The following is an 86,375-nucleotide window of genomic DNA, read 5'->3' on the forward strand; positions in this document are numbered from 1 at the left end:
GTAGCACTATTTTTAAATTTAGCTTCAAATTTTTTAGTCGCTTCTTTGATAATAAAAACTTCCCTTAAAGGATCAAATTCAGATATGCTTTTTATAAGGCTTAAAATTCGTTTTGGAGACTCATATATAATCACCGGATATAGCGAATTTAACGCATTTTGGATAGCGATAGCTCTTTCTTTGCCTAAATTCGGCAAAAATCCTAAAAAAGTGAATTCTTTTTCTATGATCCCGCTAGCTGCGGCTGCTAGTAAAAGAGCGTTTGCTCCGCTTAGAACTTCGTATTTTATACTATTTTGCTGGGCAAATTTGACTAGCGAAATTCCCGGATCACTGATGCAAGGCATTCCTGCGTCACTAGCATAAATGCAAATTTTAGTTTCAAGCCTAACTTTATCAAATTTATCAAAAAAATCTTTTTCGTTGTGAGTATGGAGTGAGTAAAACTCTTTTGGGCTGATTTGTAAGCCAAATTTTGCATTCAAAAGAGTTATAAGAGATTTTGTTACTCTAGTATCTTCGCAGATGATGATTTCACAAAGTTCTAAGACGTCCAGGCATCTCTTTGAGATATCATCTAAATTCCCTATAGGGGTTGGAAGAAAGTAGAGCAACGGTTTATTTCATATTATATTTTTTCTTGAATTTATCAACACGTCCTGCGCTATCTACGATCTTTTCACTACCTGTGAAAAATGGGTGACACTCGCTGCAAATATCAACTCTGATTTCTGACTTATTTGACTTGCTTGTAAATGTGTTGCCACAAGCGCAAGTAACTGTGCATTCAACATACTCTGGATGTATATCTTTTTTCATTGCTTGTCCTTTTAAATTTTATAAAACTTCGCATTATAACTAAATATTCTTAAAACCAAATTACTTAGCATCGCAAAGCAGCTCGCAAGATGTTCTGGTGCGTAAATTTAGATACGCTGCGTTCAAGCATCTTGCATCTTTATCGCCACTTAAAATTTCAAGTTCATCACCTATTTTCCAGCCTTTACACGGTAAGCTCAAAGCCAAATAGTCTCTGTTATTTATAGTAAGCTTTAGCCCATCCTCACTTATAAAATTAACTTTTAAATTCTCGGCAAAAACAGCAGTGCAAAAAACAAGAAAAATAACAATTCTTTTCATTTTATAACTCTAGTTTCATTCGGTTTCATTTCTATGATCTCCCACGGAAGTCCTTGCTTATTTAATTCGTCCATAAATGGTTTTGAATCGAAATTTTCCATATTAAACACACCTTTACCACTCCAAATTCCACGCGCAACCATCATACTTCCTATCATCGCAGGAACTCCTGTAGTGTAACTCACGGCACCTACTCCGGTCTCTTTGAAACACTCTTCGTGATCACATATGTTGTATATGTAGATCTTTTTTTCTACTGCGTCTTTTACCCCGGTTATCACGCAGCCTATATTTGTTTTGCCTTTTGTTCTCTCTCCAAGTCCAGCAGGATCTGGTAAAAGCGTCTTTAAAAACTGTATAGGTACAATTTTTACGCCGTTATGCTCTACTTCGTCTATGCGAAGCATTCCTACATTTTCAAGACATTTCATATGAGTTAAATAACTTTGTCCAAACGTCATAAAAAAGCGAATTCTTTTCAGTGTAGGTATATTTTTTACTAAACTCTCAAGCTCTTCGTGATAAAGCAGATAACTATCTTTTACGCCGACTTTTGGATAGTCCCATTTAAACATTATCTCCATAGGATCGGTTTGTATCCATTTACCATTCTCCCAGTATCTGCCCTTTGCGCTTACTTCGCGTAAATTTATCTCAGGGTTAAAATTTGTAGCAAATGCGTATCCGTGATCTCCGGCATTGCAATCTAAAATATCGATCTCGTGTATTTCATCAAAAATATACTGATTTGCATACGCACAATACACATTTGTCACACCCGGGTCAAATCCGCTGCCAAGAAGAGCCATAGTATTTGATTTTTTAAAATCGCCATCTTTTGCCCATTGCAACTTGTACTCAAACTTAGCGGTATCTGGATGTTCGTAATTTGCAGTATCGATGTATGGAATTCCGGCCTCCGCGCAAGCATCCATAATAGTAAGATCCTGATAAGGAAGCGCAACATTTAACAACAAATCCGCTTTTATATCTTTTATCAAATTTACGACTGCATTTGTATCATCAGCGTCGATCTGAGCTGTATTTACGGTCACATTTAAACGATCTTTTATAAATTTAGCTATTTTATCGCATTTACTCTTTGTCCTGCTTGCTAAAGTTATTTTTGTAAAAATTTCACTATTCATAGCACATTTTACGGTCGCCGCTCGACTAACTCCTCCGGCTCCGATTATAAGAATATGGCTCATCTGTATCCTTTGATAAATTTTTTATGAATTATACTTGAAATTTGATAAAATGTTAATATATCGTTTTTACTTTACAATAAATTTAAGTTATAAGTAAATTTAAGCAATAATATTTAATCAAAAAAAATTATCAATTAGACTATCTTCATTATAATTTAATTTTTAAAATTTATATTATAATTTACTTGATTTTAAAAGCGATATCAAGCGAAATTTGATACTCTTTATCTACATTCGGGAAATTTGAACTTGCTTTTTTCAAAGCTTGAATAGCCGCCTCATTTAGCGAATTAAAAGAACTTTCACTTTTCAATCCATAGCTTTTTAAGCCGTTTTTATCTAAGATAAACTCCACTTTTACTACGCCTTGATATCCTAGCCTTTTTGCAACTTTTGGATAAATTACGTTTTTGATAATCTCATTTTTGATCTTTATGAATAGCTCGTCATTGCTTTTTAAATAGACTATATTTGAACTGTTTTCGCCTGATTTAAGACTACTGTTTTCTGAGCTGCTTTTTGTCAAACTGCTGCTTTTTATACTTTGAGTCTGATTTGTATCAATGTTATTTGAATTTAACGGAATTTCAAGCGGAATTTTTTCGTACGTTTGATTTTTAATATACTGGTTGGGCGCTTTAGTATTTTCTTTTGATATCTGCTTTTTTTCTACTTTTTTTGGCTTTGGAAGCGGTTTTTTTACTATCTCATTTTTTGGTTTCGCTTCATCTATTATCTGTTTTTTCTGCTCTTTTTTAGGCTGTTGGGGCTCTCTTGCTTCTTCTGTTTTTACACTGTTAATCGGAGTTTCAAATTTAGCCAACGGCAGTTTAAAACTCTGTTCTGATTGCTCTTTTGGTAATTTAATATCTAAATTTAGCGCGTAAGCAAAAGCGCAAACATGCAAAGCGGTCGATATCAAAAACGCTATCAAATTTATACTAATTGTTTTTTGTGACGATGGAAAAATTTTCATGATTTTTCTCTTTTAATATATCTATGATCCACACGAAAGTCTCAAATTTACTCTCTTTATCACTTTTTATCTCTATCAATTCACTATTTCCTAGTTTAAATATTTCGCTTCTTAAAGCTTCTTTATCTACTAATATATCATTAAAATATAAGTTATTTTGATCATCTACGATTATAACGGTTCTACTTTTTTTCATATTTTCCATGCTAGAATTCGCATTTGGCAAACTTAGTTTTAAATGTCCACTAGCTATAAACGTTGATATACTAAGCACTATGCAAAGTAGTACCAGCATAATATCTATAAACGGAACTATATTTAAACTGTCATTTTTAGGAAGCCTCAAAGTGTTTCCTCAAATTTAGCGAGCAAAATATCTACTTTTCTATTTAATAAATTATATATCGCCAAAGTCGGTATAGCCACGGCAATACCAAGAGCTGTAGCTTTGAGAGCTAAAGAGAGTCCCATCATTATAGTATTTGCATTTATATTACCTGAAGCGCCCATATCGTAAAACGTTATCATGATCCCGCAAACTGTTCCCAAAAGCCCTACGTAAGGAGCGTTTGAGTATATCACGTATAAAAAAGTTAAGTTTTTAGTAAGCGCCATCTCAAGTGATTTAATGCTTTTAAAATGTTCTATATCCACAAAGCTATAAAAAAGAGCTCTTTTAATGGTAAAATATAGCGCAAAAAAAACTCATAAAACCCAAAATTCCCATAATAATATAATCAATATTTTGCTTTAAAAACAGAACTATCTCCATAATGCCGACCTCAAACTAAAATTTCTATAAAAGCCCAGTTCATCTCTTTGTATGTAGTGCGATTTTTTTCATAATAAACTTTTAAATTTTGCTTATCTACGTCATTTACTTTGTCTCCATAACTCCACTGCACCGCCGCTATAAACTCATCGAAAGTTTCTGTTTTAAATTTACAATCACTATGGCTTATAAAATCTACTTTCGCAAGATAACGCATTTGATAAAGTATGTTTAAAATATAGATATAATCAGGCTTTGGATAGACTTTGGAGCTTATAATTTCACTTATTTCATCGCCTAAAAAAGTTTTTCCGATATTGTAAGTTATATAAACTGCCCTATTTGCTTTGCTAATAAGTTTTGTTAAAGCGTCTTTTGCATCACTTACTTCAAGACATCTTGAAGCAATGATTATATCGTATTTTGGAAGCTCTTCCCAGCTATCTTCAAACGATAGTTTTTTAACCTTTACATTATCTAAACCTAAATTTGCCACATTTGATTTAACGCATTTAAGCATTTCATCGCTATAATCACAACAAAGCACGTTTTTAACGTCTTTTGCAAGCTTTAATCCTATCGTTCCAGGGCCACATCCCATATCTAAAACGGTAGTAGATTTATCAAATTTTATTTTACTCACAAACTCATCAACGTAATAGCTTTTATGAACTCTCTCATTCATACTAGAAGCTTTTTTATCCCAGTCTGTGCTGCTTTTTGGCTTAAAAGTGCTTATCTTTTTTTGCTCTATATAAAGCTTTGCAAAGTCTATCTCATCGTAATTTGCACTCATCATCATAGTAATTCCTCGTAATTTTTATAATTAACTCCGTATAGTTTGGATATCAAAGAGCTATCTAAAAGCTCACTAGAAGTGTCTTTAAATATCTCACCGTTTTTTACCAAAATCGCCCTTCCGCCTATAAATTTAGCATGTCTTGGATGATGTGTGGTTATGATAAAATTACAACCATTAGCCGCTACTTTTTTTATCATTTCTAAAAGCCTTATTTGATTACCGAAGTCAAGTCCGTTTACTGGCTCGTCCATTATGATAGTTTTTGCCCTGCTAGCTAGAGCTCTAGCTATTAAAACAAGCTGTTTTTGTCCTCCGCTAAGGTTTAAAAACTCGTCATCGGCTAAATTTATTATACCAAGTCTCTCTAAAGATTCCATAGCTATAAGTCGGTCGTTTTTAGAGTAATTATCAAAAAGCCCTTTATATGCAAGTCTTCCCATCAAAACCATATCAAGTACGCTATAGTTAAATGGAGTGTAGTTTGATTGAGGTATGTAGCTTATGAGTTTTGCCAGCTCTTTTGGACTAAAAGAGCACAAATCGGCTCCGTTTATCAAAACATTTCCTCTAAATTTAACAAGCCCCAAACTAGCTTTTAAAAGGCTCGATTTACCAGAACCGTTTTCGCCAAGTATATTTAATATTCCACCCTCAAACTCAAAGCAAATTTGATTTAATACCTCTTTTTTAGCATATTTCACACTTAAATTTACTAACTTTATCAAGCTCTTCTCCTAAGCAAAACCGCTAAAAAGATAGGAATTCCAAAAAAGCTTGAAACTATACCTATGGGGACTTCGTAAGTAAAGAGCTCACGACTTAAAAGATCACAAATCAGTAAAAACAAAGCTCCGATAAATGCCGAACTAAAAAGCATAGTGCGTGAGTTTGCTCCATAAATAAATCTAGCGATATGAGGCACGATAAGCCCTATCCAGCCTATGATACCGGCCAACATCACGCTTAAAGCAGATATCAAAGTAGCAAAAAATATAATGCAAATTTTAAGCGTTCTCACATTTACCCCAAGGCTTTTTGCCTCTTCTTCGCCCATACTAAGAGCGTCTATCTGTTTGCCAAGAAGTACAAGAGATAAAGTACCAAAAACCATAGGTATAAAAACCGCAAAAACAACGTCTTTTGTCGCAAAGCTCAGGCTTCCCATAAGAAAATAAGTTATTGCAGGAAGCGTTTCGTTAGGATCTGCTGCGTATTTTAAAACTGCTAAAAACGAGCTAAAAAGAGAGCTTGATATCACGCCGCCAAGCACTAACATTATCATATTTTTGCTACCACCAAATACAGCGATCATCACCGCTAAAAAAACAGCCGCGAAACCAAAAATAAAAGTAAGCCACATCTGATAAAATACGCCAAAACCCATCACCATAGCGAGTGCCGCGCCAAAACTAGCACCGCTCAAAACTCCAAGTATAGACGGACTTACCAAAGGATTTATAAACATATTTTGATAAGCGCCGCCAGCTACTCCAAGAGCCGCACCTATGATGATAGCGGCGATCACCCTAGGAAGCCTGATATCAAGTACGATAACAGAGGCTGGACTCTCTTCGCCGCTAAAAATCCCCGTAAAAACTCTCAGATATTCACTCATACTTATATCAAATTTACCGTTTGTCAAAGATATAACGCTAAATATAGCGAGCAGAGCAAAAAGAAAAATAAAACTAATTTTTTTCATTTAATATAAAATCCAGGTCGTCTTTGTTTAGATCTGCATATAAAAATAACTTGTAAAACTTACTAGCTTCACGCCTGATATCTAAGCCTAAAGCGTCTTTATGCAAAACATCCATAAGCCACCTAAGCCCCAAAAGTTTTGTAAAACTTGCAGGTTTTCCGACCCATGAAAACGGGCTTCTAGGTATGAGATAAACTCTTTTATTTTTTACTGCGTTTATTAAGTTCCACTTTTTATCGCTCCAAATTTTCTCAAAAAATTCCTTTTCATAGACTAGTATGACTTCAGGGTTTGCCGCTAAGATCTTTTCAAAATCTGCCTTTACGCGGCTCATTTTGTTTTTTGATTTGCACTTAAACTTAGCCGTGTCACCTCCAGCTAGATCTACAAGTTTGATAAAACTCGAGCTTCCGCACTCCGTCTCAAGTCCGCCTTTTCCAAAAGCGTAATAAACGCTTGGCTTATCTAAACTTAGTTTTGCTAAACTATCAGCCATTTTTTGACTTTGGTTAGCGTAAGCTATCAGTTCGTCCGCTCTTTTTTGGTTGCCGAAAATCTCGCCAAATGCCTTATATACTTGAACTCCAAAACTATCTTCATCATCTATATATAACACAGGTATTTTAAGAGATCTAAAAATACCGCCGTATTTTGGATCGTCTTTTGTATTTTGGCCGGTTATGATGAGATCGGGTTTTAAGCTTAATACCATTTCGATATTCGGCACTCTACCTTGCCCGTAAAATCCACCCACAACAGGCAAACTATACACATTTTTATCAAGATATCTTTTTTCGATATCCCAAAACTCGAAAACAAGCCCTGCTATCAAGCTTTTATCAAAACTATAAAGTGAATAAAGCAGAGTTGGATTGCTCGCATAGACTTTTTTGATATTTTCAGGTTTTAGATTTTCGCAGTTTTGACACTCGAATTTACCTAAAATCAAACTAGCATTAGCCGCTATAGCCAAAAAACACAAGAGTAAAAATTTAAACATAAGGCATTATCTTTCTAGCATAATCTTTTAAAATTTCTTTATGACGTTTGTAGCTTAAGGCTGCTGGTTTTAATAAAATATGGTCTATTTTAGTAACTTTCACTAGCTCTAAAACCTGCTTTTTGCACTCTTTTACGTCTCCTGTTATGGCAAATTTTTGTAGCAATTTGGGATCAAAAAACTCATTTCTAAGTTTTTCATACTCACTGCCTTTTACCATTTCAAACGTATCTTCGTTTTGCGCTCCGGTCATCGCCTTAAAGAAAAAGCTGATAGCTTTGTTAGCTTCAAGACTTGATTTGGCTTGATTTTGACCTATATTAATAGCTCTGATCAGTCCCATTTTCGGGTAAAATCCGGCTATTTTTTTATAACGCTCTTTTATGCTCAAAACATCGTCTATACTTGATCTAATGCTCGCTAAAATAGGATATCCACGTCTAGCGGCAAATCCCAAGCTCTCATCATGTACGCTTGCCATATAAAACTGTGGTTTAGACACTTTTGGAGTGATGTTAAGCTCATCAAACATTAAATTTAACTCATCTAATTTTTCAAGCATAATTTTTCTATTTAAATTCGGATCTCTACCTTGAACTTTATCGATGATAGGAAACGAGCCTTTTGCAAAACCAGTTATTAATCTACCGCCGCTGATAGCTTCTAAATTTGCTATATCACTAGCTAGACGGAGCGTATCATAAGCAGGAAGGATAAATCCCGCAACGCCGATTTTGAGGCTTTTTGTTTTTGCTAGAGCATAGGCTGCGAGCGCAACCGGACTAGAAGTAAGAGAAAAACTGTTGAAATGATGCTCGCTTATCCACGCTTCATTAAAACCTAATTTTTCTATAAATTTTATAGTTTTAAACGCCTCTTTAAAACTCTTTTTCTCGTCATTTTCTAAATTTTCAAATAGCGCAAAGATTCCGTGTTTCATTAGTACTTATACTCCGCAGTTACAAAAAATCTTCTACCGGCCATATAATAGCCACCGTTGTATTGATAGTTTTCATCAAGTAAATTTGTAGCTCCTACGCTTAACTCAAGAGATTTGTAAGGTCTAAAATTCGCTTTTAAATCCATTAAAAACACGTCGTCGTTTTGATTTTCATATCCGGTCATCTCATCATAAGTCCATTGCGCACTTCTGTATGTTCCGCTTAATACCAAATCAACTTGTTTAACCGGGCTATAAGAGATAAATGCATTTGCTATGTGATTTGGATAGTCTTGAATTTTATTTAACGCTATACCGTTGTTGCTGTCTGCTGAAGTATGCTTTTGCGTATAAGTATAGTTTGCTCCTATATTTACTCTATCATTGAACAATCTTTGCTCGGCTGATAGCTCAAGACCGTAACTATAACCGCCGTTTGCATTATCTAGCATAGAGCAGCCATTTTTTTATCAGGATTATCACAGCCTTTTAGCCCATTTACAGTTATGATAGAGTTTTTTAAAATGTTGTAAAATGCAGTTGCTCCAAGCATCGTAGAACCGTTATCAAATTTATGACCTATTTCCATATTATAGATTGATTCTGTATCTAAATTTGGATTTGGTATTCTTGCTCCCCATGGTGTGCCGTAACGAGTTTTTAGAGTAGGTAAATTATTTTTCTTACCTATGTTGAAGTGGGTTGTATTTGCATTGTCCCAATCAGCAAAAAATATAGTTTGAGCATTCCAATCCCACAAATCCACTTCATAATCCAGTTTTCCATCGCTTGTAGCTGAGCGTTTTCTTATAGCAGTTATAGTATCCACTCTATCATATCCAGCAGATACCACATAACGCCAAGTATCGTTCAACTGATGGCCAAACTGCACAAATAACGAAGTTTGGAAGTCTTCATACTCATCAGCATCAGTAAAATTACCTTGACTAAAGTTGCCTTTATTTGCATCTACAAAGTTATAATTATCGTTATTCGTATGGTTATAGCGTAAATTTGCGCCAAATTGAAGCTCTTTTGTATCATCTATCTGGTATTTTGCTGTTTCTATCAAACCAAAACTATGATCATCATAGATACTTACGCCTCTAAATCCGGCAGGAGTGATGGTTCCGTTTTTTCCGACGCCGCCCTTCATATGCAAAACGTTATAAAAATTATCCCAATAAATCTTTGAGTTTAAACTCCATTTATCATTTATCTGAGTTTGACCTAAAAAATAAACAGTATTTTTATCGTAATTTGGCCAATCCCAAAAACGACCGTTGCCATTTGCATTTACGGTACCGCCTTTTTCACCTCTTTGGATAACGGCGTTAAGCGAATACTCACTACCCTCGCTTGGCTCAAACCCGACTTTTGCTTTGAATGTTTGATTTTTGTAGTAGCTATTTCTTGCTTTGTCGCCAGGCTGATAATCAGTAGGTTTGTAGTCGTTTGAAAGCGGAAAACTATCACGATCAACCAAAGAGTAACTAAAACTAGAATACCAATTTCCTTGATTTGTACCGATTTGATTTTCTTTGCCGGATAATAATCCGTATTTTAGTCCGGCTTCAAGCTCTTTTGTAGGTTTAGTGCTGATGATATTTACAGCGCCTCCCATTGAGTTTATACCATAAATCGGACTTACAAAGCCTTTTGCTACATCGATTTGAGATACGTCATAAGTATTAAATTGCGACCAGTCGGTTTGACGATCATAGATCGAGTTTACTGGAATTCCATCTATAAATAGTCCTATTTGTGTACGACCAAATCCACGAATACCTATATCTGCTTCACCGCGAGATCCTAATGCATAAGGAGTCGTATACACACCAGGAGTATTTCTGATCGCCTGATCTACGCTAGTTGAAAGAGACTCTGCGATCTCTTTTTGAGTGACTACCGCATCACTTCCTTCTGCTATGGTTTGTTTTTGATTTGGCGTAGTAACCTCGATACGACCAAGATCATAAACTCCATCTGCTCCAAATAGTACCGAACTAAGGGCACAACTCAAAATAAATGCTTTTTTCATACAAATTTAAATCCTTTCTAAACAAAATTCAACTTGTAGCTATTATAACTACTTTTATGAAAATAGTAAAATTTATATTTTAAGTTTTATTTTCCATTATAATGGTATTTAAGCAGTATATTATACTAATTTTATTAAATTTGATAAACGAAAGTAACACAAAAAATATGAAAATTCAGGAATAAGTGTTTATTTTTTACGCACTGTTGTATATTTTTGTATATTTTTATTATTTTTGCATGAAAAAAGAGTCTAAATTTATCTCAAGAATTTAGACTTAAATATTATTTGTAATATTTTTCAAGACTTTTTAGTATATATTTTGCCAATTCCAAACCCTTTGATCTGTGAGATATGGCTAGTTTTGTTTTAACGTCTAATTGTCCTATGGTTCCATCAAAACCATCGGGCATAAACATAAAATCATACCCAAAACCGTTATCGCCGCGCTCTTCGTCTATAACTGTGCCGTACATAAATCCATGTGTGCTAAAATTCCCGAATTTAGAAGCTACGGCTATACAAGCAGTATAAAACGCTCCGCTTTTTTTAAGTCCGAGTTTATGAAGTTCATAGGTAAGTTTTTTTCTATTGCTAGCGTCAGTCGCATCTTTTCCGCTATATCTTGCAGAGTAAATTCCCGGCGCAAAACCGAGTGCTTCTACACTTATTCCGCTATCATCACTAAGAGCGATAAACTCATTTTCAAGCTTTAAGGCGCAAAGCTTCGCATAAACCGCTGTTGCTTTTATGAGAGCATTTTCTTTGAAACTAGACCCTGTTTCATCGATCTCGAACGGCTCACAAATCTCATTTAGAGCATAAATTTCATAACCGTCATAAAAGGCTTTTATCTCTTTTACTTTATCTTTATTATTTGTTGCTAAAACTATTTTCACGATTTTTCCTTGAATTTAAAAAAGTAATTCTACTAAGAACGGCTTAATCTAAAATTTGGTTACAAATTTAAAGATACGACCGTAAAATAACTTTAAACCTATAGAAACCAAAACCAAAACAAACACCCAAAAAACTGCCCACCAAAACTGTGCTGTTCCTACATTAGAAGCATTTACTCCTAAATTTAAAAATACGATACTGCTCAAAACCTTACCAAAAAAGCTTCCTAAAAAAAATTTCCAAAACCTAAAAGCAAAAGCTCCGGCAAAATAATTTATAGCGTTATAAGGAATAATAGGTATAAGTCTAAGTAAAAATATAGTAAAAAACTCATCTTTTATATAAGCTGTTTTAAATTTATAAATATCAAAGAATTTAGCTAAAAAATCCTTACCTAAAAATCTTCCTAGAAAATACATTATAACCGAGTTTATACTGACTCCTATCATAGTCAAAATCAAACCTTCAGCAATTCCGAAAAACGCTCCGCCCACAAGAGCTAATATAGCTGCCGGAAACATAAAAATAGGTAAAATAATCCAAGATAGTATATAAATAACTGCGCTAAATTTAGAATGACTTTCTATATAATTTTTTAATATTTCAAAACTCAAGTTGTCAAATATTAAAAAACAAGCGACTATCAAAAAGATAAAAATAATAAATTTAAAAATGCTGTTTTTCATAGCTTCCAATCGTATGTAAAATATATACAAAAACAAATTTGAAAAATTCTAACTAAATTTAGTTAATACTTTAAGTCTAAATTTGATAAAATCTAAAGTTAAGTTAAATTTTTGGGCTAAAATTATGAAACTATTTTCAAAATATACCGGTTTAGTTTATTTAAAATATTTTATTATTATTTTTATAGCTTTGGAGCTATTTTATATAGGTATTGATACATTAACAAATTTAAAAGATTTTCCAAAAAGTGCGAATTTGCAGCTTATTTATCTAAGCCTTACTGCACTAACTGCGGTAAATTACGTACTTCCGATAAGTTTAGTTTTTGCTCTTATAGTTTCAAAAATAAATATGATAAGAAGCAACGAACTAGTTAGTTTCTACTCTCTTGGAATAAGCAAAAATACTCTTATACTTAGTCCGTTTATAATATCTCTTATCATAACCTGTTTATATATATATTTATCTAGTACTTCATTTGCATATGCTAGAGACTATCAAAAAAGCTTGATAAATTTTCAAGGATTTAATAAATCTTCAAATAGTATATTTTTAAAATACGAAAACAAATTTATCTACATAGACGAGTTGTATCCTGCTATCGGAGAAGCAAATAAAATAAAAATATTTGAAACTCAAGACGGCGATATTATAGGTCAAATTACCGCAAAAAAAGCTAAATTCGAAGACAACAGCTGGAAGCTTTTTGATGTTGATATAATAAGTCTGCCGCCACGTCTTGAACTAAACGCTACCGGATATATAGAAAATACCCAAAAAGAGCTTCTTATACTAAGCGGATTCAAACCAAGAACTATAGAAAATATATACCAAACAAATAGTAATTATTCTATCACAGATGCGATCGACTCTTTAAGAACTTTAAAAAACGAGGGAATTAATTTAAACAAGATAAAATCTACACTGTATTCACTCATATTTTTTCCTCTATTTGCTCCGCTTATGGTTCTTATCTTATACTACTATCTACCGATAACGGGAAGATTTTTTAACCTTGCTTTAGCAAGTTTTATCTATGTTATCGTCACACTGTGCATTTGGGGAGTGCTTTTTGTGCTTATTAGATTTAGTTTAAACGGAGTTATAATCCCAGAAATCGGAGTAATTTTGCCTATTATCATACTCGCTTCATTTGCAGGATTTAAATTTTACCAGCATCGTTAGATATTTTTTGTATTTAGAGCCTTTGTATCATATGAATATTCTGTTAATTTTGACACATCTATCTCACATTAGTTTTCTTTTAATTTTTCTTACAAATAATTAAATATAGTTAAATCTTAAATGTAAATCTATCTTCAAAATTCTTATACTTTATCGGAATTTTATTAAAATTTGGATAAAATATCAAGTATTTTACATTTTTGGAGATTTTTATGGATTACAGCTTGCTAGCTAAAAAATACGGAACACCTCTTTATGCCTATGATTTTGATTATATACAAAATCAATATAATAAATTAAAAAAAGAATTTAACGCAAGAAAATCACTTATATGCTACGCTCTAAAAGCAAACTCAAATTTAAGCTTACTAAAGCATATAGCAGATCTTGGAGCAGGATTTGACTGCGTAAGCATAGGAGAGGTAAAAAAAGCGATTTTAGCAGGTGCGCAAAATTATAAAATCATATATAGTGGCGTAGGAAAAAGCGATGAAGAGATAGAAGAAGCTTTAAATTTAGATATTTTAATGCTAAATTTAGAAAGCGAAGAAGAGATGAAGAGAGTCGAAAGTATCGCAAAAAAACTTAATAAAAAAGCCAGAATTTCAGTACGAGTAAATCCCAATGTAGATCCAAAAACTCATCCATACATATCAACTGGGCTTAGTAAAAATAAATTTGGAGTCGGGATAGAAAAAGCCCGTAAAATGTATCTTTACGCCCATAAAAGTGAATTTTTAGATCCGGTTGGAATACACTTTCACATAGGAAGTCAGCTAACAGATCTAAAACCTGTTATAGAAGCTGCAAATATAGTAAGCGACCTTTTAAGAGAACTTAAAGCTCTTGATATCGATATCAAATTTTTTGATGTAGGCGGAGGAATAGGAATAAGATATGAAAACGAAAAAGATCCTGATCTATACGGCTATGCTCAAGGAATTCTAGCAGCGCTTGAAGGTGAAGATATAACCATAATATGCGAACCGGGAAGATTTTTAGTCGGAAACGCCGGAGTTTTTATAACAAAAGTTTTATATGAAAAGATAAATGATACTCACAGCGATGATAAAAAAAGATTTATCATAGTAGATGGAGCTATGAATGATCTATTGCGCCCTAGTTTATATGAAGCTCATCATGAAATTATCGCTTTAAATAGCGGAAAAAAAGAGCTTTGCGACGTGGTGGGTCCGATATGCGAAAGCGGCGACTTTTTAGGTAAAAACGTAAATTTACCAAAGCAGTCAAGCGGAGATATTTTGGTAGTAAAATCAGCCGGCGCATATGGATTTTGTATGTCTAGCAACTATAATTCGAGATTAAGAACTGCTGAAGTCGCCGTTTGTGGCGGTAAAGATAGACTTATTCGTCAAAGAGAGAGTTTTGAAGATTTAGTTAAAAACGAGAAAGAGTTTATATAATGTATTTTATAGATGTGCAAGGAACGCTTATAAGCGACACGGATAAAAGCCCTATTAATGGAGCTTGTGAGCTCATAGAGTTTTTAAATTCAAAAAATATTCCGTATGTTGTCATAACAAACAATACAAAAGCAAAAAGCTTGGATTTTTTAGCAAATTTGCGTAAAATCGGACTGCAAATCAAAGACGGGGCTTACCTTGATCCGTTTTGCGTTTTAGAAGAGATACTTCCGCCTTGTAATTGCGCTATGTTTGGCGCTACTCAGTTTGTAGATACCATGAAAAATCTTGGGTATAAAGAGGATTTTAAAGAGCCAAAAGCGGTTCTTATCGCTAGTTGGGATGATTTTAAATTTAGTGATTTTGCAAGTATAAACGAGCTTGTTTTAAACGGGGCAAAGCTCATCGCTATGCATGAAACTAGCATATACAAAAAAAACGGAAGGCTTTATCCTGGAGTCGGCGCCATATCCGCTATGATAAATTATGCAACAGGAATTAACCATGAAGCTGTCGGAAAGCCTAGTAAAGCATTTTATAATGAGGCTTTAAGGCTCTTAAATTTGCAAAGCAGTAAAGTCGAATTTAAAGATATAACTATAATAAGCGACGATGCAAAAGGCGACTTAAAAGGCGCTAAAGAGATTGGTATGAAAACATCGCTTGTGCTTAGCGGAAAAGTTAGCGACCAAAATAAAAGCGGCGTAAAAAAAGACATTTTAGATAGCGTTTATAAAGATATAAGCGAAGTTTTAAAGGCGATAAATGCAAAGTATTGATGAGCTAAGAACTAAAATTGATGATATAGATGATCAAATTTTATCTTTACTAAATAATAGAATGAGATATGTTCAAAAAATAGGCGAGCTAAAACAGAGCAGTAAAACTGCCATATATCGCCCTGAACGCGAGCGGGCGATTCTTTCTCGCCTTGAATCCACTAAAGACAATAAGCTTAGTAAAGAAGCTATAGAGGCCATTTATCTTGAAATTTTTGCCGTAAGCAGAAATCTAGAAATGCCGCAAAAAGTAGCGTTTTTAGGTCCTATCGGCACTTATACTCATCAAGCCGCCGAAAGTAGATTTGGCGCTATGAGCAGCTATACGGCGCTTTCAAGCATAGAAGCCGTATTTAGAGAACTTGATAATAAAGAAGCGAAATACGGAGTCGTGCCTATAGAAAACAACACAGAAGGCGCTGTTGGAATCACTCTTGATTGTCTTAGAAAATATGAAAATGTAAAAATTGTAGCCGAAATTTATATGGATATTCATCATAGCTTTGTTAGCATGAGCGAAAACTTAAAAGATATCAAAAAAATATATTCTCACCCTCAAGGCTACAATCAATGTCGTAGATTTTTAGATGATCACAATCTAAATGAAGTTACTTTTATACCGACAAAATCTACCGCAGAAGCTGCATTTCTAGCATCAAAAGAAAAAGACTCAGCAGCCATCTGTTCAAAGATAGCCGCGCATATAAATAACGTTCCTATAGTATTTGATACGATAGAAGATAATCTTGCAAACAGAACTAGATTTTTTGTATTAAGCGACTTTAAAAACGGTAAAAGTGAACATAATAAAACGAGTATTTTGGCTAAAACAGCGCACAGACCAGGCGGATTAGTTGAACTATTATCTATGTTTAAAAACGAAGGTATAAATTTAACCAAACTTGAAAGTCGTCCTATAAAACAAAAAGATTTTCAAACTGTATTTTATATAGATTTTGAAGGCCACATTGATGAGGAAAATATAAAAAAAGTGCTAGAATTAGCTGCTAAAAACGGTCATGATATAACATGGCTTGGAAGTTATATCAATCAAGAAGGATAAAAATGAAATTTAATAGCCATATAGAAAATTTACCTATTTATGAAGCCGGAAAACCTATAGAGCTAGTTATTCGTGAATTTGGAATAGATCAAAACGATATTATAAAATTAGCTAGCAATGAAAATCCGCTAGGAACTAGCAAAAAAGTTATAGAAAAGATAAAAAACGTAGCACAAAACAGTAGTTTATATCCAGATGATAGCTACTATGAGCTAAAAGACGGACTATCAAATTTATATAAAGTAGAGCCGAAAAATGTGATAATCGGTAGTGGAAGCGATCAGATAATTGAGTTTGCTCTTCATGCTAAGGCAAATGAAAAAAAGGGTATTTTAGTAAGCGGAGTAACGTTTGCGATGTATGAAATTTATGCTAAACATGTTGGAGCAAAAATTTACAAAACAAAGAGCAAAGAGCATAATTTAGCCGAGTTTAGAGAAATTTACCGTACAAATAAAAATGATATTTCGGTTATATTTTTGTGTCTTCCAAACAATCCTCTTGGAGAGTGTTTGGACGCCGATGAAGTTTTTTCTTTTATAAAAGACGTGAGCGAAGATACTTTGGTAGTTATAGACGGCGCTTATATGGAATTTGCTAAGTTCAAAAGTAGCAAAAAAGAGATAGACCCAAAAACGCTAATCCAGACTTTCTCAAATGCTCTTTATCTAGGAACATTTTCAAAAGCTTACGGACTTGGCGGAATGAGAGTTGGATATGGCATAGCAAATGAAGAAATTATAAAAGCTCTTCATAGATTGCGAGCACCATTTAATATAACGACGCTTAGTCTTGCGGCGGCGATTGAAGCTTTAAAAGATAATGATTTTCTAAAAGAGACATTGGAAAATAATTTTAAAGAGATGAAAGTTTATGAGGAATTTGCAAAAGAAAACAGTATAGAATTTATAGAAAGCTACACAAATTTCATTACTTTTATATTTGATCAACATCAAAATGCTACTAAAATTTGTGACAAATTATTAAAACAAGGTATAATATTAAGAAATTTAAAAAGTTACTCAATGAATGCGATCAGGATAACAATAGGAAAAAATGAACAAAACAGACGCGTTTTAGATATGCTAAAAAAGGAAATTTAATAAAATATGGATTACAAGACTCTATTTCATCAAGTCGGTCAGCTATATCAAAATCTTACGCTAAAACAGAAGATTGTAGCAGCTAGCAGTGTTGTTATAGTGGTTGGATTTTTAGTATTTTTAAGCCTATATAAAAGCAGCAGCTCTGGATCTGAGTATGACGGATACAGCATACTATTTAGAAATTTAAATCCCGCCGACTCAGCTCAAATAATAGCTCAACTAGAAAAAGATGGAGTAACTTATAAATTAGCAAATGAAGGCACTATATTAGTTCCTACTAAAAGCGTTTATAAAGAGAGAATAGCAGTAGCAAGCCTTGGGATAATGAAAGACGGTAAAAACGGTTTTGAGATATTTGATAAACAAGATTTCGGCGCTACTGATAATGAGCAAAGAGTTAAGTTTCAAAGAGCCATTCAAGGAGAACTTTCAAAGACGATAGAAGGTCTTGAACCCATAGAAAAAGCTACTGTTTATATCGCATTTCCTAAAGATAGCGTATTTACGGAAAGACAAGTACCGCCGACTGCTTCAGTAGTAGTAAAGATAAAAGACGGTGAAAAACTAAATAGAAAACAGATAGACGGTATAAAAAGGATAGTAGCTGGATCAGTTACAAATTTAAAAGCCGAAGATGTGAAAATAGTCACTCAAGACGGAGTAGCTGTAGGGGATGACGAAATAGCTTTAGAAAGTGAATTAGTAGCTTCACAAATAAAATATAAAAAAGAATTTGAAAATACATATGAGCAAAAAATTATTGATATGATAGGAAAATTCACAGGCGGAAGAGATAAAGTAACTGCAAAAGTCAGCATAGAGTTTGACTTTTCCGTAAAAGATAGTCAAAGTGAAATTTATGATCCAAACTCCGTAATAAGAAGCGAACAAAATATAGAAGAAAAAAGAGAGGGAAAACAGCCAAAAGAAGTTGGTGGAGTTCCAGGAGCAGTTAGCAATATAGGGCCAGTAGAAGGCTTAGATCAAAATAAACCAGATGAGTTATACACAAAAAACGTAGCTAATACAAACTATGAAATATCTAAAAAAATTATCAAAGTCAAAGATCAATATGCAACAATAAAAAGAGTGACCGCAGCTGTTGTCGTAGATGGAAAGTATGAAAGAGAGAAGAAAGAAGACGGTAGTTTAAGCGATACAATAGCTTATGTGCCTCTAAGCGAAGATGAGATAAATAAGATAAAATCTCTAGTTGAACAAACTATCGGTTACAACTCGACAAGAGGAGATGAAGTCACAGTTAGCAATTTTGAATTTAAAAAAGCCGGAAATTTAAATGCAAATACGACAAAAATAGGAATATTTTATGACTCATACCTAAAACCTCTAACTCCGATAATTAAATATCTTATAGTGCTGCTTATACTATTTGTATTTTATAAAAAAGTCATTACTCCATTCTTGCAAAAAATGGTCGAAAATGCTAAAGATGAAGACTTTGAGCCGCAAAAAGAAGAGAGTAATATAGAAGAAGAAGCCGAAGATACTTTGGAAAAATTCAAAGCCGCAAGAAAAAGAGTTGAAGATGAGCTTGGTATCGGAGAGGATTTCAACGAAGATGAATTAAAATATGAGGTATTGCTAGAAAAAATGAAACTTATAGTATCTGAAAGAAGCGAAGAAATATCAACTCTTCTTCAAGGAATGATAAAAAATGACTCAGACTTCAACTCGCGTAAGGAGTTTTGATGACAAAGCTAAATGAACAGCAAAAAATGATATATGATGATCTTAGCATGCCAGAAAAAGTAGCCATACTTCTTATACAATTAGGAGAAGATGCCACCACTCTTGTATTTTCACATATGGATATAGATGTTATAACTGAAATTTCAAGATACATAGCAAGTGCAAAAACTATAGATAAAACAGTTGCGGCGGCGGTATTGGAAGAATTTTACGCACTTATGCAGTCAAATCAATATATGAAAAGCGGCGGTATTGAGTATGCTAAAGAGATATTATTTAGAACATTTGGACCAGAAATTGCTCAAAAAATCATGGATAAACTACAAAAATCCATGGAAACTACAAAATCTTTTGGTTATCTTAGCCAAGTAAGACCTCAGCAACTAGCAGATTTTATAGTAAAAGAACATCCACAAACAATAGCATTGATAGTAGCTCATATGGATGCAACTAGCGCTGCTGAAACTCTTGTGTATTTTCCAGATGATTTAAGAAGCGAAGTTATCATACGTATGGCAAATTTAGGCGACATAAGCCCATCTGTCGTAAAACGCGTATCAACCGTATTAGAAAGCAAACTTGAAAGTCTTACTAGCTACAAAGTTGAAGTCGGAGGTCCAAGAGCAGTCGCCGAAGTGCTCAACCGTCTTGGTCAAAAAGCTAGCAAATCCACTATCGGTATCATTGAACAAAGCGATCCTAGCTTAGCCGTAACCATAAAAGAAATGATGTTTACTTTTGAAGATATTAATACTCTTGATAATAATGCTATAAGAGAGATATTAAAAGTAGTAGATAAAAAAGATCTTATGGTTGGATTAAAAGGTAGCGGCGAAGAGCTAAAACAGAAATTCTTAGCAAATATGAGTCAACGCGCAAGTGAAGCATTCGTAGAAGAGATGCAATTCTTAGGAGCCGTACGCGTAAAAGAGGTAGAAGAAGCACAAAGGCGCGTCGTAGAATTAGTCCAGAAACTAGCCGAAGAAGGAGTATTCCAAGTAGGCGAAAGTGATGAGATGATAGAATGAAACAAAGTAACGTCATAGATAACAAAAATGCAGAACATACTATAGAGCCTTATAGATTTAAGGTTTTAGGCGCATTTCCTACAAACGATGTAAAAGAGCAAGAAACGGTTTCAAATTTAGAAGAGCAAACCGAAACTCAGGCTCCAAAACAAGAAGTCGAGAAAGAGAGCCAAACTCATCAAGAAGAGCCTAAATTAGAGCCGAGTTTTATTGAAGAGCTATTAAAACGAACCGATGAATTAAGCGGCAATATAATAAAACTGCAAATGCAGATAGAAAATCAAGAAAATGAATTTAAAGTAAGATTAGAACAAGAAGTTGCAAGAACTAAAGACGAAGCTTTAAAAGAAGGTCATATGGCGGCAAAAACCGAATTTGAAGCCGAGTTAAACGAGATAGAAAAAAAGTATATGCATTCCATAGAAAAACTTGATGAAGAAAAATCAAAACTAGAAGCACTATACGCATCAAGTCAGCAAGAACTAGCAAGTACTGCTATAGAAATAGCAAAAGAAGTAGTCATAAAAGAGATAAAAGATAGTTCATCTGTAGTTGCTTCAAATATTGCTAAAAGCTTGATCAGCGAACTAAATGACGCAACTAGCATAGAGATAAAAACAAATCCAAAAGATTATGAGTTTTTAAAAGCAAATTTAAATTTAAACTCACATATAAAAATTACGAGTGATGATGCTATAAATGCCGGCGGAGTTATAGTTTTAAGCGAAGTTGGAAATATAGACGGAAGCGTGATGGCGAGATTTGCAAAAATCAAGAAAATTTTAAGCGAGTAAGATATGGATATAAAATCAAAAAGTTTGGAAGAATTAACTGATTTATGCGATACTCTTAGAGATAAAATACTAAAAACCGTAAGTTCAAACGGCGGACATCTCAGCTCAAATATGGGGGCAGTAGAGCTGAGCGTAGCCATGCATTATGTATTTGACGTATCAAAAGATCCTTTTATTTTTGACGTAAGCCATCAAAGTTATGCACACAAACTATTAACCGATAGATGGAATCGATTTGATTCGCTTAGGCAATTTAATGGAATAAGCGGGTACACAAAACCTAGCGAGAGTAAATTTGATTATTTTGTAGCTGGGCACAGCTCAACTTCTATAAGTCTTGTAGTAGGAGCTTGCAAAGCTATAAAATTAAAAGGCGAAAACAGACTTCCAGTTGCCGTAATAGGCGATGGGGCTATGAGTGCTGGAATGGCTTATGAAGCATTAAACGAGCTAGGAGACAGAAAATATCCATGCGTGATAATACTAAATGACAATGAGATGAGCATATCAAAACCCATAGGGGCTCTTAGTAAATATCTGTCTCAGATGATGGCAGGACAGTTTTATCAGAAATTTAAAGCCAGAGTAAATCAATTTCTAAGCTACGTTCCAGATTCAGCCGCGTATATGGCAAAACGTTTTGAAGAGGGATTTAGGCTCATAACTCCCGGAATGTTTTTTGAAGAGTTAGGACTTGAGTATATAGGACCGGTTGACGGGCATGACCTAAAAGAATTAATCTCTACTTTTACAACCGCTAAATTGATGAATAAACCAGTTATTGTTCATATCCAAACCATAAAAGGTAAAGGATATGAGCTAGCAGAAGGTCCAAAAGAGAAGTGGCACGGAGTAAGCCCTTTTAATCTAAAAAACGGTCAAAGCGTAAATCAAGCAAATCAAAAAAGTGCTACTAATATCTTTAGTGAATTACTTTTAAATTTAGCCAAAAAGTATGAAAATGTAGTAGGCGTAACGGCGGCTATGCCTAGTGGAACCGGTTTAAATAAGATAATAGAAGTTTTTCCCGATAGATTTTGGGATGTTGCGATCGCCGAACAACACGCCGTAACATCTATGGCGGCTATGGCAAAAGAAGGATTTAAGCCTTATATAGCTATTTATTCTACTTTTATGCAAAGAGCTTATGATCAAGTCATTCACGACTGCGCTATTATGAGGCTTCCGGTAGTATTTTGTATGGATAGAGCAGGAATCGTTGGTGAAGACGGTGAAACGCATCAAGGTGCATTTGATATAAGTTTTTTAAATGCAATTCCAAATTTAAATTTAGTTGCTCCACGCGATGAAGAGAGTTTTAAAAATATAATGGAATTTTCATACGCTTTTGATTCTCCTCTTGCTATTCGTTATCCGCGCGGAAACTTTATCTTAAATAATGAGTATAAATCGCAAAAAACAGCTCTTGCAAAAGGTGAAATTTTAGAAAATGGAGACGGCGGTGTAGCTTTTATCGGATATGGAAACGGAGTTGGAAAAGCAGTACAAACTGCTAAAAAGTTAAATTTCAAACCTACGATAGTAGATTTAGTCTTTGCAAAACCACTTGATAAAGAGCTTTTACTTCAGATCGCAAAAACTCATAATAAGTGGTATGTATTCAGCGATAGTGCCAAAAGAGGAGGCATAGGAGAAATATTGGCTGGATTTTTACAAGAAAATTTATTAACAAATATTTTAATAAAAAGTTTTGAATACGAAGATACATTCATAAAACATGGAAAAACTAGTATTGTCGAGGATTATTTATCTATTAGCGCTGAAAAAATCTCTAATACGTTTTAAAAGATAAAAAATATTAATTGATATAAAGATATTTTAATCTTTTTTTAGATACAATAGCAAAAATAATTCAGAGGAAATTAGTATGGATTACATGGAGCTATTAAAACAGGCTAATCTAAAAGCCACACCACAAAGACTCTGTGTGCTAAAAATATTAGACAAGCACACCCACCCCACAATAGAAGAACTCTATGCTGAGATTAAGAGGGATTATCCATCTATATCATTAGCTACAGTCTATAAAAATTTAAATACATTAATAGATGAAAAGCTAGTTGTAGAGGTTAATACTCCAAATCAAAAAGCCAAATATGATATTTATGAACATCCTCATATTCATGTAGTATGTTCTGTTTGCGGTCATGTAGAAGATGTAAATTGCGATGATGCTAAAATGGTTGAGTATCAAGAACATCTAGAAAAAAAGATAGGAAATTTGATAGATAGACTAAATATAGTAGCAACAACAAACGGCTGCAAAAAGTGCTCTAATTGTTAAGTCTGGATTAATCCGGACTTATTTTAGCACATTTTTTTTGAAAAATATTAGAGTTATGCACAGAGATACGATGCCTATGATAAACATAGGTAAAATATATTTCAATGAATCTATAAAACTAATATCTTTTAAAAAAACTGCCTTTGTAAATACCACATAGTAAGTAAGCGGTAGTAAATTGCTAATTGGCGCAAGCCAGTCAGGCATATTTTCTACCGGCGTTACAAATCCAGAAAGCATAAATGACGGAAGTAAAAACACAAATGATCCAAGTATCGCTTGTTGCTGCGTTTTACAAAGCGCAGATATAAATAATCCTATACCGCATACAGAAAATATAAAAATAGTCGAACCAAGATACAAAAGCCACAAAGAACCTATAATAGGAACTTTAAAGAAAAATCGTATTATAAATATAACAATAGTTGATAATAATAAACTAAGTATAAGTGCCGGTAGCAACTTTCCTATTAAAATTTCAAAAGGCTTTAGCGGAGAAACGATAATTTGATCAAAAGTCCCTATTTCGCGCTCTCTTGATATACTAAGAGATGCAAGCACTATCGCCATTACCATAACTATTGATCCGTATAAATTTGGAACTATCCACCAAAAATTTTCTAAATTCGGATTATAGAAGTTTCTAACTGAAATTTGTATATCGCTTAAATTCGATATCATAGTCTGTTCGATGTATCCATTTACTATTTGAGCTGAGTTTGAATGTCTGCCATCTAAAACTAGACCTAAACTTTCTCCTCTTATAACAAAATCTTTAGGGATCATTAAAAACGCAAAAACCTCTTGGCCCGTAAGCAACTCTTTTGCTTCATTAAGACTTTTGACCATTACGATATTTTTTACAAATTTAGCACTTTCAAGCTTTTGAATTATCTCTCTGCTCTGTTTTGAACTATCTAAATTTAAAACAGCTAAATTTAAATTTCTTACTTCCAAAGTAACAGAAAATGCAAAAATCAAAATCTGCATAAGAGGCGGCACCATCACAACAATCATGCTTTTTTTATCATTTTTTATCGCCAAAATTTCTTTTTTGATAAGAGACAATAGTCTCAATCCAAACTCCTTTTTGACTTTTTAAGTACCAAAATACCTACTACAAATCCTATAATGAGCATGTAAATAGCATCTAAAATAAAAACATTGTATAAATTTCCAACTAAAAATATATTTCCTAACGAATTTACAAAATAAGTCGCAGGGACAAAATATGAAAGATACTGGATAAATGTAGGCATATTGCTTATCTCAAACACAAATCCCGAAAGTAAAAATGCGGGCAAAAAGCCTACAATAATCGAAATTTGAGCTGCTACAAACTGATTTTTAGCTATAGTTGAGATAAAAAGTCCGATTAAAAGGGCCGGAAAAAGATAGATAAAACTTAACAAAAACAGTATAAAAATACTCCCTCTAAATGGAATTTCATACCAGAAGTACGCCACAAAAAAACAGATTACGGCTGAGAGCATAGCAAATACGAAATAAGGAATCAGCTTACCTATAATTATCTCTAAATTTGAAACCGGCGTACTCATCAAAGACTCCATAGTTCCTCTCTCCCACTCTTTAGCGATAACAAGAGATGTGAGCAAAGTACCTATTAAAGTCATTATAACTGCGATTGAACCGGGTATCAAAAAATATCTACTGGATAATTTTTCATTAAACCAGTATCTAGACTCTAACAAAACGCGTTTTGAAGTTAAATTTTCTGCCCAAATATAAATTATACTAGATCCGTATTGACGTATCAAATTTGCAGTATTTGGCTCGCTTCCATCCGTGATAATTTGAAATTTAAGGCTATTTTTATCATCATCAATGACTAGAAATCCGCTTATTTTATTTAATTTCATATCATTTATAAGCTCATTTTTATCGGTAGTTATTTTTGTGATAAAAAATTTTGATGCAGCAAACTTCGATATTATCTCTTTTGAATCCTTTGAACTACTGTAATTTACTATACCAAAAGATATATTTTTAGCATCCAAAGATACCGCGTATCCCATCAAAAACAATAAAATAATAGGCAAAATAATAGCTATCAAAGCAGTACTTGGATCTCTCATAGCCTGCAAGCTCTCTTTAATGACGATAGCAAAAATCCTTTTAAAGTTCATTTGTACCCTTTATAAGCTTTATAAACGCATCTTTTACAGATATCGCGCCGACTCTTTGCTTTAGCTCATCGGGAGCTCCCACCGCTATCATCTTTCCTTGATCGATAATCATTACTCTATCACAAAGCTCGGCTTCATCCATAAGGTGAGTCGTAACCATAACACTTATTCCTAAATTTGAAATAGCATCTATATGCCTCCAAAACTCCTTCCTAGTGATAGGATCTACTCCGCTTGTCGCTTCATCTAAAAATAATACAAGAGGAGAATGCATAAGGGCACACGATAAAGCAAGGCGCTGTTTTATACCAAGAGGCAGCTCAAAAACTTTATTTTTCAAATATCTATCAAAGCCGAAAATTTCTATCATAGAGGCTATTTTATCTCTTTTTTCTTTTCCCCTAAGCCCATAAAGTCCGGCAAAAAAGTCAAGATTGTCTTTTAAGCCTAGATTTCCGTATAATGAGAATTTTTGAGCCATATAGCCTATCTTATTTTTCATAACATCTATGCTATTTCCATAGATAAGAGACTCTCCTTCACTTCTAGATAAAAGTCCACAAATCATCTTAAACGTGGTCGATTTACCGGCTCCATTAGGACCTAAAAAGCCGAATATTTCACCCTTGCTAATCTCAAAACTAATGTTATCAGTAGCGGTAAATGAGCCAAATTTTTTTGTGAGACCTATAGCTTTTAGAGCAAAACAATCTTGCTTATCGACTCTGTTTAGTATAGCAGTTAGTTTTGAATGCGCTTTAGTTTTTATTTTTAGCATATCAACAAATGCATCTTCAAAACTAGGAGCTACATTTTCAAATTTAAAATCCGCAAAATCTTGAAACAAAGAGCAATCTTTCGTTTTCAAAACAACTCTTATTTTTGAGCCGACAAAATATGCATCTAAAACATTATCGTGCTCTAAAATATTAGTTAAAAATGATTTTTTATCGCCTCTTACTTCGACTAAAAATACTCTATTTTCTAATATATTATTTATACGTTTAGGATCGTCGTCAAATATAATTTTACCGTCATTTATGAGTAAAACTTTATCACACAAACCAGCTTCATCAAGGTAAGAAGTCGCCCACAATATACTTACGCCCGTTAAACTTTTTGCCATAGACCAAATCTCTTCTCTAGAAATAGGATCTACGCCGACTCCTGGCTCATCTAGTAAAAGGAGCTCCGGTTTTTTAAGCAAAGTTGCGCCAAAAGCCAACTTTTGCTTCATTCCTCCGGACAAACTTCCAGCTAATCTATCTTTAAATATTTTTAAATTTGTGAATTCCAAAATTTCATCTATGCGTTGCTTTGAATGCTGTACATCTTGAAGCTTTGCATATAAATTTAAATTTTCTTCACAAGTAAGATCTTCATATAAGCCAAATATTTGAGGCATGTAGCCGATTTTATTTAAAAAATCTTTCTGGCTACAAGGCATTTTATAGCCTAAAACATTTAATTCGCCGCTACTTGGTGTGAGAAGTCCGGCGCAAAGCCTAAGAAGGGTTGTTTTTCCTGAACCATCTGGTCCTACTACGCCTGTGATTTTGCCTTTGATGGCATCGAAATTAATACTTTTTAAAGCCTCGGTAAAAGGCTTATCAAAATTTCTTGTAAGATTAGTTGCTTTGATCATTGAATTTGATATGCACTGGCATACCTTGCTTTAGTCGATCATCTTTATCTATCAACGTAACTTCAAATTTATAAACAAGATCTGATCTTAGCTCCGTAGTTTGAATGTTCTTAGGAGTAAATTCAGCCACAGATGAGATAAAATTTATATAGCCAAGATACGGCTCGCTTCTTGCATCGCTAAAAATTTTCATCTTTTGTTCGAGTTTTATCTTACCAAGATTTTTCTCATCTATATAAGCTCTTATGAAGTATTTATCATCTCTAGCGATCTCGACTACTGGCTCATTTGCGTTTGTTATAGCACCTATTTCTTTATATCTTTTTTGCAAAATTCCATCATACGGAGAGATTAAAACCGAATTTTTTATATCAAGCTCTATAGCTTCAAGATTAATATTTAAATATCTTACAAGCTCTCTTTGAGCTTCGATATCCTCTTTTTGATATCCGTTTTTAAGAAGTTCGTAATTAGCTTGAGCAAGATTTAAATTTGCTTTAGCAGCTTCAAAGCGTGTTTGAGCAGTCATAAACGCCTCTTCGGAAGTTGCTTTTGATAGCATAAGTTTTTGTTGTCTATTAAATGAGTTTTGTGTCTCTTTTAAATTTGCAGCAGCAGCCTCAAGTCTGGCTTTACTCTGCTTTATCTCCTCTATCCTATAACCAGATTCTAGTTTTAAAAGATTTATATTTTCTATGTTTATCTTTGATTTTAAGCTATTTAGAGAGTTTTGAAGATATGAGTCATCAAGATATACCAAGGGTTCACCTTTTGAAACCTTAGCACCTTCGATTTTCGAGATATCTACTATTTCGCCTAAAAATCTAAAAGAGAGATCGACTGTTTTTGTATCAACATTTCCGTAAAAAATATCGTCCTTATCTTTTAGTATAAACTCTTTTTCATAGAATTTATAAAATAAAAATATCAAAACCAGAACAACACCGATAACTCCAAGCTTTTTCAAATAAACTCCATTTTAAAATAACAATTAATAATAGATAAATATTATACAATCCAGAAGTTTAAATGTATCTGAATAGAACTATTCAAATTTTAAGCTTATTTAGATATATTTATGCAACTATTTTTATCGTATGGTAGAGTTTTTTCATAATAAATACATTATATATTAAATTTAAACTAAATTTTAAACAAAATATAATATTGATTTGATAATATTTAAATAATAGAAATTTATAATCACTACGCAAAAAAATTAGTTAAATTTAAATAACAATGTTTAAAATATTTTTAAATTTAACCTAATGTTAGCGTAATTTAAAAATTTAAAAGAGGGAAAATGCAAACCATACAAATTCTCATACCCGTGTTTTTGATCGGTTCTATTATTTTAGGATACTTATACAAAACAAATATAGGTATATTTGCCATTCCGCTTGCATTTATAGCAGCATTTATCCATGGATTAGAAGTAAAAAATATAATAAATTTATGGGGATTAAATCTATTTTTCATACTTATATCAATGACGTTCTTTTACGGTTTTGCTATAAGTAACGGTACGCTAAATCTTTTGGCGTCAAAAGCCATTTACGTCTCAAGAAATCAACCTTGGGCTATTCCGATTGTTTTGTTTATAATCGTTGCAATGTTTGTCGGCATAGCAGGACATTACGCCGGATTTGCATTTATGTCGCCGTTAGTACTTTACATAGCAAATAAAATAAATATGAGTAAAATGTTAGCGGCTATCATTATATACTCCGGATCGTGCGCCAGCGGATTTAATCCGTTCACGATCGGGGGTCGATTCGTAAATAGCATAATACTAAATTTAGGATTTAACGACTCGGTAGCTAGCGATTTTACAGTATCGATATATAAAAATATGTTTTTTGTGCATACTTTGATCTTTATAGTTGGATATTTTGTGCTAAAAGGCTACACAGTACATGCAAACAAAATAGAAAAACCGGCAAAATTAAGCAAAATACATATCAAAACCATATCTTTAGTTACTTTTATATTTGCTTTAGTTATGGCACCGTCTATCTGGTTGGCATTTGTTCCACATAGCGTATTTATGCAAAAAGCAAGCGATATTTTAAATCCGATTTTTCTTTGCTTTCTTGGAGTATGTCTTGCTATTATATTCAACATCGGAGATGAAAAAGAAGCATTTAGAAATATACCTTGGGATATTGTTTTTATGATATGCGGGCTCGGTATGCTCATAGCTCTTGCCAAAGAAGCAGGAGCTATCGATAAACTTAGCATCTATATAAATAGCGTATCGACAGATGAACATACTATAGCTTATCTGCTTGGGATATCTTCAAGCACAATGAGTATATTTTCTAGTACGCTAGGCGTCGTGATACCCACTTTTTTTCCTATTATTCCGAATTTAAATATAGATATCGCCTTAGGACTTAGTATAGTCGTCTGCTTTGCTACATTTACTGGGTATTCTCCTTTTAGCACGGGAGGCGCACTTGTTCTAGCCGGGACAAAAGATCCAAAAGAGAGCAAAGAGCTATTTATAGGATTGTTAGTGCTACCTGCGATATTGGTTTTAGGTGGATTTGCTTTGCTTATCATCGGATTTTTTAACTAAATTTAAAATATATTGGTTCTAACCTGCTCAAAATATATTTAATATTTTTTGCAATATAAGTCAAATATCGCCTTATATTTTAATTTTAAGAAAAAAATAGGTGAATATGTATAAAGCTAGTTTTTAGTAGATTTCAGGTAAAATATTCCCATTTTGTAGGCAAAGGATCTTGATTTGGTTTTAGAAATTGAGCGCAAATTTCTATTAAATAACGGCTTCATGCAAATAGCATTAATGCTCGAAGGAGTCGAATTTAAAAAAGTAAATATTCTACAATTTTATACAAAAATCGCTCCTAATTACGAAGTTAGATTTCGCAAAACTGCAAACGAATTTATAAAAACAATAAAAATAGGCAAAGGCCTCATAAGACAAGAAAATGAAACCGTAATTTCTGAAAAAGAGTTTCAAAAACAGCGCAAAAACAGCATCGCAAATCAAATTTCTAAATCAAGATATATATTTAAACTAAATAATTTTCCATGCAATATAGACATTTATAATGATTGCTTATCCGATCTGGCGATTTTTGAGATAGAATTTATGAAAAAATCAGACGCCGATGTATTTGTACTACCTGAATTTTTAAAAAATTATATAAACAAAGAGATAACATTTGATGAAAGATATAAAAATAAAAATCTTGCACTTTTTGGACTTCCTGATTTTAAATTTAATTACAAAAAAACAGTAAAGATGGTAGAAAAACTTAATCATATAAAACTATTTTTTGGGAAAAATATAAGCAGTTACGATGCTATCAGACTTGCTTTATTACAAAATTACAAGATGATTTTAGAGTACAAATTAAAATACCTACAAGGAAAAGATCAATCCACATTAACAAATTTAAGAGACGCTTTAAGAGTAAGTTATTCACTTATGGATATTTTTAAATTTGCATTTGATGAGAAGATAATATCTGTTTTTTTAGATACTTTTAGCCAAAAAATCAGAAAAACAACAGAATTAATAAGAGCAAATCTTTTGATTGATTACACGAATACTGCTGGTTTTGAGCTAATAAATAGTGAAAACTACAATAAACAAAGGCAAATTTTAGAAGATGAAACTATACTGCTTTTAAGCTCAGATACTTTCGAAAAAGAGCTAAAAGAGTGGAATATCGTGCTTAACGATGAAGATTATTTTTATGCCTCCAATAACTCTACACCGATAAAAACCGCGTCCGCTTATAGATTGAGATTAGAAATACTAAAAACCATAAAAAGTATAAAACGCAAAAAAAATTATAAACAAATATATAAACAATGCAGAGATTTAAGAGCGATTTTATGGTATTTCGGAGATATATTTGGAAATACTAATAAAATGATAAAAAATTTAGATAATCTGATAGAAAATTTAAGATTTTTGTCTCAATGCAGATTATTTGAAAATGCTAAATTCAAAGATAACGATAGTCTTGAATTTTTCAAAAAAAGTTTAAATTTAAAAATCCTAAAAACTATAAAAAAAGCAGACAAAAAATCACAAAAAATCACAAAAAAAATAGGCAAATTCTCAAAAAAACTAAAAGTATATTACACAAAGGAAATTTGAGTGGAAAAACAAGAAAAAATCATAGAAATGTTCAACCAAATAGCACCTACTTACGATAAAGCCAACCGTATTTTAAGCTTTGGAGTTGATACCAGCTGGAGAAAAAACGCTTGTTGCATCGTGCTTGATAAACTAAAAGCAAAAGAGATAAACATAGTAGATGTTGCATGTGGAACAGGCGATATGATGAACATTTGGGAGCAAATGGCAAATAAAAAAAATATTAAAATATCTTCTATGAGCGGAGTTGATCCAAGCGTTGGAATGCTTGAAGTGGCTAAAGAAAAATTTCCAAATTATAACTTCATAACCGCTCTTGCAAACGATACTTCTTTACCAAATGATTTTGCAGATATAATAAGCATCAGCTACGGCATAAGAAACGTAGTTAAAAGAGAAGAAGCGCTAAAAGAATTTAACAAAATCTTAAAACCGGGCGGTTATGTGACGATTTTAGAATTTACAAAAAGAGAGCAAGGTGGATTTATATCAAAAATAAGAGATTTTTATCTTAGTAAAATTTTACCGAAGATAGGAGGCTTTATAAGCAAAAATGAAGCAGCTTATACATATTTGCCTAGCAGCATTGAGAATTTCTTAGATAAAAATAGCTTTTGCGATGAACTTATAAAAGCCGGATTCGAGATAGAATTTTGCAAAGGTTTTAGTTTTGATATAAGCACACTTTTTATAGCAAAAAAAGTCAAACAAATATGACCGTAAGCGAACTAAACGAACAAGCTAAAGCGCTTCTAGAAACTCATTTTAGCTTTGTGGAGGTTACTGGAGAGATTTCAAGACTTATTCGTCATAGCTCCGGACATTGGTACTTCTCATTAAAAGATGAAAAAAGCGTTATAAGCTCCGCTATGTATAAATTTAGCAATCAGCAGGTTAAATTTGAAGTAAAAGATGGAATGCAAGTAACGATCTATGGAAAATTAACGATTTATCCGCCGAGCGGAAGTTATCAGTTATTAGCAAATAAAATGCTTCCTGTTGGTATAGGAGAGCTTGAACTTGCATTTAATCAGCTTAAATCAAAGTTAGAAAACGAGGGACTTTTTGATATAAAATTTAAAAAACCTCTTCCTAAATTTCCAAAAAAAATAGCCATAGTCACAAGCCTAACATCAGCAGCCTATCAAGATATGTTAAAAGTCATAAACTCAAGATACAAACTTTGCGAGTTTATAGCATTTAACACTTTAGTTCAAGGTGAAATGGCAGCTGCAAACATCATACAAATGCTACAAAAAGCCGATAAAATTGGTTTTGACGCAATAGTTTTAGCCCGCGGAGGCGGTAGTAAAGAGGATCTTTGGTGCTTTAACGATGAAAATTTAGCAAGAGTGATTTTTACCCTAAAAACTCCTATAGTCTCGGCAGTAGGACATGAGATAGACTACTGTATAAGTGACTTTGTAAGTGATCACAGAAGCCTGACTCCGACTGCTGCTATGGTTGATTTGTTACCGGATGCCAACACGATTTTACAAAGCTTAGATATAGCTTTTGATAAATTTGAGAGTTTCATAGATGGCAAATTTCAAAACTCATTTAATATACTAAATTTAATAAATCAAAGCTTAAAAAATCAAGCAATAAGCCAAAAAATAGAAAAAGCAAATTTAACTTTAGAAAACAAAAAAGCAAATTTAGAAAATTTAATAACTTCAAAAATAAATAATTTAGCACATAAAATAAAGGAATTTGAGCTGGTATTTGATAGACAAGAACAGTTTTTCAAAGCCACTAAAAACATGGTTCAAATAGAAAAAAACGGCAAAATAATGCCACTCCATGAATTACAAATAGGTGATGAGATATCTATATATTCACAAATAACGAAGAAAAATGCGATAATAAAATCTTAGAAAGGCAAGATATGACAAGAGTTTTAAATTTCAGCGCCGGACCTAGCGCGATCCCCTTAAGCGTATTAGAACAAGCGCAAAAAGAGTTTGTAAGTTACAAAGGGATGGGGTTTAGTATTATGGAAGTGAGTCATAGAGGTAAAGTATTTGACGCACTTCATAATAATGCAATAGAAAAAATCAAAGCATTTTATGGTTTAAACGATGATTACTCGGTACTTTTTTTACAAGGTGGAGCTACTTTGCAGTTTGCACAAGTTCCAATGAATATATATAACGGCAGAATTGCGCAATATGTAAATACGGGAATTTGGACAACAAAAGCCATAAAAGAGGCAAAAATACAAAATATAAATTATGAAGTTGTTGCCTCAAGCGAAGAGACCAGATTTGACCGTATCCCGGAAAATATACGTTTTTCAGACGACGCAGACTATGCATATATATGCTCAAATAACACTATTTACGGTACACAATACAAAGATCTACCAAATACAAAATGCCCTTTAGTAGTAGATAGTAGCAGTGATCTTTTAAGCCGCGAGATAGATTTTAGCGCAAAAAATATCGGTCTGTTTTACGGAGGAGCGCAAAAAAACGCGGGACCGGCAGGAGTTACGCTAATAATCATAAAAAAAGATCTTGCAAATAGAGTAAAACATAACGTTCCAACTCCGCTTCGATATACAACTCAGATAGAAGCAAACTCTTTAGCAAATACGCCTTGTACGTTTGGTATATATATGTTTGATTTAGTGCTTGACTGGATAAAAGATCAAGGCGGGTTAAGCGCTATAAATAAACTAAATGAGCAAAAAGCGGCTTTATTATACGATATCATCGACACTTCAAGCTTCTACAAAGCTCACGCAAAAACAGGTTCAAGATCTCTTATGAACGTAAGCTTCACTACTCCTAGCGCAGAACTTGATGCTAAGTTTGTGAGCGAAGCAGAAAAAAACTCTATGATAGGACTAAAAGGGCATAGGCTTCTTGGCGGAATTAGAGCATCTATATATAACGCGGTTTGCTTAAAAGATGTTCAAACATTAGTAAATTTTATGAAAGAGTTTGAAAGAGTAAATGGGTAAATTTGGTTGAATAACTCATAAATTTACCTAGAAAAATATCCATTTCTTACTAAATAAATATCTAAATTTATATATTAAATTTAGATATTTTATAAATCATAAGCTCAAAAAGTCAATTTGATACAAATTTTACTTTTTATTTTTCTCTATTTCTGCAAGACTTGCTGATACTTCTGCTATCTGAGAGATAAGACCGCTTGCCTTTTGAGAAAGTTCTTTGAGTATATTTTGTGCATATTCATTACTATTATTTTGATACTGAGCTATCTGTTTTTGAATTGTTTCTAACTGTTTTTGAAGTTGTTCTAAGCGTTTTTCAAGCATCTTTTTTACGGCTTCAATGCTACTGCTTGCACCAGAAGAAGTATCGATTTCTTCTGCTTGCTTAACTGACTGAGCAGAGGATTTGTCAGAAGATTTTGCTTGAATGCTGTTTGGTGATTTTAAGTTATTTAAATTTTGTATTGATATCTTGCTTGTTTGAGAGGTATTCATACTATTTAACTCACTAATCATAATATCTCCTTATAAAATATTAGACTATATATCGTCAAAATTGGTATTTAGTAAAATTGTATTAAGAAATGAATTTAAAAAAGCAAGCCTAAAAAAGGCTTGCAAAATAGTAGTAATATATTATAGCTTATCGCCGTTTTCGCCAAGATAAGAAGCAACACCATCGGTAGAAGGCTTCATACCTTTATCGCCTTTGCTCCAACCTGCAGGGCAAACTTCGCCATGCTCATTCGTAAATAGCATTGTATCTACCATTCTTACCATCTCATCGATGTTTCTTCCAAGTGGAAGGTCATTTATAACGGCGTGTCTTACCGTTCCGTCTTTATCTAATAAGAAACTTCCTCTTAGAGCAACTGCCTCATCAAATAACACGTCAAAACCTTTTGCCCACTCTTTTTTAAGGTCGGCAACTAATGGAAATTGAACTCTTCCGATACCGCCGCATTTTACGTCAGTCTCTCTCCATGCAAAGTGGCAATACTCATTGTCGCAGCTTACGCCGATAACTTCAATGCCTCTTTCTTTAAACTCTTTATATCTGTGATCAAATGCTATAATCTCACTTGGGCAAACAAAAGTAAAATCTTTTGGATAGAAAAATACTACCGCACCCTTTGATCCTATGTTTTTGTAAAGTTCGAAATTTTCATCTATTTGACCATTGCCTAAAACCGCTACGCCTTTTAAAGCAGGCGCTTTATTTGTAACTAACATAACCCAGTTCTCCTTAGTAATTTTTATTTTTGGCGAAATTATATCCCTGCTATATTAATTAATTTTAAATAATGATAAATAATGTTATTTTAAAATTTAAAAATGATTAAGCTGTAATTTATTGTAATTTTAATTTAATTTAAATTTACTTGCAGTGTATTATCTACTGTTTTAAAGAAAAATTTGGCTAAAGTTGGTTATAATCGACCAATTTTTAAAAGCTAAGGAAAAAAATGTTTGGTGATTTTTTTTCAAAAATAAGAAGAAAACAATCAGATCCAAGCGAAGCACCAAGTCACTGGATCAAATGTAATAGCTGTAACTCTTTAATGTATTATAAAGAAGTAGAAGCATGTTTTAATGTATGCCCTAAATGCGGTTATCATATGCGTTTAAGCGCGAACAAAAGAGTAGAGTTGATAGCCGATCGAGATAGTTTTGTTGAGTTTGACTCTGAACTTAGACCAGTAGATCCACTTAAATTTGTAGATAAAAAATCCTATAAAAAAAGAATATCTGAAAGCGAAGAAAAAAGCGGTAAAACGAGTTCTGTTATATCTGGTGAAGCTTGTATAGACTCTATACCGGTGCAGCTTGTCGTATTTGATTTTAGTTTTATGGGCGGAAGTCTTAGCTCTGTCGAGGGCGAAAAAATCACTCGCGCAGTAAAACGAGCCATAGAAAAAAGACAAGCTCTTATAATAGTAAGCGCGAGCGGCGGAGCTAGAATGCAAGAAAGTACGTTTAGTCTTATGCAAATGAGCAAAACAAGTGCAGCTTTGAAACTTTTAAGCGATAATAAATTGCCTTATATTTCAGTTTTAACAGATCCTACTATGGGTGGAGTTTCAGCCTCATTTGCATGGCTTGGAGATTTGATCATCGCTGAACCAGGTGCACTTATAGGATTTGCCGGTCAACGAGTTATAGAACAAACTATAAAAGCTGGTCTCCCAGAAGGATTTCAAAGAGCCGAATTTTTACTAGAGCATGGACTTATAGATGCTATAATTCCTAGAAGTGAGCATAAGAAATATCTAGCCGATATGGTTAGGTTTTTTATGAAAGAAGATGCAAATTTACAAAAGCCGGATTTTGAGCCTAAGGCTGTGTGATGCAGATCCTAGTCCATTGTATACAAAAAAAAGATGATGATTTTGATAACATAAAAGAGTATATCAAGATGTCATCTAAATGGGCTGATATAAAAGATATAAATAAATTTAACTCTCAAATAGCAAAAGCCCAAAGTGCGTCAAAAGAGCAAGCTCACAAAGCTTACGACTTAGCTTATGAGCATTGCCTTAATGGGTATTGCATTGGGCTTGATGAAAAAGGCTATCACCTAGATAGTGTAGAATTTGCCGATTTATTGAAAAATAGCTCTCAAATTTCATTTTTCATAGGCGGAGCTTATGGACTTAGTCCTCAGTTCAAAACAAAGATGAACAGATTAATCAGCCTATCAAAGATGACTTTAGCGCATAAAATAGCAAAACTAATGCTTTTTGAGCAAATTTTTCGAGGACTTTGCATCAACGCAAATCATCCATATCATAAATAAAGGAAGCAGATGAGACAAAGCGACTTAGAGTTTTTTAAAAATCTTCTTGAGGAACGTAAAATTCAGATCAATAAAAATATACTTGATGCGGCAGACGAGATAAACGGCTTACGACAAAGCGGCGCTAGCGACGAGTTTGATTTTGCAAGTATAAACGCTGATGCTATACTAGAACATTCGATATCTGCTAAGCAAAGATCTGAGTTAAACGAGATAGACGAGTCTTTGAAAAAGATTGCAAACCGCACTTATGGAATTTGCGATATGTGTGAAGATGAGATAGATATAGAACGACTTAAAGTAAAACCTAATGCAAAATACTGTATAACTTGTCGAGAAATAATAGAAAAAAACAATAAAAATAAGGATATGCAATGAAAACAAGAAGATATATATTTTATTCTGTTGTATATATAGCTCTAGTATGGGTAATGACATTTTCATTTATCAATCAGGACTTTAGCGTCAATCTGTTTGAGTACAATATAAACTTACCTATAGCAACATGGATCATTATACCTATAACACTGTTTGCACTACTTAGTATACTTCATATGAGCTATTACGGTTTTAAAAACTTTTTAGACGCAAGAGCCGTTAAAAATGATCTGCAGCTTTATAATACTTTGGCAAAAGAGATATATCTAGGTCTTGAATCAAATAAAGATTTTAAAACAGATCTATTTTTAAGTCCTAGCGAGATCACAAAATCACTTTCTCCTTGGGTAGATCTTGGTGAGCCAAATTTAAAAAACGAAGAGTTAAAATCTGCTTATGAAATATCTAAAAAAGTTAAAAACGGTGAGGCTTGCGATATAAAAAAATTTAAGATATTGAAAACAAATCCTCTATTTTTGCAAAATGAAAAAAATAAAATCAAAGCTGATTACAAATACGCTATAACTTTGATCTCTAGTAAAAATGAGATAAATGACGCAATTTATAAAGAAGCTTATAGCGCGCTTATAAACTTTGCGAGCTATATAGAACTTTGTAAATTTAACTTTGCCTATACAAATGATGATATATTTAGCCTTGTAAAAAGATATGTTAAAAATGAAAATTTCGAAATTGCAAGTTCTGAGCTATTTACTATGATAAACAAAAACGAATTTAGCTGTGATGAATATATCAAACTAGCCATTCTTCTAAAAACAAAACTTGATCCAGATAAGCTTATATCTATGTTTGATAGACTAAAAAACGAGCATTCAAATGCCATGGAAGCGTATTTATACATACTTTATGATTTACAAATGTTAGATAAGCTAAGAGAAAGTTTAGCTTCTATAGAACACGGAGATTTTGATAAGATAAAAACATTACTATTTTTGAGAGAAAGTGGAAGATTAGCTCCCGTAGATATGTTTTATAAATGATAGATTTTAGTTCAAAACCACTATTTCTAGCGCCTTTGGCAGGTTTTTCAGACCTGCCTCTTAGGGGAATTGTAAAAAAATTTGGCTGCGATGTTACAGTAAGCGAAATGATAAGCTCAAACGCTTTGGTATATGAGAATAACAAAACAGTTTCAATGATAGAAAAAAATCCTTTAGAAACACCATATATAGTGCAATTAGCCGGAAACGGTTCTGAAATTATCAAACAAGCAGTTCAAATTTTAAATGATATTGAAGGAATCGATGGAATCGATTTAAACTGCGGTTGCCCTGTTCCAAAAGTAGTAAAACAAAATTCGGGATCCGCTCTGCTAAATGATATAAAAACGCTATGTGAAATAGTAGAAACTATCAAAAAAACATCTAATAAGCACTATACTTCAGTTAAAATACGTCTAGGATTTAATAGTAAAACCGCACACAATATAGCAAAAGATATAGAAAACGCTGGTGCTGATTTCATATGCGTTCACGGTAGAACAAGAGCCGGTGGATACAGTGCTAAGGTCGATTATGAAGCTATAGGTTTAGTAAAGCAAAGCGTGTCGATACCAGTAATTGCAAACGGCGATATAAATGCAAAAAACGCAGATGAAATACTGCGCCTTACTAACTGCGACGGGGTCATGATAGGAAGAGCAAGTATAGGAAATCCTTGGATATTTTATGAAATAAAACATAAAAAGCCAGTAGATAAAAATATTAAAAAACAGATTGTTTTAGAGCATTTTAACGAAATGCTGAATTATTATGGCGAACACGGCATAGGAATATTTAGAAAACACCTGCATGAATACTCAAAAGGTATAGATGGAGCAAGTTCATTTAGAAATGATATAAATCATATCTCAGATCCGGATGATATGCTAAAAATATTGCGGTCATTTTTCAAGTAAGATGCAAGGATATATCTTAAAAGTACAAAAAGTACGCGATGAAGACTGTTTAGTATTTATATTATCTAAAGATAAGCTAATAAAATGCTACAGATTTTATGGTGCGAGACATCCTGTTATCACTCAAGGCTTTAAGCTTGATTTTGAGCTTGTGCAAAATGGAAACTTTTTACCACACTTAAGAGGAACTATGCATCTTGGATTTTCATGGTTATTCCATAGAGATCGGCTACTAGCATGGCAAAATTTTATGAGACTTTTGTATGAGCACTTAAGAGATGTTGAAGATATAGATGAGTTTTACTACTCTCTTTTAGAGTTATGCTCATATAAATTTGAAAAACAAAATCCAAAACGTATAATTATAGAAGCATATCTCGATATACTTGAGTTTGAAGGTAGGCTACACAAAGATTTAAGATGTTTCGTATGTGATGAGATAATCGATTCGAATTTAACCCTAACAAGAGGATTTTTACCGGCACACAAAAGATGTATCGGTAAAGCTGCGTTTGATTCAAAAGATATAAAAACTCTTTTCGAAACAAAAAAATGTTCCCATATAAATGATTTTTACATTGACCAAATTTATTATATAGTTCTTGAAGGATTATAATTAGTCAAAAGTTATTGCAAATATAGTAGGTTTTGCCAGTTTTTTGATATTATCCTTGACCATAAAAAAGTTTTTTACGCCATAAATGTGCAGGGCGTGATTTATAAATTTAAAACTAACCGTATTAGATACACTCAATGATTTAGCAAGACCGAGTAAAAAACTAAGCCATCTTAAATCATTTATATCTGGAAGTAGATCTTTGAATTCGCCTAAATCGCTTATTTGTCTGCCTTGATACTCTATGATGGATGCTATGAGAGATTTTTGCTCATGGGTATATCCGTAGTTTAGTCCATTTTTTACTAAATAACTACTATGAGAATGCTCAGAGTAAAAGCCAACTGATCTGCCGATATTATAAAGTTTTGCAGCAGTTATAAGCTCAAAAAGATACTTATCGTCTACTTTATGAAGCGGTTTTAAAACTTCAAATAGCTCTTTTACGTATTTTATCGTAGTCTGATTACTTCTTTTTGCAAATCTATCTTGCAAACTTCTAAGACTAGGATTAAAATTATTTGGAAATCTTATATTTATCTGCTGAGGCATAGCTTTTAAAAGTTTAGTTTTTACGCAAGGCTTAAGCAAATTTGTTATAAATATCCCTTCTCTAACTCCTGCTCCGCTTGTATATATATTTTTTGCTTGCAACTCTTTTACTAAAGTGCAAAATATCATAGCTCCTTCTCTAATCGTATCATATCTATCTTTTTTTATAGGAAAATTTTTTAGATCTAGTACGCCGGTAAAGGCTATTTTTTCTATCAAGTCACCATAGTCTTTGTAGCTATATGAAAAATTATGAACAAGCTTTAATGGATGATTTTTTATCTGCATTATAGCATTAGCAAGAGCTCTTAAACTACCTCCTATGGCAATTATGTTATTTGAATGAAAATGACTGGGCACTTCAGAAATCAGTTTTTGTGCAAATTTAGAAGCGCCGTCTATATCTTTTTTATCAAAAAATAGCTCTTTTAATCTAACCGTACCTACATTCAATGATATAACATCTATAATTTTACCGTCTTCTATCTTCGCTAATTCAGTAGAGCCGCCACCTATATCTATAGTAGTCGCTTCTTTCAACGGATTTAGTAAATTTATAGCCGCTATTCCGCCATAAAAAGCCTCCATTTGACCATCTATGACTTTTAGTCCAAGACCCAACTTATCTTGCACTCTTTTGATAAATAAATTTGAATTTGGGGCATCTCTAAGAGCAGAAGTTCCTGCGCACAAAACTTTATTTACACCATATAAATTTAAAAAATGTTTGAACTCGCTAAAAGCGTAAAATACCTTATCCATAGCGCCATCTTGCAAAACTCCGCCATTTTCATAAGCACCCTCGCCAAGCCTAACTTTTATCTTATATTCGCGTAATATATAAAATCCAAGCCTACTAGTACGCTCAAAAATCGCCATTCTAGCCGAGTTTGAACCAAGATCTATGACTGCTACTCTTTTTGGCATTAATTCCCTTCTAAATACTGTTCGTGTTTTAATTTTAACTCTTCTGGAGTTTCTATATTATCAGGATCTGGAACTATACAATCAACAGGACAGATAACTATACAAGCAGGCTCAGCATAGTCACTTATACACTCGCTACATCTATCTGGATCTATCATATATGTGGGATCATCTTCATATATAGCCTCATCTGGGCACTCTTCGCGGCAAGCATCACAACTGATGCAGTCTTTAGTTATCATAAGAGACATCTCAAACCTTTCAGTACTATTTTAAAAGCCACTTTATACAATATTTTTACTTTAAAAACTTTGAATTTGAAATGTTTTTTTGAATTTTTCTATTTTTGGTATTTATAGGTAGTATAAAAGTAGCTATAGCACCACTTCTATCTGTTCTATTTCTTATCTCTATACGTCCGCCGAGTGCCTGAGCAGCTCCCTTTGCTAAAAATAATCCTAGTCCGGCTCCGCCTTTGTCTCCATATCTCTTAAATGGAGCAAATAGATCTTTATTTTCATCTATTCCAGGACCCTCGTCTACTACTTTTACTATAAATTCATTATTTAATAAGTTTGATTTAATCTCTATAGTCGCATTTGGAGGTGAAAATTTAATAGCGTTTTGAACAAAATTTTGTATAACATGTAAAAATAAAGTAGGTTGCAAAAACATCTTTAAAGTCTGCGGTTTTAGACTCATTTTTATATTTTTACCCTCGCCCTTTGCCAATATCAAAAAGTTATTTCCGATTTCATTTAAATACGCAATTATGTCTACATTTAAAGGTTGTTCAAACTGAGCACCTTCTTGACGACCGATCTCTAAAATAGAACCGATCATTTTATTCATTTGATTTATTGACTCATTATTATTTTTTAGGGCTTCTATATATTTTTCCGGATCTCTTTGTTTTATTAAAGTCACTTCATTCTTAGTTTTCATAACCGCCAAAGGTGTTTTTAGCTCATGAGCGGCTCCGACAAAAAGTTCTTTTTGATATTGAACAAAAGTCAAAATTCTACTTATAAGCCTATTAATCCCATCACCAAGAGGTTTAAACTCATCTGGAAGTTCATCTATACTAACTTCTTGTAAAAATCTTTCATTTAACTGGCCAAGTCTCAAGCTAAGCATTTTTATAGGTAAAAGCAGCATTCTTGATAAAAATAACGCATAAAAAAGTATCAAAAATATAGCAGTTGCATTTATAATTAGTATATCCACTAAAACTTGATTTACGACGCTGCTGTATTCAGTAGTATTTTTTTTGAGCGCTAATACCATATTATCTTTATATGGATAATAAAGCGTCAGATAAGTACTATTTTCATCTTCACTCTGAATAAATTTAGGTCTTGATAAGTTATCGGTATTTTCTTCAACTCCAATGACTGTCAAATTTTGAGATTGTGGGTAGTAAAACTCTAGTTCACCTATTTGAAGAAGTTCTTTTGAGTCAAGTATATTATTTGCTTCTATAGTCAAGCTTTGTACTATATTTTCAAAAATGGTTATTTTTATATAGTGATACAACATCACCGAAAAGATTACAATTAGCATCGTAGAAGCAGATGCTAATTGTAGAGCAAATCTAGCCCTTAAGCTTTTTTGGGGAAACAAAATCTATATCCGCGACGTCTTACAGTTTCTATAGTTGAGATATTTAGCGGTTTATCCATTTTTTGGCGTATTTGGTTTATAGCTACTTCGATAACATTTGGAGTAACAAGCTCCGGCTCCTCCCAAATAGCATCTAAAAGCTGCTCTTTGCTTACTATTTGATCGCTGTGTCTAGCAAGATGAGTTAAAACTTCAAACGGTTTACCTTTTAACTCTATTTCTTGACCAAGATATGTTATTTTTTCTTCATCTGGATCAATAATTAAATCGTCTATTTTAATAACATTTGTACCGCCGAATCTTAGTCTAGCTTCAAGACGGGCTACTAAAACTTCAAAATCAAACGGTTTTTTTATATAATCATCGGCTCCGGCTCTTAAGGCCTTTATTTCACTCTCTTTATCATCTTTAGCAGATATGATAACCGCTGAAGTGCGCGGACTCTTTTGCTTGATGACATTTATAAGATCAACGCCATCTCCATCAGGAAGCATCCAATCACTAAGAACTAAATCATAGTTTCTAATACCTATATAATATTCAGCGTCTTTAAAACTTTCTGAACTATCTGTTTGATAACCAAATTCCTGCAAACCTTCTGCTATGGTTTTGTTAAGCGTAACCTCATCCTCTACTATCAAAATTCTCATTATACTTTCCTTAAAGCGCAAATTTATTCGAGATTGTACCATAAATTAAGCAATTTTTCAAGTTATTTTAAATTTAATTTAATAAAGCTGCTCGATTTTTGCTCCAACCGTGGCATTTGAAATGATTTTTACCTTTGAAATTTTCATATAAAAATACTCAAGAGACGGAAAAATTTCTTTAAAATTATTTTTAAAATATTGCAAAGCCTCTTCAACTTTTTTAAATTTCATTTTTTCAAATTCATTTCTAGTGTGTTCACACACAAAAGTATAATCAATAAATTCATCAGCTTTAAAACCCATATCAACTCTTATTTTTTGGCGTTTAACCCGCTCAAAAGCCAAAAGTCCGATTATCGTTTTGAATTTAAAATCTTCCACAAAAACAGTTATCAAATCACCCTCTTTTCAGAACCGCTCAAAAGCCTTTTTATGTTTGGAATGTGTTTATATAAAACCACAAACGATATGATAAAAATAGGAGCGTGAGTATTTATCACCGGCATTTCATAATGAAATATAAAAGATGTTCCTATCAAAGTAAAAAGTGCCAAAAGCGAGGCCAAACTAGAAATTTTAAGTACTTTTCCGATTATAAACCAGATTCCCAAAGCGCAAATGATCTCTAAAGGTAAAAAATAAATAAGCGCTCCGGCTCCAGTAGCTACGCCTTTTCCGCCCTCAAATTTAAGATACGGCGAAAAGCAATGTCCTATCACTGATAACACAGCCATAGTCCAGATAGTTTGATCACTTAAATCAAAAACAACTTTTGCTACAACCATAGGAATAAATGCTTTAAAAGCATCGCAAACGACTGTTAGTACTGCAAGCTTTTTTGCCAAATTCGGGTTTGAACTTTTAAGAACTCTTAAAACATTTGTGGCTCCGATGCTGCAGCTTCCTTCTTTAGTTATATTAACTTTACCGAAAATTCTACCCAAAATCAAACCAAAAGGTATCGCACCAATAAGATAAGCCAACACATAAGCAACAATATTTTCGTTCATTTTACTCCTTTAACTCTTCCATAAAACAGATACTTTTTCATTTAAAATATCACTCTTTTTTGGGCGCAGTATTTTTTCATCTATCTGTAAATTCGCAATATCAAAACTCTCTTTTAGTTCTGATATTTTGGTTTCATAACTACTTTGCAACTCATTAATTTCATTCAAAATACTCTGCATAGTCTCTTTAGATGCATACATATCATCGTGTTTTGAAAAAACGTCAGTAGCTTTTTTTTGTACTGCTCAAGATTTTTGTGCTACTTAATCTCTTTCTAAAAACAGCAGACAAAACTCCGCTTACTATCTCGATAGCTGCAAATATACCGCTTTTATTTGCTATATTTTTCTTCTTTTCTAAACTATTTTTAGCATTTAATAATCTTTTTTCCAAAATGCTTTTCTCTTTTTCAAATTTATTCATAAGCAAAGTTTTTTGTTCTTTTAAAAGTTCGTCCGCTCTGAGCTTTACTCTTAAAACAAACTGATCTTTGCTCTCATTTAAATTTGAAACTATATCAAATGCTTTATATAGCACTATTTTTTCATTAGTATATAAAAACTCGGTAAATGATTTTACAAATTCATTTAAATTTTTTGCATTTAAAATAGATCTTGGGGCATCTAAAAGCTCTATATTTTCATATTTTTCACAGCTGAAATTTGAGACCGAAATTTCTTCAGCATTGCTCCAGTCTAGCTCATCGCTATCTGCTTTTAAACAAAAAATTCTATCTTTTATAAGCTCGTCATCACTGCTAATAAATCTCACTTTTGCCGTGCCGAGCAGATGACAAAAAAGCTTATTTGAGTTGCCATATTCATAAATTTGAACTATATCTGGATTTAATATAGCGCTTGAATTAAGCATTATAGATGATCCATTTTTAATCTCAAAATGCTTCATAAGATTTGAAATATCATTTTTATTTAATGGACCTTTTAAATAGCTAAGTGCCCATCTAGTAGTTATGATCTGTAAATTTGTATCGTGGATATTTTTTACTAAAAACTGGCGCTTTTTTAAATTTGAAAGAGTATTTAGAATCTCTTTATCGCTAGTTTTACCAACTCCGCTAAGTCCGCTAATCACATTTTGTTTATCTTGAGCTGTTTGTAATCTTCCTATAAACCACGTTCCTATATTACTAAGTCCTTTGTAATCTATATCTACTGGATTTTGCGTAGATAAAACAACACAAATTCCAAAAGCTCTTGCTTGTTTTAACAAAGTAAGCATAGCTAGTTTGCTAGGAGGATTTGAGCTTGGAGGAAAATATCCAAATATTTCATCCATATATAGCACTACTCTAGGTTTATGCGTTCCTTCTAAACTTCTCATCCAAGAAACCATCTCATTTAATAAAATAGTTACGAAAAACATTCTACTAGCATCGTCTAAATGGGATATTGTGAATATATTTGATCTTGGCTTGCCATTTTCAAAAAGCATATTTGAGATATCTAATTTCTCTCCGCTACACCAAAGAGAAAAATCAGGACTAGCTACAAGCGCATTTATTTTCATAGCTAAGTCGGCTCTTTTATCGGCCGGATAAAAACTCTCTACATCAAAAACACCTATTTTTTTAAATTTAGGATTTATGATATCTTCTATCAACTGAGCTATGCTAAGATCTTTTTTTGCACTAAATCTATTAAAAAATATATTTTGTAAAATAAGCATCTCGGGCGAACTAAAATCATCATTTTTAACACCCACTAAAGATAAAATAGAACCACAAATTCCGATAATATAGCTATTTAAACTCTCAAAATCATCAAATTTAGGTGCGTTAAAATCACTAAGCAGACTAACTCCAAGACCCGCATTGCTTTTTGGAGTAAATATCTTAAAAACTGAGCTATTTTTAAATTTTTTAACTCTTTCAAAATTCTCAAAACTACTCTCAAGACCAGCTTTATACTGCTCATAAACGCTACTTCCGACGTTTTTATCTGCACAAACTTCTATAAACTCGTCTTCGCTGCTAAGTGCTAAGCATAAATTCGTCATATCGCCTTTTGGGTCTATTATTATAGTTGGAATTTGATTTAATGAAGCTTCTTCTAACAGACTTATACCAAGACCTGTTTTACCACTTCCGGTCATTCCTATGATAGCTGCGTGAGTAAGAAGATCTTTACTATCATAAATATATGGCGTATTTTCACTAAGTCCTAGATAAAATTCGCCACTTTCAGGCATTTTCATCTATAAAGTTCTACTTTTTGTTGCAATTCATCTAGCGTATCTTTAACTCTTAACTTAGAAAATTCAACTATTTTTTCCGTGATAGATTGAGGTTTTACTATTTCACAACAGTAACGCATAGAGCCTTGATAATTCAATGCAACTACTAAATTCAACTCTAAATAAACATCGATAACTTCTTTAGTTCTTGGCATAGTTAAACTAAACTTAGCCATAAGCTCCTCGCCGCTTTTAAATCCACCGTTTTGGATGCTTACCACGCCTATTCCGCCTTGAGAAATATCGTATAATTTACCCTCTATACTTACTCCGAATTTATTTGATAATATAACTTTTGTATGTTGATTTGGATGTACTCTGGGAAATTTTCTTTGGTTTGCAAACATATTTTCCATTCGTACAAAGTTATTTAATAAAACAGTATTATTAGATAAATTTATACTTAATATATCAGCTTTGACGTTGCTTACTAAGTTATCGCCTTTTAGTATGTATGCATTTTCTTCTTCTTTCATAGCCAAAATCTGCATCAAATTCACCTTAAAAAGCACTTTATCATCTTCTATGCTAGCTATTTTAGCATCGCAGCTGACATTTACGCCATAGTATAAATTTAAAAATCTTAAGCTTGAGTTTGAACGCAAAGCCGCTCTAAACTCGTCTATTATATCGCCAAATAACATAAATCCGCCACTAGTTCCAAATTTAAAACTCTGAGGGCTTGAAATTTTCGTTTTAGCTTCTGTTTTCATTAAAACTTGAGTAAAAGCATCTATCGCATTTTCTAGATATATTATATAAATTGTACTGTTTAAATCTGATTTTGAAATATAAATACTAAAACGATGTAAAAGATGAAATAAAACTTTCAAAATAAAATAATTAGCATACGTTTCATCGTTACCAAAACATTTGTTTATCTGTTTTAATGAGGCTTCTTTATCTAAATTTGTCTTAAAAATCGCATCAAAAATCAATTCTAAAGTATCATCTAAATCATAAGGATCAATCTGTTTTTGCGACTCTTTTGCAAGATTTTTACCGTATTTTTTGTAGTCTTGCTCTAATCCTTGCAAAATCCCCATACACTCAGATATAAGCACATCTTGCCCTTCATAAATCACTATTTTTCCTTAAAATTTAGTTGAATTTAATTATAGCATAAAAATATTTAAATTTGGTTGTTATTTTGATGGCTTATTTTCCGCCGAATCTTAACAAAGCAGAACCCCATGTAAAACCGCCGCCAAATGCGTCTAAAAGGATTAAACTACCTTGTTTAAGACGCCCGTCTTCATAAGCATCATTCATAGCCATAGGTATGGAAGCCGAGCTAGTGTTACCATAATCCACAACAGTTACAACGCACTGCTCATCTGTGAAATCCAAACGCTGTTTTACTGCTTCTATAATTCTTAAATTTGCTTGATGCGGTATGAAAAGATCGATATCTTTGCTGCTGACACTGTTTTTTTCTAAAATATCAACAACATCTTTAGATAGCGTATTAACAGCTATTTTAAAGACCTCATTACCAGACATATGTAAAAAATTTAGCTTTTTATCGATAGTATCTTTGTTGGCTGGATGAACAATGCCGCAACCAGGAGTTATTAATAAATTTCCTTTGCTACCGTCGCTTGATGTATGAACATCTATTATATAATTATCATCCGAAGAGCTAACTATAGCCGCGCCTGCTCCATCGCCAAATAAAACACAAGTGCTTCTATCTTGCCAATTAATAATTGAGCTTAATTTTTCTGCTCCTATTATAAGAACATTTTTCTTAGCTCCACTCTCAACGAGAGATTTTGCAATCTCTAAAAGATAGATAAATCCGGTACAAGCGGCACTTATATCAAAAGCAGTTACATCAAACAAACCTAAATTTGAAGCCACTTTACAAGCAGTAGAGGGCATACAAAAATAATCAGGCGTAATAGTCGCGCAGATAACCGCATCTATATCATTTTTGTCTATACCGGCTCTTTGTATGGCCATCAGAGCCGCTTTATATGCTAGATCACTAGTGACTTCATTTTTTGCTAAATGCCTAGTTTTTATACCTGTTCGTTTGACTATCCATTCATCACTAGTATCAACCATTTTTTCAAGGTCAAAATTAGTTAAAATATCTTTTGGAATATAAGCTCCAACTGAAATTATCGATGCTTTTTTCATTTATTTGCTACCTAACAAAGTGCGAAAGCTCATCTTCTATAACTCTATTTATGTCTGATTCAGCAAATTTTAGAGCTTGGAAAATAGCATTTTTAACGGCTTTTGGACTACTTTTACCATGACTTATAATAACACAATCTTTAACCCCTAAAAGCGGAGCTCCTCCGTACTCGTCATAGTCTATTTGAATCTTTAAAGCCTTAAAAACTCTTTTCATAAGCAAAGCACCAACAGTAGCAAAAGGTGACTTCTTAACACTTTCTTTTATGATTTTTGATATAGCGCTAGCTACGCCTTCACTAGTTTTAAGTAAGATATTTCCGACAAATCCGTCACAAATAATAACATCAACACTTCCATCAAAAATCTGATTTCCTTCAACATTTCCGATAAAACTATCGAGTTTTGACATCATTTCAAATGCTTCTTTTGTGACTTCATTTCCTTTACAATCCTCTTCGCCATTACTTAAAAGCCCTACTTTCGGGTTTTTTACTCTCATTATTTGTTTGGCGTAAGATTCTCCCATTATGGCAAACTGAAATAGATGTTCTGCTTTACAATCAACATTTGCACCGACATCAAGAACAAGTGTTTTTTTATTTAAAGAAGTAGGCATAAGTGTGGCTATAGCAGGTCTTGCAACGTTTTTTAATCTACCGATTCTTAAAGTTGCTAAACTCATAGTAGCTCCACTATGTCCTGCTGAAACTATAGCTTTGCATTCGCCGTTTTTTACAAGCTCAATTGCTTTAAAAATACTGCTTTCCTTGCGCTTAAGTGCATCAGTAGCACTCTCGCCCATAGAAAATACTTCGCTAGACTCGATATAAGTTACAAATCTTGCGTAATCTTCAGGTATAAGGGGTTTGATCTTTTGTATATCACCTACTAAAACAGCATTAAAACTTCTATGTTTTAAAGCGTCGAGTACACCAGTTATTATAGGTTCTGGACCAAAATCCCCGCCCATAGCGTCTATTGCTATACTAATCATTGTTGTATATCAATACTCGCCGGTTGTTTTATTTATACGATGTGGCATCTTCCAACTACCGTCTTTATCTTTTACAGGCATAGGAAGAGTTATTTTATAGTGAGTTCTGCGTTTTGCAGCGCGTGTGTGGCTCACTCTACGTTTAGGTACTGCCATTTTATTCTCCTTTTAAAATTTTACATTCATCACAGTAAAAATATCCGCTTTTATAAGCTTCTATTTCGCTTTCAAAAATTTCATCGATGTCAATCTCGCCATCATAAAATTCAATAGTATCACTTAAATCGTTTTCTAAATCTTTATAAATACCGTTACTTAAAGATAATTTTACATCCTCATTCAAATTTAAAATCATATCTTTACCGCATCTATCACAATAATAATTTAAATTTCCAGATATCACAGCAATACACTCTACTATTTTTGGATTAATTTTTTTTAAATTTCCATTAAATTTTAATCCATTAATAACTATTTCAAATGGAACAGGCAAAGATGTTATTTTATCAAATGGTATTTTCAAATTTATCTTCTTAGTTTAGCAAATTTCTCTTTTTGCAAAGAAAAACGCTATTTCTGTCTTTGCATTTTCTAAACTATCGCTTCCATGAACAGCATTTGCATCAATGCTCTCAGCAAAATCTGCTCTTATGGTACCGGCTGCAGCTTCTTTTGGATTTGTTGCACCCATAAGCTCACGATTTTTAACAACTGCATTATTACCCTCAAGCACCATTACTACAACAGGTCCGCTTGTCATAAACTCTACTAATTCTCCATAAAATGGTCTAGCGGCATGAACTTCATAGAATTTTTTAGCATCTTCTACGCTAAGTTGAAGTTTTTTTGCGGCTGCTATTCTTAATCCGTTGCTTTCAAATCTATCGATTATTTTTCCTACAACGCCTTTTTTTACGGCATCAGGCTTTATTATAGATAAAGTTTGTTCCATGAAATCTCCTTTAATGATGGTTGAAATTTTTACAAAATTGCGATTATATCAAAAATAAACTTAAAAAAATAGTAAGCCACATAAAAGTGGCTTTAAATTATTATCATAAAACAGGAGTAGCGGCATTTCTTACATCAGCGGTTATTTCGCTTCTGCTTGGCTGGCCAGAGATAACCTCACTCCATACAATACAGCCGTCAGTAGGACAGGCTTCTGCGCAAGCCGGAGAATCATTGTGTCCTACACACTCTACACATTTATCGGCATATACATAGTACGCATCTTCGCCTGTTGGATTATCGCTATCATCAACTATGGCGCTAACTGGACACTCATCAATGCATGAACCGCAACTTATACAGGTATCTGTAATTCTAACTGCCATTATATCTCCTTAAATTTAGATTTATTTTATAAGATTATCAAAATTTGACTAAAATATGACTTAAGAAATTATATATAAGTATATTATATTTTAATACATATAAATATAACAAAATAGCTATAAATTGCAGCCTAATTTACTGGATTTCATTTACTATATCAAGTACAGATTTTTGTAGCTTTTTATCTTTTATATCTATTCTAAAATAAATTTTAGCTAGTTTTAAATCGCTATTTTTGATCTGAACACTATCACCAAACGATGTGAATCTCAGCCTTTTTGGATCTATACCGTTCCCAATCAGCATAGTAAGTACATTATACGCTCTATCTGCTGCTAACTTGTAATCTTTTGCGTATTCATTATAATCATCGGCATATCCCCTTATCTCTACGGAAACAGATTCTGGAACTTTATTTATTATCATAGAAATTATTTTTACAAAATTTATCATATCTGGATTATAAATTTCAGCACTCATAGGATCAAATTTGATTCCTGCAGGCAGATCTATAGCAACTTGATTTTCAGCTTGATCAAGCGCAACTCTATAGCGTTCGTTATTTGTATTTTGCTTGACCGAAGTGCTGTCGCTATTTTGCATAGCGATACCAGGACCATCAAATTGTTTCTCGCTTTTAGCGTTTTTAGAACTTTGTTTGACACCTTTTGAATCAGGAAAATCAAATATTTTTATAATTTCGGTTTTTAAAGCTTCAACTTTTGCGGTATTTACTGCAGATATCGCATATAAAGCTATAAATAAAGCAAGCAATAAAGATAAAAAGTCTGCATACGGAACAGCCCATTTTTCACCCGCTGGGCACTCTTGCTGTTTTTTCTTTTTTGCCATTTTGTACCTTAGTTAAATTGAGACACTCTAGGCTCATTTTTATCTAAAAAGTTAAATAATTTTGACTCTAAGCTTCTAGGATTTGCGCCCTCAGCTATACCTACTAGGGCTTCTATTATCATAGTTTTTTCTTTAATTATATCTTTTGCGTTTCCAAGTATTTTTTGACCCCATGGTCCAAAAAACGCATATGCACCCATAATACCAGTAACAGTCGCGGTAAATGCTCCTGCTATACCTGCTGCCATAGCTGCTGGATCATCTAGCAATTGAAGAGCTAACATAAGACCCATAACTGCTCCAACTAGACCAAATGTAGGGCAACTTTCACCGGTTTTTATCCAAAAATGTGCACATTCATGATAGTACTCTTCAGTAGTCTCTATGGCAAGTTCAAGATTTTCTTTAACCTCATCTATAGGTTGACCATCAACTAACATACTAAGTCCCGTTTTCAAAAACTCATCGTCTATAGAAGATGCTTTTTGTTCAAGAGACAAAATACCGTTTTTACGGGCCAAAGTACTATACTCTACCATCTCGGCTATACGCTTTGACATATCTACTCCAGAGCCCTTAAATGCTACTTTAAGCTCTTTAAATGCAGCTTTAACATATTTTTTATTTGTAGCCGTAACAGCTGAAAACATGGCTGTAGGGATAACTATCAAAACTGAGCTAATATGCAATACATGAAGCGGATTACCACCTTCTAAAATATCACCCACAGATATACTAGTTATAGCTAGCACCATACCGAATATCGTTGATAAATCCATAAATTCTCCGCCTATTAGAATTAAAAATTATTGCATAAATTAGCAAAAAAATAACTTAATGTAAAAAAATCTTACTTTAAATCGCCCCAATTTTTCGCCATACCCCAATTTGCAACCAAAGGCACATTGAGAGCAACTACTGTTTGCATAAGCTCTTGCACGTTTTTAGCAAAGCTAGGTGCTATTTCATCTCGCACCTCGAATATAAGCTCATCGTGGATCTGTAAAAGCATTTTTGCATCATCATTTAAGAGATCTTTTACTTTTATCATAGCAATTTTTATTATATCGGCTGCACTGCCTTGAAATTTAGTATTTACAGCTTCTCTCTCAAACATCGCAAGTTGCATAGGAGTGGCACCGCCAAAGTCAAAATACCTCTTTCGCCCAATCAATGTTTCTACAAAGCCGTCATTTTTGGCTCTATTTTTTATACTATCTAAAAAATCTTTTATAGTCGAAAATGCCTTAAAATAGCGATCAATATACTCTTTTGCGCTCTTTTTATCGATGCTGAGCTCATTGCTCAATTTATTTGATCCCATTCCGTAAATCAATCCGAAATTTATGGATTTTGCTATGGCTCGATTTTGCGTATTACTTTCTCCAAATATGCTTATAGCAGTTCTTGCATGTATGTCATCTCCATTTTTAAAAGCTTCTATAAGCGCAGGATCGCAACTAAAATGCGCTAAAAGTCTAAGCTCTATCTGAGAGTAGTCAAGAGATATCAAACTATAACCGTCTTTTGGCTCAAAAACAGCCCTCATATCTTTTGCCAAATTTCCGCGAGCAGGTATATTTTGTAAATTTGGATTTTTACTCGAGAGTCTTCCTGTGGCTGTTCCGGTTTGAATAAAATTTGTATAAACTCTATGATTCTCATCTTTTATGGCTAAGTTTAAAAGCGGCTCACAATATGTACTTTGAAGTTTATATAACTCTCTATACTCCAGTATTTTTTCTATAGATGGATGTAAATCTAAAAGCTCACTAAGTACGCTTTCATCGGTGCTATAACCTGTTTTTGTCTTTTTTTTCGCAGGAAGTTTTAGATAATCGAACAAAACAGAACCTAGCTGTTTACTTGAGTTTATATTAAATCTCTGCTCGCAAAGCTCATAAATTTCAGTTGTCAAAGCTCGCAAAGCAGAGTCATTTCGCAGTATAAGCGCTCTTAATTTTTCTAAATTTAATCTTATGCCGTTACTTTCCATATCAAAAAGTGTTAATATAAAAGGAAATTCAACGTTTTTTGCTATATTTAGCATGCTTTCTTCTAATTTATTTGTGAAAGTTTTATAAAATTTAAGTGTTATCCACGCATCTTCGCTAGCGTATTTTGAAGCACTTTGTAGATCGACACTAGAAAAATCCTCGCCTTTTTTTACTACACTTTCAAATTTAATGGTTTCATAATTATAAAGCTTCTTGGCCAAATTATCCATGCCGACGCTGCTGCTTGGATCATCTAACCACGCTAATATCATTGTATCGGAGTAATTTTTAGGAGGCTCGATACCAAAGTTATTTGCTATTATTCTAAAATCGTATTTTAAATTCTGTCCTATTACAAAACCTTTGTAAATTTGAGATATCGCCCATTTTGCACTGTTCATACTAATCTGAGATTCGACTCCAAGATAGCTATGAGCTAAAGGCACGTAATAGCTGGTTTGCTCATTAAAACAAAAGCTAAAACCGACTATTTTAGCTATTTTGGCATCTGTTGAAGTAGTTTCCGTATCAAAACTAATCATAATTTCGCTATTCATATCTTCTAAAAGCCTTATAAGCTCACTTTCATCCGTTAAAAGTACCGGAGTAAAACTCAAAATTTTATCTTCATCGCTAGATTTTAAGGTTGCCAAAAGACGACTAAGCGAATAGTCTTTTAACGTATCAATGACTTTTAGCAAAGGATTAGACATCGGAAAAATAGCATTTTGAAGATTTGGCGTTTCAAGTTCATCATATAAAGTCGCTAGACGTTTTGAAATAAAAGCGTTCTCTTTGCTTTCAAAAAGCATATTTTTCGTTCTCTCATTTCTTACTTGACTTAAATTTTCATATAGATTTTCTATGCTTCCAAACTCATCAAGAAGTTTTTTCGCACCTTTTTCTCCGATACCTTTAACCCCTGGGATATTATCCGCGCTATCACCGCACAATGCTAAAAAATCTCTTATCTGCTCAGGATAAACTCCGTATTTTTCATAACAACCATCACGATTATAAAGCTCTTTTTTTGCAGGACTAAATATACTTACTCTATCATCTATCAATTGGTAAAGATCTTTATCGTGAGTTACTATTCTTATTTCTAGATCTTGATCTTTGCTATTTTTTATAAAACTAGCTATGATGTCATCCGCCTCATAACCTTCTACTCTAAGGCTACAAAGCCCCATTTTTTCTATCATATCTATACATACTGGAAGCTGATCTTTTAGCTCTTGAGGAGGGCTAACTCGGTTTGCTTTGTAGTTAGGATCAATCTGACTTCTAAAAGTTTTTCCACCACTATCTAAAGCAAAAACTATATAATCACTCGGAAAATCTTGCTTAAGATTATAGATAAAATTTGCAAATCCATGCACCATTCCGCTTGGTTTACCGCTCTGACTTTTAAGACCGCTCATTGCGTAATAAAGTCTGAAAAAAAATCCAAAAGTATCAATTATCGTCAAGCTCTTCATGTTTTCTCCTAAATTTATCGCATATTTTGCACAGACCCGTTCTTTTTGCCATATTTTTGAAACTTAGCAACACAAACAGTCCAAAATAAGCCCCCAAAATATCTTCTAAAAAGCTAATAACTATATTGCTAAATGGAGCATCGAGTCTATTCATCTCTAAAAATGCCGATAAAATCAGCACCAAAATAAAAAATATATACTTTTTATATCTATCTATATCCCACCAAAATCCGATAATAAATCCAGGAACCGAACATATAAAAGCATGTAAAGTACAGACAAAAATAAGTAAAATTATAGCCATATCACACCAAGAACTTACTCGCAACGCTTATTATTGCGGTATTTGATTTAAGGATATTTGGACATTTTAGACAATACCGATTTAAAAACTTAACTCTTTCTTGTGCGCTAAAACCGCCCTCGCTTCCTACAAATAGCACTTCGCTTCCATTAGCATTATCTAGGCTGTCTCCTCCAAAATCTATCAAACTCACGTTTTTATGTACTTTTAAAAACTCATCTATATCTGCAAAAATTTCAAATTCTATAATGGAGTTTCTGCCGCATTGCTGCGACGATCCTATCAAAATCCTACGAAATCTATCAAAATCAAGCTTTATATTTCTTTGAGAAAAATCAGTATATACAAATATAATTTTCTTCACTCCAAGCTCATTTAAACTAGGTAGAGTCTTTTCTATGACGCTAGGATCGACTACGGCCCAAGCTAAAACCAGATCACTATCAAGACTTTTCGTAAGAGATTTAAATACAAGCTCGCAAGTGGCTTTTCGTTCAAATTTAATAATTTCATAAATATAACTATAACCGTCTTTTAAATTTCTTATATCAATTCTATCGCCTACGTTTTGACGCCTTGCTTTTAGGTGATTAAAACTATCGCCTTTTATCTCTAAAATTTCATTTTTAGCATTTTCATCATATAGAAATTTCAAAATACTACTCCAACGACGATTGCTAAAACAACCAAAATTATCTCACAAACTATTTTAAATATCATAAATTTTTTAAATTTGGAGAATTCTTTTGTGATGCGAACTCGTTTTAATCTCTTAAATCCGGCAGCCCCAAAAGGTATCAAAGCTATCCAGCACACTATCATAAAAACTACGCTAAAACTAATACTAAAATGTAAAATAGCTAAATTTAATACGCCCGTAAAAAATATAAAAGCCAAAAAAACATAATAGGTAGGCAAAAAATACATAAGTCTTTTTATATACGAAAACTTAGATGTATCGCCTACAAAAACCAAAACGATATGCAAAATTAAAAGCCCTAGCAGTATCTTAATAAAACTAAGATGCAGCCACGTACTCATTTCATAAGTTTCTACCATATTTGCCTACTCTGCTACTGGCGCTGGCGGGAAATCTTTATCTATATTTATATTCGCGTCACTTTTTGCTATAGGCACATCTGGAGGCGGAGTTTCAGAAACTACATTCTGAACCGGTTTTTGCTCCTCGTTTGAGCAGCCCGATAAAAACAGGATAAAAGCCGCAAATAGCCATACAAACTTCATCAGCACTCCTTTGGATTTATAAATTTAATACCGTTTTTTAACTTATCGTAAAACATCGCGTCTTTCCACTCTTCTATAATACCTTGGCTAAATACTATATCTTCTAAATTTATTATACCCATATTTGGATTATAAGCATCTTCATAAAAACACTGAGCATATCCGCTAGCCGTTTCATGAACGATAATGCTATGAAGTTTCACTTCTCTCTCGCCATTTCTCATCACAGTAAGTCCTAAAAGCCTATCTATAAGCACGAAAAATACTCTGCTAAACTGCTCGGCGCTTGGATTATAAGGAAGCTCTATCCACCTTTTAGAATACTTTTTTATATCATTTTTATACTCAATGTCATCTTTTGAATATAGAGTTGTGGTATGATCAAAACTGTCGATTATAGTTTTAATTCCTTGTTTCATCAAACCAAAATCATACACCATTTCTGCATTATCAAGATAATTTGAGCTTAACATTACCTCACATTTATAACTATGACCATGCAGACTTTCGCGACATCTTTTAGAGCTGCAAAACCTTACTATATGGGCATTTTCATAGTCATACATTTTTCTAATAATCATAGTTGCTCACTGTTTTTGCTTATATTTTACCTAATCTTTCATTAACTTAAGATATAATCGTACAAATTTTATATAAATATCAGGAGCTTTAATATGAATAATTTTAGTTTTGAGTGTCCTACAAAGATAGTTTTTGGGAAAGACACGATACCTAAGCTTTCAAATTTATTGCCTGAGAATTTAAAGATACTAATTATTTTCGGCGGTGGAAGCGTAAGAAAAAACGGTATATATGAACAAGTAAAAAATGCTCTAAATAAACATAACGTAAGCGAGTTTTGGGGAATAGAGCCAAATCCTAAACTCGAAACTTGTTTAAAAGCTGTGAATTTAATAAAGCGTGATGGTATAGATTTCTTACTTAGCGTTGGAGGCGGAAGTGTTTTGGACGCCACTAAATTTATAGCCGCTACGGCTAAATTTGATGGAGATCCTTGGGATATAGTAAGCAAAAGAGCATATTTCGATAAAGCCTTACCGCTTGGCTGCGTGATGAGCTTACCGGCTACTGGAAGCGAGATGAACTGCGTTTCAGTTATATCCAATGATAGTTTAAAGATAAAAAGAAGCTTTAGAAACGAGCTTTTATATCCTAAGTTTAGCATCATAGATCCAAAAACAACTTTTAGCCTTCCGCTAGCCCAAATTCAAAACGGTATAGTTGATACTTTCGTACATATACTAGAACAGTATGCAACTGTGGATCTAAATACCGATGTACAAGACGGTTTTTGTTTTGCGGTGATAAAAACCGTGATAAAAAACGCAAAAATCACCATAAACGATCCGCAAAACTATGACGCAAGAGCGAATTTATGCTGGGCGGCGACTTGCGCACTAAATGGCTGGTGTAGTGTAGGATGTACTAGCGACTGGTCAAGTCACGCCATAGGTCATGAGCTAAGTGCGGTTTATGGTTTGGATCACGGACTTAGTTTAGCTGTCGTTACAACTAGACTTTTAAGATATAATCTCGAGTTTAAAAAAGCTAAATTAGCCAAAATGGGACGCGAAGTTTTTGGGCTGGATGGAGATGAAATAAGCGTGGCAAAAAGCTGCATAGACGAGATCGAAAACTTTTTTAAAAGCACCGGAATAGCTACTACTTTAACTGAACTCGGTATGGATAAAGCATGCGTTGCAAATTTAATAAGCGAACGTTTTAAGCAAAGAAATTTAATCGTCGGAGAGCATGGCAATATCGACTACAGAGCCGCAAAACAGATACTTTTGGAGTGTTAAGCTTACTTTGATAAGATAAATATCGCCACTTGCAAAGAAACTCTAAAAAGACAAAGCCTATTTCGTTAGCTAATTACACGCCTTCTTTGTCGTTCCATAAGCGCACATGGAGTCTGTCGGAGTAATTAAAGCCGTTTTTAATACAAAACTCAGCTACTCTCTTAGCGTTTTTACTTAGTTCGGATATATTTTTTCCTAAAGGCATACACCAAACTTCGCCGTTTTGTAGCTCTAATATCTCGTTTATCTCGCCAAGCTCACTTCTACAAATCACAAATTTATAAAACGCATCTGCGTTAGCAAAGATAGCTTGTAAGGCTTTTTGGTTTATTCTTTTAGATTTTGGCTCGCCGCTTATTGCCAACTTCACGCTTACTGCGAATTTACACTTTTTATACACTTTAAATTTATCAAAATCAACAAAAATGCTGCCGTTTGTTTCAAAATGCACTTCGTAATTTTGCTCAAAACACCACTGTATAAATTTGATCAGATCTTCATCTTTATACCAAAGTAGCGGCTCACCGCCAGTTATTACGATGAGTGGTTTAAACTCCGTTTCTTTTACTAAATTTACAAGAGCTTCAAAATCAAATTTATTATGCTCAAAATGCGCTGTCTGCACTGCTTTGATCGTATCGCACCCAACTAATATCTCGCCTGTTTTTGGGGATTTTATTTTGACGCCAAAACCTTTACAAGAAAGGTTGCATCCCCCAAGGCGGATAAAAAGCGAGTAGCGACCACTAAATTTACCTTCACCTTGAACGCTGGTAAAATACTCGACTACATTTACCATCAGCCGCCTGTTTGGTAAAATGCACGGCTAGATATCTCACCTTTACCGTCATTTTCCCATTTGTTTTTTTCAGGTTTATCAGCCAAAACTTGATTTAAAATTTCACAAGCTTTTTTTATATCCCCCGCTCTCATTGCTTCTCTTATACTTTTTCCGTCTTCATAGTACAAGCACGGTATCAAAAGCCCTTCGGCACTGAGTCTTAGGCGATTACAAGTAGAACAAAAATCATGTTTATGTGGGTCTATTATACCGAATTTATAACCGTCTTCAAGTTCAAAAAGACTCGATGGGCTATTTGGACTTTTTGTTATCTCTTTTATATTGTACTTTTTAGAAATAATGTTTAGAATTTGATCTTTATTAAGCCCTTGTAACTCGCTAGAGGCGTGAGAATTTTCCATAAATTCGATATAGCGGATCTGAGCGCCTTTTTCTTTTGCAAAGTCCATAAGAGATATCAATTCATTGTCATTTACGCTTTTTAAAGCAACGGTATTTATCTTTACACCGAATCCTAAATTGCATGCTGTTTCAATGCCTTCTATAACATTATCAAGAACATCTTTTCTAGCAATAAAATGGGCTTTTGTTTTATCTAACGTATCTAAAGATATATTTATACGCTTAAGTCCGGCGTCTTTTAGAGCTTGTGCTTTTTTTGCTAAAAAATAACCGTTTGTAGTCATCGCTAGATCAAGTCCTGATTTATAGCCGTTTATCATGGCTACAAAGTTTTCAACTCCTTTTCTTACAAGAGGTTCCCCGCCTGTAAGCCTGATCTTTTTAACGCCGTTATCAAGACATATTTTTATAAACTCAAACATCTCCTCATAGCTCAAAACATTACTGTGACCAGCGTCTTTAAAAGGCTCATCTGGCATACAGTATCTACAGCGAAAATTACACCTCTCAGTCACTGAAACTCTTAAATAATCAACAACTCTTCCATAGCTATCTATCAGCATTAAATCACCTTATGAAATTTTAAAACCATTATCACCCTACCTACACTAAGTCTCAAATCTCTAGCAATGTTTTCTATGCTTTTTCCTGAACTATATAGCTGGATAATTCTATTTTCATCATTATCATCAAAACCCGGAGGAGTAATTTTGCTTATAGTTTTTGTTCGCTCTTCTAGATTATATATTCTATTTTGTTGATCATTTTGAAAATCATCAATGACTTTTTCTATACTTTTTACACTCTCTAACATGGGAATGACTTTGGCATTTATGCCGTCTGTGATTTTAGCATCTATTTGATCATATATATCTTTTAAATTTATATCGTTTTGCATTACTATGGGTTGATTTAACTGCTCGTTTAGCTGTTTTTTTAACTGATAATTTTCTTTTATTAAACCCTCTAAAACAAGTTCGAATTTAGCAAATTTACTATTTGACTGAGCATCTCTTGAATAAATAAGCCCAAACAAAACTAAAAAAAGCAGTCCAAAACCAACATAGATAAAAATTTCGCTACTCATTACCTTTTTGTTTCCTTATCTCTAATCTCTCACTCTCGGCTACATAAGACGACCACTCTTTTTCATCGCTTCTTGCTATTCTTACTATTTTTGCGGTTTTGCAGTCTACTGCTTTGAAATAGAGCAAAATCTCTCTTTTGATGAAAAGAGGCAATGAAATTTTAGCAAAATAAATAACATCTTTTTCCAAACAATCCTCATCAAAACTAAATCCTTCAAAGCCTATTTTATCTGTTATTTTCATATGTTTTAAAGGCTTTGGCGGAGTTTTTTCATTTTTTATTAAATTTGAAAGCTCATCTACTTTTTTGTAAAGCTCAACTAAAAGCTTCAAAGTGAGAGGATCTGAATTTTCACTCTCTCCTCTTGCTTTTTCGTGGCTTAGCCATTCATCAATATTTGATCTGCTCTCATTAAATTCAAGTTCAAATTTGAAATCCACATCTTCTTCAAAGCTAACTGCGACCTTAGAGTCTATAAGTCTGAAATCTACCATAAATCCACCCACACAAATAGTAAAAACATAATGCCTAAATAGCCATTTAATGTAAAAAATGCCTTGTCAATTTTTTTAAAATCAGCCCTGACTATTGTATGCTCTTTATAAAGTACTAAAGCGCATAAAATGACACCTAAAAAACCAAAAAAACTTAGTCCTGCAGCACCTGCAAAAAGTAGCCAAAAAACAACGGCTAAAGAGTGAAATAAAGCCGAGATAAACATAGCTGATTTTTCTCCGTAGATAGCAGGAATGCTATAAAGTCCGACTTTTTTATCGTACTGTATATCTTGTAAAGAGTATAAAATATCAAATCCTCCGACCCAAAAAATTACACCCAAACAAAGAAGTATAGACCAAAGAGGAATGTTTCCGCTAACAGCTATAGCTCCGGCTATAACAGACAAGCCAAGACAAAATCCTAAAACAACGTGAGCCAAACTAGAAAATCTCTTAAAATAAGAGTATCCGCCAAGAACTATTAAAAATAAAAAACTCAACCAAAATGCAAGTGAATTTATAAAATACGCCACGACGATAAAAATAATACCGTTTACGATTATAAATAAGAGAAGATTTTTGCGCCCTATTCTACCATCTACGCTCGGGCGAGAAGCACATCTTGGATTTGGTCTGTCTATATCCTCATCAAGGTAGCGATTAAATGCCATAGCATAATTTCTAGCGCTAACTGCACATAAAATACCGAGGATTAAAAGCGGAATTCCAAACCACATAGAACCGCTTTCAAGTTTACTAGCTGTTATCATAGCAGAAAACAAAAACGGTAGTGCAAAAACTGAATGTTTGAAAACTATCAGTTCGTTTATATCTTTTAAAATTTGAGTAAATTTAGCCATAATCTTCCTTTAAACTACTTATTTTATCTAATTTTTTATAAATTTAGCTTTTTTTTGATAAAATCGCACTAAAAAAGGGTGAGAATGTTTTACGAATTTGCTCTTATCGGAACAACGGCGAGCGGAAAAAGCAGCTTTTCTATAGAGTTAGCAAAAGAAATCGAAGCTGTTATTTTGAGTCTTGATTCGCTTTGTTTATACAAAAACATAGATATAGCAAGCGCAAAACCAAACAAAAACGAGTTAAGCATCATAAAGCATTTTGGGATAAATTTAGTATATCCAGATAGCCATTTTTGTGTTGGGGATTTTATAAAAGAGTATCATAAAGCAAAGGAATTTGCAATATCAAAAAATTGTCCGCTTATCATAACTGGTGGTAGCGGGTTTTATCTCAAATCTATGTTAAAAGGACTTAGTCCAAAACTTGAAAAGATAAAGATAGAACTTAACAATGACGAAATTTGGAGCATCGCAGAGAAGATCGATCCAAATTTCACATCTAAATTTAGCAAAAATGACGAATTTAGACTTCATAAATGGTATCAAATTTATAAATTAACAAACGAAATTCCAACTAATTGGTTAGTCAAAAACACCTCTGCCCCAACTATACAAAACTTAAAAATATACGAACTAAACTGGGATAAAGAAGAGTTAAAAAATCGCATAAAAAACAGAACGAAAATTATGTTAAACTCAGGTCTTATAGATGAAGCCAAAAAACTTTTTACCACCTACCCAAAAGATATCAAAGCACTAAAATCCATAGGTCTTAAAGAGTGCGGCGAATATTTTGAAGCAAAATTAGGAGATATAAAAAGCAAAGAGGCTATTTTAAATTTAGAAAATCTCATATCGATCCATACTATTCAATTAGCTAAAAAACAACGAACGTTCAACTCAGGAACATTTAAAGATAGGATTATATTAGATGCAAAAAGCCTTAAAGTCAAACATTTTTTAGATAAATATTTAAATTTATAAGCCTATAAGCTTTTTTTGCTGCTCACAAAGACTTTTCCAAGGAGAGTCAAAATTCGAGTTTAGACACTCGCTTATATACGGTTTTGCGGAGTCAAAATCATTTAAATTTATATAAATTTCTGCTACTTGATATAATGCTCTTAAACGAGTATCTGGTTTCAAACGTATATCAAGAAGCTTTCTTGCGCTCATAAGAGCATCTTCAAATTTAGAAATTTTTACCAAAGCAGAAATATATATAAAATCAATATCGGGGCTAAACGTATTTATATTTAGCTTTGTTTGCATATCGATAGTCTTTTTTGAATAATTAAATGCCGCACTATCAAAACCTTTTTCATATGCATATTTTGCCGCAGCGTCATATACCTCAACAAGTTTTAAATCATTCCCCCTTAAACTCTCAAGCGCATTTATACTAGAAATTGCCTCTTCAAATCTATTTAATTTCAACAAAGAGTAAAATCTGTAAAAAATAGATTCAGTAGGGTCTGAATACGGCACGCTAGCCGCCAAACCAAGAGCTTCGTCGCTAGCTCTAATCACCTCTTCATATCTGCCAAGCCGGTATAAAACCTTACTTAAATTTGCAAACCATTGAACTCTGTTGTTTAAATCCGGATCTTTTATATGCGAAACAGAAAGATTAAAAGCATCTTCAAATTTACCGGTTCTATCATAGCAGTTAAATAACTTAAATTTATCTTTTATATCATTTTGTATAGAGTAGTTGCTTACTAGCTTGACAACTGTTCTGCAGTCTCCGCTCTGATTTGACGAGTTGGCTAAAACCACTGCTGATTTATTTAATATATCCAAAGTAGCAGTGTCATTTAAATCTCTGATTTTTGTCGTATAGTTTAAAACTTTTTGATATTTTTTCTCATCAAAATTTAGTTTTACTTCTTCTTTAAGTGCTCTTTTACCTATATCTAGACCCTTATATTTATCCATTAAACTCTGATAATACTCATGCTTTTCTTCGCTTGTTTTATCGTTAAATTCAAAAAACAGTCTGTCGATTCCGGCTGAAATTTCAGGCATATATTCACTAGTGCTAAACTCTTTTTGATATCTTTTTAGATACTCATAAGCCTCTTTTGGATGATCTGTTTTTGTAAGAGTTATGGCCAAATTTCTAAGCGAAGGCTCATAAAAATTATCGGTTCTATTTGATCCTTCAAATATTATTTTATAAATTTCAGAAGCTATATCGTACATCTCTTTATCTCTAAACTCACCGGCAATTTGCATAGCGGCGTCTCTATCTTCTAAAATAAAGTTTTTGTTTGCATTTATAACTTTTTGCATATAATCTTTAGCTTCATCAAATTTAAGAGCCGATAAACTAACTTTAGCAAGTTTAAAAGCGGCTCTGCTGGCTATATTTATATCGTTTGAAGAGTATAAAACATCTTCATAAAGCCTGATAGCGTCTTCTGTTTTTCCCTTTGTAAACAGATCATCGGCGTATGACAGTATCGCCATTTTGGTAAAATGAGAGTCTGGATGCTCAGTCATCAGTATATCCAAAGAGTAGTTTGCATCGCTCGCCATATCGCTTGTGAGATATGCGTTCATAAGCATATACAAAACTTCTGGATAGTTTCTATCTGATCCATAACTTTTCATCCATTTTTTAGCTGCGTCTATTATTTGATTGCTAAATTTTTCAGCAGACTTATAGTCGTTTACTCTTTTAGAAAGTTTGTCAAGCGAACGTATATAATAGAGCCAAAACTCGCTTTTAAATATACTATTAGGATGCAAGCTTAAAGCTTTTGTAGCGTCTCTTAAAGCATCGCTATATCCGCCTTGCTCATAGCTTTTTTTAATAGAAAGATATACGCCTACATCACCGTTTTCTTCATAAGTAAGAGGTTCTTTGTTAAGATCTAAAGCGCCTATAGACGGTCTTAGAACATTTGGATATTTTATCGGAAAATTTATACCGTCGCTATCTAAGTTTGAGTATTCATTAATTCTATTATCCATTATCAAAGTAAAATGCCTAGAACTAGTTGCGGGCTTAGATATCACATCTTCATAATCAAACAAAGCTCTACTAGAATCGATTAATTTCGAGTTTAGCTTAGGAACTATAGTGACGATAAATCCATCTTTGCTCGGCTCAAAACTAACTTTCATAAACGGCAAATCCTGATCTTCTATATCACCGCTCATCTTAGCATTGACTTTACATATATAAGTCGTACCTTTTTGGTTGGTATTTTTCAGACATACGATATCAGAAGTATCTTCTAAATGTGCTATATAGTAGTCGTTGCCCATATCTTTTCCGCTATTTACGCTAAGAGTAAAGCCAAACATATTAATAACGATCAAATTTATTAAAATTATATATTTCATTAAAAAGATTATAACATAAAAATTTAAAAATAAAGATTTGCGCCATCAAGCTTACATCTTGGATTTATCGACATATCAAGAGGCTTTGTGAAGCATTTATTTTTATATTTACAAACTCCTGCGCGTGCTATCATAGCAGCATTATCACTACAAAACTTAAGCGGAGCAAACATTAAATTTGAGCCGAATTTCTCGCAAATTTGCTCCAAATTTGACCTCAAAACTTGATTTGCACTTCCTCCGCCTATAGCACCGAAGTTTTTAAATTTATACTCACTAAAAATCTTTTCTAACTTATCTGTTATGTGAGAAATAGCAGTATACTGAAAACTTGAAGCTATATCGCTTTTGTCTTGAAGACTCAAACTCTCAAATTTAGAAATCTGCGTTCTAACTTGATTTTTAAGCCCCGAAAAACTGTATTCCAACCTTTTATCATGTTTTAATGGAACCGTAAAATTAAATCGATTCTTATCTCCGCTCAAAGCTAATTTTTCTATAATGGCTCCGCCCGGATATCCTAAATCCATCATTTTAGCTACTTTATCAAAACTCTCTCCGAAACTATCGTCGCTAGTTGTGGCTATCAACTTTATGTAACCGCTTTCATCGATATTTAAAACCATAGTATGTCCACCGCTCACCAAAAGTACACCAAGGGGCAAAACAACATTTTTATCTAAAAACAGAGAGTAGATATGACCTATGAGATGATTTACTCCTATTAACGGAATACCTAAAGCCAAGCTTAAAGCTCTTGCCGCACTCACGCCACTTATCAAACTCACGCTAAGTCCAGGCTCGTTTGTAACAGCAACGGCTTTTATGGATGTAAAAAATTCCTTTACATCTTCTATTAAATTTGGAATAGCGGCGGTATGAAGCCTAGCGGCAAGTTCTGGAACTACGCCTCCGAATTTAGAATGCTCGTTTTCTTGAGTAATTTTTTTATATTTTTTTAACTCAAAGTTATCTATATCCATAAGAGCTATGGAGCTATCATCGCAACTGCTTTCTATACCTAAGATCATAGTCCGGCCACATCTACAAATGTAAAAGCCTCTAAAGACGCGAATTCTACTAAAAACATACCTATAAATTTATCTTGCTCGCCGTCTTTTTGCTCATATAACTCAACTCTAAAAGTTTTTCCTTTTTTATCTATTGAATAGTTTCTTTTGATATTTTTTTTATGTATAGAAATACTTGACTCATCTATAGGTTGACTTCCGTATCCTATAAAATTTACTCTAATTCCATCTTGTTTGATGATTTTTACACTATTTTCTACATTTATTTTTGAGCCTAAACTTATCTCTCTAGTCTCATTGCCGTCTATCTCGACTCCAACTTTATTTATACTGCTTGAATACTTAAAATACTCGGGTACTAATTTTGTTAAAACTCTATTTCCATAATGCACGCTATAGCCATCTTTATCTTTGACAAGAGCAGTTAGAGGATTGCTCGCGTTGTACTCAAGCGCGATATTTTTAGGTATAGGAACGTAGCCTATTCTAGCTCTTGGATGATCTAAACTTAAGAAAAATTTATTATCAAATAAAACTATCTCGATCTCCTTTTCTATAGCGTTTTTAACCCCTCTTGGAGTAAGATCAAAATTTCTCTCAAACTCGATTCCGGCGACTTTTAAATACTCTTCTATAGCCAAAAGATGATAATAGGCTCTCTCATGGCTAGGCAAAGATTTGCTAGTTTCGTTTGCAAATGCGGCTTTACCTTTTTTAATGGCAAAGTAAGTGAGAGATTTTAGCATCTCTTTATCGCCTTTTGCAGTTTGCGTATTTCTAATATAATATTTATGCTGATCTTTAAGAGCTTTTTCATTGATTTTAGATACAACTCTAGAGGCGATCTCTTCTAAATTCCCGTATGGTACGCCGTCTAAACTAACTTGATCTATAATAGAGCTATTGCCCCATCTTCTTGGATTTTCCATATCGTTTATATATGTTGGTCTATAAAATCCGCTTCCATCGTGTAAATTTAGTATCAAAGAGACGTTTTGATCTACTATTAAATCTTTTATGCCTTGTACACTTTTTAAATCAGGATCATTACTGCTTATATAATCAAATTTTCTATTCATATCTCCATAAATTCCACGATCTCTTTTTATAATACTAGCGAAATTCAAATTCGGAACTACCCAAACCGAACCTTTTGTAATATTATAATCAGTAGCCAACAAACTAGCTGCCAAAAAACCTCCCGGCTCATCGCCTTGTATACCGCCTATGACAAGAACCGTATTGTTATCGTCATAACCTTTTTTGATAAAAGAATACTCAAGATCCTCTGCTAAAAGAGCATTTAAAAAGCCCAACGCCACAATAAAACTAATTAATCTGTACATGCCACGGTTCAAATCTAACTCCATCTAAATTTTTTTTCGTATATCTTATAGATACGTACTCTAACTCAATAAGCTTTTTAAATTCATCTGTTTTTATAAACTCCTCGGTGAAATTAAGCGCACCAAAACCGTGTTTTCCAACATCAAAATCACCAATACTATGGTAACTATGAGCAGGAGGAGCTAGCGAAAAACTAGCTTTTGATATATTATAACTGCTATTTTTTATCTTATTCATATATAAATACATCTGTTTTGGCACACTTCTTACGCCGCTTGTGAGAAATAGCGTATCTCCAACATCTTTAACAAGTCTAGTATATACATCATAAGGCAATCCTTTAAATAGATAATGACCTGTTCTAGGTATTTTAACGATATCTTTTTTATTTATAGCGCTAGTTAATCTATCGCAAGTTTTCCTACCGTAAAAACCATATTTTTTAGGATCCTCACTAAACATAAAGTCCATAAAATTTATTTGAGCTGTATTAAATGCACCGATTTTTGAATTTCTAGCTATTTTTAATACCTCATCAAAACTAATTATATTAAAATACCCAAATCCTATATGAGACTGCACGGCTTTTAATTTACTAAAAGTACTATCAAAAAGCGACTTATCGTCTATATAAAAATCACTACTACCAAACGCCGTGCTAGGAAACGCACATGCTCCTAAAAGTCCTAAACTATTTTTTATAAATTTACGTCTATCCATATGTTAATATCCATCATATCCATCAAATTTATCTGTTTTTGGAAGCACTAAGTTTAAAATCACGCCCATAATTGCACCAAGCCCTATTCCGCTAAAACTAGCCGCACCGAAATCAAACACCATTCCTCCTATAGCAAAAACTAATATCAAAGATACTATTATCATATTTCTAGGATCTGCCAAATCTACTTTATGCTTGATAAGAGTTTCCATTCCCACGCTTGCTATAATACCGAATAAAAGCACCATTATACCGCCTATAACAGCAGCGGGAATAGTCGCTATAAACGCGCCTAATTTGCCCACAAAAGCCAAAAGTATAGCCGTTATAGCAGTCCAAGTCATAATACCTGGATTAAATGCTTTTGTAAGTCGCACAGCTCCGGTTACTTCTGAATAAGTCGTATTGGGCGGTCCTCCGAAAAATGCAGCTGCAGATGTAGCTAAACCATCTCCTAAAAGCGTATCTTTAAGCCCGGGATCTTTTATAAAATCAGTTTTCGTAACATTTCCTATGGCTAAAATATTTCCTATATGCTCTATGGTGGGAGCTATCGCGACTGGTATCATATAAAGTATCGCATTTAGCTCAAAACTAGGAGCGGTAAAATTTGGCATAGATATCCAACTAGCTTTAGCTATAGGAGAAAAATCGACAACTCCGTAAATAATAGAAACTACGTATCCTACGCTTATTCCTATTATTATAGGTATAAGTCTGAAAATACCTTTAGTAAATATTATCGCAACGATGGTAGATAAAAGTGAAATTCCTGCTATGCTTAAAGCAATTTCATTTGAATAGCTAGCTCCTTTTCCCATAGCCATATCTACCGCACTTGGAGATAGTATCAAACCTATAGTTATGATAACCGGGCCAACTACCACTGGAGGCAAAAGTTTATATATAAATTTTTGACCTTTAAATCTAACTATAAAACTAAGAACTACATAAAATAGTCCGGCAGCAACTATTCCGCCCATAGTGGCTGGTAGTCCCCACTCTTGTATACTAAAAGCTATAGGCGCTATAAAAGCAAAACTCGAAGCTAAAAATATCGGAACTACACGTTTTCTAGTGCAAATTTGAAAAATAAGAGTACCAATACCGGCTGTAAATAGCGCAACATTCACATCAAGTCCGGTTAGGATCGGCATAAGTACGAGAGCGCCAAAAGCTACAAATAAAAATTGTACGCCAAAAAGTGCATCGCTAACTCTGAAATGATAGCCGTCATAAACGCTACTATTTTTCATTTCGATCCTTTACAAAACCATCTAAATTCTTTTGATTTTTATTATCTTTTATTTTACAAATTTCTTCGTACGCAAAGCAGCTCGTTAAATGATCGTTCATCATACCTATAGCTTGCATAAATGAATAAATCGTAGTTGATCCTACAAATTTAAATCCTAATTTTTTTAAATCTTTACTTATCTTATCAGAAAGCGGAGTTGAGACCGGTAAATCTGAGATTTTTTTCCATCGTCCGACAACAGGTTTATAATCAACGTATTCCCATATCATTTCATCAAAGCTTCCTCTAGTTTTTTGAATTTCAAGAAAAATCAAAGAGTTATTAACGGCCGATTCAAGTTTTAATCTATTTCTGATAATTCCTTGATTTTGCATTAGCTCATCAATTTTATTTTTATCAAAAAGTGCTATTTTAGTTGGATCAAAGCCACAAAAAGCTTGTCTATATGCTTCTCTTTTTTTTAAAACCGTGATCCAAGAAAGTCCTGCTTGCATGGTTTCTAAAGTCAGCATTTCAAATAATTTTTTGTCATCATGAACCGGTCGCCCCCACTCATAATCGTGGTAATCGATATATATTTGGCTATCTCCTACCCAACCGCAACGCTCTTTCATCAACATTAAAATCCTTTACAAAACTCTCTGACTTTTTTATCTATCTCAAAAACAGTATCTTCATCGTCTATTTTAACGCTTCCAAATTTATCAAGCGATTTAAAAACAGCTCTATTGATATCTAAAAACGAAATTTCGTTATTTAAAAATTTATATACCATCTCTTCATTTGCCGCATTTATGATAACGCCTAAATCCGGATTATTTAAAACATCTTTTTTTAGAGTAAATATAGGGTATTTTTTTAAATTTATAGTATTGAAACTAATATTTTTTAAGCTTAAAATATCAATAGGTTCTAAGATTTCTTTCTCTTCAAGACCTATTGCATGAGCAATGGCTAGTTTCATATCGGTTCTTGATATATGAGCAGTAGTAGAACCGTCCATAAAACTTATAAGAGCATGAATACAAGATGTACGCTCTATAAAAGCATCTATATCTTTAATACCGTATAAATGATAAGCTTCAAGCACTTCAAATAGCTTGTTTGCCATAGTTGCACTATCTATAGTTATTTTTGCTCCCATGCTCCAATTTGGATGTTTCAGAGCGCTTTTAGCAGTTACAAACTCAAGTTCGTTTATGTGCATATCATAAAATGCGCCACCGCTCGCAGTTATAATCATTTTTTTGACAGCAGGTCTATTTTTAAGCAAAAATTTAAGCCCAAAATGCTCACTATCTATAGGATTAATACTTTTTGTGTCTAAAAATTTACCGCCTGCTACTAAACTCTCTTTATTTGCCAAAGCTAGCTTAAATCCAAGTTTTTGAGAAACTAAACTCGGTCTCAACCCACTAAAACCCACTAATGAGTTGATAACAACGGTAGAACCAAACTCATCATAACAAGCTTCTAAAAATTTATCTATGCCATCTTTGCTAGTAAAAACTCTACTATGCTCCACAAGATTTTTTAATTTATTATCTTCTATATAAACAAATTTAGGATTAAATTTAGAAATTTGGCTATTAAGTTCTTTATAATCTGTTTTACAAGCTAAAGCATCTAGTTTGATACCATACTTCATAGCCAAAAAAGCAACATTTTTTCCTATGCTGCCGCTACTGCCTAATAGTATCATGCAAGTACCAAAAACATAGCAACTACACCAAAAAGATATCCGTCTATTCTATCTAAAACGCCTCCGTGTTCGCCTAAAACAGTGCCGCTATCTTTGAGATCTACGCGCCTTTTTAAGTAACTCTCAAATAAATCTCCAAAAACTCCAAGTACACTCATTAACACCGAACAAAAAATGGCAACGCTATACTCAACATCTACAAATACAAATGCAAAAACAGCCCCCAAAACGCTTCCTAAAATAACTCCGCCTATAACGCCTTCTATAGTTTTATTTGGACTTGAAGCAGAAAAATTGTGCTTACCGAATGCTTTTCCGGTGAAATACGCTCCGCTATCGCTTATCACGATAGTGAAAATCAACCAAAATAAGCAGGCAATTCCATAATTTTGATATAAAGCAAACATCATAAATATAGGAACGCTAGGATATAAAAAAGGTAGTATAAACTTTAAATTTTCAGATTTTGTATATGCCAAAACCGAAGCAACGGCTATTAAATTTAATAAAATAACTTTAAATATATCATTTATTCCGGTTAAAAACGGAAGTATCGAAAAAAATGCCAAAACTATAAAAACAAGACTTTTGTACTCTATCTTAAATAGTTTCAAACTCTCCAAAAAAGCTACGGCTAAAATAAGACCAAATATCAAAAAATTTAGCCAAAATATATCAAGCAGCGCAACAACTAAAAAAACTGCAAATAGCACTAAACCAGTTATGATGCGATTTTTCACTTTATTTCCTTTTTATATGAAATATTAGCGAATTTTAACTAAAAAAGAGCCTAAAATTACTCTATAAATTTAGTTAATTGATTTGGTTTATTTAGCGAATCTAAATATCTGATCTCAAGTTTGCTTGAGATATTTGGAAGATTGCAGGTTAATTCCCATTTTCTTATGATAGAATCAAATGTAGCTCCGCTCGCTTTTAGCTTGCAGCTATTTGTGATATTATTGTTATTATAAATTACTAGCAAACTATTTATATTTTTACCAAAAACATCGGCTTTAAGCACTCTGTTTTCTATACTTTTTATCTCTACTTTATTTATCCCATCGGCTCCAAACGCTGCTAAGACAAGCAGAAAAACAATGATTATCTTCATAAAACTAAACAACGATATCTAGTTTATGTACTTCTTGCGACTCGTCTATTTCTAAATCCTCAGAACCGTTTTCATCTAAATTTTCATCAGAAGTCTCATCTTGTTCGCTAAGCTCTTGATCATTTTTTTTCTTTTGATGCTCATGCTCTGGATCTATTTTATAAGTCTCTTCGGTAGGTCGGATCTCCTCTACTTCTTTTTTCTTTTCGGCTGCATTTTGGGCTGCAATGGCGGACTGAAGCTCGAGTTTTGATTGAAAATCACCTTGCACACTAGCTGCTGCTGGAGTGTTTTGATTAACATAGAGCGTATTTGCTAATGGAGTAATTGCCATTATACTCCTCCTTAATTTTTATGATTTTATCCAAATTTGATAAAATAAAAATAAAATCTTTAAATAGTAATCGGCAAATTTAGGATTATCTATAGATGTAAGTTGATTTAAATTTGAAGTGGCTCCGGATGCTGGATTCGAACCAGCGACCAATCGGTTAACAGCCGACTACTCTACCGCTGAGCTAATCCGGAATAAAAAAGAGTTGAGATTATAACGAAAACTTTTGTATTTGTCAATAATCCAAACAGTATTTTTTAAAAATATTTTTTATTTAGCAGAGGTTTTATTAAATTTTAAAACAAAAACATCGACTACAATATAACAACTTCGCTTTTTAACTCTATTCCAAACTCATCTAAAACCCGTTTTTTAGCTAAATTTATAAGACTCACGGCATCTTCAAAACTTCCTCTGCCGTAATTTATCAAAAAATTTGCATGAATCTCGCTAAATCCGCATCCGCCTATCCTAAAACCTTTTAATCCAACACTTTCAAGTAAAGCTCCGGCGTATTTCCCTTTTGGATTTGTAAAACAAGAGCCAAAACTAGCGCCTTTTGGCTGGTTTGTTCTTTTTGCGTTCAAAAACAAACTCAGCTCATCGCTAAACTCACGCACAATCTCAAAACTAGCTTCGTAAATAACACCTTTGATAGATGAGTGTCGGTAGCTAAAATCGCAATCGTTTTTTAAAATTTGACCGAAATTCGTAGTTACATTTTTTAAATTTTGTGATATTTCATACTCTTTCAGACCGGCATTCATAGTAATCAAGCCGCCCATTGTTCCAGGAATTTTTTTTATAAACTCAAATCCGCCGAGCCTATGCTCTTGAACAAATTTAAAAAGAGTGGAGGTTTTGGTTTTCCCACCTACTTTTAAAATACCGTTTTCAAATTTAATATAATCAAATTTAGAACTTAAAATTCCCATTTTTGGAGGATTGGGCGAGATTAATATATTATTTGCTCCGCCTATCAAAACTCCATCAAAATCACGTATTTTGTCTATTATCTCCACATCGAAAATACCGCCGATTTTCACTGAACTAAGCTTTGAAAAATCTATTTTCATTGGATAAAAGTCGGTATCATATTTAGTATTCTAGCAGTAAATTCTATCATCTGATTCATCATCCACGGCATTAAAAATATGATTATAACGACAACTAAAATGATTTTTGGTACGAAGCTAAGAGTCATCTCGTTTATTTGAGTAGTAGCTTGAAAAATGCTTATTATAAGTCCTGCGATAAGTCCAGCAAGCAGCATCGGCAAACTTATAAGCAAAGCTAGTTTAAACGTTTCTACTCCAAGTCCTATAAGATCACCTTGCATTAAGCGTTTCTGCTTTCTAAATATTCAGTCGGTATGAGATTAGGGCTAGAAGTTATTAAATTTCCATAAAATCCATGTTTATAACCTAGCTCGAAAAGCCTATCGACTGCTTTTATCTGTATTTTACTCATACTTATCGAATTATCGTTTGCGTATAAATTAAGATATATTTCAAGTTTTTTATCATCTACTCTTACCAAATTTCGCTCAAGAAGCATTTTACAAAGTAGTTTTTTATTATTGTTCGCAACCTCAACTGCATTTGTAAGAACTCTTTCACACTCTATAGCGTCGGTTATAGGCAAACTCCTTCTAAGTGCCATTCCCCCAAGAGGAAGTGGCAATGAATCATCTCCTCTAAGCTCACACCAAATATCCCAAATTTCACGCTCCACGCACAGCTCACTACTAAAATCCAAAATACTCTCGTGTATAAGAACTCCGGCATCGACTTCACCGCTTAAAACCGCATTTTCTATATCTAAAAAGTTTTTATAAACAACTCTAGCATTTGGATAAGCTATCTTAAAAATTAGCGCATTTGTAGTATGCTCACCGCTAAGCGCGACTTTGAAATTTGGTTTTAAAGTAACGCCTTTTTTCTTAATTAATTTTGGTCCATATCCCTCTCCAAAACTCACTGCAGTACGTAAAAGAGCGTAATCTTCATATATAAACGGATACAAACCAAAACTTATAGCAGTCACGTCATAAGTCCCTTTTATGGCTTCGTAATTTAGCGTTTGTATATCGGCTGGGGTGTTTGAAAATTGCAAAATATTACTATCAATCCAGCCGAATTTAATAGCTTCATACATAAAAATATCATCGGCATCTGGAGAGTGAGCTACGCTTACATTTTTCAAATTTTTTACCTTTTTTGACTTTTTGTTAGCAGTGTATTCAAATTTAGCTTAATTTTTAATACTTTAGGGTAAAATAACTTAAATTTTTAAGAGGAAAATCATGGATGATAATAAGAAAAAAAGCCTAGACCTTGCTTTAAAGCAGATTGATAAAGCTTTTGGCAAAGGCACTGTTTTAAGGCTAGGAGACAAGGAAATAGAGCCGATAGATTCTATCTCCTCAGGATCGATAGGACTTGATATAGCTCTTGGTATAGGCGGCGTACCAAAAGGAAGAATAGTCGAAATTTATGGGCCAGAAAGCTCTGGTAAAACAACTCTTACTTTGCATTTAATAGCAGAATCTCAAAAAGTCGGCGGAGTTTGCGCGTTTGTAGATGCAGAGCATGCACTTGATGTTAAATATGCTAAAAATTTAGGCGTTGATACGGATAACTTATATATTTCTCAACCGGACTTCGGAGAGCAAGCTCTTGATATAGTAGAAACTCTAGCTAGAAGCGGCGCCGTTGATCTTATAGTAATAGATAGCGTAGCAGCTTTAACACCAAAAAGCGAAATAGAAGGCGATATGGGAGATCAGCACGTAGGGCTGCAAGCAAGACTCATGAGTCAAGCACTTAGAAAATTAACCGGAGTTGTCCATAAAATGGGAACTACAGTTGTATTTATAAACCAAATTCGTATGAAAATCGGCGCTATGGGCTATGGCACTCCTGAAACTACTACTGGCGGAAATGCGCTTAAATTTTACGCTTCAGTTAGACTTGACGTACGTAAAATAGCTACTTTAAAACAGAGCGATGAGCCAATCGGAAACCGCGTAAAAGTAAAAGTAGTAAAAAACAAAGTCGCTCCTCCTTTTAGACAAGCCGAATTTGATATCATGTTTGGAGAAGGTATCAGCAAAGAAGGAGAGATAATAGATTACGGCGTAAAACTTGATATTATCGATAAAAGCGGCGCTTGGTTTAGCTATGATAATTCAAAATTGGGTCAAGGCAGAGAAAACTCAAAAGCGTTTTTAAAAGAAAATAAAGCAATAGCAGATGAAATAACAGAAAAAATCCGTGCAAATATGGGTGATAGCATAATGAGCGGTGCAGTAGATGAAGAAGAAATGGAAGGAGACGAGTAATGGTTATCGTAAAAAAGATTAGTGCTATAGAAGTTTTAGATAGTCGTGGAAATCCAACTATAAAAACCAAAGTAGAGCTATGCGACGGAAGTATAGGAGAAGCTATAGTACCAAGCGGCGCGAGTACTGGAAAACGCGAAGCTTTAGAACTTAGAGATGGCGGAGAAGCATTTGGAGGCAAAGGTGTTTTAAAAGCTATTAAAAATGTAAATTCTATGATAGCTGAAGAGATATGTGGAAAAGACGCCTATAATCAAAAGGCCATCGACGACGCTATGTTAGCGCTTGATGGAACAGATAACTACTCGCGTATCGGCGCAAACGCGGTTCTTGGAGTATCTATGGCAGTAGCAAGAGCTGCTGCAAATAGCTTAAACATTCCGTTATATCGCTACCTTGGAGGAGCAAATGCCTGCACGCTACCCGTGCCTATGTTTAATATTATAAACGGTGGCGCTCACGCAAATAATAGCGTTGATTTTCAAGAATTTATGATAATGCCCTTTGGATTTTCTAAATTTAGTGACGCTCTAAGAGCTGCAACCGAAGTATATCAAACATTAAAAAAGATATTAAACGATCTTGGACACAGCACTGCAGTAGGTGACGAAGGTGGATTTGCGCCAAATTTAAAAGACAACGAAGAGCCTATAAAAATTATTATGGAAGCTATAAAAAAAGCGGGCTACAAACCAGGCGAACAGATAAAACTAGCACTTGATGTTGCTTCAAGTGAACTTTATGATGGTAAAACTTATCAAATTGAAGGTAAAAAGCTAACAAGTGAAGAGTTGGTTGATAGATATGTGAAGCTTTGCGATAAATACCCTATATTCTCCATTGAGGACGGACTTAGTGAAGACGACTGGGATGGTTGGAAAATTCTGAGTGAAAAACTAGGTGATAAAATACAGCTAGTAGGGGATGATCTATTTGTAACAAATGAAAAAATCCTAAAAGAAGGTATAGAAAAAGGTATAGCAAACGCTATTCTTATAAAACCAAACCAAATCGGTTCGATAAGTCAAACTATGCAAACAGTTCGTCTAGCTCAAAGAAACGGTTATCGCTGCGTTATGAGTCATAGAAGCGGTGAAAGTGAAGATAGTTTTATAGCTGATTTTGCCGTTGCGTTAAACACGGGTGAGATAAAAACCGGCGCCACGAGCAGAAGCGAAAGAAACGCAAAATATAATCGCCTTCTTGAGATAGAGCTTGAAACGAGTGAGTTTTTAGGGGATAAAATTTGAGTGAAATTTTAGAAGAGTATAAATCGCCAAAAAGTCATAGAGTTAACTCTTTTAAAAATTTTTTTGTATATTTTGTAGCCATCTCTTTTGTAGTGATGGCTGGAGTTTATGTTGGAAATGCGTTATTTGGTAAGCGATCTTTAGATGTTATGCTAGATCTTTACAATCAAAAAGCAAGCTTGCAAAGTGACGTACAAAAACTCCAAGAAGCAAACTCAGCTTTGCAAAAAGAGTATTTCGAGCTTATAGGATTAGATCCTGATAGCTATAAATAAACACGCGAGTATAATGATGAAACAAATTTTAATCTTACTAGTTTTTATATCGTTCTTGAATGGACGTGAAAATCCGTTTGTTCCTACAGATATAAACAGTACCGACTTGATCTCTACAAATATGAAAGATAGCGCTCCGCCTTTTGAAACCCAGATAATTAAATTTCCGAGCGATGCAAGAGAACTTACGTCTATAGTTTTTTATTATAAAAGTATTGATGGGAGCATAAAACAAAAAGTAGTTGATATAAATGGTAGCTTTGACTGGCACGATGAGTTTGTACTCAAAAATCAAATAACGCCGAATAAAACCGCTTCAAAAATCTTAGACGTATCCGTAACTACGGTAAAAGCGGATAATAATAGCAACCAAAATGATAAACCATCTACTAAAATCTCAAATTTAGTTCCGAAAATAGAGCCTCCTTTAAAAAGCTTGAGTTTTAATGATATGATTAAATTTGATATTTATGCTATGAAGATAAATATATTTACCGCCGATCCTAAAATCAGAGATTTTGTGATAAGCAAACCAGATAAAATTGTAATCGACTTTAAAAGAAAAAATGCGGACTTTAACACAAAAACTATAAAAGTCGACAAAGGCGCTGTTAAAAAACTTACGTTTGGCGCGCATGATGGATATTATAGAGTAGTTATCTCACTAGATGGAAATTACCACTACGGTATCAGACAAAGCGACGGCGGATATACTCTTATACTAAGATAATAAAACGTATTTTGCTATAAAATCAGATAGCTAAAAGCAGCTATCTGATAAAAAATACAAATCCGGCGCCAACTCGGCTCTCATGCTTATCATAGTCTATGAGACTTTGCGCATATCCGTTAAAATACTGTAAATATCCATAAAATCCACTATTAAATATAGGAAATAAAAAGTCAAACTGAAAAAAACCTTTATTTGTCTTATCAAAATGCAAGTTATTTGCTATAGTAGCTATAAATCTCATATTATTTAAATTATAAGATATCTCTATATCTGCATTGCCTTTGTAATTGGTGATATCTGGATTATCGTCTTTATTGTCTTTAATCCTATACCAAACTCTAGGAGCTAAACTAAAATTTCCGTACTCAAAAACCGATCTTAAATAGACTCTATTCCAAGATCTAGAATCTTTACCGCTTTTACCGTTTGAATCGTGTAATATGCCTATTTGGGCAGATTTCAAAGTCTCAAAATTATCAAATTTAAAAGGAAAATCTACAAAGATCTCCGGCTGATAATTACTCTCTCTAAACGGAGAAGACTCTTTTGCTATCTGCCACCAAGATATCTGAGTATATCCAAGATAAAAAGTCTCATCAAGCCCAAATAAATTATCAAACATCGCCTTTTTGAGACTAAGCTGGAACTTTGTTTCGGTATGTTTTCTATCTGAATTTGATATACTAGAATACGTAATAGGAAGAAGATAATTTACCTTATAAGGTTCTAAATGGAAAATATTATAATTGTTTTCTTTATTATTTTCAGCTTTAATTATACGGTTATTTTGACTATATTTTAAGTTTGTCGTCTGAGTAGTTTGCTGCCAAATGCTATGCGTACTATCTTTTTGTAAATTTTGATTTTTATCTAAATTTGAAATATGGTCGGTTCTAGTTTGCTCATTTTCTAAAGCTTTTTGAGCAGCCATTTTATAGTAAATAAGAGCATTTTTACTATCTCCTTTACTCTCAAATTCAATTGCTTTTTTATATAGTTCATTTGCATTGTTTGCATTCAAACTTAAAAAGCTAGCCAAAATAGTTAGCAATTTTCTCATTTTATCAACTCATACTCGGCTTGAGTGTTTAAATTTAAAAACTGCTTTTTATCTTTAAATTCGGTGATAACAGTAGGACAAAGATCCCTTAAAAGTGCGATTTTTTGCATACCGTTTTTCAACAAAGACTGCGCTGCTAGGCTCACTTTAGGATTATAAAATCCACAAAGTCCATGCACAAACTCACCGCCTTTTGGAAGCGATATATCGTTATTTTTTAAATTTAAATACAGCTCTTTTATAGTTTCAAACTTTACAAATGGGGTATCTGCTGCTATGATGAAAACCGGCTCGTTATAGTTTTTATCTAAATTTGCTATGACTTTTAGAGCAGAAAAATCATCAAAATCATCAACCAAAACAGGAAGTTTAGGCTCAAATTTATCATTTTTTGCGCTGATTTTAACATCTTTGAAGATCTTGCTCAAACGCTCAAATAAAAAGTGCGTAATGCTAGGATAATCTTTATAAGCAAGAAGTGTTTTATCGCTTCCCATTCTGCTGCTTTTTCCTCCAGCTAAAATCAGTGCATTTTTCAAGCTTAACTTTCTTATAGCACTCTTGGATCTGCTATCTTACCGGCTATCGCGGAAGCCGCCGCGACTGCGGAGTTTGCAAGATATACTTCACTAGTTCTATCGCCCATTCTGCCTACAAAGTTTCTATTTGTAGTGCTTACGCATCTCTCGCCTGCTCCTAAAATTCCCATATATCCGCCAAGACAAGCTCCGCATGTAGGGTTGCTGACCACGGCTCCTGCTTCTACAAATATATCCATAAGTCCTTCTTTTTGCGCGGCAAGTGCGATTTTTTGCGTAGCCGGAGTGATGATGAGCCTGGTATGCTTAGCCACTCTTTTTCCTTTTAAAATACGTGCTGCTATCCTAAGATCGCTAAGACGCCCGTTCGTACAACTTCCTATGAACACTTGATCTATTTTTAGATCGTCTTTCAAAGCCTCGTTTATGCTTTTTCCATTGCTCGGTAAAAACGGATACGCGATAACAGGATCAAGTTTGCTTACGTCTATGCGTAAAACCTGCTCATAGTTCGCGCCCTCGTCACTGTAGTGAAACTTTGGCTTTGAGCGTAAATTTTTACTTTCTAAAAACTCTTTTGTTATGTCATCTACTGCTATTATACCGCTTTTTCCGCCTGCTTCTATAGCCATATTGCACAAGCTAAAACGGCTATCCATATCAAGATATTTCATAGCATCTCCACAAAACTCTAAAGCTTTGTACAAAGCACCATCAACACCGATTTGACGTATGACTTCAAGTATCAAATCCTTACCATAAATATGCTTAGCGGGTTTTCCTACAAACTCTACTTTTATAGTTGCAGGCACTTTGAACCAGTTTTTACCAGTTATCATAGCGTAAGCAAGGTCCGTACTTCCCATTCCCGTGCTAAACGCTCCAAGAGCGCCGTGCGTACAGGTATGAGAGTCGGCTCCTATAATAACGTCCCCAGGCACTACAAGACCTTTTTCTGGCATCAAAGCGTGTTCGATACCCATATCTTTTTCATCAAAAAAGTTCTTTAGATCATGCTCGTAAGCAAAATCACGGCTGATTTTAGCTTGATTTGCGCTTGCTATATCTTTAGCCGGGATATAATGATCCATTACTATGGCAAAGCCGTCCGGATTTGCTAGTTTTTTTGCTCCGCTCTCTTTGAAAGCCCTGATAGAAATCGGAGTCGTGATATCATTTCCTATAACCATATCAATCTTAGTTTCTACTATTTGTCCTGCATAAACCGCGTGCTGGACGTGTTCGCTAAAAATTTTTTCAGTAATTGTCTGCTTCATGATTTTCCTTAGCTAAATTTGGGTTATTGTAGCAAATTTTTGGTATAATCAGGCTTATGAAATATAAAGTTTTAACACAAATACCTGAGTTTTTATCTAAATTTAAAAAAATAACTAACATAAAAAGAGTTGATGATTGCGCTTTGGAAATAGTATTTGATGGAAATTATCCTCTTGTCTTTGATTTAAATAAAAGCAACTCAAGTATATACAAAACAGATGAAAAAATCGCCGTAAAAGAGTATAAAGCGCCTTTTGATATCACGCTCAAAAAGCGTCTAAACTCAGCAAAAATAGACTTCGTAGAAGCTCTAAAGAATAATAGAATATTAAAAATTAAAACCACGCTAAACGGCTCATATAAGGCTATTAGTTCGATTTTATATCTCGAGTTTACGGGGCGATTTACGAATATCATTTTAACTGATGAAAATGATATCATCTTAGAAGCCTTAAGGCATATGGAAAACGAAAAAAGAACTATAAAAGTTGGCAAAAAATTAACCATACTTGAGCCGTTTGATATAAAAGAAAGTGAGTGTGAGCAGATCACTGATTTTGATGAATACTTTAAAATGGAATTTTTACGTCTAAAAACCAAAAAATTAGATGAGATAAAACAGGTAAAACTTTTAAATTTAGATAAAAAAATTACGAATTTAAATGCAAATTTAAGTGAACTCCCCAGTAAAGAAGAGCTAGAAACTCAAAGTCATAAGCTAAATAAAAACGCAAATCTTATCATTGCAAATCTGTATCTTTTAAACGACTATGAAAGAGAGCTAAAACTTGCTGATGAAAATGGTGCAATTATAAATTTAAAACTCGAAAATAGCCCTAAAAATAGTGCCAATGAGATGTTTAAAGAGAGTAAAAAACTAAAGCAAAAAGCTGCCAATATAAGCTTGCAAGTTCTAAATTTAAAAGAGAAAATAGAGTTTCTAAATAAGCTAAAAAATATCATCTCACTAAGTAAAAGTACCAGTGAAATCAGTATTTTGTCACCTAAAAAATCGCAAACAAAATCAAATGCTAAGCTTAGCGATTTGATAGAGAATTTTTATGTAGGAGAATTTAAAATAAGCGTAGGAAAAAGCGAAAAAGGTAATGAATTTTTGCTTAAAAATGCAAAAAAAGATGACTTTTGGTTTCATCTGAAAGACAGACCCAGCACTCACGTCGTCGTAAAAACAAATAAACGGACATTAAGCGAGGATATCATAAATTTCGCAGCCAAACTCTGCGTTAGTTTTAGCACGACACAAAGCGGAAATTACTTGATAGACTACACAAAAAAGCAAAACGTAAAAGTCGTAAACGGAGCGTTTGTAAATTACGTAAATTACAAAACTATAGGAATACAAATTTAATATTATAGGATATGATTATATCTTTTAAGGAGAAACAGTGGTAAAAGTAGAATTTTTAGGACCTATAAACAAAGAACCTTTAGAGATAAAAGCAGCTAGTCTTGGCGAATTAAAAACTATTCTGAATCAAGATGAAAGTTTAAAAGAGTGGTTAAATTTAAGCGCCGTTGCATTAAATGACGAGATAGTTACAAGTCTTGATACCAAACTAAAAAGCGGAGATAAAATCTGCATTTTACCACCTGTTTGCGGAGGTTAAAATGAACTCTGACATAGAACTTTTTAGCGGTAGCTTAAACGTCACTGAAATAACAAACCGCTGGTATGATAACAGTAAAAATTTAAATTACGGTGCGATCATAACTTTTGTAGGCGTCGTGCGCGATGAAGACGGCATAGACGGTCTTAGTTTTGATATTTATGAACCGCTGCTCAAAAAATGGTTCGATGTGTGGCAAAAGAAGGCGAAAGAAAAAAACACTACCATCTTTATGGCGCACTCAAAAGGCGATGTTCCAAACCATACTTCGAGCTTCATAGCAGGAGTGTTAAGCCCCAAAAGAAAAGCGGCGTTAACTATTATAAATGAGTTTGTAGAAGACTTCAAGGCAAACGCTCCGATATGGAAATATGATTTAAAAAATAAGCAAAGAATCTATGCGAAAGATAGGAGTCAAAAACTAGCCGGAGCAGGGATTTTAAGCTGATTTAAGGAGAAAAGATGAAAAATATATTTTTGATTTGTATGATTTTAGTAGGTTTAACAAGTTTTGCATACGCGAAAAATAGTGTTACAGCGACGTTTATAGGTAAAAATAGCAGTCTTAGCTTAGAGCTTTCTGGTATAAATATAAATTATAATTTCGTAGGAAATCCGGCTATTCCCGACTCAAACTCCGATGGCATACTCTCAAAATACGCTAAAAGTCTATCGTTTTCAGTAAATTCTCAAGAAAGCAACGCAAAAGAGCTGTTAAAACTCATATCAAAAAACGATAAAGTGGATCTTGTCATTAAAACAGAAGTCAATGGAATAAGCAGCACTTATAAGATAAAAGATATCAAAGCTTATGATTTTTCAGCGGCTTACTCAAACTATGAAGATTATGAAAATAACACGACCTCACCTTTATCATCCAACATTTACTTCTCATTTTACTATGAAAATTTAGAGCTTGATGGCGTGAATTTAGTTAAATAATTAAATGTTTATTTATGGGCAAATTCAAAAAATTCGTCCATAATATAATGCATTTTTTAAAACCACATACAACAAGGTCAAAACTAAATTTATAAATTTTTGAATAAAGTCTCTATAAATTTAATATTTTTAAGTTACAATCCATCATCATATTGTTTTATATTTATTTAGATTTAGCACAGCAAGTTAAATTATATAATATAATAAATTTAAAATATAAATTAAATTTAATCTATGAAAGTGCCTAATACAGTTGTTTAATCTTATTTAAAATTTTTATCTAAATTATTAATATACAAATTAAATATTTAAGCTTGCTTTTTTTAAAAAATATTATAATACAATGGAAAATAAATTAATAAAGGAAGAATATGTTATTTGGCAGCAAAAGCATAGCGGGAAAAGTCTCATTTGGAGTATCCATACTTTTTATCATTTTACTTTTAGTTTTAGCGTTTATTAACTACTCAGACTCAAAAGACAACTCAACAAAACTTCTAGTTAGCGAGAGGCAAAAAGTGATTCAAGCTTCTGAAAATCTAATGGACAGTCGTTTTGGAAGCGATATCAATACGATAAATAATCTAAATGACTATATCTCTAAAAACGACTATAGTCAACAAGAAATAGAAGATATATTAAAAATTATTGACAAAACTTCAAATTTTGAACTTCTTTATGTAGGTTATCAAAAAGACGGTATGATGATACGCTCAAACGGCGATAGTGGATTACCTTCTACTGAAAATGGTATGTATGATCCTAGAAATCGCCCATGGTATATAAATGCGGTAAAAGAAAATAGAGTTGTCATCACAGAGCCGTTTATCAGTAAAACAACAGGACAATTTACCATATCTATCTCAAAACCGATATATAAAAATAGCGAACTTATCGGCGTTATAAGCGGACAAGTAGCATTAAATGAAGTAAATAAAAAATTTGCAGAGCTCGGAAACGCTGAGGGAGCCTATGTGCTTCTTATGGATAAAGACGCCAAGATTATCATGCATCCAACAATCGATTATATAGGTAAAACGCTTAGTGCTACAAAAGAAATTCTCAAAAATTACCAAAATAAAAATTTTGATAAATACGGCAGACTTACATATACTCACGAAGACGGATCTTTGAAAATAGGACAATGCGCAACTACTAAATTTGATGGATGGATAATATGCAGCAACGTAGATGCTAAATACTTCCAAAGCAAAGTAGATGCTATATTATACAAACAACTTTTGATTTCGTTTATATTTATTATTATTGCAGCATTTGCGGTTTGGATTTTGGCAAAAAGACTATTACAACCGACACAATCCATAGAAAACGGTCTCAAAGACTTCTTTGACTTCTTAAACCATAAAAATGATAATCCTAAAGCTATAAGCTTAAAATCTAATGATGAGTTTGGAGTTATGGCTAAACTTATAAACG

General features: G+C 33.3%; 97 protein-coding genes, 1 tRNA gene and 1 pseudogene (1 of these 99 cut by a window edge). 32 read left to right on the top strand and 67 right to left on the bottom strand.

Annotation, left to right across the window (positions count from 1 at the left end; genetic code table 11):
- The 16 genes and pseudogenes from rsmI to RVY88_RS05700 all read right to left on the bottom strand — a co-directional run.
- Positions 1-614: the 5' portion of a 16S rRNA (cytidine(1402)-2'-O)-methyltransferase gene (rsmI, locus tag RVY88_RS05625; RefSeq protein ID WP_011731765.1), read on the bottom strand. 202 nt of this gene lie to the left of the window's left edge; 614 of the gene's 816 nt are visible here — the first part of the coding sequence; the start codon lies at positions 612-614; the stop codon falls past the left edge of the window.
- Between the two features lie 4 nt (positions 615-618).
- Entirely contained in the window at positions 619-819 is a 201-nt protein-coding gene (gene rpmE, locus RVY88_RS05630) for a 50S ribosomal protein L31 (protein WP_002848387.1), read from the bottom strand.
- Positions 820-879: 60 nt separating this feature from the next.
- A complete protein-coding gene (locus RVY88_RS05635; protein WP_038452781.1) occupies positions 880-1,140 on the bottom strand; it encodes a hypothetical protein in 261 nt (86 codons plus the stop codon).
- Positions 1,137-2,351, bottom strand: a complete 1,215-nt coding sequence (locus tag RVY88_RS05640; protein ID WP_162167082.1) for a saccharopine dehydrogenase family protein — start codon at positions 2,349-2,351, stop codon at positions 1,137-1,139. The genes RVY88_RS05635 and RVY88_RS05640 overlap by 4 nt, the downstream gene beginning before the upstream one ends.
- A 181-nt stretch (positions 2,352-2,532) precedes the next feature.
- Positions 2,533-3,327 (bottom strand): energy transducer TonB, encoded by a 795-nt coding sequence (locus RVY88_RS05645; protein ID WP_202930960.1) that lies wholly within the window; start codon positions 3,325-3,327, stop codon positions 2,533-2,535.
- On the bottom strand, positions 3,293-3,622 hold the full coding sequence (locus RVY88_RS05650; RefSeq protein ID WP_238389003.1) for a biopolymer transporter ExbD: 330 nt from the start codon (positions 3,620-3,622) through the stop codon (positions 3,293-3,295). The genes RVY88_RS05645 and RVY88_RS05650 overlap by 35 nt, the downstream gene beginning before the upstream one ends.
- Before the next feature lie 47 nt (positions 3,623-3,669).
- Positions 3,670-4,099, bottom strand: a pseudogene (exbB, locus tag RVY88_RS05655) (TonB-system energizer ExbB).
- A gap of 10 nt (positions 4,100-4,109) precedes the next feature.
- Positions 4,110-4,901, bottom strand: coding sequence for a class I SAM-dependent methyltransferase (locus RVY88_RS05660; protein ID WP_162167080.1), 792 nt, complete (start codon positions 4,899-4,901; stop codon positions 4,110-4,112).
- Entirely contained in the window at positions 4,898-5,626 is a 729-nt protein-coding gene (locus tag RVY88_RS05665; RefSeq protein WP_162167079.1) for an ABC transporter ATP-binding protein, read from the bottom strand. Before RVY88_RS05665 ends, RVY88_RS05660 begins: the two co-directional genes overlap by 4 nt.
- A complete protein-coding gene (locus tag RVY88_RS05670) occupies positions 5,623-6,603 on the bottom strand; it encodes a FecCD family ABC transporter permease (RefSeq protein WP_002848375.1) in 981 nt (326 codons plus the stop codon). The genes RVY88_RS05665 and RVY88_RS05670 overlap by 4 nt, the downstream gene beginning before the upstream one ends.
- The gene (locus tag RVY88_RS05675) at positions 6,590-7,603 is read right to left on the bottom strand and encodes an ABC transporter substrate-binding protein (RefSeq protein ID WP_202930959.1); all 1,014 of its coding nucleotides are present in this window, start codon (positions 7,601-7,603) and stop codon (positions 6,590-6,592) included. The genes RVY88_RS05670 and RVY88_RS05675 overlap by 14 nt, the downstream gene beginning before the upstream one ends.
- Positions 7,596-8,543, bottom strand: a complete 948-nt coding sequence (locus RVY88_RS05680) for an LLM class flavin-dependent oxidoreductase (protein ID WP_002848368.1) — start codon at positions 8,541-8,543, stop codon at positions 7,596-7,598. Before RVY88_RS05680 ends, RVY88_RS05675 begins: the two co-directional genes overlap by 8 nt.
- Complete coding sequence (locus tag RVY88_RS05685) at positions 8,543-8,995, bottom strand: TonB-dependent receptor (RefSeq protein ID WP_002848367.1); 453 nt, start codon at positions 8,993-8,995, stop codon at positions 8,543-8,545. Before RVY88_RS05685 ends, RVY88_RS05680 begins: the two co-directional genes overlap by 1 nt.
- Positions 8,989-10,584 (bottom strand): TonB-dependent receptor plug domain-containing protein, encoded by a 1,596-nt coding sequence (locus RVY88_RS05690; RefSeq protein ID WP_162167078.1) that lies wholly within the window; start codon positions 10,582-10,584, stop codon positions 8,989-8,991. The genes RVY88_RS05685 and RVY88_RS05690 overlap by 7 nt, the downstream gene beginning before the upstream one ends.
- A gap of 284 nt (positions 10,585-10,868) precedes the next feature.
- Positions 10,869-11,483: a non-canonical purine NTP pyrophosphatase gene (locus RVY88_RS05695; protein WP_065844595.1), complete on the bottom strand. Its 615-nt coding sequence runs from the start codon at positions 11,481-11,483 to the stop codon at positions 10,869-10,871.
- A gap of 48 nt (positions 11,484-11,531) precedes the next feature.
- Complete coding sequence (locus RVY88_RS05700; RefSeq protein ID WP_167497328.1) at positions 11,532-12,170, bottom strand: TVP38/TMEM64 family protein; 639 nt, start codon at positions 12,168-12,170, stop codon at positions 11,532-11,534.
- 124 nt (positions 12,171-12,294) lie between these two features.
- Here RVY88_RS05700 and RVY88_RS05705 point away from each other — a divergent pair, with 124 nt between their 5' ends.
- The 10 genes from RVY88_RS05705 to perR all read left to right on the top strand — a co-directional run bounded on the left by RVY88_RS05705 (position 12,295) and on the right by perR (position 23,565).
- Positions 12,295-13,356, top strand: a complete 1,062-nt coding sequence (locus RVY88_RS05705) for an LptF/LptG family permease (protein ID WP_162167077.1) — start codon at positions 12,295-12,297, stop codon at positions 13,354-13,356.
- Positions 13,357-13,568: 212 nt separating this feature from the next.
- Entirely contained in the window at positions 13,569-14,780 is a 1,212-nt protein-coding gene (lysA, locus tag RVY88_RS05710) for a diaminopimelate decarboxylase (RefSeq protein WP_162167076.1), read from the top strand.
- Positions 14,780-15,559, top strand: a complete 780-nt coding sequence (locus RVY88_RS05715; RefSeq protein WP_162167075.1) for an HAD-IIA family hydrolase — start codon at positions 14,780-14,782, stop codon at positions 15,557-15,559. The genes lysA and RVY88_RS05715 overlap by 1 nt, the downstream gene beginning before the upstream one ends.
- Positions 15,546-16,622, top strand: a complete 1,077-nt coding sequence (gene pheA / locus RVY88_RS05720; protein WP_002848356.1) for a prephenate dehydratase — start codon at positions 15,546-15,548, stop codon at positions 16,620-16,622. Before RVY88_RS05715 ends, pheA begins: the two co-directional genes overlap by 14 nt.
- Positions 16,623-16,624: 2 nt before the next feature.
- The gene (hisC, locus tag RVY88_RS05725; protein WP_162167074.1) at positions 16,625-17,725 is read left to right on the top strand and encodes a histidinol-phosphate transaminase; all 1,101 of its coding nucleotides are present in this window, start codon (positions 16,625-16,627) and stop codon (positions 17,723-17,725) included.
- Between the two features lie 6 nt (positions 17,726-17,731).
- Positions 17,732-19,438, top strand: a complete 1,707-nt coding sequence (gene fliF, locus RVY88_RS05730) for a flagellar basal-body MS-ring/collar protein FliF (RefSeq protein ID WP_011731758.1) — start codon at positions 17,732-17,734, stop codon at positions 19,436-19,438.
- Positions 19,438-20,466: a flagellar motor switch protein FliG gene (fliG, locus tag RVY88_RS05735; RefSeq protein WP_002848349.1), complete on the top strand. Its 1,029-nt coding sequence runs from the start codon at positions 19,438-19,440 to the stop codon at positions 20,464-20,466. Before fliF ends, fliG begins: the two co-directional genes overlap by 1 nt.
- Positions 20,463-21,260, top strand: a complete 798-nt coding sequence (fliH, locus tag RVY88_RS05740) for a flagellar assembly protein FliH (RefSeq protein WP_002848347.1) — start codon at positions 20,463-20,465, stop codon at positions 21,258-21,260. Before fliG ends, fliH begins: the two co-directional genes overlap by 4 nt.
- A 3-nt stretch (positions 21,261-21,263) precedes the next feature.
- Complete coding sequence (gene dxs / locus RVY88_RS05745) at positions 21,264-23,066, top strand: 1-deoxy-D-xylulose-5-phosphate synthase (protein WP_162167073.1); 1,803 nt, start codon at positions 21,264-21,266, stop codon at positions 23,064-23,066.
- 82 nt (positions 23,067-23,148) lie between these two features.
- Positions 23,149-23,565, top strand: a complete 417-nt coding sequence (perR, locus tag RVY88_RS05750; RefSeq protein ID WP_002848342.1) for a peroxide-responsive transcriptional repressor PerR — start codon at positions 23,149-23,151, stop codon at positions 23,563-23,565.
- An 18-nt stretch (positions 23,566-23,583) separates the two neighbouring features.
- Here the strand turns inward: perR and RVY88_RS05755 are convergent, their stop codons facing one another.
- The 4 genes from RVY88_RS05755 to RVY88_RS05770 are packed head-to-tail and all read right to left on the bottom strand — an operon-like array spanning position 23,584 to position 28,324.
- A complete protein-coding gene (locus tag RVY88_RS05755; protein WP_317051272.1) occupies positions 23,584-24,642 on the bottom strand; it encodes an ABC transporter permease in 1,059 nt (352 codons plus the stop codon).
- Positions 24,639-25,712: an ABC transporter permease gene (locus RVY88_RS05760; RefSeq protein WP_317051273.1), complete on the bottom strand. Its 1,074-nt coding sequence runs from the start codon at positions 25,710-25,712 to the stop codon at positions 24,639-24,641. The genes RVY88_RS05755 and RVY88_RS05760 overlap by 4 nt, the downstream gene beginning before the upstream one ends.
- A complete protein-coding gene (locus RVY88_RS05765) occupies positions 25,702-27,357 on the bottom strand; it encodes an ATP-binding cassette domain-containing protein (protein ID WP_002848327.1) in 1,656 nt (551 codons plus the stop codon). Before RVY88_RS05765 ends, RVY88_RS05760 begins: the two co-directional genes overlap by 11 nt.
- The gene (locus tag RVY88_RS05770) at positions 27,341-28,324 is read right to left on the bottom strand and encodes an HlyD family efflux transporter periplasmic adaptor subunit (protein WP_024305306.1); all 984 of its coding nucleotides are present in this window, start codon (positions 28,322-28,324) and stop codon (positions 27,341-27,343) included. The genes RVY88_RS05765 and RVY88_RS05770 overlap by 17 nt, the downstream gene beginning before the upstream one ends.
- 336 nt (positions 28,325-28,660) lie before the next feature.
- On the opposite strand from RVY88_RS05770, the gene RVY88_RS05775 reads away from it, so the two are divergent.
- The 5 genes from RVY88_RS05775 (at position 28,661) to serC (ending at position 34,469) form a co-directional block, all read left to right on the top strand.
- Positions 28,661-29,938, top strand: coding sequence for an SLC13 family permease (locus RVY88_RS05775; protein WP_162167389.1), 1,278 nt, complete (start codon positions 28,661-28,663; stop codon positions 29,936-29,938).
- Positions 29,939-30,157: 219 nt separating this feature from the next.
- Positions 30,158-31,501: a hypothetical protein gene (locus RVY88_RS05780; protein ID WP_167544644.1), complete on the top strand. Its 1,344-nt coding sequence runs from the start codon at positions 30,158-30,160 to the stop codon at positions 31,499-31,501.
- Positions 31,502-32,218 (top strand): bifunctional demethylmenaquinone methyltransferase/2-methoxy-6-polyprenyl-1,4-benzoquinol methylase UbiE, encoded by a 717-nt coding sequence (gene ubiE, locus RVY88_RS05785; RefSeq protein ID WP_162167390.1) that lies wholly within the window; start codon positions 31,502-31,504, stop codon positions 32,216-32,218.
- The gene (gene xseA / locus RVY88_RS05790) at positions 32,215-33,378 is read left to right on the top strand and encodes an exodeoxyribonuclease VII large subunit (RefSeq protein ID WP_162167391.1); all 1,164 of its coding nucleotides are present in this window, start codon (positions 32,215-32,217) and stop codon (positions 33,376-33,378) included. The genes ubiE and xseA overlap by 4 nt, the downstream gene beginning before the upstream one ends.
- 11 nt (positions 33,379-33,389) lie before the next feature.
- Entirely contained in the window at positions 33,390-34,469 is a 1,080-nt protein-coding gene (gene serC / locus RVY88_RS05795) for a 3-phosphoserine/phosphohydroxythreonine transaminase (RefSeq protein WP_162167392.1), read from the top strand.
- A 129-nt stretch (positions 34,470-34,598) separates the two neighbouring features.
- Here the strand turns inward: serC and RVY88_RS05800 are convergent, their stop codons facing one another.
- Both RVY88_RS05800 and RVY88_RS05805 read right to left on the bottom strand, forming a co-directional pair.
- Positions 34,599-34,985, bottom strand: a complete 387-nt coding sequence (locus tag RVY88_RS05800; protein WP_042960120.1) for a hypothetical protein — start codon at positions 34,983-34,985, stop codon at positions 34,599-34,601.
- Between the two features lie 120 nt (positions 34,986-35,105).
- Complete coding sequence (locus RVY88_RS05805; RefSeq protein ID WP_002848312.1) at positions 35,106-35,702, bottom strand: peroxiredoxin; 597 nt, start codon at positions 35,700-35,702, stop codon at positions 35,106-35,108.
- A 233-nt stretch (positions 35,703-35,935) separates the two neighbouring features.
- Here RVY88_RS05805 and accD point away from each other — a divergent pair, with 233 nt between their 5' ends.
- From accD to recO, 6 genes are read left to right on the top strand one after another with little or no spacing between them, the layout of a single operon-like run.
- Entirely contained in the window at positions 35,936-36,817 is an 882-nt protein-coding gene (accD, locus tag RVY88_RS05810) for an acetyl-CoA carboxylase, carboxyltransferase subunit beta (RefSeq protein WP_162167393.1), read from the top strand.
- The gene (locus RVY88_RS05815) at positions 36,817-37,266 is read left to right on the top strand and encodes a 23S rRNA (pseudouridine(1915)-N(3))-methyltransferase RlmH (protein ID WP_011731749.1); all 450 of its coding nucleotides are present in this window, start codon (positions 36,817-36,819) and stop codon (positions 37,264-37,266) included. The genes accD and RVY88_RS05815 overlap by 1 nt, the downstream gene beginning before the upstream one ends.
- A 9-nt stretch (positions 37,267-37,275) precedes the next feature.
- Complete coding sequence (gene dksA / locus RVY88_RS05820) at positions 37,276-37,644, top strand: RNA polymerase-binding protein DksA (protein WP_002848307.1); 369 nt, start codon at positions 37,276-37,278, stop codon at positions 37,642-37,644.
- Positions 37,641-38,645: a hypothetical protein gene (locus RVY88_RS05825; RefSeq protein WP_010401708.1), complete on the top strand. Its 1,005-nt coding sequence runs from the start codon at positions 37,641-37,643 to the stop codon at positions 38,643-38,645. Before dksA ends, RVY88_RS05825 begins: the two co-directional genes overlap by 4 nt.
- On the top strand, positions 38,642-39,562 hold the full coding sequence (locus RVY88_RS05830; protein WP_162167395.1) for a tRNA dihydrouridine synthase: 921 nt from the start codon (positions 38,642-38,644) through the stop codon (positions 39,560-39,562). The genes RVY88_RS05825 and RVY88_RS05830 overlap by 4 nt, the downstream gene beginning before the upstream one ends.
- Before the next feature lies 1 nt (position 39,563).
- Complete coding sequence (gene recO, locus RVY88_RS05835) at positions 39,564-40,178, top strand: recombination protein RecO (RefSeq protein ID WP_002848305.1); 615 nt, start codon at positions 39,564-39,566, stop codon at positions 40,176-40,178.
- Here the strand turns inward: recO and RVY88_RS05840 are convergent, their stop codons facing one another.
- From RVY88_RS05840 to RVY88_RS05950, 23 genes are all read right to left on the bottom strand, one after another.
- The gene (locus tag RVY88_RS05840; RefSeq protein WP_162167396.1) at positions 40,179-41,657 is read right to left on the bottom strand and encodes a Ppx/GppA phosphatase family protein; all 1,479 of its coding nucleotides are present in this window, start codon (positions 41,655-41,657) and stop codon (positions 40,179-40,181) included. It lies immediately after the preceding gene.
- Positions 41,657-41,908, bottom strand: a complete 252-nt coding sequence (locus RVY88_RS05845; protein ID WP_002848303.1) for a YfhL family 4Fe-4S dicluster ferredoxin — start codon at positions 41,906-41,908, stop codon at positions 41,657-41,659. The genes RVY88_RS05840 and RVY88_RS05845 overlap by 1 nt, the downstream gene beginning before the upstream one ends.
- Positions 41,909-41,954: 46 nt before the next feature.
- Positions 41,955-43,220 (bottom strand): sensor histidine kinase, encoded by a 1,266-nt coding sequence (locus RVY88_RS05850; RefSeq protein ID WP_202930985.1) that lies wholly within the window; start codon positions 43,218-43,220, stop codon positions 41,955-41,957.
- Positions 43,221-43,258: 38 nt separating this feature from the next.
- On the bottom strand, positions 43,259-43,930 hold the full coding sequence (gene hsrA, locus RVY88_RS05855) for a homeostatic response regulator transcription factor HsrA (protein WP_002848301.1): 672 nt from the start codon (positions 43,928-43,930) through the stop codon (positions 43,259-43,261).
- 78 nt (positions 43,931-44,008) lie between these two features.
- Positions 44,009-44,326, bottom strand: a complete 318-nt coding sequence (locus RVY88_RS05860) for a dihydroneopterin aldolase (protein ID WP_162167397.1) — start codon at positions 44,324-44,326, stop codon at positions 44,009-44,011.
- Positions 44,323-44,940: a glycerol-3-phosphate 1-O-acyltransferase PlsY gene (gene plsY, locus RVY88_RS05865; protein WP_002848297.1), complete on the bottom strand. Its 618-nt coding sequence runs from the start codon at positions 44,938-44,940 to the stop codon at positions 44,323-44,325. Before plsY ends, RVY88_RS05860 begins: the two co-directional genes overlap by 4 nt.
- A gap of 9 nt (positions 44,941-44,949) precedes the next feature.
- Positions 44,950-45,141 (bottom strand): hypothetical protein, encoded by a 192-nt coding sequence (locus tag RVY88_RS05870; RefSeq protein WP_317051274.1) that lies wholly within the window; start codon positions 45,139-45,141, stop codon positions 44,950-44,952.
- Between the two features lie 22 nt (positions 45,142-45,163).
- Positions 45,164-47,155: a helicase HerA domain-containing protein gene (locus tag RVY88_RS05875; RefSeq protein WP_317051275.1), complete on the bottom strand. Its 1,992-nt coding sequence runs from the start codon at positions 47,153-47,155 to the stop codon at positions 45,164-45,166.
- Entirely contained in the window at positions 47,152-48,279 is a 1,128-nt protein-coding gene (locus tag RVY88_RS05880) for a PilZ domain-containing protein (RefSeq protein ID WP_002848293.1), read from the bottom strand. The genes RVY88_RS05875 and RVY88_RS05880 overlap by 4 nt, the downstream gene beginning before the upstream one ends.
- A 73-nt stretch (positions 48,280-48,352) precedes the next feature.
- Complete coding sequence (locus tag RVY88_RS05885; RefSeq protein WP_065843710.1) at positions 48,353-49,339, bottom strand: beta-ketoacyl-ACP synthase III; 987 nt, start codon at positions 49,337-49,339, stop codon at positions 48,353-48,355.
- A gap of 7 nt (positions 49,340-49,346) precedes the next feature.
- On the bottom strand, positions 49,347-50,336 hold the full coding sequence (plsX, locus tag RVY88_RS05890) for a phosphate acyltransferase PlsX (protein ID WP_011731747.1): 990 nt from the start codon (positions 50,334-50,336) through the stop codon (positions 49,347-49,349).
- Between the two features lie 9 nt (positions 50,337-50,345).
- Positions 50,346-50,492 (bottom strand): 50S ribosomal protein L32, encoded by a 147-nt coding sequence (gene rpmF, locus RVY88_RS05895; RefSeq protein ID WP_162167399.1) that lies wholly within the window; start codon positions 50,490-50,492, stop codon positions 50,346-50,348.
- 1 nt (position 50,493) lies between these two features.
- A complete protein-coding gene (locus RVY88_RS05900; RefSeq protein WP_144685848.1) occupies positions 50,494-50,859 on the bottom strand; it encodes a hypothetical protein in 366 nt (121 codons plus the stop codon).
- A gap of 15 nt (positions 50,860-50,874) precedes the next feature.
- Positions 50,875-51,288 (bottom strand): nucleoside-diphosphate kinase, encoded by a 414-nt coding sequence (gene ndk, locus RVY88_RS05905; protein ID WP_144685850.1) that lies wholly within the window; start codon positions 51,286-51,288, stop codon positions 50,875-50,877.
- 103 nt (positions 51,289-51,391) lie between these two features.
- The gene (locus RVY88_RS05910) at positions 51,392-51,673 is read right to left on the bottom strand and encodes a DUF362 domain-containing protein (RefSeq protein ID WP_002848287.1); all 282 of its coding nucleotides are present in this window, start codon (positions 51,671-51,673) and stop codon (positions 51,392-51,394) included.
- Positions 51,674-51,809: 136 nt separating this feature from the next.
- Complete coding sequence (gene motB / locus RVY88_RS05915) at positions 51,810-52,526, bottom strand: flagellar motor protein MotB (protein ID WP_011731746.1); 717 nt, start codon at positions 52,524-52,526, stop codon at positions 51,810-51,812.
- 8 nt (positions 52,527-52,534) lie between these two features.
- Positions 52,535-53,305 (bottom strand): flagellar motor stator protein MotA, encoded by a 771-nt coding sequence (motA, locus tag RVY88_RS05920; protein WP_011731745.1) that lies wholly within the window; start codon positions 53,303-53,305, stop codon positions 52,535-52,537.
- A 71-nt stretch (positions 53,306-53,376) separates the two neighbouring features.
- Entirely contained in the window at positions 53,377-56,004 is a 2,628-nt protein-coding gene (gene polA, locus RVY88_RS05925; protein WP_162167400.1) for a DNA polymerase I, read from the bottom strand.
- Positions 55,982-56,308 carry a hypothetical protein gene (locus tag RVY88_RS05930; RefSeq protein WP_002848281.1) on the bottom strand — a complete coding sequence of 109 codons (327 nt, stop codon included), beginning with the start codon at positions 56,306-56,308 and terminating at the stop codon, positions 55,982-55,984. The genes polA and RVY88_RS05930 overlap by 23 nt, the downstream gene beginning before the upstream one ends.
- Position 56,309: 1 nt before the next feature.
- Positions 56,310-56,963, bottom strand: coding sequence for a 16S rRNA (uracil(1498)-N(3))-methyltransferase (locus tag RVY88_RS05935; protein ID WP_011731744.1), 654 nt, complete (start codon positions 56,961-56,963; stop codon positions 56,310-56,312).
- The gene (locus tag RVY88_RS05940; RefSeq protein ID WP_162167401.1) at positions 56,960-57,367 is read right to left on the bottom strand and encodes a hypothetical protein; all 408 of its coding nucleotides are present in this window, start codon (positions 57,365-57,367) and stop codon (positions 56,960-56,962) included. The genes RVY88_RS05935 and RVY88_RS05940 overlap by 4 nt, the downstream gene beginning before the upstream one ends.
- A gap of 6 nt (positions 57,368-57,373) precedes the next feature.
- Positions 57,374-57,553 (bottom strand): hypothetical protein, encoded by a 180-nt coding sequence (locus tag RVY88_RS05945; protein WP_002848275.1) that lies wholly within the window; start codon positions 57,551-57,553, stop codon positions 57,374-57,376.
- On the bottom strand, positions 57,553-58,134 hold the full coding sequence (locus tag RVY88_RS05950; RefSeq protein WP_002848273.1) for a 6-pyruvoyl trahydropterin synthase family protein: 582 nt from the start codon (positions 58,132-58,134) through the stop codon (positions 57,553-57,555). Before RVY88_RS05950 ends, RVY88_RS05945 begins: the two co-directional genes overlap by 1 nt.
- Before the next feature lie 93 nt (positions 58,135-58,227).
- Here RVY88_RS05950 and RVY88_RS05955 point away from each other — a divergent pair, with 93 nt between their 5' ends.
- Positions 58,228-59,376, top strand: coding sequence for an iron-containing alcohol dehydrogenase (locus RVY88_RS05955; RefSeq protein ID WP_162167402.1), 1,149 nt, complete (start codon positions 58,228-58,230; stop codon positions 59,374-59,376).
- 73 nt (positions 59,377-59,449) lie between these two features.
- Here RVY88_RS05955 and RVY88_RS05960 read toward each other — a convergent pair whose 3' ends face one another.
- From RVY88_RS05960 to mqnP, 5 genes are read right to left on the bottom strand one after another with little or no spacing between them, the layout of a single operon-like run.
- Positions 59,450-60,175, bottom strand: a complete 726-nt coding sequence (locus tag RVY88_RS05960) for a 7-carboxy-7-deazaguanine synthase QueE (RefSeq protein ID WP_065844613.1) — start codon at positions 60,173-60,175, stop codon at positions 59,450-59,452.
- Complete coding sequence (gene moaA / locus RVY88_RS05965; RefSeq protein WP_162167403.1) at positions 60,175-61,143, bottom strand: GTP 3',8-cyclase MoaA; 969 nt, start codon at positions 61,141-61,143, stop codon at positions 60,175-60,177. Before moaA ends, RVY88_RS05960 begins: the two co-directional genes overlap by 1 nt.
- A complete protein-coding gene (locus RVY88_RS05970; RefSeq protein ID WP_011731743.1) occupies positions 61,143-61,667 on the bottom strand; it encodes a DUF6115 domain-containing protein in 525 nt (174 codons plus the stop codon). The genes moaA and RVY88_RS05970 overlap by 1 nt, the downstream gene beginning before the upstream one ends.
- Complete coding sequence (locus tag RVY88_RS05975; RefSeq protein ID WP_002848263.1) at positions 61,660-62,163, bottom strand: hypothetical protein; 504 nt, start codon at positions 62,161-62,163, stop codon at positions 61,660-61,662. The genes RVY88_RS05970 and RVY88_RS05975 overlap by 8 nt, the downstream gene beginning before the upstream one ends.
- Positions 62,157-63,026 carry a menaquinone biosynthesis prenyltransferase MqnP gene (gene mqnP / locus RVY88_RS05980; RefSeq protein WP_002848261.1) on the bottom strand — a complete coding sequence of 290 codons (870 nt, stop codon included), beginning with the start codon at positions 63,024-63,026 and terminating at the stop codon, positions 62,157-62,159. The genes RVY88_RS05975 and mqnP overlap by 7 nt, the downstream gene beginning before the upstream one ends.
- Positions 63,027-63,110: 84 nt before the next feature.
- Between mqnP and miaA the strand changes: the two genes are divergently transcribed.
- Positions 63,111-64,013, top strand: coding sequence for a tRNA (adenosine(37)-N6)-dimethylallyltransferase MiaA (miaA, locus tag RVY88_RS05985; protein WP_162167404.1), 903 nt, complete (start codon positions 63,111-63,113; stop codon positions 64,011-64,013).
- On the opposite strand, the gene RVY88_RS05990 is transcribed toward miaA, so the two are convergent.
- From RVY88_RS05990 to RVY88_RS06055, 14 genes are all read right to left on the bottom strand, one after another.
- On the bottom strand, positions 64,008-66,383 hold the full coding sequence (locus tag RVY88_RS05990; protein ID WP_202930986.1) for a tetratricopeptide repeat protein: 2,376 nt from the start codon (positions 66,381-66,383) through the stop codon (positions 64,008-64,010). The two genes, miaA and RVY88_RS05990, sit on opposite strands and share 6 nt — an antisense overlap.
- A 23-nt stretch (positions 66,384-66,406) precedes the next feature.
- Complete coding sequence (gene tsaD, locus RVY88_RS05995) at positions 66,407-67,414, bottom strand: tRNA (adenosine(37)-N6)-threonylcarbamoyltransferase complex transferase subunit TsaD (RefSeq protein ID WP_010401903.1); 1,008 nt, start codon at positions 67,412-67,414, stop codon at positions 66,407-66,409.
- Positions 67,411-68,760, bottom strand: coding sequence for a M99 family carboxypeptidase catalytic domain-containing protein (locus RVY88_RS06000; protein ID WP_065844616.1), 1,350 nt, complete (start codon positions 68,758-68,760; stop codon positions 67,411-67,413). The genes tsaD and RVY88_RS06000 overlap by 4 nt, the downstream gene beginning before the upstream one ends.
- The gene (locus RVY88_RS06005) at positions 68,744-69,481 is read right to left on the bottom strand and encodes a M15 family metallopeptidase (RefSeq protein WP_011731740.1); all 738 of its coding nucleotides are present in this window, start codon (positions 69,479-69,481) and stop codon (positions 68,744-68,746) included. Before RVY88_RS06005 ends, RVY88_RS06000 begins: the two co-directional genes overlap by 17 nt.
- Positions 69,482-69,484: 3 nt before the next feature.
- A complete protein-coding gene (locus RVY88_RS06010; protein ID WP_002848243.1) occupies positions 69,485-70,738 on the bottom strand; it encodes a uracil-xanthine permease family protein in 1,254 nt (417 codons plus the stop codon).
- Positions 70,728-71,360, bottom strand: coding sequence for a DNA-3-methyladenine glycosylase I (locus RVY88_RS06015; protein ID WP_011731738.1), 633 nt, complete (start codon positions 71,358-71,360; stop codon positions 70,728-70,730). Before RVY88_RS06015 ends, RVY88_RS06010 begins: the two co-directional genes overlap by 11 nt.
- Positions 71,360-72,442, bottom strand: coding sequence for a 1-deoxy-D-xylulose-5-phosphate reductoisomerase (locus RVY88_RS06020; protein ID WP_002848238.1), 1,083 nt, complete (start codon positions 72,440-72,442; stop codon positions 71,360-71,362). Before RVY88_RS06020 ends, RVY88_RS06015 begins: the two co-directional genes overlap by 1 nt.
- On the bottom strand, positions 72,439-73,182 hold the full coding sequence (locus tag RVY88_RS06025; protein ID WP_002848237.1) for a phosphatidate cytidylyltransferase: 744 nt from the start codon (positions 73,180-73,182) through the stop codon (positions 72,439-72,441). Before RVY88_RS06025 ends, RVY88_RS06020 begins: the two co-directional genes overlap by 4 nt.
- A 56-nt stretch (positions 73,183-73,238) precedes the next feature.
- The gene (locus RVY88_RS06030) at positions 73,239-73,556 is read right to left on the bottom strand and encodes a hypothetical protein (RefSeq protein WP_002848236.1); all 318 of its coding nucleotides are present in this window, start codon (positions 73,554-73,556) and stop codon (positions 73,239-73,241) included.
- Between the two features lie 4 nt (positions 73,557-73,560).
- Positions 73,561-73,890 (bottom strand): hypothetical protein, encoded by a 330-nt coding sequence (locus tag RVY88_RS06035; protein WP_010396050.1) that lies wholly within the window; start codon positions 73,888-73,890, stop codon positions 73,561-73,563.
- A 119-nt stretch (positions 73,891-74,009) separates the two neighbouring features.
- A tRNA-Asn gene (locus RVY88_RS06040) sits at positions 74,010-74,084 on the bottom strand.
- A 120-nt stretch (positions 74,085-74,204) separates the two neighbouring features.
- A complete protein-coding gene (locus RVY88_RS06045) occupies positions 74,205-74,966 on the bottom strand; it encodes a UDP-N-acetylmuramate dehydrogenase (RefSeq protein WP_002848234.1) in 762 nt (253 codons plus the stop codon).
- A complete protein-coding gene (fliQ, locus tag RVY88_RS06050; protein WP_002848233.1) occupies positions 74,963-75,229 on the bottom strand; it encodes a flagellar biosynthesis protein FliQ in 267 nt (88 codons plus the stop codon). Before fliQ ends, RVY88_RS06045 begins: the two co-directional genes overlap by 4 nt.
- Positions 75,229-76,095: a menaquinone biosynthesis family protein gene (locus RVY88_RS06055; RefSeq protein WP_002848231.1), complete on the bottom strand. Its 867-nt coding sequence runs from the start codon at positions 76,093-76,095 to the stop codon at positions 75,229-75,231. Before RVY88_RS06055 ends, fliQ begins: the two co-directional genes overlap by 1 nt.
- 100 nt (positions 76,096-76,195) lie before the next feature.
- Between RVY88_RS06055 and recA the strand changes: the two genes are divergently transcribed.
- Genes recA through RVY88_RS06075 form a run of 4 tightly spaced genes read left to right on the top strand, consistent with a single transcriptional unit; the run spans position 76,196 to position 79,488 of the window.
- The gene (gene recA, locus RVY88_RS06060) at positions 76,196-77,233 is read left to right on the top strand and encodes a recombinase RecA (RefSeq protein WP_002848230.1); all 1,038 of its coding nucleotides are present in this window, start codon (positions 76,196-76,198) and stop codon (positions 77,231-77,233) included.
- The gene (eno, locus tag RVY88_RS06065; protein WP_162167405.1) at positions 77,233-78,483 is read left to right on the top strand and encodes a phosphopyruvate hydratase; all 1,251 of its coding nucleotides are present in this window, start codon (positions 77,233-77,235) and stop codon (positions 78,481-78,483) included. The genes recA and eno overlap by 1 nt, the downstream gene beginning before the upstream one ends.
- Positions 78,480-78,758, top strand: a complete 279-nt coding sequence (locus tag RVY88_RS06070; protein ID WP_144685867.1) for a hypothetical protein — start codon at positions 78,480-78,482, stop codon at positions 78,756-78,758. The genes eno and RVY88_RS06070 overlap by 4 nt, the downstream gene beginning before the upstream one ends.
- A 16-nt stretch (positions 78,759-78,774) precedes the next feature.
- The gene (locus tag RVY88_RS06075; protein ID WP_002848219.1) at positions 78,775-79,488 is read left to right on the top strand and encodes an AMIN domain-containing protein; all 714 of its coding nucleotides are present in this window, start codon (positions 78,775-78,777) and stop codon (positions 79,486-79,488) included.
- Between the two features lie 40 nt (positions 79,489-79,528).
- Here RVY88_RS06075 and RVY88_RS06080 read toward each other — a convergent pair whose 3' ends face one another.
- Genes RVY88_RS06080 through leuC form a run of 3 tightly spaced genes read right to left on the bottom strand, consistent with a single transcriptional unit; the run spans position 79,529 to position 82,367 of the window.
- Positions 79,529-80,551, bottom strand: a complete 1,023-nt coding sequence (locus tag RVY88_RS06080; RefSeq protein ID WP_011731735.1) for a phospholipase A — start codon at positions 80,549-80,551, stop codon at positions 79,529-79,531.
- A complete protein-coding gene (locus tag RVY88_RS06085; RefSeq protein WP_002848217.1) occupies positions 80,548-81,090 on the bottom strand; it encodes an NTP transferase domain-containing protein in 543 nt (180 codons plus the stop codon). The genes RVY88_RS06080 and RVY88_RS06085 overlap by 4 nt, the downstream gene beginning before the upstream one ends.
- 11 nt (positions 81,091-81,101) lie before the next feature.
- The gene (gene leuC / locus RVY88_RS06090) at positions 81,102-82,367 is read right to left on the bottom strand and encodes a 3-isopropylmalate dehydratase large subunit (RefSeq protein ID WP_002848215.1); all 1,266 of its coding nucleotides are present in this window, start codon (positions 82,365-82,367) and stop codon (positions 81,102-81,104) included.
- Positions 82,368-82,423: 56 nt separating this feature from the next.
- On the opposite strand from leuC, the gene RVY88_RS06095 reads away from it, so the two are divergent.
- The 5 genes from RVY88_RS06095 to RVY88_RS06115 form a co-directional block, all read left to right on the top strand.
- A complete protein-coding gene (locus RVY88_RS06095; protein ID WP_162167406.1) occupies positions 82,424-83,737 on the top strand; it encodes an NFACT RNA binding domain-containing protein in 1,314 nt (437 codons plus the stop codon).
- Positions 83,738-83,774: 37 nt separating this feature from the next.
- Positions 83,775-83,996, top strand: coding sequence for a MoaD/ThiS family protein (locus tag RVY88_RS06100; RefSeq protein WP_011731733.1), 222 nt, complete (start codon positions 83,775-83,777; stop codon positions 83,994-83,996).
- A 1-nt stretch (position 83,997) separates the two neighbouring features.
- Complete coding sequence (locus tag RVY88_RS06105) at positions 83,998-84,444, top strand: molybdopterin synthase catalytic subunit (protein ID WP_002848209.1); 447 nt, start codon at positions 83,998-84,000, stop codon at positions 84,442-84,444.
- Positions 84,445-84,458: 14 nt separating this feature from the next.
- Positions 84,459-84,938: a hypothetical protein gene (locus RVY88_RS06110; RefSeq protein ID WP_002848208.1), complete on the top strand. Its 480-nt coding sequence runs from the start codon at positions 84,459-84,461 to the stop codon at positions 84,936-84,938.
- Between the two features lie 371 nt (positions 84,939-85,309).
- Positions 85,310-86,375 (top strand): cache domain-containing protein (locus tag RVY88_RS06115; RefSeq protein ID WP_317051276.1); only part of this gene is annotated, 1,066 nt, incomplete at its 3' end.

It is taken from the genome of Campylobacter sp. TJR-1, from assembly GCF_032840035.1.
GTDB classification, from domain to species: Bacteria; Campylobacterota; Campylobacteria; order Campylobacterales; family Campylobacteraceae; genus Campylobacter; species Campylobacter fetus.

Coding starts and splice junctions, on each gene's coding strand:
- rpmE (WP_002848387.1), bottom strand. CDS start 819: ATGAAAAAAGATATACATCCAGAGTATGTTGAATGCACAGTTACTTGC.
- RVY88_RS05635 (WP_038452781.1), bottom strand. CDS start 1,140: ATGAAAAGAATTGTTATTTTTCTTGTTTTTTGCACTGCTGTTTTTGCC.
- RVY88_RS05640 (WP_162167082.1), bottom strand. CDS start 2,351: ATGAGCCATATTCTTATAATCGGAGCCGGAGGAGTTAGTCGAGCGGCG.
- RVY88_RS05645 (WP_202930960.1), bottom strand. CDS start 3,327: ATGAAAATTTTTCCATCGTCACAAAAAACAATTAGTATAAATTTGATA.
- RVY88_RS05650 (WP_238389003.1), bottom strand. CDS start 3,622: ATGCTGGTACTACTTTGCATAGTGCTTAGTATATCAACGTTTATAGCT.
- RVY88_RS05660 (WP_162167080.1), bottom strand. CDS start 4,901: ATGATGATGAGTGCAAATTACGATGAGATAGACTTTGCAAAGCTTTAT.
- RVY88_RS05670 (WP_002848375.1), bottom strand. CDS start 6,603: ATGAAAAAAATTAGTTTTATTTTTCTTTTTGCTCTGCTCGCTATATTT.
- RVY88_RS05675 (WP_202930959.1), bottom strand. CDS start 7,603: ATGTTTAAATTTTTACTCTTGTGTTTTTTGGCTATAGCGGCTAATGCT.
- RVY88_RS05680 (WP_002848368.1), bottom strand. CDS start 8,543: ATGAAACACGGAATCTTTGCGCTATTTGAAAATTTAGAAAATGACGAG.
- RVY88_RS05685 (WP_002848367.1), bottom strand. CDS start 8,995: ATGCTAGATAATGCAAACGGCGGTTATAGTTACGGTCTTGAGCTATCA.
- RVY88_RS05690 (WP_162167078.1), bottom strand. CDS start 10,584: ATGAAAAAAGCATTTATTTTGAGTTGTGCCCTTAGTTCGGTACTATTT.
- RVY88_RS05700 (WP_167497328.1), bottom strand. CDS start 12,170: ATGAAAAACAGCATTTTTAAATTTATTATTTTTATCTTTTTGATAGTC.
- RVY88_RS05705 (WP_162167077.1), top strand. CDS start 12,295: ATGAAACTATTTTCAAAATATACCGGTTTAGTTTATTTAAAATATTTT.
- lysA (WP_162167076.1), top strand. CDS start 13,569: ATGGATTACAGCTTGCTAGCTAAAAAATACGGAACACCTCTTTATGCC.
- RVY88_RS05715 (WP_162167075.1), top strand. CDS start 14,780: ATGTATTTTATAGATGTGCAAGGAACGCTTATAAGCGACACGGATAAA.
- pheA (WP_002848356.1), top strand. CDS start 15,546: ATGCAAAGTATTGATGAGCTAAGAACTAAAATTGATGATATAGATGAT.
- hisC (WP_162167074.1), top strand. CDS start 16,625: ATGAAATTTAATAGCCATATAGAAAATTTACCTATTTATGAAGCCGGA.
- fliF (WP_011731758.1), top strand. CDS start 17,732: ATGGATTACAAGACTCTATTTCATCAAGTCGGTCAGCTATATCAAAAT.
- fliG (WP_002848349.1), top strand. CDS start 19,438: ATGACAAAGCTAAATGAACAGCAAAAAATGATATATGATGATCTTAGC.
- fliH (WP_002848347.1), top strand. CDS start 20,463: ATGAAACAAAGTAACGTCATAGATAACAAAAATGCAGAACATACTATA.
- dxs (WP_162167073.1), top strand. CDS start 21,264: ATGGATATAAAATCAAAAAGTTTGGAAGAATTAACTGATTTATGCGAT.
- perR (WP_002848342.1), top strand. CDS start 23,149: ATGGATTACATGGAGCTATTAAAACAGGCTAATCTAAAAGCCACACCA.
- RVY88_RS05760 (WP_317051273.1), bottom strand. CDS start 25,712: ATGAACTTTAAAAGGATTTTTGCTATCGTCATTAAAGAGAGCTTGCAG.
- RVY88_RS05765 (WP_002848327.1), bottom strand. CDS start 27,357: ATGATCAAAGCAACTAATCTTACAAGAAATTTTGATAAGCCTTTTACC.
- RVY88_RS05775 (WP_162167389.1), top strand. CDS start 28,661: ATGCAAACCATACAAATTCTCATACCCGTGTTTTTGATCGGTTCTATT.
- RVY88_RS05780 (WP_167544644.1), top strand. CDS start 30,158: ATGCAAATAGCATTAATGCTCGAAGGAGTCGAATTTAAAAAAGTAAAT.
- xseA (WP_162167391.1), top strand. CDS start 32,215: ATGACCGTAAGCGAACTAAACGAACAAGCTAAAGCGCTTCTAGAAACT.
- serC (WP_162167392.1), top strand. CDS start 33,390: ATGACAAGAGTTTTAAATTTCAGCGCCGGACCTAGCGCGATCCCCTTA.
- RVY88_RS05800 (WP_042960120.1), bottom strand. CDS start 34,985: ATGATTAGTGAGTTAAATAGTATGAATACCTCTCAAACAAGCAAGATA.
- RVY88_RS05805 (WP_002848312.1), bottom strand. CDS start 35,702: ATGTTAGTTACAAATAAAGCGCCTGCTTTAAAAGGCGTAGCGGTTTTA.
- accD (WP_162167393.1), top strand. CDS start 35,936: ATGTTTGGTGATTTTTTTTCAAAAATAAGAAGAAAACAATCAGATCCA.
- RVY88_RS05815 (WP_011731749.1), top strand. CDS start 36,817: ATGCAGATCCTAGTCCATTGTATACAAAAAAAAGATGATGATTTTGAT.
- dksA (WP_002848307.1), top strand. CDS start 37,276: ATGAGACAAAGCGACTTAGAGTTTTTTAAAAATCTTCTTGAGGAACGT.
- RVY88_RS05825 (WP_010401708.1), top strand. CDS start 37,641: ATGAAAACAAGAAGATATATATTTTATTCTGTTGTATATATAGCTCTA.
- RVY88_RS05830 (WP_162167395.1), top strand. CDS start 38,642: ATGATAGATTTTAGTTCAAAACCACTATTTCTAGCGCCTTTGGCAGGT.
- recO (WP_002848305.1), top strand. CDS start 39,564: ATGCAAGGATATATCTTAAAAGTACAAAAAGTACGCGATGAAGACTGT.
- RVY88_RS05840 (WP_162167396.1), bottom strand. CDS start 41,657: ATGCCAAAAAGAGTAGCAGTCATAGATCTTGGTTCAAACTCGGCTAGA.
- RVY88_RS05845 (WP_002848303.1), bottom strand. CDS start 41,908: ATGTCTCTTATGATAACTAAAGACTGCATCAGTTGTGATGCTTGCCGC.
- RVY88_RS05850 (WP_202930985.1), bottom strand. CDS start 43,220: ATGCTAATTGTAATCTTTTCGGTGATGTTGTATCACTATATAAAAATA.
- hsrA (WP_002848301.1), bottom strand. CDS start 43,930: ATGAGAATTTTGATAGTAGAGGATGAGGTTACGCTTAACAAAACCATA.
- plsY (WP_002848297.1), bottom strand. CDS start 44,940: ATGAACGAAAATATTGTTGCTTATGTGTTGGCTTATCTTATTGGTGCG.
- RVY88_RS05870 (WP_317051274.1), bottom strand. CDS start 45,141: ATGTATGCATCTAAAGAGACTATGCAGAGTATTTTGAATGAAATTAAT.
- RVY88_RS05875 (WP_317051275.1), bottom strand. CDS start 47,155: ATGAAAATGCCTGAAAGTGGCGAATTTTATCTAGGACTTAGTGAAAAT.
- RVY88_RS05885 (WP_065843710.1), bottom strand. CDS start 49,339: ATGAAAAAAGCATCGATAATTTCAGTTGGAGCTTATATTCCAAAAGAT.
- plsX (WP_011731747.1), bottom strand. CDS start 50,336: ATGATTAGTATAGCAATAGACGCTATGGGCGGGGATTTTGGTCCAGAA.
- rpmF (WP_162167399.1), bottom strand. CDS start 50,492: ATGGCAGTACCTAAACGTAGAGTGAGCCACACACGCGCTGCAAAACGC.
- ndk (WP_144685850.1), bottom strand. CDS start 51,288: ATGGAACAAACTTTATCTATAATAAAGCCTGATGCCGTAAAAAAAGGC.
- RVY88_RS05910 (WP_002848287.1), bottom strand. CDS start 51,673: ATGGCAGTTAGAATTACAGATACCTGTATAAGTTGCGGTTCATGCATT.
- motB (WP_011731746.1), bottom strand. CDS start 52,526: ATGGCAAAAAAGAAAAAACAGCAAGAGTGCCCAGCGGGTGAAAAATGG.
- motA (WP_011731745.1), bottom strand. CDS start 53,305: ATGGATTTATCAACGATATTCGGTATGGTGCTAGCTATAACTAGTATA.
- polA (WP_162167400.1), bottom strand. CDS start 56,004: ATGAAGAGCTTGACGATAATTGATACTTTTGGATTTTTTTTCAGACTT.
- RVY88_RS05930 (WP_002848281.1), bottom strand. CDS start 56,308: ATGGCTATAATTTTACTTATTTTTGTCTGTACTTTACATGCTTTTATA.
- RVY88_RS05940 (WP_162167401.1), bottom strand. CDS start 57,367: ATGGTAGAAACTTATGAAATGAGTACGTGGCTGCATCTTAGTTTTATT.
- RVY88_RS05945 (WP_002848275.1), bottom strand. CDS start 57,553: ATGAAGTTTGTATGGCTATTTGCGGCTTTTATCCTGTTTTTATCGGGC.
- RVY88_RS05950 (WP_002848273.1), bottom strand. CDS start 58,134: ATGATTATTAGAAAAATGTATGACTATGAAAATGCCCATATAGTAAGG.
- RVY88_RS05955 (WP_162167402.1), top strand. CDS start 58,228: ATGAATAATTTTAGTTTTGAGTGTCCTACAAAGATAGTTTTTGGGAAA.
- RVY88_RS05960 (WP_065844613.1), bottom strand. CDS start 60,175: ATGGTAAATGTAGTCGAGTATTTTACCAGCGTTCAAGGTGAAGGTAAA.
- moaA (WP_162167403.1), bottom strand. CDS start 61,143: ATGCTGATAGATAGCTATGGAAGAGTTGTTGATTATTTAAGAGTTTCA.
- RVY88_RS05970 (WP_011731743.1), bottom strand. CDS start 61,667: ATGAGTAGCGAAATTTTTATCTATGTTGGTTTTGGACTGCTTTTTTTA.
- RVY88_RS05975 (WP_002848263.1), bottom strand. CDS start 62,163: ATGGTAGATTTCAGACTTATAGACTCTAAGGTCGCAGTTAGCTTTGAA.
- mqnP (WP_002848261.1), bottom strand. CDS start 63,026: ATGGCTAAATTTACTCAAATTTTAAAAGATATAAACGAACTGATAGTT.
- miaA (WP_162167404.1), top strand. CDS start 63,111: ATGTTTTACGAATTTGCTCTTATCGGAACAACGGCGAGCGGAAAAAGC.
- RVY88_RS05990 (WP_202930986.1), bottom strand. CDS start 66,383: ATGAAATATATAATTTTAATAAATTTGATCGTTATTAATATGTTTGGC.
- tsaD (WP_010401903.1), bottom strand. CDS start 67,414: ATGATCTTAGGTATAGAAAGCAGTTGCGATGATAGCTCCATAGCTCTT.
- RVY88_RS06000 (WP_065844616.1), bottom strand. CDS start 68,760: ATGTACAGATTAATTAGTTTTATTGTGGCGTTGGGCTTTTTAAATGCT.
- RVY88_RS06005 (WP_011731740.1), bottom strand. CDS start 69,481: ATGGATAGACGTAAATTTATAAAAAATAGTTTAGGACTTTTAGGAGCA.
- RVY88_RS06010 (WP_002848243.1), bottom strand. CDS start 70,738: ATGAAAAATAGTAGCGTTTATGACGGCTATCATTTCAGAGTTAGCGAT.
- RVY88_RS06015 (WP_011731738.1), bottom strand. CDS start 71,360: ATGTTGATGAAAGAGCGTTGCGGTTGGGTAGGAGATAGCCAAATATAT.
- RVY88_RS06020 (WP_002848238.1), bottom strand. CDS start 72,442: ATGATACTATTAGGCAGTAGCGGCAGCATAGGAAAAAATGTTGCTTTT.
- RVY88_RS06030 (WP_002848236.1), bottom strand. CDS start 73,556: ATGAAGATAATCATTGTTTTTCTGCTTGTCTTAGCAGCGTTTGGAGCC.
- RVY88_RS06035 (WP_010396050.1), bottom strand. CDS start 73,890: ATGGCAATTACTCCATTAGCAAATACGCTCTATGTTAATCAAAACACT.
- RVY88_RS06045 (WP_002848234.1), bottom strand. CDS start 74,966: ATGAAAATAGATTTTTCAAAGCTTAGTTCAGTGAAAATCGGCGGTATT.
- fliQ (WP_002848233.1), bottom strand. CDS start 75,229: ATGCAAGGTGATCTTATAGGACTTGGAGTAGAAACGTTTAAACTAGCT.
- recA (WP_002848230.1), top strand. CDS start 76,196: ATGGATGATAATAAGAAAAAAAGCCTAGACCTTGCTTTAAAGCAGATT.
- eno (WP_162167405.1), top strand. CDS start 77,233: ATGGTTATCGTAAAAAAGATTAGTGCTATAGAAGTTTTAGATAGTCGT.
- RVY88_RS06075 (WP_002848219.1), top strand. CDS start 78,775: ATGAAACAAATTTTAATCTTACTAGTTTTTATATCGTTCTTGAATGGA.
- RVY88_RS06080 (WP_011731735.1), bottom strand. CDS start 80,551: ATGAGAAAATTGCTAACTATTTTGGCTAGCTTTTTAAGTTTGAATGCA.
- leuC (WP_002848215.1), bottom strand. CDS start 82,367: ATGAAGCAGACAATTACTGAAAAAATTTTTAGCGAACACGTCCAGCAC.
- RVY88_RS06095 (WP_162167406.1), top strand. CDS start 82,424: ATGAAATATAAAGTTTTAACACAAATACCTGAGTTTTTATCTAAATTT.
- RVY88_RS06105 (WP_002848209.1), top strand. CDS start 83,998: ATGAACTCTGACATAGAACTTTTTAGCGGTAGCTTAAACGTCACTGAA.
- RVY88_RS06110 (WP_002848208.1), top strand. CDS start 84,459: ATGAAAAATATATTTTTGATTTGTATGATTTTAGTAGGTTTAACAAGT.